The following is a 114,556-nucleotide window of genomic DNA, read 5'->3' on the forward strand; positions in this document are numbered from 1 at the left end:
AGTGCCTGACCGACAAGAAGGCGGTCAATCCCGTTGTCGCATACCTGAACGGCGGTCCCACCGACAACAACGCGACCTTGCTCAAGCAGGGCTATGACTCGGTGCTCAAGCCCAAGTTCGACGCGGGCCAGTATGTGAAGGGCCCGGATCAGGCGGTGCCGGAATGGGATAACACCCAGGCGGGCACCATCTTCGAGCAGATGCTCACCGGCACACCGAACATCGGCGGCGTGGTCGCGGCCAACGACGGACTGGCCAACGCCGCGATCGCGGTACTGAAGAAGCAGAAGCTGAACGGCCAGGTCCCGGTCAGCGGTCAGGACGCCACGGTGCAGGGCCTGCAGAACGTGCTGAAGGGCGACCAGTGCCTGACCGTCTACAAGGCGATCAAGAAGGAAGCCGAGGCGGCGGCTGAGCTGGCCATCGCGCTGACCAAGGGGCAGCAGGGGCATGCCAACGGCGCGGTGAAGGACCCGGAGTCCGGGGCCGAGGTGCCCTCGGTGCTGTTGGAGCCCAAGCCGATCTACGCGGCCGATGTCAAGGATGTCGTCGCCGACGGCTACGTCACCAAGGACGAGCTGTGCACCGGTGAGTTCGCGAAACTCTGCGCGGAAAACGGCATCTGATCCCGCCCCGCCCCGCCCGCCGTCTCGATGGGGGGACGGCGGGCGGGGCACCTTCTAGGAGCACTACACCATGAGTGAAGCATCGCACGGCGATTCGGTGCGGGATGGCAGGGCGCCGGGTGGTCCCGCCACGCCCGTCGTCGAATTACGCGGCCTGCAAAAGAGTTTCGGGCCGGTTCATGTCCTGCACGACGTCGCCTTCGCGGCCTACGCGGGCGAGGTGACCGCGCTCGTCGGCGACAACGGAGCAGGCAAGTCGACGCTGGTCAAATGCATCGGCGGCACGCACCCGATCGATGCGGGTGAATTCCTGTTCGAGGGCAACCCCGTTCAGGTGCACAGCCCGCGGGACGCCGCCGCGCTCGGCATCGAGATCGTGTATCAGGACCTGGCGCTGTGCGACAACCTCGACATCGTGCAGAACATGTTCCTCGGCCGGGAGAAGAAGACCGGCATCGTGCTCGACGAGTACGCGATGGAGGAGCTGGCCGGAAAGACGTTGGCCAGCTTGTCCGTTCGCACGGTCAAGAGCGTCCGGCAGCAGGTGTCGAGCCTGTCCGGCGGGCAGCGGCAGACGGTGGCGATCGCCAAGGCCGTGCTCTGGAACAGCAAGGTGGTGATCCTGGACGAACCGACCGCCGCGCTGGGTGTGGCCCAAACCCAGCAGGTGCTCGAACTGGTGCGCAGGTTGGCGGACCGAGGCCTGGCCGTGGTGCTCATCTCGCACAACATGAACGACGTTTTCGCGGTGTCGGATCGGATCGCGGCGCTCTACCTGGGGCGGATGGCGGCGCAGGTGCGGACCTCCGACGTGACGCACGGCCAAGTCGTGGAACTCATTACGGCAGGGCGCAGCGGCGATCTCGGCCTGGACGCGAACGGAGCCAACCGATGAGCCTGTTGGAAAAGGAGAAGACCACCACCGCACCGGTTTCCGAGCTCGTGAACGAGTACGTCGGCCGGGTGCGCAGCGGTGACATGGGCGCGCTGCCCTCGGTGCTCGCGCTGATCATCCTGTCCTGTGTCTTCTGGGTCGCGCGCCCGGTCTTCATGTCCGAGGCCAACTTCGCCAACCTGTTCACCCAGGGCGCTGCCATCGCGGTGATCGCGATGGGCCTGATCTTCGTGCTGCTCTTGGGCGAGATCGATCTGTCGGCCGGGTTCACCAGCGGTGTCTGCGCCGCGGTACTCGCGGTGCTGCTCACCGATCGTGGCTGGCCCTGGTATCTGGCGGTATTGGCCTCGCTGCTGACCGGTGTGGTGATCGGCCTGACGATCGGCACGATCGTGGTGAAGATCGGCATCCCGTCGTTCGTGGTGACCCTCGCGGCCTTCCTCGCGCTGCAAGGCGTCGCGCTGAAGATCATGGACAACGGCCGCAACATCTCCATCCACGACGACACCATCCTGGCGATCGCGAACAAGAACGTCCCGCCGTCGCTCGGCTGGCTGTTGTACGTACTCCTGGTGGCCGGCTTCGCGCTGATCCAGTATCGAAAACTGCGGGCCCGCAACAAGCTCGGCCTCACCGGCGAAACCATGCCGGTGATCGTGGCCCGGATCGTCGCGGTGGCGGTGGTGCTCGGCATCGCGGTGCTCGTGCTCAACGGGGAGCGCAGCCGCAACCCGGAACTGCACTCGCTCAAGGGCATGCCGATCGTGGTGCCGCTGATCGCGATCCTGTTGCTGCTGTGGACCTTCGTGCTCAACCGCACCTCGTTCGGCAGGCACATCTACGCGGTGGGCGGTAACGCCGAGGCGGCCCGGCGCGCGGGCATCACGGTGGACCGGGTGAAGATCACCGCCTTCGTGCTGTGCTCGACCATGGCCGCCGTCGGCGGTCTGGTCGCGGCATCGCGAGCCAACTCGGTCGACCCCAACACCGGCGGCAGCAGCGTGCTGCTGCTCGCCGTCGGCGCGGCGGTCATCGGTGGTACCAGCCTGTTCGGCGGTCGCGGCCGGATGCTGGACGCGGTGCTCGGCGCCGCGGTGGTAGCGGTGATCGACAACGGCATGGGATTGATGGGCTACAGCGCGGGCACGAAATTCGTTGTGACAGGATTTGTGCTGCTCTTGGCGGCCGGTGTGGACGCGTTGTCGCGCAAACGCACCCGCATCGGCGGTTAACTGCCCGGGTACCGAAGACACGAGACGCGGAGAGGCGGTGACCATGCGACCGGCTTCTTCGCCGGACGAGATCCGCAGGCGCAATCTTGCCGTGCTGCTGCGGCATGTGCACCGGGACGGCCCGGTCTCGCGTGCCACGCTCGCCGAGCGAATGGGGTTGAACCGCAGCACCATTCTGGCCTTGACGGCCGACCTCGCCGCCGCCGGTCTGATCAGGGAGGAGCTGCCCGGCCAGACCGGCAAGGCGGGGCGGCCCTCGCTGGTGGTGCGTCCGGAATCGGACCGGGTGTATGTCGTCGCGCTCGACGTCGGCGCGGATCGGCTGGCCGCGGCGCTGGTCGGGCTGGGTGGATCGGTGCTTCACCAGGTCGAAACCGTCCGTCCGACGGGCACTTTCGATCCGGAGGACGTGATCGACACGCTGGCCTCGATGGCGCGCGGTTTGATCGCCGAGGCCGCGGTCGAGGCCAGATGCGTGGGTGTCGGTGTCGCCTTCTGCGGCATGGTGCGCGAGGAGGACGGTGTCGTCCGCTACGGCCCGAACATCGGGTGGGTCGACGTGCCCTTCGGTGCGCACCTGACTCGGCGACTCGATCTCGGCCTGCGGGTCGTGGTCGGCAACAACGCCAATCTGGGCGCGCTCGCCGAATGCGAGCGCGGTGTCGGCGCGGGCCTGTCCGACCTGATCTATCTGCACGGTGACGTCGGCATCGGCGGCGGCATCATCATGGGCGGCCAGCTGCTCGGCGGTGAGGGCGGCTATGCGGGCGAGGTCGGCCACATGGTGGTCAATCGGGACGGACGGCCCTGCGCCTGCGGCTCACGCGGCTGCCTGGAGGCCGAGGCGGGGGAGCTCGGTCTGATCGCCGCCGCCGGCCGCACCGATCCGCCGGGGCGCCCCGCTGTGGAGGCCATCGTGGAGGCCGCGGCTCGCGGGGACGCCGCGGCCAGGGACGCACTGCACCAGGTGGGGGACTGGCTCGGATACGGCGTCGCCAACCTGGTGAACATCTTCAATCCCTCGATGGTCGTCTTCGGTGGCGTGCTGCGCGAGATCTACCTCGCCTCGGCCGCCCAGGTGCGCAGCCGGGTCGCGGTCGAGAGCCTGCTCGCGGTCCGCGAGCGGGTGCGGCTGCGCACCTCGGCATTGGGCGGGGACGCCACCCTGATCGGCGCGGCCGAGCTGGCCTTCGCCGACGTGCTCACCGACCCCGTGCAGGCGCTGGCCAGGCTCTCCGCCGCGCGCGAGTGAAATCGGGTGTGCGCCAAACCCCGTCGCCGCCGAGCTACCCCGGGGCCGCCGAACCCGACTATCATGCGCAGAGCACCGCTCGGGTGATCAGGCACACGACGCCCGGGTGGGAAGGCCGGTCCGTGCGGCGGGTTCGATCGTGAGCAAAAAGGGGTTTCGATGGATAGGCCGGCGTGGGCACCCGAGGGCGTTGATATGCAGCAGGCGAGCCCGGCGCGAATGTACGACGCGTTGCTCGGGGGCTCGCACAATTTCGAGATCGATCGCAAAGCCGCCGAGATGGGCAAGACATTGGTGCCCGATTTGCCCAGATTGGCGCTGAGCAACCGGGCCTTCCTGCGGCGCGCGGTGCGTTTTCTGGCCGATTCCGGAATTCGCCAATTCCTCGATATCGGGTCGGGAATTCCGACAGCCGGAAATGTGCACGAGGTGGTGCAGTCGATCGACCCCGATATCCGCGTGCTCTACGCGGATATCGACCCGGTGGCGGTGGCGCACTCGCGGGCGATCCTGCGCGGCAACGCCGGGGCCGGCGCGATCGAGGCGGATCTGCGCAAGCCTGCCGAGTTGATCGACAAGGCTGCCGATACCGGGTTGATCGACTTCGACCAACCGGTCGGTCTGCTGTTGGTCGCGGTATTGCACCTGCTCGCCGACGTCGACGAGCCGATCGCGAAGGTGGCGCAGCTGCGCGGTGCGGTCCAGCCGGGGAGCTACGTCGCGATCTCGCATCTGACCTCGGAGCTGCGGCCCGAGGACGCGAGCAAGCTCGGTGACAACGCCACGAACAAGGAACGAATCGGTATCCATTTTCGTGATCGGAACGGAATCGTCGCTATGTTCGAAGGATGGGAGCTGGTGGAGCCCGGCGTGGTGGAACTGCCGGTCTGGCGCCCGGAGTCGGACCGCGATCTGCACGAGACGCCGGGCCGTTCGCTCGGCCTGGCGGGTGTCGGCCGAAAGTCCTGAACCGCGAACACGGGCAGGCAGGGGGTCGCTGAGTGGGGTCGCAGGAGCTGGCGGTGCGGTGGGCCGACGCGCTCGACGGCGCGGTGGCTCCGACCGGCACGCGATCCCAGATCGAAGCCATGCTCGCCGAGCTGGCCGAGGTGCTGACCGCGGTGGTGCTCGGCACCGCTGAGCCTGCCATCGCCAGAGACGCCGCCGCGGTGCTGATCGCGGCGAACTATCGCGACGCGGTGGCGGTCAGCCGCTCGGTGGTGGTGATCTGCCGGGATCTGGTGGACGACCTGTGCCCGGCACACAGCGGAGCGGACTACGAGCGGATCCGGGACCGGGCAGTGCTCGTCGCCGCGGAGTTCGCGGCCGGCTGCACCGCGGCCCTGCGCTCGGCCGCGCTCGCCGAACAGGAGGCGACGCTGGTCGCGACCTTGGCCGCGGCCCAGGAGGCGGAGGCCAAGCGCCAGCTCTCCGAGGCCAGGTTCGCCGCGGTGTTCGCGGGCGCGTCGGTCGGCATCGGCACCATCGACGTCATGGGCAACGTGCTCGACGCGAACGTGGCGATGGCCGACATGCTCGGCCTGCCGGTGGAGGTGATGCCGGGGCGCTCGGTCGCCGACCTGCTCGGCCCCGCGAACATCGGCTACGCCTTCGACGAGCTGCAACGGTTGCTCAGCGGCGCGGCGGACCGGTTCCGGTTGGAGACCGATCACCTGCGTCCGGACGGCACTGTCACCACGATCGACCTGTCCATGTCGGCGGTGCGCGACAGCACCGGGCAGGTGCGGTTCCTGATCGGCGTCGCGGTCGACGTCACCGAACGCAAGCAGTTGGCCGATCGCCTGTGGCACGACGCCAACCACGACAGCCTCACCGGACTGCCGAACCGCACCTTGTTCTTCGACCGGCTCGCGAACGCCGATCCGCCCATCGGCGTGTGCTACCTGGACCTCGACGGCTTCAAGGAGATCAATGACGTCTGGGGACATACGGTGGGCGACAAGGTGTTACGCCTCGTTGGGGAGCGACTACAGGGCGCCGTGGCCGCCTTCGACGGCTTGGTCGCCCGGCTCGGCGGTGACGAGTTCATCGTGCTGATCGAAAAGTGTTCGAGTGCCGAACAATTGGCCGCGGTCTCGGCCGCGCTCGCGCAATCGCTGGTGCAGCCGATGATGGTGCAGAATCATCTGGTGACCGTCGGCGCCAGCATCGGCACCGTCTTTCTCGACGAAGTGCCCGCCGCCCCTGACGAACTCATGCACGCGGCCGATACGGCCATGTACCGCAACAAGGCCGCGCAAGGGGCGCGGCCACTGCGGTTCCGGGACCGCTGAGTACCGGCGCCTCGCCCGGGCACTAGCGCCGCGCCGAGGCACTAGCCGGGCGGGGCCGGACCGGCCAACTCCGCGAGGCTGCGCGGCACCAAGAACGGCGGCGTGCTGCGGCCCGAGATCCGGTAGCGATCCCAGAAGTCGAGATCGCCGAAAACGGCGGGCACGCTGGCGAACTCGGTCTCGACGGTCCCCTGCGCACCCGTGCCCACCATCGCGGCGAGCTCCCGGTTCGGCCGAATCCGCCCGTACCAGCGATAGATTCCGTCGATGCCCTGGAAGTGCCCGCGCAGCATCAGCTCCACCGTGACGGCGCGGCCCGCGACGGTGACCGTCGCCGGGCCCACATAGTCGTAGTCGTCGTCGGCCATGGCGCTTCTATTGGTCGAAGGCGATGTCGACGTGGTCGGTCAGCGGGACCGACTGGCAGGCCAGGGTGAGGCCGAGCGCGAGGTCCGCGTCGACCAGCGTGTCGTTGCGGAGCATGCGCACCTCACCCGAGCGCACCGTGCAGGCGCAGGCGCTGCACGCACCCTCCCGGCAGGAATACGGCGCGTCGTGCCCGCCGGCCAGCAGCAGGTCGAGCAATGGCGTGTGCCGAGGCCAGGCCAGCTCCAGTCGCCTGCCGTCCAGTTCCACGGTCGCGGTGGCCGGCCGCTCGGCATCGTCGTCGGCGACCACGATGTCGGCGAAGGGATCGCCGGTCAGTGATCGGTAGATCTCGGTGTGCACATGCCGTTCGGTCATGCCCGCCGCGAGCATGGCCGCTCGCGCGGTCCGCATGAAAGCGGTCGGCCCGCATAGGAAGGCATCGAATCCGGTGTAGGGCCACAGCCGTTCGGTGAGCGCCTCGGCGGTGGGCAGGCCCATCCCCGACTCCAGCCAGTGGTCGACGATCAGCCGGTCCGGATACTCCGTCATCATCGCGGTCAGCTCGGCCCCGAAGATGACCGAGCACGCGTCGCGATTGGCGTAGAACAGATAGGTCGTCCCGGTGCCCGCGAGCAACGCCGACTTGATGATCGACATGATCGGGGTGATCCCGCTGCCCGCGGCGATCATGAGCAGGTCGGCGTCGAGCGACTTCGGCGTGAAGACACCGGACGGGGGCAGCGTGGTCATGCGCATGCCGGGAACGGCGTTGTCGCACAGCCAGTTCGAGGCGTAGCCGCCCTCGGTCCGCTTGACGGTGACGATCAGATCGTCGTCGAGATGCGGTGAACTCGACAGCGAGTAGCAGCGCGCCACCGCCGCGGTGCGTTCGCTCGGAATCCGCAGTGTGAGAAATTGTCCTGGGCGGTAACGGAATCGAGGGACGAGTGGTTCGGGGACCTCGAAGACAAGCGAGACGGTGTCCGGCGTCTCGCGGATCACCTCGACGATCGTCAGTTCGTGCACCCGGGTCCGCACGGTCGCGGTGCCAGGCCCCGGGTGCGTCAGTGGCGCCGAGACATCGGGTTCGGTCATCGTCACGCCGTCCGCGACAGCTCGGCGAGCACGTCGTCGGGCAGTGCGCGGGCCAGGCGCAGGATGCGGGTGGTGACGGCACCGCGCACCATCCCGACCTCGTAGCCGAAGCGCAGCAACATCTCTCCGGCGAACTTCGCGTTCTCCTGATAGTTCGGGCTGAACAGCGCCACCGCGAGCCCGTGCAGCGGATGGATGCCGACCGAACGATAGACCCGCGGCGTCACGATGGCGGGCTGGATGCCGAGCACCATCACGGCGAAGGCGAGGCGGTGGGCCGCGTTGACGAGTTTGCCGCGAGCGGCGATCTGCCGGACCAGTTCCTCCCTGGCGTAGGTGATGTGCCTGGCCTCCTCTAGCACGTGGATCTTGTTGAGCTGGCGCATATGCGGCTGGATCCGCGGATCGTCCATGTTCTCCCGTTGCAGCCGATCGAGAGTCTCCTCGACCAGCAGCAGTCCCGCCAGGGTGGCCGGTCCCATCGGGACCAGACCCACCAGCCGCACCGCTTTGAGCAGTGGCTTGGGGATGAACGGCTGATACGCGCGCAGGCCCGACTTGTTGATCATCCGGCTGAACATCGTCGAATGCCGGGTCTCCTCACCGACTTCGGCCAGCGCGTAGCGACTGTGGTCGTCGCCCGGATTCTGAGACTCGATCACCTGTCGCAGCAGGAAGGTCGACAGCGCGGTCTCGGCGAGGATGCCGAAGCTCAACGCGCTGACCGCCTCGTGCATGCCGAGCGTCCTGCGCTGCTCCTCGGTCAGCCTGTCCCACAGGTATGTGCCGTAGAGGGTCTGGCGGTGGTCGAGCATCCAGCGCTTGTCCGGCGCGAGCGGCGCGTCCCAATCTATGTCCACCTCACCGTCATAGGCGCGGTCGGCGGCCGAACGGAGCAGCCGCTGGGCCGTCTTCTGCCGGTCGCCGACGTTCTTGGCGCGGGTGGTCGACATGCCCGCCGTGCTGACCGCATGGTTGGTGGGTGTGCTCATCGGTGCCTCCTCGGCGTGGAACCGGGCCATACGCGACCCAGCCGGAGAATGGTGGTGGTGACCGGACCGTCGAACAGGCCTGCCCGCATGCCCTGCCGCACAAAGGATTCGGTCAGCAGCCGGGCCGATTCCGGGTAGTGCCTGCTCAGGTAGGCGGCGGGCAGCGCGTGCCTGCGCGGCACCCCGGCGGCACGATAGGGTCGCGGTGCGATGAGTGCCGGGTAGAGCGCGACCGTCGCTGCCGCAGCCCACAGTCCTGCGACGGTGTTGGAAACCCTGCCGTGCTCGTCGATTTCGGTGCGCAGCTGGTCTTGGGCATAGGCCAGGTTCCGGCGCGCGGCCACCTGATGGATCTTCATCAGCTGCCGCAGGTGCGGCTGGATCCGCGGGTCGTTCGCGATCGTGTCGGCCACGTCGTGCAGGGCCTGCTGGATCAGCAGTGTCACCGCAGCGGCCGCGGTGTTCTTCGGCGTGAGCAGAATGAGCCGCGATACTGTCTGGGCAAGTATGGGTCGTCGGTAGGGGGCGAGCCCGCTCTTGTGCACCATGCGGCCGAACATGGCCATGGTGCGACTGTCGGCGTGGATCGCGGCGAGCGCGGCGCGGGTCTGGTCGTTCGCCGGGCCGCAGGCCTCGATGATGTCGCGGAACAGCAGCATGGATCGGGCCGCCTCGGCGTAGACGGCGAGGGTGAGCAGGTTCGCCAGCTCGTACTTGGCCAGCGTGGCGCGCTGCTCGGTGCCCATCCGGTGCCACACCCAGGTATCGTGGATCGTGCTGAGTCGGTCTGGCATCCAATGCTTTTCGGGATCGAGCGGTGCCGACCAGTCGATGTCGAGGTCGCCGTCGTAGGTTTCCTCCGCCGCGTCGAGCAGCAACCGCCGCGCGCTGAGGTCGCGGTCGGTGACGCTGCGGCGGCGCCGCACCGGGCCGCCCGAGATCGTGTCCGGCCGGTGGAACTCGCTCGGATCGGGAATCGGGGTTGCCATCGGGATCGGCTCCCTTCGGGTCGCGCACGGGTGTCCTCGGCGTCGACCCGCAACGGCGCACGATCGTGACATGTATATCCGGTACCGCTGGTACCGATCTCCCTTGAGTCTGGAACTCGACCTGCGTATTGTCAAGATTGTCTGAGACACGGTTTCGTCAGTTTTCCAGGGAGGTCGCCATGGCCGCAGGTGATACCGCCGCGGGCAGCCCGCACGACGGCGCCGACTACTTCGGTGCGGCGACCCTGGTTGTGCGTGGCGTGGAAGTGCCGGTGCGCGTGGAGCTGCGGGGATATCCCGAGCCCACCGATGGCGTGTACCGGTGGGTCGGCCGGATCGCCGCCAACGACGCGCTCACCGAGGTGCTCGGCGACGAGCAACGCACGCCGTGCGTGGTGCGTACCGCGGCCGCGGCGCGTCCCGCGGTGGTGGGCGACCGGGATCTGTGGAATCGGTACCGGCTCATGGGCAAGAGCACGCCGCCCTATCCGTTGGCGTGAAACTGTCGGCGTCCGGTGGCACAGTTGACCGATGATCGAAAATGTTTGGCCCGTGGTCGAACTCAGGCAGTACGCGCTGCGTCCCGGAACCAGGGACACCATGATCGACCTGTTCGACCGGGAACTCGTCGAAACACAGGAAGCCGTCGGCATGCGCGTCGTCGGGCAGTTCCGCGACGAGGACGATCCGGATCGGTTCGTGTGGATGCGCGCCTTTCCCGACATGGCTGCCAGAAGCGCCGCGCTCACCGCCTTCTATGTCGATGGCCAGGCATGGCGAACCCACGCGCCGGCCGCGCGGGCCACCATGGTCGACACGACCAATGCGCTGTTGTTGCAGCCGGTTTCGGCGCAGGGGGCGCTTCGGATCCAGAGTGCGCGTCCCGGGGTGGACGCGACGGACCCCCCGTCGTCGCGGCTGCTCGCCACGATCTTCTACCTCGATACCCCGCCCGAGGAGTTCGCGCCGTTCTTCAATGAGCGCATCCGCCGCGCACTGCTGCTGACCGGGGGCACGCTCACCGGCCTGTACGTCACCGATCCCACGCCGAATACCTTTACGGCGCTGCCGGTTCGCGAGGAACGGGCGGTCGTGGTGTTCTCACTGTTCGAGAGCGCGGCCTGGCGGGAGGCGCACCTGCGTGCGCTGGCCGAGCCGACCTGGACCGAGCGCGTCCTGCCGGAGCTGGGAAAGTGGGTATCGCGGCCGATCGAACGTTTGCGGCTGGCGCCGACCGCGCGCTCGCTGCTGCGCTGAACCGGCCCTGTCCACCTGCCCAGCACAATTGTGCATTCGTGCAGGAACTGTGCGACACGCCACGGCGCGGGTTTCGGGTCTGTTAGAACCGAAGCACCGAGACAGCGGTGCCCGAGCTGTCTCATCTGGGTTCGTCGCGCCGAGAGTGGTTGGTCGGATGAAGATTTCGTCGTTGTCGTTGCTCGGTGTGGTGATACTCGGCGCGCTGTACGGCGTGCCGATACGTGCCGCGGCCGACACCGGGTCCGCGGGTGCCGTGCCCGGCACGTTCACCGTCACGACCACCGCGGACGGCGCGGCCGCGAACCCCTTCGATGGCATATGCCGCACGGACGCGGGGGAGTGCACGCTGCGCGCCGCGATCCAGGCCGCGAACGTGCGGCCGGGCAGCACCATCCGGGTGCCCGAGGGGCGCTACGAGCTGACGATCCCGCCGAACTTCTGGAACACCAACGGCCCCTTCATCGATCCGGCCACCGGCGACCTCGATGTCACCGCGGACACTACGATCGAGGGCGCGGGCCAGGATCGCACCGTCATCGACGCGGGCCATCGGGACCGGGTCATGCTCACCACCGCGCACGTGTCGCTGTCCGGGCTGACCATCACCGGCGGCAACGCCACCGAGCACGAGATCCCGCTATTCGAGACCGGTGGCGGTGGAATCGCCAACTCCGGGAAGCTGATTCTCGATCATGTGACGGTGGTCGGTAACGCTGCCGACTACGGCGGCGGCATCTTCAACATCCCGGTCGCGGACATGAAGATGACCGACAGCATCGTCACCGCGAACGCGGCGGGCGAGGCCGGTGGTATCCGCTGTGACAACACCTGCACCTTCACCCGCACCGTGATTACCGACAATCGCGTCGTCAACCCGCGCGTCAAGTGGTATCGGTTCGGCGGATTCGCCGGGCGCGGTGGTGGACTCGATATTCGCGGTGTCGGCGCGGTGGTGCTGATCGACTCCGTTGTGACGGGCAACAGCGCCGACGAGGGCGGCGGTGGCATCAACATCGCTCCCGCGTACCTCGACTCGCTGCCGTACCAGTTCACCGATGTGTTCAATCCCGGTATGGGACAACTGATCCTGCACGGCTCGACCATCGCGCAGAACACCGCGGGTCTCGGGGAACAGAACTGCAAGAAGGTGTTCGCCACCATCGTGTCCACCGGCGGCAACCTCAGCAACGACCACTCCTGCGACCTGACGGCCGCGGGCGATGCCGTGCGGCCGGACGCGGGCTCGCGCTGACAACATTCGAAACACTGACAACGAGAGGGAAATCCGCGATGGGTTCGTTCAACGTAGGCGACTGGATGACGGCGCTGGGCCAGGGCTTCGCCTGGGTGATGTCGATGCTCGTCTCCGGTGCCACCGCAGGCTCGTCGTGACCGCCGACGGATGATCAGTCGAAGGTCGGGTCGGCGGTTCTGCCTCGTTTGAGTTCGAAGAAGCCGGGGGTGGCTGCGAGCAGGCAGATCCCGTCCCAGAGTTGGGCTGCCGCTTCGGCTTTCGGTGCGGGGGTGACGACCGGGCCGAAGAAGGCGACGCGGGTGTCGGCGGGACCGGGCACGGCGATGATCGGGGTGCCGATCTCTTCGCCGACGAGATCCATTCCCTCGTGGTGCGAGGCGCGTACGAGGTCGTCGTAGTCGCTGGAATAGGCGGCGTCGGCGAGCTCTTCGGACAGGCCGGCGTCGGCCAGTGCGGCCGCGAAGGTTTCCCGGTTCTGCGTCTGGCCGAGATTGTGAATGCGGGTGCCAAGGGCCGTGTACAGCGGGCCGAGGACCTTGCTGCCGTACTTCTGCTCGGCGGCGACGCAGATCCGCACCGGGTATCGGCCCGTGGTGTCCCATCTGCGGTACTGCTCGGGCAATTCGTCCAGCCGGTTCTCGTTCAGCACGGCCAAACTCATGACGCGCCAGCGGATTTCCACCGGACGGACCCGCTCGACCTCCCGCATCCAGCATGCGGTGATCCACGCCCACGGACACCGCGGATCGAACCAGAAGTCGACCTGCGTCGTGGTGGCATTGTCTTCGGGCACGATGCTCCTCGTTGTTGTGGTCACGATCGGGATGCTTGCAATGCGCGCGACAGCGCGATCAGCACTCGGGCTTCGGCATTGAGGTCGTCGCCGTCCGGGACCGCAAGACGCTTCGCGGAGTACGTCACGTCGGGATCTTCGACCGGTGGCTTGCGGTCGAGGGCAGCCCGAACATGTGCCGCGAGGTCGGCGTCGGAGAGTTTCGTCAGATCCTGCCCGGGTTTTTCTTCGACGTACGGGCTCAATCGGACCAGGCCGTCTCGGCATTCGATCAGTCTGCGGTAGAACCGCGCGTGCATTCGTGGCCAGGGGAACCGATCGAGGGGTGAGCCGGTGCGCTGGCGTCCGAGTGTCAGTTCCGGAAACGCGGTCGACATCAGCACCCACAACGTGGCCAGTCCGCGATGCTGGCGCCAGTGGATGAACCACGACCGCAGCGCCGAGATCGCTTGCACGACCGCCGGATAACACAGCCCCGCGACGATCAGCGCGGTACAGATGTTCGTCGCGGCGAAGTTCAGCGTATTGAATCCGTTGTGGAGGTCGCCGTCGATAGCGCGAACGGTCAGCCATGCGCCGCGGTTGAACGACGTCACGGCCGAGCCGAGAAGACCCACCGAGACCAGCCCGAGGCCGAGAGTTTGATAGCGCGGCGCGGCGGTCGCGTAGCGCCATGCCAGGATCGCGCAGTACACATAGGCGTAGGCGAAGTAGGCGTTTGCGATGAGGTAGAACCCGAGAATCGACGGCTCGGCGATGTGCGGCGTGAACAGCGTGTGCGCGCGGTCGCTCGGCGCTGTGGCAGCCATGCAGACCAGCAGGCCCGCGCACGCCAGTACGAGCAGACCGAACTGTAGTCGCCGAGACGAGCGACCGGGACCGGCGCGGGACGCGAGGGTGAATACCTGGATCAGGACGAAAAGCCCGATCATGATCGTGAGGTTCGTGCACAGCCTGCCGACGCCGGGCTGGGTGAGAGCGTCGATCCGACGGATGCTCGCGGGCAGCGCGGCGATATGACCGATGGCGAGAATCGAGAACATCGCGACCAGGTGCCGCAGCACGCGGTCGTCACGGCCCCGGAGCAGGTCGATGCCTTTCCACAGCGCACCGACGATCAGTACCGCGATCAGACAGGTCTGTAGAAACATCACAGCCAGCCGCGTCTGCCGTTCAGGGCACTGTAGAGGGCTTGCGCGTCGGATCCGGGTGGTGCCGCGGGCGTCGTGTAGTCGATGACCGACGACCATTCCTGGATGATCGTCGCTACCATTTCCGCGTGACGTTCCCGCTGTTCGTCATAGCAGGTCCGCCGCAGGCCGCGTTTCGTCAGATCGGCAGGGAAGTCGGGGCCTAGATCGGGGACATCGTTCAGATCGGTATCGTCGACGTGTTCGCACAAGATATGGCCGATTTCGTGCAGGATGATGTGCACCTGATGCACCCGCGTCGTTTCTGCTTGAAAGAAGATCCAGTCCTCGTGACTGCGCGACATCCACAACCCGAACGGACCAGGAACCGGAAGGGCCCACGGAACCAGGCGGATTCTCTTTCCCCGATGGTCGCCGAGCCGGTGACACAGCTCTTCTATCTGTAGTGGTGGCTGAATATCACAGTCACGCAGCACTTTCCGGCAGTAGCGGCGAATCTCCCTTTCGTTCACTCCGGACCCTCGCCCTGTGGGGGTTTCGGGTCCAAGGTTTCCATCATCTTCAGCAATTGCTGTCGCAACGCGGGACTCATCGATCCGGCGCGCATCGCGATCTTCTGGACGTCTTGTTCGGCAAGCTGCCTGCGCAGCAGTGCCGACTCCGCAATCCCGGATTCGGATTCGGAAGCGGCGAGCCGTGCGCCGCGGTCGCGAACGTTCTGCGCCACCGCGTCGTTGTAGAAATATTCGATGGGCACCCCGAAGAATTCGGCGAGGACGTCGAGTTGTTCGAGGGTGGGATTGCGCTTCTTGCCCGTAGCGAGTTGCCACAGGTATGTGCCGGAGATCGCGCCACCGGTCGCCTCGCAGATCTCGCCGGCCAGCCGGCCGTAGCCGGGCCGCTCGCGCCGATCCGGATACCGCGCGGCGATCAGTTCGGTGAGTCGCTGTTCGATCTTCTGCACGACGGCACGCGTGGATGGGCGAACCGGGGACCTGTCACCCATCCTGTACCCCTTCCGGCCCAGATAGGGAAACAGACCCACCTGAGCTGTCCGAATTCTGATCCGGCCGCAATCGGACGCGGCAATCGCTCATCAGGGTACCGGCCCGCGCCCGATCCTTCCTAGTGGAAGTACTTAGGACCCCGCGGCCCGGTACCCGGTGGTAAGGTTTTTCCCGATGGAAACATCAGATATATCTGACAGGGAGGCGGCGGGCCGACCGCGGCGGGGAGGGCCGGCCCCCGCTCGTCCTGTCGCGCGCTCGCCGCTGTGCGCCGACTAGAGCTGGTTGTTCATCGACGCACGGCTGTACCGGATGCCCGGGCCGGCATCGTGGTGCCGCGGGCCCGGCCGCATGGCATCGCGCATGGGCACTGTCTGCCTGCACGCCAAACGGTGTGTGGCACTTCGTATTCAGAGTAGAGACCGCGCTGGATGCCGGGGCTGGACGTCCGCGCGCCGGGATCGCCCTGTCTCGGGTGTGGGCTAGGTGGCGGTGAGGTGTTGGGATAGGAGGTGGACGCGCAGGCGTTGCTGGGCGGTGGTCTCTTCGGGGTGGTGGATCTCGATGCTCAGGCGGTCGTCGAAGGTGCTGATGATGATCGTGCCGCTAGGTTGTTGCAGCCGATGTCCGGTCTTGTCCGGCTTCGCGACCATGAGGGTTCGGAAGTCGTTGACGTGCAAGCCATCTGGCAGTGTGGGGTGCGCGATGCGGCCCCAATTGGTGGCCAGCACGATGCCGGGGGAGCGGGGTGCGGGACCGGCCGCGATGTCAGGGATGTGCAGCGGTGTCTGCTGGACGAGTCCGCTGGCCAGCCCGGCGCGCAGGCCGTCGCTGATCCCGCGGGCGAGGCCGACCAGGGTGGTCGCGCCGTGCGGGGGAACGAAGTCGGCGAAGCCGAGCACGTTGGAGCCTTCGGTGCTGCCGATGGCGGGAGTGACGCGGCTGCGCAGGTCGACGGAGTAGGTGTAGCTGAGTTCGCGCAGCGGCAGTTCGCGGATCTCGGCCTCGGTGAGCAGGATCGCGGCCGAGGCAAGGCCGTTGATGGTGGTGCCTTCGCGATGCGCCAGGTCGGCGAGCGCGGCGGTCTGGCGTTTCGTCAGACGACACCGGGCCGTCAACGGAATCAGATAGGGCGCGTCGTCCACTGGGGCCGGGGTGGTATCGGCCGTGGCGTGCCGCGCGAAAGGTCGTACCGACGCAGGCGGATTCGAGAATTTCTCGATGGCGCGGCACAGCAGTAGATCCTCGACCGCTTCCGGATATCCGTGCAGCGGCAGCGTGGGTTCTCTGCCATGGCATGCCGCCGTATAGCACCGCCACAGATCGGCGAGCACCGCGAGCGAGTGGCAGGCGTCGGCGATGCTGTGGTGGGTCACCAGTGTCACGCCTGCTCGTTCGCCGTCCAGCACGACGCACAGTGCGGCGAGCGCGGTGCGCTGGTCGAGCCGCGCGCCGGTCAGCAATAACTCCGGGTCGCCGTCGGTGACGGTGAATTGTGTTGTGTTACCTAATGATTCGAGTAATATGTGGCGTCTGCCGTCCAGCTCGAGACGTGCCCCGAACGCGGGGTACGCGCGGAGAACGGTGTCGAAGGCCACCGACAGTGCGGATAGATTCAACCGACCGCGAAGCCGCATCGAATAGCCGACGACGACTTCACTACTCGCGAAGATCTCTTCACTCGGTGCCAACGGCCGGATGACGGTAGCCGTGGTCATGTCGAAATCCCTCCAAGGAGACTGCCCCATCGAGGCTAGCTCTAAGGCCGGGTAGACCACGGTCTTTCGGCATCATCGCCTCTGTGATGTATCGCGCGTACCGAACATGCTGTTTCCGGTCGTGGCCACAACGAGACCTGCCTCGATGATCAGCCACTGCCCGCAGATACACCGCAGGTAGCGGATGGCGTCGTGGGCGGATACCAGTGTGGGGGTCGGCCAGGAACACGCGGGGCAGGTTACGTCCATGGGCCAAGCCTGATGTAATGATTTAGTGCATTTCAACCCTTACGGCGGCGCGGCCGCCGAGCTGGCGGCCCGGCTGGTGAACGCCGACCCGGACCAAGATCTGCGGCAGCTGCTGGCCGAGTCGGATTACAAACCGCTCGGCTCGGTCTCCGCCGCGCAGGCCGCGGAACTGCGCCGCTGGATTCGCGAGCTCGACGCGATGTTCGATCGCCCCACGGTGCGCCGACTCAACGCCCTGCTCGCCAAAACCACAAGTCAGCCCTACATTTCGACGCACGACGGCCGCGCTCCGCACCTGCATTTCGCGCAGGAGACCGCCCCGATCGATGAGCGGGTCAAGGCTTACACCGCCATCGGACTAGCCGCGCTGTTCTGTGACGACCCCACCCGAATCGGCCGCTGCGCCCGCGCGGGCTGCGCGAAGGTCTTCGTCGATACCTCCCGCAACGGCAGGCGGCGCTTTTGCTCCACGCGGTGCTCGAGCCGGGTGCACGTGGCCGAGCATCGCGCGAGGCGAGCTGGCTGAAATCGCTCTGGCCTGGACTTTTATCGATATAAGGCGAGTCGGCCGGACACGTGATGACGTCTCGTCGCCATGATTTGCACTTGCAGATGAGTGTGCTGACGCGAACCGTCAGGTCTGTATCCGAGTGGGCGAGCCGAAGTCTCGCGACGTCGATCCCGGGACCGGAGAACTCCCAGCCGAGCCCGTTCCGGCGTGTCGGTGCGACCATTTGTGGCAACATTCGTCGCGGCGCTTTGTGCTTGCAGATGTCGCTTTCATTTCTCTACCTGCGCGAAGACGAGTGTGCGTGGCGGAAAAGAGATCTCGTAACGGTCGATGAATTGTCAACAGCCCTTTACGTTTGCGAGCGGACGGGTCCGTATTTTCACCCCGGTGTGCCGCCTTCCGGGACCGCGCCGTGTGGTCCGAGGCGGCGGCGCGATCCGGTCCCGGCGAGCCGACTAAAATGGCGGTAGGGCCCGGTTTCGGCGTCTCGGGTAATCATGCCGACGCTGTGTCGCCACCTTCTGTGCTTGCAAACGTCTTATTCATCGGCTTGTAGCCTATGTTCTGTCCAGGGGCGAGCGCGGTTCAGTAGGCGCGCTCAGCGGCCGTGATGCGCCCGGATTCGATTGCGGCAAGCAATGTTTGGTGATCGGCCGCGGTTTGGTCGGCGTAGGCGATGGCGAACTCGATCATGGCGCGGTCGAAGCTGTCGCCGGTGCCCAGGTAGGCGGCGATAGCGATCCGATCACCGGAGCGGGCGTGCGCCCGAGCGAGTGTGTGCCCACAGAGCGCCGAGTAGTCGCGCAGATATCGGCGTGGCATCTCCTCGATCGTCGCCGAGCCCTTCATGTCTCGCAGCTGGCGGCAGTAGTAGTGGCGACCGTCCAATCCGGTTGCCCAGCCGAGGAAGATGTCGCTCGCGGCCTGGGTGAGCCGCTGCCCGTACACCACTCGGTGCCCCTGGTTGCGGAACCTGCTCGGCGCGGTGTGCGGCGCGAGCACCGATTCCTCGGCCTGTTTCACCTGGAGGAACAGCGGACTGCGACTTTCCCGCCCGGCCAGCAGCGCGATGAAGCAGCGGGTGCCGACACTGCCGACGCCGACCACTTTGACTGCCGCGTCCAGTATTTCGTGCCGGTCGAGCAGCACTCGACGCTCCTCCACCAGGGTGCTGCGGAAGTCCGCGAACACCCGCCGCACCGTGTCGGCGTCGACCTGCTCGATCGGGGTCACCAGCGGCGGCCGGTGCCGGATGCGCGGCACGCCGTCGGCGTCGGGCTCGGTGAGCTTCTCCAGTGCCTGGAGATTGGTGCGGGCCCGCGCCTGTGCGAGTGCTTGATCAACGCTCCTGCGCCGCTTCGGCTTTCGCGCGAATGTCGCCAGCTCGTCGGCATCGATCTTCTCGTACCAGACCGCGAGCTCGCCGAGCCCGGCCAGCCGTTTCATCGCCGTCCGATAGGCCGAAGCCGCAGCGCCGACCGAGGTTTCGGCATCGGCATCGGTAAAGCCGTTGGCCCGCGCGGCCACCGCGATACTGGCCGCCAATCTCTTTACGTCCCATTCGAACGGACCGGGCAGCGTTTCGTCGAAATCGTTGAGGTCGAAGACCAGTGCGCGTTCCGGCGAGGCGAACAGCCCGAAATTCGACAGGTGCGCGTCCCCGCACAACTGCACAGTCAGTCCGGTGTTCGGCGAGGCGGCGAGGTCCGCCGCCATGATCGCGGGCGCACCGCGCAGAAACGGGAACTGCCCCGCCGCCATGCGCGCGTACCGAATGGGCACCAGTTCGGGTACCCGGGTAGCGGCCTGCCGCTCCAATATCGTCACCGGATCCGCCCGATCCGCGGGCGGCTCCCATACGCCCAACGCCCGCCGCCCTACCCGCTTGCGTGCCAGCCGCCCCGCCGCACCCGCCAAGGACTCCGCCATTTGCTCAGTCTCTCACCTCGATCGCAACCCTCAGGCAACCACACGCGGGCGGTCCCATTTATCGCACGCGCTTCTTCTTCGCGGAGCCCGGCGCGACGACTGCGTCCGGGGGAGAGACTGCGCGGAAGCGGAACGGCTGCGCCGCATCGGTTTCGGTTGCGCATCCGGCGTGGGTGATCGACAGTGGGATGTCCGAGTCCGACAGGGATGCGCTACCTGCCCTGGTGGTCCGGGCTGTCTCGGCGCTGGTGCCGGGCCCGGCCGCGCACCGGCTGGCCGCACTGTCGAGCGAGCAACGGCGGGGCATGAGTGTCGGCGCTCCCTGGTACGCGCGTTCGGCCATCTGGCCCGTGATCCGATCGGCTGGCACGAGAAGGTGTGGGCCGACGATCCGTTCGTCCGCGGTGGCTACGGCGCCTTTTTCCCGCCCGGTGTGCTGACCACGGTCGAGTCGGGCCTGCGGCATCGGGTCGGCGCGATCCACTGGGCGGGCAGCGAAACGGCCGCGGAATGATCGGGTTATATCGAGGGCGCCGTCCGCTCCGGCGAACGTGCGGCTGCGGAGGTTTCGGCGAACCTGTCCGAATAATCGGGCAATATTCCCGAAACGGTCGATTGTCCTGGTGATCGCGGGTATTTACCGAAATTCCGGGGTGAATAAATCGCCGAATCGGGGACTCGAATCGTAGTCCGATATTGACCTTGGGTACAGGCGCGTTTGCGGAATTTTTACGTGCCGCGCGCAATTGCGACAAATAAGTGTGCCCCGAGCGGGAGAAATGTCAGAACGTGATCTGCGTTATGTTGACTGGGATTCTGCCGAGGGCGAACCATGGACCGCATGACGCAGCTAGCAAATCTTCAGCAAAGGGTAGTTGGCTTGTCCTCGCCCGCGCTCGTCGCCGTGCTGCTGATGCTGTTCACGGTGGCCGCCGGGTGGGTGGGCGGATCGGGAACAGCGGTCGCGGAGCCGGCCGGGTGCAGTACGGATACCTCGGTAGCCAACCAACTGACACTGCGATGCGAGCCCGGCGCGGGGCAGGGCGAACACGCATACATCCGCTGTCGCGACCTGCTCGGTATGCCGCACACCCACATCGGCCTGCCCATCGGCAACGCGGGCGGCTCGTCGACGGCGGTATGCGCCCCGTACGAAAACGGTCCGATCTGACCAAGCGGGCTGGCCCGCAACCTTTTTCGCGTCGTAATGCCCGTATACCGCTCGATCAGGGTCAGGACGCGTCCGACCAGGCACGCCCTCCAGACAGGGCGCGTTCACGAGAGGCTCCAAGCTGATGCGCGTAGTCACGAAGGAACGTTCACGAGAGACCAAGGCATCCGGACGGCACCGTAAGGTCGTCCAGCGCTCCCGGCGCGGAATGTATGCCGCCGCCACCTTCGCCTCCATGGCGACCGTCATGATCGGCACCGGCCAGGCCGCCGCCGACGACTTCGGCATCCCAGGACTGCCCTCAGGCATCGATCCCGGCAACCTCCAGGGCACGCTGCCCGCTGTCGGCGGTGAAATGGCAAGCCAGATGCTCGATCCCGGGCAGCAGGCCGCGCTGGACGACGCGATCGGCGTCGCGGGCACGGTCGGTGGCTACACCCCGGCGGCGGGCGACATCAACGCGGCCATCGATGCCTTCCGGGGCGGCGGCGCACCGCAGCCGCTCAACTTCGGACCCGGCATCGTGCCCGCGGTCGCACCGGCGGGCGCCGAGGGCGCACCGGGCACGGTGGCGGCGCCGGTCGCCGATCTCGCCGCGACCGCCGCCCAGATCGCCGGTGGTGGCATGCCGCTGGAACGACTCGCGGCATGGGCCGATCAGACCTTCCCCAGCGGTCCGATGCGCGGACCGGTCGACGACCTGCTCGCCTTCGTCGAACAGGCCACTCAGATGGCCGGCACCCGACGCAGTTCCGCGACGCCTGCCATCGACGATCTGATCAGCCAGGCCAAGACCCTGTTCGGCTTCCCCAAGGACGGGCCGGACCCGATTCAGGGGCTGCGTGACCTGCTGACCGGAACCACTGCCGGACAACAGAATCCGGCCACACCGCAGCTGCCGCCCGGGCTGCTCGCCGTCGCGGCGCCCATGCTCGGCCTGTTGGCGCCGCAATTGGGCGCCATGACACCGGCGCTCGCGTTCATCGTGCCGCTGCTGGCCATGGCGTCGAATCCGGCGGCAGCGATCGGCGTGGTCTTCACCCAGCTGCGCGACGCGGTGCGCGGCATGGTCTCCGACGCCAGGCATCCGGCCGCGCTCGGGCTGCTCGCGCTGCCCGCGATCGCGCTGCTCGGCATCGTGCCGCTGGCCATCGTCGGCGGCCTCGGCCTGGCCGCCGTGCTCACCCTGGGCGCGGTGGTACTCGGCGCGATTCTGCTCGCGCCCTTGGTGATCGGGGCGCTGATCGTCGGCGGCATCGTGCTCGCGGTACTGGCGATCCCGGTGCTGATCGTGCTCGCGGTGATCGCGATTCCGGTGCTGCTCATCGCGATTCCGGTGGCCATCGCCGCGTTCACCGTGCTCGCGCCGATCATCCTGGTGGGCGGCATCGCCGCGATCGCGGTCGCCACCGTCGTCGGAATCGCGCTGGCCGTACTCGCTTTGGCCGCAGGACTGGTGTTCACCATCGTCGGCTTCGTGGTGCTGACCGCCGCGGCGCTGCTCGCCTCGATCTTCGTGCCGTTCCTCGGCCTGATCGTGGCGCCGGTGCTGTTCACGGTCGCGCTCGCGTTCCTTGTGGTGAGTCTGATCGGTACCGCCGCCGCGTTCTTCGGCGTACTCGGTGTCGCCGGATTGCTCACCGCCGCACTGTTCGTCGGCGTCGGGCTGGCCTCCCTGCTCACCCCGTTCGGGCTCATCGCGCTGCCGATCCTGGCCGTGCTCGCGGTCGTGGCCGTTGTACTGTTCGGCGCGGTCGGACTGGCCGGTGGCGCGATCCTGGCGGTGGTCGCCCTGGCCGGGCTGCTGGTGCTCTCGGTCGCCGGTGGCGCGGCGGTGATCGTGCTGCTCGCCCTCGCCGTGGTGGCTACCGCACTGCAACTCGTGGCCGCCGCGCTGGTGTGGGCCGGGCTCTCCGCGGCGGCAATCGCTTTCGCCGCGCTCGGCGCCGTCGGTGTGGCGCTCGCGGTGGTCGGCGGATTGCTCGCCACGATCGCGCTGGTGATCGCCGTGCCGATCCTCGGCCCGCTGCTGGCGCCGCTGCTGTTCATCGGTCTGGTCGCGATTCCGGCGGCCATCGGGCTGACGATGCTGTTCGGCGGGTTCGGCCTGCTCGCGTTCGCGACGTTCGCCGCCAGTGCGACGGCCCTGCTCGCGATCGCGGGTCTGGCCGGGTTCACCCTGCTCGCGACCCTGGTCTTCATGGTCACCATGCCGTACGCGATCCCGTTCATCCTGCTCGGCGCGCTGGCATTCGCGATCATCACCGGTGCGGGCATCGGCGTGGTCGCCGCGGCCTTCGTGGTGGCCACCTGGCTCGGCGGCGGCGTGATCGTGCTCGGGCTGCTCGCCTTCGCGCTCGCCGTGGTGGCGACGGTCTTCGCGGGCGGACTCGTGGTGTCGGCGCTGTCGTTCGTGATGCTCGCGCTCGGGGCGTTGGCGCTGATCGTGATCAATCCGCCGCTGGCGCTGATCGCCCTGCCGTTGCTGTTCGGCGGTGTCCTGCTCGGCACGCTCGCGACCATCGGCACCGTCGCCGTGGTCAGCACGCTGCTCGGCGGGTTCGTCGCGGCGCTCGGGCTCGGGCTGGTCGCCGCCTGGATGTTCTTCGGCGTGCTCGCGCTCGGCACGTTCCTCGCCGTCTCGGCGCTGTTCCCGCCGCTGTTGCTGGTCTCGGTGCCGCTCGCGGCCGCGGCCTTCGTGGTGATGACGGTGCTCGCGTTCGCGACGCTGCTGGTCGGCGGTGTCGGCCTGGGCGCGATCCTGTTGGCGGGCAACCTGATCGCCGCCGCGCTCGCGGTCGTCGCGGTGGTGGCGACGGGTGCCGTCGCACTGGCCGGGTTCGCCCTCGCCGCGGTGCTCACGCTGCCGTTCCTGGTCTTCGGGCCGTTCGCGGTGGTGGTCTCCACGGCGTTGTCGCCGATCATCGCGCTGGCGCTGCTCGCGGTCTGGTCGCCGATCCTGGTGGCCGGCCTCGCGATCGCTGCCCTCGGCATCGGCGCCGGCCTGTTCGGACTCATCGGATTGCCGGTGCTGGCGTTGGCGATCGGGGCGGGACTGGTGGCCATCACCACCGCGCTCGCGGTCACCCTGGTAGCCATCAGCCTGGTGCTCGACTTCGCCACCCTCGGCGTCGTCGCCGCGGTGCTCGCGCCACTGGTCGCCCTGGCGGGTCTCGGTGCGCTTGCCCTGCTCGCGCTGCCGGTGCTGGCGGTGCTCGCGCTGCCGGTGCTCGGTTTGGCCGCGCTCGGTGCGCTCGCACTCGTCGCGCTGCCGGTGCTGGCCGTTGCCGCCGTCGTCGCGGTGCCGGTGCTCGGCTTGGCCGCGCTCGGCGTGCTTGCCGCCGTCGCGGTTCCGGTGATCGCGGTGCTCGCGCTTCCGGCGCTGGCGCTGCTCGCCCTGGTGGGATTGCCGTTGCTCGCACTTGCCGCTCTGGCGGCGCTCGGTGCGACCTTCGTGGCCGGTGCCGCGGCGGGTGCGATCGCCCTCGCGGTCGCGGTGCTCGGTGTTCTCGCCCTCGGTGCTCCGGTGGCGCTGCTTGCGGTCCTCGCGGTGCTGGCACTCGCGGCCGTCGGCGCTCTCGCGCTGCTCGCGCTGCCGGTGCTGCTGATCGGCGGCGCGGTCGCCGCCGCGATCGGCGTGCCGCTGGCGATCGTCGGCGCCCTGGCCCTGCTGGCACTGCCCGCGGTGCTGATCGGTGGTGCGCTGGCCGGGCTGGCCGCCCTCGTCGGTATCCCGTTGGCGGTGCTCGGCGCGCTCGCCATCCCGGTCCTGGTGGTCGGTGGTGCGCTGCTGGCCCTGGCCGTCGTGGTCGGTATCCCGTTGGCGCTCACCGCCCTTGCGGTGTTCGGCCTTCCTGCGCTGCTGATCGGCGGACTTGTCGCGCTGGTCGGTGTTCCGCTCGCCGCGGTGGGTGCGCTCGCGCTGCTCGCGCTTCCGGTGCTGCTCGCCGGTGGTGCGTTGGCCGCGCTGGTCGGTATCCCGCTGGCCGGGCTCGGTTTGTTCGCGCTGATCGAGATTCCGAAGCTGCTGTTCGGTGCGGCGCTCGCGGCCGCGGTCGCCGCGTTGCTGGCCCCGGCGGCCGCCGTCGGTGTGGCCGCGCTCGTCGTCGCCCCGCTGGTCGCGCTCGCCGCGTTGGTCGGCACCCCGCTGGCAGCGCTCGGCGCGGCCACCGCGGTGGCGCTGGTGCTCGCGCTGGCGGTGCTGCTCACGCCCGGTGCGCGGGTCGGCATCATCTCAGGTATCCGGGCCGCGCTGGACCGCAACGGGCCGCTCGGCGCCTCCGGTGGCGGCGCGGCGGCGGCGGGCAGCCAGTTCCTCGACGACATCCCCGACGACCCGTCGCTGGAACAGCTGGCCGCCGCACTGCAAAAGCTGCTGGCCCCGCTGCCGAGCCAACCGCAGGCCGCCGCGCGACCCGCGGCCGCTCCGATCGCCCATGCCGATCTGCCCTACTCCGGAAAGGGGGCTGCCGAAGCGGTGTCGCGAGAAAGCGCGCCGCGCCTCGTCAGCGTTTCGCTGTGACGAATCCTGCTTTGTCCCAATGCATCTAGCGCAAGGAGATCAGACATGACGCACACAACGGAAACCCTGCACCTGGAATACCTCTACGGCCCGCGCTGGCAGGATGCCGTCCGGATCATCGAGCGCTCCGGCCAGCTGACCGCGGCCGAACGCGAGAAGCTGAACACCGCAGCCAAACAGATGGTGCAGGACAAGGTTTCGTCGCTGTCCAACGGCACCGGGCTCGGCCTCGAAGGCGGCCTCGCCGGTCTGCTGGCCGGCCTCGGCCAGGGCGCCAACGCCACGGCGCCCGGTCTGCCGATCAACATCGCCACCGCCACGGCGAAGGCGTTCGGCCGCTCGCGCAACGTGCAGGTCGCCGGGATGATCGCGGGCCAGGCCGTCGCGCCCAATTCGGCGGCGGGCCCGGGCGACCTGAGCGGGTTGCTCGAATCGTTCGGTTCGATCGGTGTGGTCACCGTGGTCGGCCAGGCGGTGACCGCCGCGGTGCTGAGCGACCTCGTCGGGCAGGGCGATTTCACCCAGGACGTCTACGACGAGCTGATGCGTCCGTGGAGCACCAGCATCGACGTGTGAGCAGCAACGACTAGCGGAAGGCCGGCACCATGTTCGATTCGCGAAACATCGGCTCGGGTGGGCTCGCCACCGATGCGCTCGGCGGTCTGCTCGATGTGCGATCGGCGCCTGTCACGTTCGGCTACTACGAACAGAACGAGGCCACCGCGGACGCTGGTGTCGAATGGAACACCCGGTCCCGGACCGCCCCGATCGGGTGGTGGAATCGGCACCGGCACGTGCAGACCGGCTTCGGCATGGCGTTGGTCACGACGCTCGCCTTCGTGCCTGCCGTGCAGAACGCGATTCTGACGGTGCTGACTCATGTCGGGTAACCGGCGAGAGCGGCCGTCGCGCCGAGGGACGACCTTCGTCGGCGCGACGGCCGTCGCCGTCGCCTTCCTGGCCGGCGCGGTGCTGCTGGGTGGTTGTGCCAGTGGCGGATCGAGCACCGCGGGTCACGAGACCACCGATCCGAGCACCGCGGACTGCGCGGCGGGCGGTCAGGCCGTCGCGGGTTTGCGCGATACCTTCCGCGGGTTGTCCGAGCAGCTCAACGGTCTCGGGCCCGCGGCAGAGCGCGGCGATCTCGCCGACGTGAAAGCCCGTGTCGCCCAGGGCATCAGCCTGTCGGGACAGGTGGCCTCGACGATGCATCCCGCGGTCGATCGCATGGGCTCGCCCTTGATCGGGAGCACCTACCGCGAGGTCGCCACCTCGGGCGACCGGCTGCACGCCGCGCTGTCCGACTTCGCCGCCGCGCTCGCCGCCGATCAACCGGCCCAGTCGGCCGCCGACGCCGTGACCACCGCACTGACCTCGCTCAACACCGCGATGGATCGCATGCGCCGCGCCTGCCCCACCGTCTTTCCCGATCAGCAGCGCCCGACCTACGGTCCGGTCGCCAGTCGTCGCTAGCGGATCACGCGCCCGCGGAACGCCTTTCGAAGAGCCGGTCGCGGGCGACGGCGAGCGCCCGAGAGACGGCGCCGGTGAGCACGCCGTCGTCGCCGAGCGTGCTCGCGACGATCCGGGGGCGCAGCGGGCCGAGTTCGGCCATCCGGCGGGTCATCGCGTCGCCGAGCAATGCGAGATTGTTGCCGATGCCGCCGCTGAGCACTACGAGTTCGGGATCGAGGATCGCGGCCACCGCGGTGATCAGCGCGCCGATGCGGCGACCCTCGGATTCGACGACCGCGATCGCGCGGGCATCCCCGCCCGCCGCGGCGGCGAAGATCTCTTTCGCGGAAGTGCCCGGTAGCCCGGCCTGTTCGGCCGCGCGCGCGACAGCGCCTGCCGCGGCGACGGTTTCGGTCATGCCGCGCTCGCGCGCGTCGAGCGGGGGAGCGTCGACCTCGGTCGCGGGCAGGAACGAGACCTCGCCGGCCGCACCGGTGTTGCCGACGTAGAGCTCGCCGTTGATCACGATGCCCATGCCGACGCCGGTGCCGATCGAGATGAGCACGAAGTTGCGTACCCCGGCCCCGGCGCCGAGGGTGAGCTCGCCGACGGCGGCGAGGTTGATGTCGTTCTCGATGCTGGCTTCGACCTCGAGGGCGGCGCGGAGCTGTCCGACCAGCCCGGCGCGGCCCCACCCGGGCAGGTTCTGCGCGTAGTCGAGGCGACCGGTGCTCGGATTCAGCACGCCCGGGCTGCCGATGACCGCGTAGTGCACTGCGGCCCAGTCGATCCCGGCCTCGGCCGCGACCTCGTCGGCCAGCGCGCGCACCCGGCGCACCAGGTCGGCGGCCGAACGCGCGGAATTGCGCACGTCGCGGCGCGCGATGAAGTCGCCGCGCAGATCGGCGATGGCGAGCCGAAGCCAGTTCCGGCCGATGTCGACCCCGGCCACCACCCCCGCGCGCACGTTCACGTCGTACAGCGCGGTCGCCGGGCCCGGCCTGCCGCTCAGCGAGCCGGCCGACTGCACCAGGCCCGACTGCTCCAGGCCGGAAAGTGCCGCCGAGACAGTGGGTTTGGACAATCCGCTGGCCTTGGCCAGCTCGCCGCGCGAGGCGGGCCCATTGACCCGCAGGTAGTCGAGCAGCAGTCGCTCGTTCATCGTCCGGAGCAGCTGGGGATTGCCGACCTTACTCATGCCGGCGCTCGATTCGGTCATGTCCAGGCATGCCGCAACGTGATTCGCTCGATCATGAATCCTCCTGCTCGCACCACTGGACACCCGATAGTTAGTAAACTACCTTTCTTACCAACGCTCAACCGGGCGCTTTCGCTCTCCACTCGGCACGGTGACCTCATGCGTCGAATTCAGCTCTTCACCGCGGCGGCGGCCGCACTCGTCCTGGCGGCAGGCTGTAGCTCCGGCGACAGCGCCAAAGACGCGAACTCGGGTGGTGACACCCCGACGATCGCACTGCTGCTGCCCGAATCCAAGACCACCCGCTACGAGGCCTTCGATCGCCCCCTGTTCGAGGCGAAGGTCGGCCAGCTCTGCGGCAACTGCAAGGTGCTCTACTTCAATGCCGATCAGGACGCGGCAAAGCAGCAGGGCCAGTTCGAATCCGCGCTCACCCAGGGCGCCGACGTCATCGTGTTCGACGCGGTGAACGCCGATGCCGTTGCGCCACAGGTGAACAAGGCGCAGCAGAAGAAGATCCCGGTGATCGCCTACGACCGGCTGATCTCCGGCATCGCCTACGACTACTACGTGTCCTTCGACAACGTGAAGGTCGGCAAGGTCCAGGGCGACGCGTTGCTCGCCGAATTGAACAAGCGCGGCACCACCGACAAGGGGCAGGTCGTGGTGATCAACGGTTCGCCGACCGACCCCAGTGCGGGCGACTACAAGAAGGGCGCGCACGCGGCACTGGACGGAAAGGTGAAGGTGGGGCGCGAGTTCGACACCCCCGACTGGTCGCCGGACAAAGCGCAGCAGCAGATGGAACAGGCCATCACCGCCCTCGGCAAGGACGCGATCATCGGCGTCTATTCGGCCAACGACGGCATGGCGGGCGGTGCGATCGCGGCGTTGAAGCGTGCCGGATACGCCACCTTGCCGCCGCTGACCGGGCAGGACGCGGAACTGGCAGGCGTGCAACGCATCCTGACCGGTGAGCAGACGATGACCATCTACCTGGACTACCGGGCGCAGGCCGAGCAGGCCGCCGAGTTGGCCGTCGCCTTGACCAAGGGGGAAAAGCCGGCGGCCCCGGCGAAAACGAACAACGGCGCGACCGACATCCCGTCGTTCCTGCTCGACGCGATCGCGGTGGGCAAGGACAACATCAAGGACACCATCGTCAAGGACGGGCTGTACTCCGTCGCCGATATCTGCACGCCCGACGTGGCGGCGGCATGCGAGGCCGCGGGTATCAAATGACAGCTCCCGCAACGGTTCTCTCGGCCCGCGGCCTGACCAAACGCTACGGCGCGGTGCAGGCGCTGGCAGGCGCGGATCTCGAGGTGCGCGCCGGTGAGGTGGTCGCCCTGGTCGGTGACAACGGCGCAGGCAAATCGACGCTGGTGAAAGCGATTTCGGGAGTGACGGTCGCCGACGAGGGCGAAATCGTCTTCGCCGGTGCGCCGGTGCGGATCGCGCGCCCGCAGGACGCGCAGGCGCTGGGCATCACGACGGTGTTCCAGGATCTCGCGCTGTGCGACAACCTCGATGTCGTCGCCAACCTGCATCTCGGCGCGGAGGCACGGATCTGCACGGTGCTCGACGAGATCGAAATGGAGCGCACCGCACGCGATCTGCTCGCGTCGCTGGACGTCCGGATCAAGGACGTGCGCGCGCCGGTCTCCGCGTTGTCCGGCGGCCAGCGCCAATCGGTCGCCATCGCACGGGCACTGCTCGGGCGCCCGCGCATGGTGATTCTCGACGAGCCGACCGCGGCGCTCGGCGTCGAGCAGACCGCGCAGGTGCTCGCGCTGATCGGCAGGCTGCGTGAGCGCGGGCTCGCGGTGCTGTTGATCTCTCACAATCTGGTGGACGTGCGGTCGGTCAGCGACCGCGTGGTGGTGCTCCGGCTGGGCCGCAATGCTGGTGAGTTCGAGACCGCGAAAGCGACTCAAGAAGATATCGTGGCAGCGATTACGGGAGCGGCCGCATGAAAGAACGCAGTGAGCGAACCATGTCACAGCGTGTATCGCACATGATCGAGCCGAGCGAGGCGAGGTAGGTCATGAGTGAAGCTGTTATGAAAAGACCTGTGTTACAGGGAGATCAGGGACGTGGGCTGGCCGGTGCGGCACTGGACCGGCTGCGCCGCGGTGAGGTCGGCTCGGTGCCGGTGGCGATCGGGCTGGTCATCATCGCCACGGTGTTCTATCGGCTCAACGCGCATTTTCTCGCCGCGGAGAATCTCACCAACCTCGCGTTGCAGATGGCGGCGACCGGAACCATCGCGCTCGGCATCGTGCTCGTGCTGCTGCTCGGCGAGATCGACCTGTCCGCGGGCTCGGTCAGCGGCCTGACCGCCGTGGTGATGACGCTGCTGTATGTGCACCACGGCTGGAATCCGATCTTCTCGGTGCTCGCCGCGGTGGCGGTCGGCGCGGCCATCGGCCTGCTGCACGGTCTGATGCGCACGATGTTGAGCATGCCGTCGTTCGTCGTGACGCTGGCCGGGCTGATCGGCTGGCAGGGGCTGATGCTGTACCTGCTCGGCAAGGACGGCACGGTCAACCTGCCGTTCGATCGCGGCATCGCCACCATCAGCGATACCTGGCTCTCGCCCTTGCTCGGCTGGATTCTCGTCGCGCTGCTCGCGGGCGGCCACCTGGTGGCGAGTCTGGTCACCCGGCAGCAGCGCGTGCACGCCGAACTCGACGCGGCGGCGCCGGTGTGGATCGTGCTGCGCTCGGGCGCGCTGGCGGTCCTGCTCGGGGGCACGGTGCTGGTGCTGAATTCCGATCGCGGCGTGCCACTGACCCTGGTGATCTTCGGCGGGCTGGTGCTCGGCGTCGATTTGATCCTGCGCAGAACGGTCTTCGGACGGCGGATGTACGCCGTCGGTGGCAACGCGGAGGCGGCGCGGCGCGCCGGCATCAACGTCACCTGGATCCGGATCTCGGCCTTCATCGGGTGTTCGGTGCTGGCCACCCTCGGCGGCATCCTGGCCGCCTCCCGGCTGGTCGCGGTCAACCAGAGCTCCGGCGGCAGCGACATCCTGCTCAACGCCATCGCGGCCGCGGTGATCGGCGGCACCAGCCTGTTCGGTGGCCGTGGCCGCGCCTATGCCGCGCTGCTCGGCATTCTCGTCATCCAATCCATCACCAACGGCATGCTGCTGCTCAACGTCGACTCCTCGGTGCGCTTCATGGTCACCGGCGCCGTGCTCGCGGTCTCCGTCGCCATCGATTCGGTGGCGCGCCGCGGCGCCGAGGGAGCGCGCTGAACACGGGCGAACTGGGTCGCCCGCCGGAGGGGCGCCTGAACGCGGCGGGGGTCGGCTCGCGTTCAGGCGGTTCCCGCCCTGATATGTGTGTCCGATCGAACAACGCGATCGGGTAACACCGCCCGACACCCGACCGACACGCTGGGGGAGTTGTGCATGAGTTCGAAGCGGCGTGGGTCGGGGTTTTGGGAGTGTGTTCGTGGATCGCAGATCGACCTGGATGGTTCGAGCTCGGGCGGTAGTACTGGCGGCATCGCTGTGTCTCGGTCTCGGTGTCGTGGCAGGCGCACCGGCGCAGGCGCGGGAACCCGGTGACTGGGTGTCCACACCCGCCGCGCCCGACGGGTCGGTGATCGCGCGGGTGGAGGAACCTGACGGACGCAACGTCCGGATCTGGGTGCGGTCCACCGCGATGCAGGGCGCGACCTTCCCGGTCGACATCCAGCGTCCCGCCGACACCGCGCAGCCGCGGCCGACGCTGTACCTGCTCAACGGCGCGGGCGGCGGCGTCGACGATGCCAGCTGGCAGCTGCGCACCAACGTGCTCGATTTCCTGTCCGACAAGGACGTCAACGTGGTCCAGCCGGTGGGCGGGCAGTTCAGTTATTACACCGACTGGATCAACGACGACCCGGTCCTCGGCCCGAACAAATGGCGGACCTACCTCACCGAGGAACTGCCTCCCCTGATCGACGCGGCCCTGGGCACCAACAAGGTGAACGCGATCGCGGGTCTGTCGATGGCGGGCACCTCGGTGCTCGCGCTGGCCGAGGCGAACCCGGACCTCTACCGCAGCGTCGCCTCTTACAGTGGGTGCGCGCAGACCAGCGATCCGATCGGTCAGTCCTTCGTGCAGATGACGGTGGAACGCGGCGGCGGGACCATCGGCAACATGTGGGGCCCGCCCGGCGACCCGCTGTGGGCGGCCAACGATCCGCTGGTGCACGCGGAAAAGCTGCGCGGGATCAATCTTTTCGTCTCCAGCGGTAGCGGGCTGCCCGGCCCGCACGACACGCTCGATGGACCGTTCCAGATCAAGCCCGGTGTCGCGCAGTGGGCCGACCAGCTGGTGGTCGGCGGCGCGATCGAGGCGGGCATCCGGATGTGCTCGCAGAACCTGCAGAACCGGCTCAACGCGCTCGGTATCCCCGCGACCTTCGATTTCACCCTCACCGGCACCCACTCGTGGGGCTACTGGCAGGACGCGTTCGTCGCGTCGTGGCCGGTGCTGGCCCGCGGTCTCTTCAGCTGATGAAGGCCGACCGCAACATGTGACCCAGGTCATCCGAGGTAGCAGGTTGCGGTCGGCATAGGGTCGGCTAAGGTGGGTACGACAGATGCAGATATGCGCATACATCGCGGTGAGGCAGGCGGCTGATGGGACACGAACACGAGCACGGGCACAGCCACGGGAGTGGCCACGCGCATTCGCACGGGGTGTCCGGTGATGCCGATCGTCGCTGGCTGACGGTCGCGCTGGCGCTGATCGGCGGCTTCATGATCATCGAGGTCGTCATCGGCTTGCTGGCGAACTCGCTGGCCCTGCTCTCCGACGCGGCGCACATGCTGACCGACGCGGCCTCGATCGTACTGGCGCTGACCGCGATTCGGCTGGCCGCCAGGCCGGCCCGCGGCAAATACACCTACGGCTTCAAACGGGCGGAGATCCTGTCCGCGCAGGCCAACGGCATCACGCTGCTCGTGCTGGCGGGCTGGCTGACCTACGAGGCGATCCGGCGCCTGCTCGAACCGCCGGAGGTGACCGGCGGCCTGGTCGTGATCACCGCGCTGTTCGGCATCGCGGTCAATGTCGCCGCCACCTGGGCGATCAGCAAGGCCAACCGCTCCAGCCTCAACGTGGAGGGCGCGTTCCAGCACGTGCTCAACGACCTGTACGGCTTCATCGCCACCGCGGTGGCCGGGCTGGTCGTGCTGCTCACCGGCTTCGCCCGCGCCGACGCGATCGCCACCCTGGTCGTGGTCGCCCTCATGGTGAAGGCGGGGCTGAGCCTCGTCCGCGAATCCGGGCGCATCTTCCTGGAGGCCGCCCCCGCCGGGCTCGACCCCGACGCACTCGGGCGCAGGCTGGTCGAGATGCCCGGTATCGACGAGGTGCACGATCTGCACGTCTGGCAGATCACCTCGGGCAATGTGGCGCTGTCCGCGCACGTGCTGGTGCAGGCCGGTGCGGACTGCCACGGCCTGCGCCAGCAGATCGAGCGGCTACTCGACCAGGACTACGACATCACCCACACCACCCTGCAGGTCGATCACTCCCAGATGGTTTCCGCCGCAACGACATCCGATGCCGACCGGCTGCTCCCGGTGCTGGCCGAACACTGCGACGACGCGCATGGTCCGGTGCACCGCGAGACGCATACCCACCACTGAGGTGTCGCGTCAGGTGCCCAGGCGCCGAAACGGCTGCTCGGCCTCGACGAGGTAGGCGAGTTCGAGCAGGGTGCGTTCGGTGCCCATGGTGCCCGCGAATTGCACCCCGACGGGGAGCCCGGCGGCGGTGTAGCCGCCGGGGACGGTGATCGCGGGCGTGCCGGTGATGTTGTTGATCGGGGTGAAGGCGACATACCTGCGCAGCCGCTCGATCAAAAGGTCGAAAGGCACTGTCGGACTGAGGAACCCGAGCTCGGGTGGCTCGTGTCCGAGGGTGGGCAGCAGCGCCGCGTCGTAGGAGTCGAAGGCGCGTCGATAGGTGGCGGCGGCCGCGCGTAGCCGATACAACGTCGCGGGCGTGCGCCACGCGTCCCGGAAGTACAGGCGGCGCAGGCCGATGGTCAGATCGTCGAGTTTCCCGGTGTCGAAGCGTCGGTCGGCGAGCTTGCCCGTCGAGGCGATCGCCGCGGCGAGCATGCCCCAGTAGTGCACGAACGCGTTCTCCAGCGCGGCATCGAACGGCAGCGCGACCGGCTCGACCCGGTGCCCGTGCGATTCCAAGGTGGCGGCGACCTTTTCGACGGCGTCGCGGATCGGGCCGGCAGGCACGGGTCCGCCGATGCCGTCGAGGATGAGCGCGACGCGCAGCGGTTTCGTCCCGGGCCCCTCGACCAGGCCCACCGGCGGCAGCGCCGGATTTCGCCAATATTCTTCCGCCGCAGCGGTATACGCCGCGGTGTCGCGCACCGTCCTGGTCAGCACCCCCTCGCTGACGATCCGGATCGGCAGCATGCGTGACATCGGCGCATCGATGTGGCGGCCCCGGCTCGGCTTCAGCCCGACCAGCCCGGCGCACGCCGCCGGGATACGAATAGATCCGCCGCCGTCGTTGCCGTGCGCGATCGGCACGACCCCAGCGGCGACCAGCGCGGCCGTGCCGCCGGACGATCCGCCCACCGAATGGCCGGTGTGCCAAGGGTTTCGGGTCGGCGGCGCGAACGGCGGCTCGGTGGTCGCGTTGAAGCCGAACTCCGGCAGTGTGCTCTTGCCGAGCACCGTCATTCCGGTGCTGCGGAATTGGCTGGTGTAGCCGCCATCCTTGCGGGCGGTTCTGGCGCGAAATGCCGCGCTGCCGTGGTTGGTCGGCAGGCCCGCGATATCGATGTTGTCCTTGATGAACGTGGGGACGCCGTGCAGGCGGCCGCGCGGTTCGGGCGGTGCCAGCGGCTGCGCGTAGGTCTCGACCGCGACGGCCGCGAGTTCCTCGACTCGTCGCGCGCGTCGCACCGCGGCCGCGGCCAACTCGTCCGGGCTCCGGTCACCGTGGCGGATCAGTTCGGCCAGGGCGACCGCGTCGTGGGTACCGAGCGCGTCGTCGGTGAAGGCATGCAGGCGGATGGGCGGAGCGTCAGCGGTCACATTTCGAAACTAGCCGCCGGACCGGTTGTCCGCCGCGCAACGATCGGCGCATACGGTGGAACGGCAGTTGCGTCCTCGACTAGTTCGGAAGGAAGTAGATGGTCTTACCGGTCTCCGACCCGTTGCCGCCGCAGGTCCGCATCGGCTCACTGCTGTTCGCGGTGCCACCGGCGGGACGGCGCTGGAGCCCGGCGTTGCGCTCGGCGCTGGCGTTCCTGCTCCCCGCCGCGGTCGTGGTCGCGCTGGGGTACCCGAGTTACGCGCTGTTCGTATTGTTCGGCGCGCTGGCCGTCATGTACGGGGAGCGCAGGGCCTACCGCCTGCGCGCCGGCGTGGTGCTCACCGCCGGGCTCGCGCTGCTGGCGTCGTGCGCCGTCGGTGCGCTGCTCGGGGAGGTGCTCTCCGGTGCGCTGGTGGCCGCGCTGCTCACGGTCGCGCTGCTGACGGCGGTCGCGACGGTCGCGGTCTACGTGATCGACGCGCTGCGGCTCGGCCCGCCCGGAGCGCTGCTGTTCGTGATCGTGTGCGGCGGCTCGATGATGGCCACGGAGGCGGGGATTTCGCCCGCGGCGTTGCTGGCTTGCACGGCGTTCGGCGTGGTGGTGTCGGTCCTGGTCTCGATGGCCGGGGTGCTGCGCGATCTGCGCAAGCCCGAGCGGGTCGCGGTCGAGGCCGCCGATCAGGCCGTCGACGCCTACTTGGCGGCGCGCGCCACCGGCCGACCGGCCATCGACCTGCGCCATCAAGCGGGCGGCGCGATCGCGGAGGCTTGGGCCGCGGTCTACGACGCGCGGCTGCCGACCAGAATGCCGGACTCGGCACTGCTGGCCACCTTGGTCGCGGCCCGCAATCGCCTGGCCGGACCGGCCTACGACGACACCGACGACGTGGTCGTCGATCCGCTCATCTCGTTCGTCCGGCCCGGCGTCGGATTCCGGCTGCGGCGCTCGCTGTCGTTCGACTCGCACGCGATGATCAGCGCCTACCGGGTCGGGCTCGCCTGCCTGGTCGCCGGTGGGCTCAGCGCGTTGCTCGGCCAGGATCGCCCGCACTGGGCGGTGTTCACGGCCGTGATGGTGTTGCAGATCGGCCCCGACCGCGTCCGAGGCAAGGTGCGTGGCATCCACCGGTTCGCGGGCACGGTCGTCGGGCTGGTGTTCTTCGCAGGCATCCACCAACTCGCACCGACCGGCTATGCCCTGGCCGCGCTGGTAGCTGTGCTGATCTTCGCGATGGAGTTGTACGTCCCGCGCAACTACGCGATCGCGGCGGTGTTCATCACCCCGATCGCGTTGCTCGCCGTCGGTGCGTCGCCGGACGCGGCGGTCGGGCCGCTGATCCGGGATCGGTTCGTGGAGACCGTGCTCGGCGTGGCGGTCGCGATGCTCGCACCGCACGTCGTCACGCCGCGCGCGCACCGGCGCACCTTCTGGTGGATCGAGACGCGGGTCCGTGCCGCCGCCCATGCCCTGGTCGAGTTGCTGCGCACCGAACCGGCCGGTGCCGACGCGGTGGTTCTGGTCCAGCAGTTGCAGTTCGAGCTGGTCGGCGTGGCACGGACCGGGCTGGACTCGGTCACCGAGGAACCGGAATGGACCGCCGCGCACTGGCCGGTGCACGCCGCCATCGCCCATCTCGGCTATGACCTGCTCGCGGCCTGCTGGGCGCTGCCGCCCGGCGCGCTGCTGGACGAGCCCGACTCCTGGGACGCGGCCTTCGACGCGGTGCTGCCGCACGCGAGCACGTAGGGCTAGCAGAACAATTAGGCCTGCTAGCGTTCTGGCATGCAGGACAGTGTGACGGTGCGGATGGCCGCGCCCGCCGAAGCCATCTGGGAACTGGTCAGCGATATCACCAACACCGGACGGTTCAGTCCGGAGACCTTCGCCGCCGAGTGGCTCGGCGGCGCCACCGGCCCCGCGGTCGGGGTGAAATTCCGCGGCCACGTCAACCGCAACGGCTGGGGTTTGAAGTACTGGACCGTGTGCCGGATCATCGCCAGCGAGCCGGGTCGCGAGTTCGCGTTCACCGTGCTCGGGCCCGGCGGTATCGAGATCAACACCTGGACCTACCGCTTCGAACCGGTCGAGGGCGGAACCGACGTCACCGAGTCGTTCCAGTTGCACCCCAGCCCGCCGGTCCGGCTGTACTGGCTGCTGGCCGGGCGGGCCAGGCGCAAGACGAACATCGAGGGGATGCGGCAGACCCTGGAACGGATCAAGGCCGTCGTCGAGTAGGTCAGTTCACGCAGGGGATCTTGTTGCCGATCGTCGTCGTGACCGGCTTGCCCGCGTCCGGCGCGGGCTCGGCCGGCGTGGTCGTCGTGGTGGTCGGTGTGGTCGAAGTCGTTGTGTCGGCGGTCAGTTCGGCGGGCATGGTGAAGTCGCCGCCGAGTACCACGAGGATGTGCCCGGCCGCGACGCTCGTCGACGCGGTGGGGGTCACGCCGCCGAGCGTTTCGCCGAGTTGGGTCGCGTCCGCCTCGGCACCCGCGCCGTAGGTGATCGACGTCGAGACGGCGCCGCCCCCCGTGCTCCGATTCCCGACGGTGCCCTCCCGATAGCCACGGGTGGTCAGCGCGGCGGACAGGCCGGCGGCCGCGCCGGACATCGCGCCCGCGTTCTGGATGTCGACCGTGCTCGTCGGCGGCTGCGCCGCGGTGGTCGGTGGCTGCACCCCGAACGCGGTCCTGACCTCCTTCTTGATGGCCGCCGGGTCGATGATGTTCACGTCCTGACCGTTGATCGTCTCGTAGCGCAGCACGGGCAACGTTCGGAACTCGATCGCGATCGATCCGGCGGCGCCCAGGTCGCCGGCGAAATCGACCAGGTTCCAGCCGTCGGAGAGCACCACGTCGCGATGGGCCACGTCCATCAGCGCGGAGAGCTTGCTCAGATTGGTCAGCGTTCCGGAGTCCTTGAGCGACTTGGCCACCGAGGTGAGAAACGCCTGCTGCCGGTGGGTTCGGTCGAGGTCGCCGTTTTCCAGTCCGTGCCGTTGCCGCACGAACGCCAGCGCGTCCGAACCGTCGAGATGCTGCGGGCCTGCCGGGAACTTGGCGCCCGAATAGTAGCTGTCGTCCACCGCGTTGTTCAGGCACACGTCGACACCGCCGAGGGCGGTCGCCAAGTCGTAGAACCCGGCGAGCGAAATCTCGGCGAACCGGTCGATCGGGACACCGACCAGGTTGCGTACCGTGGACACGATGGACGCGCGGCCTGCCTCGCGGCCCTTGCGTTCCAGGGTGATCGGGTCCTTCTCGCCCGCCGCGACGAGCTTGTCCTGCGCGGCGGCCTTCTTCAGTCCGTACGCTTCCTTGATCTTGATACGGTCGTAGCCGGGGATGCCGGTGACGGGCACGTAGTCGTCGCGCGGGATGGAGAACGCGACGATCTTCTTCATATCCGCCGGAATGTGCATCAGGATCAGCGAATTCGCGTTGTAGCCGCCCTCCTCACCGTCGCCCGCGTGTAACTGGTCGAGGATCTCTTTGGGTAAGTCCTTGCCGTTCAGGTCTTTTCGCGTGTCCAAGCCGATCAGCAGGATGTTCAGATCGCCGCCGAGCGAGTGCGGCGCGTCCTCGCCGATGGCGTCGGTGCGGGTGAAGCCGTTGTCGAACTCGAGCTTTGCCGACCAGGCGAATCCGGTGCCGGAGACCACGGCGAGGGCGGTGAGCGCCACGACGGCGCGTACCGCGGTCTTGGCCACCCGGGTCGCGCGCCGTGGTGTCCGCGCTCGGGAGTCGGGGACGCGTCGCGGTGCCGCTCGGCGCGGCGTCGCCGCCCGCCGATGCCGTGCCCGGCGACCGGGCTCGTCGCCGATCTTGGCGAACTCGACGGTGTCGTCGTCCATCGCTGCGGCAGGTCCCGTGCCCGGCTTCCTCTTCGGCACTCGCTCCACCGAATCATCCTCGTCGTTGGTTCTACGCACTGTCCCATCGAGAGTACGGATGTTGCGTCGGCAACGCCTTGGCAATCGTGGTCGCTTATCCCACCTCCACCTCTAGGGACGGTGCGGCAGCTGGTCCAGGCCGCATCGTGCCGAGGAGGGAGGGGGTGGGTGTGGCGAAACATCGCCGGAAAAAGCGAGAGGCTCCGGTCGATTACGGCCTCTTCTTGATGGGAGCCGCCGTAATCGCCGGAGCACTCGTCTTGGTCCGCTGGGTGCGGGCTAGGTAACCCCCAGGCGGGGCGTCGACCCACTCGGCGTCCCGCCGCCCAGCATCACCGAAGTGACGACCACAACTTTACACGCCCACGTGGGTAGCGTTGCGGCGAAATCGGTGTATAGCCCGTCGACCGGCGGCTCGTCGGGACCGTCGGATCGGCCGTAGGCTCGGGGCCATGTCTGCTCCTGTTCTTCTTGTGCTCGGCGCCGGTCCTGGTGTCGGATTGGCTGTTGCTCGGCTCTTCGCTCGTGATGGATACGCGGTGGTGTTGGCCTGTCGGCTGGCCGAAGAGGCGCAGCCGTTGGTGGCGGAGCTGCGTGCGGAAGGTGTCGACGCGGACGGGGTCGGGGTCGACCTGTCCGATCCTGCCGACGTGACCCGGGTGGTCGCGGGCGTGGGGGAGCGGCGTGGGCGGATCGACGTGCTGCATTTCAACCCGAGCATGTTCCGGCAGTCCGACCCGCTCCAGTTGACCGTGCCGGAGTTGATCGAGGACTTCACCATCGGTGCCGCCGCGCTGCTACCCGCCGTGCAGGCGGCGCTGCCGTTCTTCGCCGCGGGCGCGCGGGTGCTGGTCACCGGGAGCGCCGCGGCGGACAAGCCGTGGAACCAGGCCGCCTCGCTCGGTGTGCAGAAGGCGGCCGTCCGCAACCTGGTCACCAGCCTGGACACCACCTTGGCCCCCAAGGGTTTTCGCGCCGTCGCCGTGCAGATCAACGGCGTCCTCGGCGAGGGCGCGTTCACCCGCGACCGCGTCGCCGCCGCCCTGCACGCCGCAGCGACGCGCCCGCTGACCGATTGGACACCGCACACGTCGTACGACGGCTGACCCGCGCGACATTCAGCGGCCCCGCGCACGAATTCGTCGACCGATCAGTGCCCGGTAGAACGACCCATGCGCGGCGGAGTGCGGTGTGTGACGGTGGCCACGGTGCGCGGGGGGAATGTTGTTGTGTGGCAGCTGAATCGGTGTGTGGCGGAAGAGTCGGTGCGCGGCAGCTGGATCGATGCGCGGCGGGAGGTTCGGTGTGCGGCAGCTGGACCGGTGCGCGGCGGGAGGTTCGGTGTGTGGCAGCTGAGTCGGTGTGTGGCGGGTGAATCGGGGCATGTCAGAAAAATCGTTGCACGGCAGCGGAATTGGTGCGAGGTCGGGTCGGGCGGCTGCCTTCGCGCGCCCTATTCGGGCAGGATTTCGGTGAACCCGATCGGGAGGTGGGCGGGACCGCGGAGGTTCACGTGGTCCCGGTAGGGCGGTGGGTCCGCGAGTAGGCGGGGTGCGGGCACCCGTCGGGCGAAGCGGGTCAGGGCGACTCGGGCCTCCAAGCGGGCCAGGGGCGCGCCGAGGCAGAAGTGGGCGCCGAGACCGAAGGACAGGTGCCGCGACTCCCTGGTGGGGTCGAAGCGGTCGGGATCGGGGTAGACGGCGGGGTCGCGCTGGGCGGCGGCGATGAGCATGACCAGCAGATCCCCACGGGCGATGTCGATCCCGCCGACGGTGAACGCGTCGGCGGCGATCCGCGGCATCAACTGCACGGGCGGGTCGAACCGCAGTGTCTCCTCGACGATCCCTTGCGCCCGTGCGGGATTCGCCCGCAGCGCGGCCAGCTCGTGCGGCCGGCGCAGCAGTGCGAGCAGCGCGTTCGAGATGAGGTTGACCGTGGTCTCGTGTCCGGCGATGAGTAGCAGCGCGCAGGTGGAGATCAGTTCCTGGTGCGAGAGCATGTCGCCCGCGTCCTCGGCGGCGATGAGCTGGGAGAGCAGGTCGGGCCCCGGTGTGGCGCGCCGGCGCTCGGTGAGCTTTTCGAAGTAGTCGCTGAGTTCGGTGCCCGCGCGCGTCAATTCGGCAGGGTCGGCCCGGAATTCGGCGGCGCGCCGGGAGGTAGGGTCCAGCGTGCGGGCCAGCAGCGCGGACCAATGGCTGAGTTGCGCCTCGTCTTCCAGCGGCACGCCGAGCAGCTCGCAGATGACGGTCACCGGCAGCGGATAGGCGAATTCCGCGACGGCGTCGAATGTGCCTGCCGCCGAACGCTTGTCGAGCAGGTCGTCGACGATTTCGGTGATCCGCGGTTCGAGCTGCCGCACCACCCGCGGGGTGAACGCCTTCGACACCAGGCGCCGCAGCCGGGTGTGGTCCGGTGGATCGAGGAACAGGAACGACGGCTTCACCTGTTCGCCAGGCATTTTCGATGCGGTGTAGAGCGGCATGGCGTCCATCTGGAGCGTGGCCAGCGAGCGATCCACGCTCACCCGCGGATCGCGCAGCACCGCGGTGCAGTCGGCATGGCTGGAGAACACGACGACCGGCGCCGTGCCGATCCGGAACGGCCCGGCCTCGCGAATTCGTGCGAACAGGGGATAGGGGTCCGGCCGGAGTGCGGGGTCGAGCAGTTGCACGTAATCGGTGCTCGGTTCTTGGGCTGTAGTCATGGTGCTCCCACCTGATGTGCGGCGCGCCCGGCGCCTGATCACCCGACGGCGATCGCATGGCAGTATTATTGCGATACTGCTAGTAGGAATGCAATACCACCAAGTGTGCGAGGATGTGCCGCATGACCATCCGACGCCCGCCCGATGATTCGGTGACCCGCGTCGTCGAGTTGCTCGGCGACCGGTGGACGATCCTGCTCATCGCCGAGGCGTTCTTCGGCGTGCGGCGGTTCAGCGATTTCGCCCGCAATATCGGCATCACCAACCGCAATCTGCTCACCAGTCGGCTGCGCATGCTGATCGACGCGGAGATCCTCGCCCGCACCGACGAGGGCGGCGGGCGGGTGGACTATCACCTCACCGCTGCCGGGCGTGAGCTCTATCCGATCATCATGGCCATGATGGCCTGGGGCGATCGGCACCTCACCGACCCGGACGGCCCGCCGCTGGTGCTCGAGCATCGCACCTGCGGGCACACGCTCACCCCGGTCATGGTGTGCGATCACTGCCGGAACGAACTCGATCCCCGTGACGTCGAGGCGCGGCCCGGCCCGGGGTTCCACGCCGCGCCCATCACGGAGGCGACCGGCTGAGCCTCAGTCGAGCGCGCGCGCCGCGGCGGTGATGGCCGCGGCGGCCCGGTCCACGTCGTCGACGGTGGTCCGCCAGTTGCTGAACGCCGCGCGCAGCGCCGATTGACCCTCGTAAACTGTTGGTGTGACGAAGGTTTCGCCGCCCTCGGCAATCGCCTCGGTGAGCGCGGCGATCCGCTGCGGGGTAGCCCGCTCGGCGAGCGTGAAGCAGACGACGTTGAGCCGTACCGGCGCGAGGAGCCGCAGCGAGCCGTCCGCGGTGAGCAGCCCGGCGAGCCGGTTCGCGCAGGATATGTTGCGCCGCACGATGTCTCGATGGCCTTCGCGGCCGTAGGCGGTCAGTGAGAACCAGGCGGGCATGGCGCGCAACCGGCGGGAGTTCTCCGGCACCAGGTGCCCGAAATCCGGTGTGCCGGTCGGCGCGGTCAGATACGCGGCGGAGTTCAGGAAGACCCGCAGCTGTAGCTCCCGATGTCTGGTGAACTGAACCGCGGCGTCGTAGGGCACATTGAGCCACTTGTGCAGATCGACGCACACCGAATCCGCCTCGGCCAGTCCGTCGACCAGCTCGGCGTGTTCCTCCGACAGCGCCGCGAACGCGCCGAACGCGCCGTCGACGTGCAGCCAGAACGGATACCGTTGGCGCAGCGCGGCGATCGCGCGCAGATCGTCGAAATCGACCGTGTTCACCGTGCCCGCGTTGGCCACCACGATGGCGGGATGACCGTCGAGCGCGTCGAGGGCCTCGGCGAGCCTGCGCACGTCGACGGCCTCGCGGCCCGGCAGGGTCGGGACGTATTTCAGGCTGTCCCTGCCGATTCCGAGCATGGACAGCGATTTGACGATGCTGGAGTGCGGCGTGCCGGAGAGCACCGAGATCTGGCCGAGCGCCCCGATACCGGCCTGGGCCACCGAGACCCCGAGTCGGTCGCCGAGCCACTCCCTGGCGATCGCCAGGCCGACGAAGTTCGACATGGTCGCGCCGCTGACGAAAGCGCCGGTGTGCCCGGCCAATCCGAACAGCTGCCCGATCCAGTCGACCGTCTGACGCTCGAGTTCGGTCGCCGAGGAGTCCTCGCCCGACATGGCGTTCTGATCGAGCGTCGCGGTGAGCCAGTCGCCCGCGACCGCCGCGGGCGTGGCGCCACCGGTGACGAAGCCGAAATACCGCGGCCCGGCACTGGCCGAGAACTGTGGCTCCCAGCGTTCCAGGAACGTCTCGAGCGCCGCCCGCAGGCCGTGCCCCTGTTCCGGAAGTCGCTCCAGCCCAACTTCTTTCGCCGCTCGCGCGACCGGCCGGGTGGCGATGCCGGTCAGCAGCTCGCTCGCCGATTCACGCACCGCCTCGAGCAGTTCGGGCAGCTCGGCGAGGTCATCGGCCAGTTTCTGATCCACGAGTCGACGCTACGAGAAGCCGTCCAGCTTGTCCGGAGCCAGTCGAGAGGTGCTGGCCTTGCCCGGCCGGGTCAGTGCAGCGCGCTGCCCTGCTGCCACTGTTCCCACGGCACGCCCCAGTCGCCGTTCTGCCAGACCTCGAGCGGTGCGCCGCCGGTGTTGCGGACCTCGACGACGTCACCGGGGACGGCGAAATCGTAGAACCAGCGCGCGTTCTCGGGGCTGAGGTTCAGGCAGCCGTGCGAGGTGTTGGTATTGCCCTGCGCCCACATTGTCGAGGCGAGTTCGTGCAGGTAGATGCCGTCGGTGCTGATCCGGGTCGCCCAGTTGATGGTCTCCTTGTAGCCGAGCCGGGAGTTGACCGGCAGGCCGAAGGTAGAGGAGTCCATGATCACCGGGTTCGCCTTGCTCATCACGGTGTAGGTGCCCGGCTGGGTCCAGAAGGTGATGGTCTTGCCGCCGACGTTCTCGCTGCCGCCCATGCCCATCGAGGTGGGCATGGTGCGGACCAGCTTGCCGTCTTCGAAGACCTGGACCTGCTTGGTGTCGTCATCGGCGATGGACACGTGCGACGCGCCGACGGTGAACGAGGCCTTGCTGTCCTCCTGGCCGTAGAGCCCGCCACCGAGGTCGACGGCGTAGATGTTGGCGGCGACGCTGACCTTCGTACCCGGCGCGTAGTAGTCCTTGGGCCGCCAGTGCAGATGCCGGTTGTCCAGCCAGTACCACGAGCCATCGACCGGTGGGTTCGTCGTGACCGACAGGCGCTTCTCGGCCAGCGCGCGGTCGGGCACGTCCTCGTCGAAGTGCGCCGCGATGACGGCGCCGACCCCGAAGGTGCCGCCGTCGAGCAGACCGCCACCGGTGGTCTCGAAGTAGACCTTGGTCTGGTTGTTCGGCGTCAACGTGTCGAACGTTGAAGTCAGCGGCCCGCTGCGGCCGGTGATGGTGAGTCCCTCCGCGGTGATCGTATAGGTGTGGCCGTAGCCGAGCGGGTCGGCGGGCTTCCACGCGGTTTTGTCCGGCGTGAAGATGCCCTCGATCTGCTTGCCCGCCTCGTTGGTCATCGTCACCGAGGTCAGCACGCCGTCGCCGGCACTCACCTGCACCTTGCTGGTGGGGTCGACGCCCTTCGTGCCGGGTGCGGGTGTGATGGCGATCGCCGCGGGTGCGGGGTCCTTCGAGACCGGTGGCTTCGAATCCGACCCTGAACAACCCGCCACCACCAGCGCCACGACCAGGACGACGATCCCGGCGGCGCTGGATCGGAAGCGGCGACTCGACATGAATTCTCCTGTGTTCGCCGTGCGCTTCCCGCGGCGCACCCTCGACTTTCGATCCCGCTCCGCGAGTTTACCGGCCCGCGGTGGGTGTCCTCGTCGAGGCGGAACTCAGTTGTCGGGGCCGATCCGGAATTGGGTCGCCAAGCCGCGAGCGACCTCGTCGCCGAGGAACGGTTGTAGGAGGAGGAACATAATCATGGACATCGGCACAGCCCCGATCGTGTAAAGCGGTACTACCAGGCCGCAGGCGCCGAATCTCGAATCCGGACGGCGCAACCCGACCTTGCACACTGTCCATTTCAGGCTAGGGGCGGCGCCGACGCTGGGCAACCCGTCGGCGCGAATCTGGTCGACTGCTGAATTGACCAGCGTGTCACCGCGACACACTGGTCGGATCGCCGAATGCCTTGCGGTAGTTGCGCGGTGCGGTGCCGACGAGCTGGGTGAAGTGATGGCGCAGCGAGGCGACCGAACCGAAGCCGGATTGCTCGGCGACCCGATCTATCGGCAGATCGGTGGTTTCCAGCAAACGCTGAGCACGACGGATGCGCGCGTTCAGAATCCAGTGCAGGACGGTGGTGCCGAGCTGGGATTCGAAGCGGCGCTGCACCGTTCGAACGCTCAGACCCGCGTGTGCGGCGATGTCGGCGAGGGTGAGCTGCTCGGTGATGTGTTCCTCGATCCAGTCCAGCAGCGGCTGCATCGCGGGGGAGCCTTGCGCCGGGTCGGGCCGGGTGATGAATTGTGCCTGGCCGCCGTCCCGTTGCAGCGGTAACACCATCTGGCGCGCGGTGTCGGCGGCGACCGCCGAGCCGTAGTCGCGGCGTACCAGGTGCAGGCACAGATCGAGGCCCGCGCCGGAACCCGCCGAGGTGAGGATCTGCCCGTTGTCGGTGAGCAGCACCGAGGGATCCACCTCGACGTGCGGATAGCGCGCGGCGAACAGGTCGGCCAACCGCCAGTGGGTGGTGGCTCGCAGCCCGTCCAGCAGGCCGGCGTCGGCGAGTAGAAAAGCTCCGGTGCAGATGGAGGCCACGACCGCGCCCCTGGCCGCGGCCGCGCGCAGCGCTTCGCGGTGGCGGGGATCGGACTCGAGCATGCTTTCCGCGCCGGGCACGAGCACCACGTCCGCCTGCTCCAGTGTTTCCAGCGGCCAGCGCGGGCCGATCGAGAACATCTGCTGACCCGAGGCGCAGGCGGTGGTCGACTCGCCGCACATGCGCACGTCGTAGCCGGGCTGATTGTCGGGGAGCCAGGTGGACGCGAAGATCTGCGCGCCTAGGACCAGGTCGAAGGCATTCACACCGGCAGGGACGAGGATGGCGACCATCCGCATGTCGCGATCTTAGCGAAAGCTGACATTGACGCCACTTGTTTGCTATTCGTTAGCTGGAAGCATGGAGCGATCAACCGGCGGAATCAGGAAGGGCTCGTGATGACCGACATGCCAATCGCTCCGCGGCTTCACCGGCACGCGGGTGTGCGAAGCGATCGCTCCGTCGCCGGGCTGCTCGAGGCGGCCGACGAATGCGCCGTCGTCGAACGCTTCTACGAACTCATCTTTCTGCAGGATCACGCGCAGGCGATCGATCTGGTCGCCCCCGACGCCCGGTTCTCCGCGCCATGGCAGCTGCCCGGCCTGCCCGACCTGGTGGTGGGTCGCGATGAACTGCGCGCCGGCCTGGACTGCTGGGCCGCCGAACTCTGGCACGCGGGCAGCCTCTCGCGCATCAGCGTCAGGCCCTTCGCGGTGGCGCACCTGTGGTTCGCGATCATCGAGGGTGAGCTGACCGCGCGGGAGAGCCAGCGCCGGTATCACGCCGTGTTCGTCAGCGAGGTCCGGTTCCGGGACGGCCTGATCGCCGCGGTGCGGCAGTATCACAACGTGCTGCACGAGGTCATCGCGCTGGGCGCGGACGTGCCAGGGGTCAACGTGCCGGGGTATGGCATCGGCTCGTACCGCGCCGATGGGAAGGATCGACACGACGCGGCCTGAGCCGCCCGCTACGGTGTTGCCTTGAGTCCGGACCGAACACGGTCCGCGGTCCGAGGAGGCGCTGTGCCGATGATCACGGTTACCCGCGAGGTCGCCGCTACCCCAGACCGGGTCTGGGCGGTGATCACCGATCTGGAACGTACCGCCGAGGTGATCCGCGGCATCACCCGCCTGGAACGCCTCGACAACGGGGCGGGCTTCACCGTCGGCACCAAATGGCGGGAGACCCGGGTCATGTTCGGCAAGGAAGCCACCGAGACCATGACCGTCACCGCCCTGGTGCCCGGCCAGACCTACACCACCGAGGCCGATTCGCACGGCACGCACTACCGATCCATCTTCACCCTCACGGCCAAGGGGCAGCACACCCTGCTGGCCATGGGCTTCGAGGGTAAGCCGCACGGCAAGGTCACGCGCACAGCCGCTTTCATCGGCAGGCTGTTCGAAGGGCCCACCCGTCGCATGCTGCGGCGCGATCTCGACGACATCGCCAAGGCCGCGGAATCCTCATCCAGCTGACGGGAATACGGCCTCGTGCGACAGCGCTTGGGCGCGCACCGCTGACTCCGGTCAGTTCGCCGACGGGCGCAGGTCGAGCAGCTGCTCGAAGAAGCCGCCGATGTTGTTGGCGCGGTCGACCAGGTGGATCTCCAAGATCCAGTGGCAGCTACGGCCTTTCGGGTCGAGGCGGCGCATCGGGACGGTCGAGCCGGTGGCGACGTAAGAGGTCACCTCGGTGCCCGAGATCTGCTTGTGCGGGAACTCGCCGACCAAGTGCCCCGCGATCTCGGCGGTGATCTCCCAGCCCTGCGCGGTGGCCTGCGCGCGGACGAAATCGTAGAGCTGTTCGCCGGTGATGTCGGGATGCGCTTCGAAGTAGGCGCGTCCCTGTTCCCACAGCGGTTCCAGCGCGTCCCGCAGCGCCAGTTTCGCTGGGTCGCTGCCGAGCACGTAGGTGCGGCCGAAATCGGCCTCCCACTCCTCGAAGATGGGGCCGAAATCGAGGAAGCAGATGTCGTCCGGCTCGATCACCCGGTTCGGCGGCTTGGCGCTGTAGGGCTCGAGCGTGTTCACCCCGGAGCGCACGATGCGCTTGTGCCAGAACCGTCGAATGCCGAACATCTCGTTCGCGAGGTCGCGTACCGCGTCGCTGACCTCCGACTCCGTCGCGCCCGCCGCGATGATTCCCCGCGCCACTACCTCGTCGAACAAAGCCACCGCATTGGCCTCGGCCGCCAACAGGGCCGAAACCCGTGCCGCCTCGTCCACACCCACCGTCTCCATGATTCGACCCTAGCCCGCCGCGCACCGTCCGGTCTGTACGCAGCGGGCATTCGGGTGAAACGTGCTTCAGTCGTCGGCCCCGCGCACAAAATATGCTTCGGCGGCCGTCTCGGCGACGCACCCGACGCGACGGCGTCGCCGGCCCGGAATCGGGTATGCGGGCGGTATGAGCGGACCACAGATGGATCGGGTGACGGCCGAATCGAAGCGGGACGAGGCGGATTTCGCCGACGAGCACACGAAAGCGACGCACGCCGACGAGCATCCGTCCGGCGTCGATCTGGAGACCGACGAGTCGACACCGGACGGGCACGCGGGTATGGACAGCTAGACCCGGCGGAACCTGGCCTGCCAGGCGGCCAGCTCGACGGCGGTGCCCGCGGGCAGGTCGAAGCCGGTGTCCTGGCCGAGCACCGACGGTGTCACCGTGCCGTGGTACTTCGCTGGCTGTAGATCCTCCAATTCCCATCCTTCGCCGAAGGATTCACGAATGAGCGTGTCGCTGATCCGGGGTCCGAAGCCGGGTTCGACATCGGAGAGCGCCAGGATGTGCACGGCCCCGCCCGGCTTGCAGAGCGCGTACAGGCTGCGCACATAGGCGGCGCGGTTGACCGGTTCGGTGCCGAAGATGTGGAACAGCGCGCTGTCCACGATGGTGTCGTAGCTCGGTGCGGTGTCCGAGGCGGTGGGCGCGAGCAGATCGGCGGCCTCGAAGCGCGCATTCGGAACCCCTTGGGCCGCAGCGTTTCGCTTGGCGTACGCGATCGCGCTGGGGGACAGGTCCATGCCGATCACGTCGTATCCGAGCTTGGTCAGCAGGATCGTGTGCTCACCGGCCCCGCAACCGGGGTCGAGCACTCGCCCCCGCACCCACCCGGCACGCTCCAACTCCACGATCGCGGGTTGGGGCCGGCCGATCAGCCACGGCGCTGTGTCATTGTCGTATACCGCATTCCATTGCTCGACAGATTGAGTCATGCCTCCACTATCAAACGTCAACCATGCTCGAGGTCAACGGCCGAAAATCGCTGGCGTGGATGCTCTACGAAGCACGGGCGCGGGTGTCGCAGGCCGAGTTTCGGGTGGGGACCCGCACGAGTTGCCGATGCCCGGCGACGCCGTCGATCTGATCGTGTGTGCCCTTGCACTGAGCCGTGGTCCTTGGCCGCTATGGTGCCCGAGGCGGCGCAGGCGGCCAGGGCGGGCGTGCCCGGCATGCTCATCTGGGACTTCCAGCTGAGCTTAGGCCGGCCGGCGGGCTCGAAGCGCGGGTGCGGCCGAAACCGCGAGCCGCGCAGCTGCTTCGAGCCCGCCGGTGCTGCGTCCGGTCAGGCGACGGCGACCAGCCTGGCCGCGTTCGCGGCCTCGTCGTCGGCGGCCTGGTTGGCGGCCAGCTCGGCCTGCACACGATCCCGGTAGCGGGTGAGTTCGCGCTCGGCGTCGGCGGTGTCCCAGCCGAGATGCGGGCCGATCAGGAGCGCGACCTCGGGCGCGGCGAGCAGGCCGCGGTCGGCGGCCTCGATCGAGATCCGGGTGCGCCGGGTGAGCACGTCGTCGAGATGCAGTGCGCCCTCGTGGGTTACGGCGTACACGACCTCGGCGGCCAGGTACTCCTCGGCGCCGGGCAGCGGCTCGGCCAGCGCCGGGTCCGCGGCGATCAGCGCGAACAGGTCGTGCGCGCCGGAACCGTAGCGGCCGAGCAGATGTGCCACGGAGGCCTTGGGCAGGCCGACGCGCTGCGCCAGGCTGTCCAGGTCGTCGAGCATTTCCTGGTAGCCCACCGCACCGAGGATCGGCAGCTTGTCGGTCACCGACGGCGCGACCGCGCGGCCGAGTCCCTTGACCGCCGCGTCGACCACATCGGCGGCCATCACCCGGTAGGTGGTGTACTTGCCGCCCGCGATCACGAACAGACCCGGAACCGGTTCGGCCACCGCGTGTTCGCGTGACAGGGTGGAGGTGTCGCTGGACGCGCCGGACAGCAGCGGGCGCAGCCCGGCGTAGGTGCCGACGATGTCCTCGCGGGTCAGCGGCTCCCGCAGCACCGCGTTGACGTGGTCGAGGATGTACTGCACGTCGGCGTTGCTCGCGGCCGGATGATCTTTGTCCAGCGACCAATCGGTGTCGGTGGTGCCGATGATCCAGTGGTTGTGCCACGGGATCACGAACAGCACGCTCTTCTCGGTGCGCATGATCAGGCCGGTGTCCAGGTCGAGCCGTGCGCGCGGCACCAGGATGTGCACGCCCTTCGACATGCGCACGTGGAACGGGAAATCCACGCCCGTCATCCGGTTCATCTCGTCGGTCCAGACGCCGGTCGCGCTGATCACCCTGCGGGCCCGCACCGTGTGCTCGCGGCCGGTCTCCAGGTCGGTGACCTGCGCGCCGATCACCCGTTCGCCGTCGCGCAGCAGCCCGGTGACCTTGGTGCGGGTCAGCACCGTCGCACCGTGCTGGGCCGCGGTGCGCGCGATCATCATGGTGTGGCGCGCGTCGTCGACCTGCGCATCGAAGTAGCGGATCGCGCCGGTCATCGAGTCATCGCGCAGCGCGGGCGCCAATTCCAGTGCGCGCGTACGGCTCAGGTGCCGGTGCATGGGCAGTGCGCGCGCACCACCGATGGTGTCGTACAGGGCGACGCCCGCGCCGATGTAGGCGCGCTCCCAAACCCGGTGCTGCAGCGGCAACAGGAACGACACCGGCCGGACCAGGTGCGGGGCCAGCTTGTTCAGCAGCAGGCCCCGTTCCTTCAACGCCTCACGCACCAGCCAGAAGTCGAGCTGTTCGAGGTAGCGCAGGCCGCCGTGGATCAGCTTGCTGGAACGACTCGAGGTGCCCGCCGCGAAATCCCTGGCCTCCACCAGGGTCACGCTCAGGCCGCGGGAGGCGGCGTCGAGGGCGGCACCGGCGCCGACCACGCCGCCGCCGATCACCAGCACATCGATTTCGTTGTCGCCCAGGGCCTGCACCGCGTCGGCGCGGTAGCTCGGATCCAATCTCGCGGACATTGCATTCTCCTTTTTCGGTGATAAGTCGCTCAGCGCGCCGACGAGCTACTCGTCGACGTCGATCCAGTCGAGGGTGCGCGCCACGGCCTTCTGCCAGCGGGCATAGCCGCGGGCGCGCTGCTCCTCGGTCCAGGTGGGGTTCCAGCGCTTGTCCTCGTGCCAGTTCTGCACGAGTTCGTCTGTGCTGCTCCAGAATCCGACCGCGAGCCCGGCCGCGTAGGCGGCGCCGAGCGCGGTGGTCTCCGCGACGACCGGGCGCGAGACCGGCACGCCGAGGAAGTCGGCCTGCAGCTGCATGCACAGCTCGTTCGCGGTGACGCCGCCGTCGACGCGCAGCACATCGAGCCGCACGCCCGAGTCGGCCTGCATGGCCTCGACGACGTCACGGGTCTGGTAGCAAATGGATTCCAGCGTCGCCCGCGCCAGATGGGCGTTGGTGCTGAACCGGGAGAGCCCGACGATCGCGCCGCGCGCGTCGGAGCGCCAGTAGGGTGCGAACAGCCCGGAGAACGCGGGCACGAAGTACACCCCGCCGTTGTCCTCGACCTGCCTGGCCAGCGATTCGCTTTGGGACGCACCGGAAATGATGCCCAGCTGGTCGCGCAGCCACTGCACCGCCGAACCGGTGACCGCGATCGAACCCTCCAGGGCGTACACCGGCTTCTCGTTGCCGAGTCGGTAGGCGACCGTGGTGAGCAGGCCGTGCTCGGAGCGCACGATATCGGTTCCGGTGTTGAGCAGCAGGAAGTTTCCGGTGCCGTAGGTGTTCTTCGCCTCGCCGGGCCGGAAACACACTTGGCCGACCGTGGCCGCCTGCTGGTCACCCAGCACGCCGGCCAGCGGCACCTCGCCACCGAACGGGCCGTCGGCCCTGGTCTTTCCGAACAGTTCGGGGTTCGACGACGGGGCGATGGTCGGCAGCATCGAGCGCGGAATACCGAAGATGGACAACAGTTCGTCGTCCCAGTCCAGGGTCTCCAGGTTCATCAGCATGGTGCGGCTGGCATTGGTCGGATCGGTGACGTGCACGCCGCCGTCGACCCCGCCGGTCAGGTTCCACAGCAGCCAGCTGTCGGTGGTGCCGAAGATCGCCTCCCCGCGCTCGGCCGCCTCGGCGACGCCGGCGACGTTGTCCAGGATCCAGCGCAGCTTGCCGCCGGAAAAGTAAGTGGCAGGGGGCAATCCGGCCTTGTGGCGGATGGTGTCGCCGTGGCCCGCGCGCTCCAGTTCGGCCGCGATGCGGTCGGTCCTGGTGTCCTGCCAGACGATGGCGTTGCAGTAAGGGCGCCCGGTGGTGCGGTTCCACACCACGGTGGTCTCGCGCTGGTTGGTGACGCCGACCGCGGCCAGATCGCTCGCCTGCAGATCGGCTTTGGTGAGCGTGCTCTGGATGACCGCGCGGGTGCGCTCCCAGATCTCGGTCGGGTCGTGCTCCACCCAGCCGGCCTGCGGCAGGATCTGCTGATGTTCGAGCTGGTGGCGGGCGATCTCGTTGCCGCTGTGATCGAACACCATGAAGCGGGTGCTCGTGGTGCCCTGGTCGATGGCGCCGACGTACTGGGTCATCGTGGTCCTTTCGAGGAAAAACTGTGACAAGAGAAGGTGATTCAGAAAAGGACCTGTGCGGCCAGACCGGCGAGCACGCCGCCGAGCAGCGGGCCGAGCACCGGCACCCAGGCATAACCCCAGTCGGAGTTCTTGCGGCCCGGCAGGTCGGTGGGGCCCGGGTCGGCGCGTCGCTCGGCCGCGCCCGCCCCGACGGTGACGTGCTCGCGCGCGGGCTGGACCGCCGCACCCTTGTGCACCGGCAGCAGCGCGTGCGCCAGTCGGGGGCCGAGGTCGCGGGCCGGGTTGATGGCGTAGCCGGTGGGCCCGCCGAGCGAGGCGCCGATGCCGACCACAAGCAGTGCCGCGGCGAGCGGGCCGAGGCCGGTGGCGGTGTGGCCCATGGCCAGCAGCACCAGCACGAGCGCGAAGGTGGCGATCACCTCGGTGGCGAAGTTCCAGGACAGCCCGCGGATCGCGGGGCCGGTGGCGAACACGCCCAGCTTCTTCTCGTCGTCGGTCTCCTCGTCGAAGTGCCGCTTGTAGGCGACATAGGCGAGGTTCGCGCCGACGAAGGCGCCCGCCAATTGGCCGAGCACGTAGGCGATCGTGGTGGCGGTGGTGATCTCGATGCCGGGCGCGTATTCGTCCGCGCCGCTGGCCAGCACGCCGATCGTGTACGCGGGGTTCAGGTGACCGCCCGTCTTGTACGCGACGTATACGCCAGCGAGTACGCCGAGACCCCACCCGAAGTTGATCAACAGCCAGCCGCCGTCGAATCCCTTGGATTTGGTCAGCAATACATTCGCGACTACGCCGACACCGAGTAAGACCAGCATCCCTGTGCCGAGTGCTTCACTCAGGAAGATCGAGCCGAAGTTCATCGTTGAGTCTCCGTTCGCCCGCGGTCGCGGACGCGACCCTGCGAAATCAGACGTTACGACGGGGTTGCGAACCCGGACATAGGGCACGTTCGACAATGCTGAACGGTCGGCCTGGCTGCCCCCGGCCACTGCCGCTACTGTCGGGCCGCCGAGGAAGCGGGCATGACGCACGTCACACTGAGCGCCGGGAGTGTTGCTGTTTGTTCACCACATGTTCGACATTGTCGAATCCGGCGGCTAGTTTCGGGGGATGCCCGGTCCGATCCAGTCGATCGAGCGAGCGGCGGCCATCCTGCGCCTGCTCGCCCGCGGTGCGGGCCGGCTCGGCGTCGGCGAAATCGCGGGTGCGCTCGGTCTCGCCAAACCGACCGCGCACGGCATCCTGCGCACGCTGCAAGGCGTCGGGTTCGTCGAGCAGGACCCGGCGACCGGCAAGTATCAGCTCGGCGCGGCCCTCGTTCACCTCGGCACCAGCTATCTGGATGCCAACGAGTTACGTTCGCGCGCTATCAATTGGGCGGACGCGCTCGCGGCCCGCACCGGCGAATCGGTCCGGATCGGGGCGCCGGTCGATGGCACTGTGGTGGTGGTCCACCATGTCTTCCGCCCGGACAACTCCGAGCAGGCGCTCGAACTGGGCGAACTGCTCCCACCGCACGCGACCGCGCTCGGCAAGGTGCTGCTCGCCTACGACGCCGCGCTCATGGCGGACATGCGCGGCGCGGAACTGCCCTCGCTCACCAGACGCACCATCGTCGACCGGACCGTGCTCACCAGGACCCTCGCCGCGGTCCGCCGGGTGGGCTGGGCAGGCGACACCGAGGAATACCGGCCGGGTGAGGCGGGCATCGCGGCGCCGATCCGCGCGCACGGCGGGCTGGTGGTCGGTGCCATCGGTATCAGCGGACCGGTCGACCGGCTCTGCGACGCGCAATTGCGACACCGAAGCGCCCTGGTCGGGCACGTACGCGACGCCGCACACGCGGTCTCGCGGGATCTGGGCGGCGGACACTGACCCACTGACTTGTCGCAGGAAAGGACGCGGATGACCCAACGTTTCGTGCTGGCGATCGATCAGGGCACCACCTCCACCAGGTGCATCCTGTTCGATCAGCGCGCGCGCCTGGTCGGCGTCGCGCAACGCGAGCACAAGCAGCACTATCCGCGGCCCGGCTGGATCGAGCAGGACGCGATGGAGATCTGGCGCAATGTCGACCGGATCGTGCCGCAGGCGCTGCGCGATTCCGGCGTCGCCGCCGAGCAGGTGGCCGCCCTCGGCATCGCGAATCAGCGCGAGACCACGGTGGTCTGGGACCGCCGCACCGGCGCGCCGATCCGGCGGGCCATCGTCTGGCAGGACGTGCGGACCGAGGATCTGGTCAGGGAATACGAGGAAAAGCTTGGCGCGCACCGCATTCGGGAACTCTGCGGACTGCCGCTTGCCACCTACTTCGCGGCGCCGCGGCTGCGCTGGCTGCTCGATTCCATTCCCGGACTACAGGAACGGGCCGAGCGCGGGGAGGTGCTGTTCGGCACCATGGAGACCTGGCTGATCTGGAATCTCACCGGCGGCGTCGACGGCGGCCTGCACCTGACTGACGTCACCAACGCCAGCCGCACCCTGCTGATGAACCTGACCACGCTCAGCTGGGATCCGGAGCTGCTGAGCTTCTTCGGCATTCCGGCGGCCATGCTGCCGCGGATCCAGCCGTCGACCGCGTCCTACGGCACCACCCGCCGGGTGGTGCCCGGCATCCCGATCGCCGCCGCGCTCGGTGACCAGCATGCCGCGCTGTTCGGCCAAACCTGTTTCGCGCGTGGGGAAACCAAGTGCACCTACGGCACGGGCGGGTTCCTCATGATGAACACCGGACGCGAGCTGGTGCAGTCCTCGCACGGCCTGCTCACCACCATCGGCTACCAGATCGGCGACGAGAAACCGGTGTACGCGCTGGAGGGGCCGATCGCGGTGACCGGCTCACTGGTGCAGTGGGTGCGCGACAACATCGGCCTGGTCACCAGCGCCCCGGAGATCGAAACCCTCGCGCGCACAGTGCAGGACAACGGCGGCTGCTACATCGTGCCCGCCTTCTCCGGGTTGTACGCGCCGCACTGGCGCAGTGACGCGCGCGGGCTGATCGCGGGCCTCACCTCGTATATCACCAAGGGGCACATCGCCCGTGCGGTCCTGGAGGCGACGGCGTGGCAGACGCGCGAGGTCGTCGACGCGATGAACGCCGATTCCGGTTTGCAGGCCCGCGCCCTGCGCGTGGACGGCGGCATGACGTCGGACAATCTGCTCATGCAGATCGTGGCCGATGTGCTCGATCTGCCCGTCATGCGCCCGTTCGTCGCCGAAACCGTCTCGCTCGGCGCGGCGTACGCGGCCGGCCTGGCCGTCGGCTACTGGCCGGACCTGGAGGGCCTGCGCAACAATTGGCGCCTCGCCGCGCAGTGGGTTCCGCAGATGGACCCGGTCCTGCGCGCCGAAGAGTACGAGAACTGGCAACGCGCAGTGCAATTGACCTTCGGCTGGCTGCGCTCCAAGCGTCGCGGGGACGAGGCCGCCACGCGCTGATCACGCGGCGTCGCGGTGCGGCCTGCGCAGCGAGCCCGCGATATTCGCCCGCAGCCGGGTCAGGGCGCGGCGTGCCCGGTTGCCGTCGAGGCCGTGTTCGAGTTCGAGGCGGACCCGCGCGTTGTGCAGTGCGGTGCGCAATCCCGTTGTCACCTCGGAGATTTCGGCGACCGCGGCCGCCGCACCGGTCTGGAACTTCTTCTCCGACGCGGTCTCCGGGGCGTCATCGGAGGTGGCGATCAACCAGCGATCCGGCACGGCCAGCTTGTGAATGGTGCGCATGGTGAGCAGGTACTGCCGCAGCAGTGAGCCACTGGTGTAGGGCAGGTCGTACTTGTCGCAGAGCGCGCGCACCTTGGTGGCGATCTCGGCATAGCGGTTGCTCGGCAGGTCCGGGAACAGATGATGTTCGATCTGGTAGCAGAGGTTTCCGCTGGCGAAGGCGAGCGCCGGTCCCGCGTCGAAGTTCGCAGTACCGAGCATTTGGCGCAGGTACCACTCGGATTTGGTCTCCTCGTGCAGTGCGGCGGGTGTGAACTTCTCCGCACCATCCGGAAAGTGCCCGCAGAAGATCACCACGTAGGCCCAGGCGTTGCGCAGGATGTTGGCGGTGAGGTTCGCGGTGAGCGCCCGCCGCCAGTGCTTCGCGCTCAGCGCGGGGAACAGTACGTAGTCCTTGACCGCCTGACGGCCCACCTTGCGCAGGAAAGCCTTTGTCAGCGCGGTCTTCTCGGCCTTGGTCTCGACCCGATCGCGGTCCGCGTACAGGCCGTGCAGGCCGATGCCCCACTCGAAAGTGGCGGCCAGCAGCAGGTTTTGCAGTGGTTGCAGCAGATGCTCGGGTTTCCACTGCTGGTCCCTGGTCACCCGCATCACGCCGAAGCCGATGTCGTCGTCCATGTCGATGACATTGGTGTAGACGTGGTGGCGGAAGTTGTGCGAGTACTTCCACTGGGTGGACAGCCCGACCATGTCCCATTCCCAGCTGGTCGAATGGACTTCGGGATCGTTCATCCAATCCCATTGGCCGTGCGAGACATTGTGGCCGATCTCCATGTTCTCGATGCTCTTGGCTGCGGCCAGCGCGACCGTGCCGAGCAGCCAGGTCGTCCGGTTCCGATTGAGCGCGATCAGCAGCCGCGCGGCGGTGTCCAGCACGCGCTGCGCGCGGATGGTGCGCCGGATGTAGGCCGCGTCGCGGGCGCCGAGCGATTCGCTGACGTCACGGTGGATCGTGTCGAGCTCGGTACCGAGCGACTCGATGTCTTCCTTGCTCAGGTGGGAGTACACGGCAATATCGGTGATGGCCATAGGTCCTTCTCGGCTGGATCGCTGCCCAGCGCAGGGACGCCGGATAGATCGCCGACACGGGTCTGGATCGGCGCTGCTCGGAACTCGAGCTGGGACGGCCGGCCGATTGAGAGCCGACGTCGATGATTCCTACGCTCGACGCTACCACCGCTGCGGCGACCGCAGGCACAACAGCAGGCGGACGTGCGGCCAACGGCGCGTGGCGGTGGTGAATCACACGTTCCGGCAGGACATTTTCGACAGCACGGCGGGGATCATGCGCGGTTCTGCGCGTCGAGAGGGTTGAATAGAGGGGATCGGCTATTGGCGGCCGATCGGAGGAGGCTCGACGAATGAGTCAGGAAAGCGGGCAAGGGTCGGGGCTGTTCAGCCACGACACCGTTCCCATTCCGGTGTACACGCCCGCCGACAGCGGTGAGGCACATCATCAGCCGGTGTTCAGTAGGGCCGAGGACGGCTCCGGATCTGTTGTCGGGGAGGCTGCCGCGCCGCACGCCTGACGCCGGACATGACACGAGCCCCCGCATCTCCCGAGGAGATGCGGGGGCTCGAGCCGTTTCCCGGGTGTGTCGGGTTCGATCAAGTGAACCACCGATAGCCTAGTTTGAATCGCTGACCGGGTATTTCCTCGAATCTCTCGATGCTCATTCGCGTTCTGCTGTTCAATAAGTGAACGGTCGTTAGTCAACGTGGATGGGACGGACATGAGCAGTCGTCGGGACGTGGGAACCGGCATCCGGGTGGTCACCGATCCCTCCGGCGGACTGCTGTCCAAGGGGCATCCACTCGGTGCGACCGGGCTCGCGCGGTGCGCGGCACTGGCCTAGCGAAAGGATTTGCAGCACATGGGAACTCTGGATGGCAAGGTCGCCATTGTATCCGGCTCGGGCCGCGGGATCGGCAGGGAGATCGCGCTGAAGCTCGCGCGCGAGGGCGCGAAGGTGGTCGTGAACGACCTCGATCCGGAACCGGCCAAGGAAACCCTCGCCGCCATCGAAGCCGCGGGCGGACAAGCTGTTTCGTGTGTCGGCAGCGTCACCGATGAGGGCTTCGCCGAACGCTTCGTGCAGACCGCGGTGGACGAGTTCGGCGGGTTGGACATCATCGTCAACAACGCGGGATACACCTGGGATTCGGTGATCCAGAAGATGACCGACGAGCAGTGGGACGCCATCCTCGACGTACACCTCAAGGCGCCGTTCCGAATTCTGCGCGCCGCGCAGCCGGTGATCGCCGCGGCCGCGAAGCGGGCCAAGGAGGCGGGTGAACCGGTGCCGTGCCGCAAGGTCGTCAACATCTCCTCGCTGGCGGGTACGGGTGGCAATGCGGGCCAGGCGAACTACTCCTCGGGCAAGGCCGGGATCATCGGCCTCACCAAGGCGCTGTCCAAGGAGTGGGGTCGCTACAACGTGACCGTGAACGCGGTCGCGTTCGGCTTGATCAAGACCCGGCTCACCGAGGCGCCCGCGGGCACCGGAGGCACGATCGACGTGGCGGGCAAGGAGATCAAGGTCGGCGTCAACGCGAACCTGCTCGCCGCGATGGAGCAGATGGTGCCGCTCGGGCGCGGTGGCACGCCCGCCGAGGCGGCGGGCGCGGTCTACCTGCTCTGCATTCCGGAGTCGGACTACGTCAGCGGGCAGACCCTGGTCTGCGGCGGCGGCTTCAACATCTAGTACGACGATGTATCTGACCCAGTCGCTGCGCCGCGCGCTGCGGCAGAACCCGGATCGCATGCTCAACGTCTTCGGCGACCGCGTGCGTACCGTGGCCGAATCCGCGAATCAAGTGTTCTGAGGGAGCGAAATCGTATGGTGAGCGGGCCGGACCTGGTCCGTCCGGCCCGGGGCACCCGGCCGGCGAACCGGCGTGCACTGATCATCGCTGCTGCCGCGGATCTGTTCTGCCGCAACGGGTATGCCGATGTCGGGATGGGTGATGTCGCCGCCGCCGTCGCGATCGGGCCGTCCGCGCTGTATCGGCATTTCCGCGGCAAGCAGAGCCTGCTGGCCACCGTGGTGGCGGAGGCACTGACCGCCTTCGCCGACGCGGTCGACGCCGCGGCGGCACAGCCCGACGAGATCGGCCCGACCCTGGCCGCGACCATGCTCGCCCGCCGCGATGTCGGGGTGCTGTGGCGGCGCGAGGCACGCCACCTGTCCGCCGCGGATCGCGCCGAATTCCGGGCCACCGCGCGCCGGATCGGCACCCGACTGGCCGAAGTGATCGCCGCCCGCCGCCCCGAGTTGACCTCGGGTGGCGCCGAGGTGCTCGCATGGTCCGCGCTCTCGGTGGCCAACAGCGTCTCGTTCCACAGCCTTTCCCTGCCCGAACCCGAATTCGGCACTCTGCTCGGCGGACTCGTCGACGCGGTGGTCCGCGCCCCGGCGCCGGTGCTCGTCCCGTGTCCCGAGTCGGCCGGTGGGTCCGTGGCACTGGCCGCGTTGGACCGGCGTGAGGCGCTGCTGACCGAGGCGGCGAAGCTGTTCGCGGCACGCGGTTTCGTGAGTGTGCGAATGGACGAGATCGGTGCCGCGGTCGGCATCACGGGTCCGAGTGTCTACAACCACTTTCCGGGTAAGGCCGACATCCTGCTCGCGGCCATCGTGCGCGGCGACGAATGGCTGCGCCGCGATCTGCACCAGGCGCTGGCGCAGGCGGCCGATCCGTGCGACGGACTCCACCGGCTGCTTGCGAGCTACAGCGCTTTCGTTTTCGAGAACCCGCATCTGATGCAGACGCTCGTCTCCGAGGCGCGGCATCTACCCGACGCGGACCGCGGGCGCGCGAAGGCGGCGCAGCGGGCCTACATCGCCGAGTGGGTACATCTGCTGCGTCGACTGCGGCCGGACTGGGGGCCGATACCCGCGCGGATCAGAGTGCAGGCCGCCCAATCGATGATGAACGAACTGGCCTCGACACGGCAGGTATCGGCCTACCGGGACATCGACGCGGTGGCGGCGGCGATCGCCGCCAAGGTGCTCGGATTGTCCGACGCCGACCGCTGAACTCAGCGGCCGCGTGCCGCCGCCCGTGCTCCAGCTCCGGGCTGCATGACCTGCGCCCACCAGGAGGCCAGTGGGCTCGGATCCGGCCATACGACAGTGGATTCGGTGTCGTCGGCGATATCGACGGATACTTGGTTGGCGCGTGTTGAGTTGTCTTGACGGAACACGGTCGACGATCTCCTTGGAGTCGGTACGTGCACGGGCACCCCGCGAACGCGGGGTGCCCGTAACGGCGTTGTCGAAACGCCGGGGGACCCAAGGTTGACGTTCCGTCCGAGCAGCTACCGGATCGCCGATTGCCCGGGCATCCGCGATCCACTACTCACGACACGAAACCCTCTGCCACGCTGCATAATTCGAGGGGTCGGCGAGTTAATTGCCACTATAGCAATATTTTGCCGGTGCGGTGGCGTAAGTGCTCGTCAGGATGCCCAAGGGCCGATCCCGCCGACCTTCTCGATGCGGATCCGGGTCAGCAGTCCTGGCGGCGCGTCGGCGGGCGGAAAGTCGACGCCGGGCGCGGCCAGTGTCGCCGCGAGCTCCTTCAGCAGTTCGGGCGCGCCGCCCTCGACGATCCGGGCGGTACCGGTGATCGACAGATAGGGCCGCATGATCTCGCCGCGTTCGGCGGACTGAATGGTCACCGCGACCCGGCCGTCGCGGCGGACATTGCGGACCTTCTTGTATTCACCGAGGTGCGCGGTGACCAGTTCGTCGCCGTCCGGGGTGGATTGCAACGCCACCCACACCAGGCTGACCTGCGGGCTACCGTCGGGATTGAGCGTGACCAGGGTGGCATCGGCGCCGGCGCCGATCAGTGCGCGAGCGGAATCATCGAGTCTCATGTCAGGTGCCAACCCGCCGCCGTCGCATTCATTCCCCGCGCTGTACTACCGTCGCTGGCATGCGGCTTCACGTGGGATGTGCGATGTGGACGCACGCGGGGTGGCAGGACTGGCAGCCCGCCTCGGGGGATCGGCTCGCGGCCTACGCGCAGCGCTGCGACGCGGTGGAGGGCAACACCACTTTCTATGCCGTGCCTGCCAGGCGCACGGTCGAGTCCTGGGCCAGGCAGACGACGCCGGACTTTCGCTTCGTGGTGAAGCTGCACAAGTCGATCACGCACGAGCGCAGACTCACCGAGACCGACGCCGAACTGCGGACATTCCTGTCCGCGATCGAACCGCTCGGCGCTCGGGTGCACGCGCTGTGGATCCAGTTGCCCGCCTCGTTCGGCCCCACCGATCTCGGCGCGCTGGCCGGTTTCCTGCGGGAGTTGCCCGGCGGGTACCGCCCCGCCGTCGAGGTTCGCCACCGCGCCTTCTTCGAGAACGAGCATGCCGCAACGCACCTCGAGCGGGTCCTCGGCCGGTTCGGCGCCGAATGGGTGAGCTTCGACACCACCACGCTGTTCGACGGGCAGCCGATCGGCCCCACCGAACAAGAGGCATGGTCGAAGAAACCGCGGTTGCCCCGGCGCACCCGCGCGCTCACCGAACATCCGATCGTGCGCTACCACGGCCGCGCCGCCACCGAACGCACGGTCGAGGGCTGGCAGCCCTGGCTCGCCACGGTGGCGGACTGGCTGCGCGAAGGCCGTTCGCCCACCGTGTTCATCCACACTCCGGACAACGCCGACGCCGTGGTGCTGGCCCGGCGCTTCCACGCCGAGGTGGCCGCCAGGGTGCCGGAATTGGCGCCGCTGCCGCAGCCAGCGCCGGTGGAGCCGATGACCCTGTTCTGATCGGATCGGCTCAGCGACTGCCGATGGGCTGCTGCAACAGTCCAGCCAGCAAGGTGCCCGCGCCCTGCAGCCACAGCGGCCAGCTCGCCGGGTCGAGAGCCATCGAGCCCTCGTCGTGGATCGAACAGCCCGGCTCTGCGGGCACCCCGTCGAACCGTTCCTTCAGCCACAGCAGTACGCGCGCCATGCTGTCGATCTCCAGCGTGATGTGCTCGCTGAAATGGTCACGGGTGTAATGCACGCGAGCGTTGGGGTCGCGGCAGTAGGTGTCGACGAGGGTGTTGACCGGCCCGACCGGCGCGATCCAGTCGGGATTGGAATTGAAGATGAACATCGGCATGTCCGGCACCGAATGACCCATCCGCAACGCTTCGAAGACCGCGGCGGGCACCGGATCGTCCAGTGGGTCGGGTGAATCGTAGAGGCCGCCTTCGAGATTCATGAACGGCAGCAGGGCGGCGGAATAGAGGCACAGCGAATTCTTCACCGGCGCCATCGCTTTGCCGATCGGCAGCATGTGCTGCTGGTTGTACGCGGCCAGCTCCGGGTATTCGTTGGCGACGCCGAGCAGTCCCGAAAGAATGAGCCCGGCACCGAGATTGCCGCTCGCCATGCGATACATCGCCTTGATGTCGGCGGGCACACCGCCTTCGGAGGCGCCGACGACGTTCAGCTCGGGTGCGTAGGACGCTTTGAGCTCGGCGGTGTGGCCGGTGGTGATCGCGCCGCCGGAGTAGCCCGCCAGGCCGATCTTGGTGTCGGGCCCGAGGCCCATCGGGGCGAAGTTCTCCGCGGCCCGTATCCCGTCGAGGGTGACGCGCGCACCGAGCGGGCCTGCCGCGAAGGCGGAGTTGGGCCCCTGGTGGTCCGGCATCGCGACCGCCCAGCCCGCGCCGAGCGCGGTGAGCGGCAGCACGAACTCGAACGGGATGTCGAATTGTCCGGTGATGTTGCCCGGCACCGAAGCCTGTTGCAGCACATAGGAAGGCGCACAATACTGAGCGTTGGAGTCCTGCGGGAACTGATACGACAGCAGCGGCCGCGGTATGCCGCCGTTGTCGCCGCGCGGCTTCATCAGCGTGGTGACGGCGGCGATCGGCTCGTCGCGGGTATCGGTGGAGCGATACGAGAGCTGCCAAGCGTCGAAATTGAACGGGATCACCGAGTAGTACGCCAGGTGCACCTCGCGCGCGGCGATGATCTCACCCGGTTTCTTCGCGGCGACCACGTCCGCCGGTGGCGAATAGAAGCCGGGATCGAGTTCCGGTGGGGCCGGCGGGATCGGGAACGGCAGTGGCGGCTGCACCGGTACCTGCTGGTGCATCGCAGTGGTATCGGCGAACGCCGGCGCGTGGCCGGCTAACGGTGCGGCGAACGCGACCAGCACCGCGATGCTCGCCAGGCGCAGCGACCGGAAACTTGCGGAAGCGACGGTGTTCATTGGCTTCTTTCGCAGGTGAGTGAGCCTTCCGAGGCTCGGGGCCATGGTCTGTCGGGGCGGAAGGCTATTCCGTCCACGACCGCGCGTCCGTGCGAGACGCGCCGCGCGAAGCCGTCAGTTAACTATGAGGCTAAGTAACAGCAAATGCCAGAACTGGGCACATGACCAGAGGCGAAAGTCCAAGTCCTGCGCGTGCGAGCTGTACACCATGCACAAGTGATCCGGGCGAATCCGGCGAGTTCCAGCCTCCGGGGCGTGTCGAAGCTGCCCTACCTCGGGTCTTCTCGTCCGTCATGGGTTCGCCGGCGCACCTCTCGGCGCTCGATCCGGCGAGTGCGGCGCGCATCGATATCGCGGACCAGATCCGTCCACTCGTTCGCCAGCGCCGCGAGTCGCGACCAGGCCACGTGCACGCGCTGCTCGGCGACGTTCTCGGCGGTCATCAGCAGGTGGTCGGCGAGAATCTGAGCGGCGGCCATCCGGTCGACGGCGCCGCCCAGCGAAGCGGGCGCGCGATCCCCCGGCCGAGGGGGCGCCAGCTGCCCGGTCACCCAGGCATCGATCACAACGACGATTTCGGCTCGGCGGCAATCGATTTCGGCACACCGCGCGGGCGTGGCCCGGCGGGCGTGGTGCAACTGCGCCAGCGCCCTGGCGAGCTGGGTGACGAGGTGGTCACCCGGCCGGTCGCCGATCTGCAGCCGCAGCGCGGCCGATAGTTCGTGCCAGTCCGGCAGGAGCGGGCGGACTCCGCCACCCTCGATCGGCAGCGGGCGCGATCGGGGTCCGTCGGCGATCCGCACGGTCAACGGAGGGGGTCGCGGTGGCGCCGAGCGTGCCCGTGGCAAACGGCACCGGCACGACTATCGCCGCGTAGTGGTCGCCGCGGCGTACGAGCGCGGCGGCTGGTGTCGAGCAGCTCTCGGATGTCCGATGGCGTGGGCAAGGTGGGCCTTCCCTGGCGACGGTCGAGGTGCATCCGACGCCGGCGACCAGCCAGGTCCTCGGGACTCGGCCGATCGTTCTGCGCGTACCCGAGATAGGGGAGCAGAGCGCCCGGCGTCGGATGCGAATACCAGTCTCGTCCGCGCGCCGGCCCGCCGGAAGTCTGATTCGGGTCATATCGGCAGCGGTTTGGCCGCTTCGGTTATGCCCCCGCAATCGTCCGGAGCGGCCCACCGTGAAACGTGGTGGTACATCGGGTCGTTCAGCCGGGCCGCCCCGCGTACTCGGGAAGCACGGTGAAATGCCGGACGGTGCCGGACAGTTCGGGCAGTTCCCTGGGTTCGGTCCAGGTGGCGAACTCGTCGTGGCAATCGCTGTAGAAGTACTTGCCGTCGCTGTAGGCGTCGAAGAAGATCCGCCACCCGCCGTCGGGGAGCGGGATCACGCACTGGCCTTCGCGCGGTGTGCCCCAGTGGGCCCAATCGCCGGTCTCGCACAGGGTGTACGGCCCGCCAGGGGCGTCGCCGACGGCCAGTTCGATGTATTTGCTGGTCTCGTTCTTCGTGAACGCGTAATAGCGGCCATCGCGCCGCACCACGGTGGTGTCGATGTAGCCGTAGGTCGAACACGGTTTGCCGTCCACCGCGGGCAGGTCGGCGGGGTCCGGTGCGTCCGGCGCCGCCTCGATGGCCACGGGGGCGAGGTCGGTCCAGGAGCGCAGCGATCGGTCGGTGGCGGTCATCAGATGCGGGGTGAACGAGCAGCCGTCCGACAGCGACACGATGACATTGACCTGCCCCTGTGCGTCGATCAGCCATTCCGGCGCCCAGGTGGAGGTCACACCCGGAATCTCAACGGTGAAGTCGTACAGGTGATTCCACGTGCGCCGGTCGGTGCTGCGCGCGAAACCGATGGTCTGTCCCTCCCACCCGGTGGTGTAGGTGAGGTAGTAGGCGCGATCCACGTGCCGGAACAAGCTCGGATCACGCAGCAGGCCCGTCGGCGGACGATAGGCGCGTTTGCCGACCGGTCGGAAGTGCAGCGCGTCGGTGGATTCGTAGACATGCAAATCGGTTTCGCTCGCGTTGGTGAACGCGGTCATGGTGTACCGCACCGCCGGTCCGGCTGCCGCGGCCCGGTGCGACGCGAACCAGCCCAGCGGCACCGCCGCCGCCAGGGCCAGTGCGGATCTGCGACTCATCGCCACCTCTCCCATCACACGAATTATCCAGCGCCGATTGCCCGGTGCCGCTCGACACGCCGCCGGTGGCGCACGCCACAGTCCGCCCTCGATCGGCCCGAACTCGCCGAGTACCTGCGGAAAGGTCAATTACACAAGTGTCCAGTAATGGTGTGGGTAAATATTCAGTGGGCCGGGCATACCACAATGTGTGGCGCATTCCGAATGCAATAGTGCGTTTACCGGCATATGCGTGGTCAGGGGATCATTCCATCCGGAATCGCCCCATGACGGCGAAAAGTTGGGTAATCTGGTCGAGCCTCATGAAGTTCGGGGCAGCTTTGCAGAGTGAGTCGTGGTCGCCCCTGCGGCTCACTATCGCTGTACAACAGTCCGATGAGGCCCGGGTAATCCCCGGGCCTCATTGAATTGGCGGTGTACATCTGCCTCGCGATTCTCGCGGGCGCGGGCAATTCATCGTCGCCGGGGTATTCGCGGCGAAATTATTCCTATTCGGAACTATTGGACATCGAGCGTGCTCGTGTCCGGCCGGTCGCGGCCGCTGCCACCCGCCGGTCGCGTGCGTTCCGGTCCGCGGACCCGGCGGCGGGGCACACTGGTACGCAGTGTGTTCGTAGCCCAACTGCGTTCGGATGGAAAGAATTTCGGCTGCGGCGACACTGCTGCCGCGGGAGCCGCCGCCCCTCGTCGGCCGGTTCGAGTGGCCGCAACGGCGCGTCGGCGCTGGCGTTTGTCCCGAGCGGGATCGGTGCGCTAACATTTCTCGCGGTCCTTCATGTTGTTCGCGTTCGGCAAATGACATCGATATGTTTCCGTCACATTCAAGACGGAATATCCCTATTTCACGTTGTTTCCCATGCGGTCGGTCCGGGGTGGCGGTGGTGGCCATCCCGGACCGGCGTCCGACTGTCGACCGAGGAGGTTCGTTGATGACGGAGTGGCCCGTGACATCGGAGCTGGGCGGCTTTCGTTGGTAGGCAAGATCATTCCGCTGCTGTCCGGTGGTGGCGGCGCGACCGCGCTGCTCGAGCCCGACATCACCCGAGACCTGCTCGCTCAGGCGAAGGCCAGGGCGCACAGCGCGGCGAACCGGGCAAGCGCCGCCAGTGGCCGAGCGGTGAACCGGGAGAAGGTGACCGAGCACGTCGGATCCGCGCACGGCTCGGCACGGGCGGTGACCACCGCGAACACCGCCAGGGACGCCGCATGGCACGCCTATGTCACGGCGAATCACGCGCTGAAGGTCAGCTGCTACGCGGTGGCCGCCGCGGAGGCGGTGACCAGGGTCCAGTTCGCCGCCGCGCGGGCGCTCGAGGCGGCGAAAGCGGCCGCCTTCGCGCCCGACGATGTCGCGGTCGCCGATCTGGCCGCCGCTGCCGAGGAGGCCGCGGCGGCGGCCAGCAACAGTGCTTACGGCGCACCCCACGTCGTGTCGATTCCGCGCATCGGCTGCGACTAGCCTGCCCGATCGTGCGCTGACGCGGGCTGTGAACGCGCCGAGTGGAGCGCGGGTGCCACGAGATCAGCTATCTTCCGGTTATATTCACGGTTTATGCGTACTTGGACTCGGCGGGCAGCGAGCGCGGTGGCGGCCTCGCTGGTCGCGCTGCTGGTGCCCGGCGTGGCGGTGTCTGTTCCGCCGGGGCCTGCCGCGGGCGTGCCCGCGCTCGGCCCCGATTTCCTGTGGGGCGTCGCCGCGTCCGGCTTTCAATCGGAAGGTCATGTACCGGAAAGCAATTGGACCAACTACATCGACGACCCGGAACAGGGCATGGACCCGTACGGCAACTCGATCGACTTCTTCGATCGCTACGCCGGTGACATCGACCTCGCGAAATCGCTCGGCGTCAAGGTGTTCCGGATCGGCATCGAGTGGGCGCGACTGCAACCGACCGGTCCCGGCCAGTGGGACGCCGACGGCTTCGCGTTCTACGACAAGGTGGTCACCAAGATCATCGCGGCGGGCATGCGGCCGATGATCACCCTGGATCACTGGGTGTACCCGGGCTGGGCCTTCGACCAGGGCGGCTGGGACTCCGACGAAATGGTCGAGCACTGGCTGACCAATATGAAGAAGGTGGTCGACCGTTACGACCGGCGAGATCCCTTGTGGGTCACCATCAATGAGCCGGTCGCCTACATCATGCATGAGGTGCACAAGAACGGGACCGATCAGCACGTGATGGAGGACCGGGTCGTCGAGGCGCACAATGCGATCTACGACTACATCCACCAGAAGCGGCGCACCGCGCAGGTGACCAGCAATATCGGTTATGTCGCAGGCGAAGACGAGCAGGCCAACGGTCAGATCGTCGAAAAGATCAGGGACCGCCTCGATTACGTGGGTGTCGACTACTACTTCGCGCGCGGCGTCGCGCCGTCGAGTGTGTCCGCACCGGTCAAGGAGATCGCGGACACGCAGGCGATCGGCATGTGGCAGCTTCCGCTGCGGACCGAGGGCATTTACTATGCGCTGAAGCGATATTCGCTGCTGTTCCCGGGTAAACCGCTGTACGTGGTGGAGAACGGCATGCCAACCGAGGATGACATGCCTCGCCTGGACGGCTACACCCGCAGCGATCATCTGCGCGACACCGTCTACTGGTTGCAGCGGGCCAAGGCCGACGGCATGAACCTCATGGGCTACAACTACTGGAGCATTACCGACAATTACGAGTGGGGTAGCTACACACCTCGATTCGGCCTCTACCGGGTCGATGCCGCGACCGACCCCGGCCTGGTCCGCAAGCCCACCGACGCCGTCGCCACCTACACCGGGATCATCAGCGACGGCGGCGTGCCCGCGGACTATCAACCCACCCGCGAACCCGCCCCGTGCCACGTCGTCGACTGGTACAACGGCTGCACCGACCCGGCCCCCACCCCGTGATCTCGCCTACCCCTTGCTGCCCGCGATGAGTACGGCGATCAGCGCGATCGCCCCCGGCAGCGCCTGTACCAGCAGGATTCGGCGGCTGGCGGTCGCCGCCCCGTACACACCCGCGACGACCACGCACGCGGTGAAGAAGATCATCGCCGCGTGTGCGACCGGGTCGGCGGCGAGCAGTCCCCAGATCAAGCCGGCCGCGAGAAAACCGTTGTACAGGCCCTGATTCGCCGCGAGCACCTTTGTCTGTTCGGCGAATTCGACCGAGCTGCCGAAGGCCGCCCGCACCCGCGGCGTGGTCCACAGGAACATTTCCATGACCAGGATGTAGACGTGCAGGGCCGCCACAAGTCCGACCAGGATCTCCGCTGCTACGCGCACGATCGACTCGCTTTCTCGAGGGGCAGGCGGCCCGTTTGGAAAGAAAAAACGGGATGTCCTAGCCGGACATCCCGTTCGGTCTCACGAATGGTGCTCGGTGGTTATTCCACGACCTCGACGATGTCGCCGGGCTCGAGGTGATTGTAGGTCTGCTCGGCGGCATCCGGGTTCATCCGGATACAGCCGTGCGACATCGAGTCGAGCGGGCCGATGTGGGTGGCGATGTCGCCGTCGAAGAAGACCGCGAACTCCATCGGAGCATTGTGCATCGTGCTCCAGAAGTGCCGCCGCTTGAAGTCGACGTCGAAGACTCCGACGTGCGACTCGTAACCCGGCCTGCCGATCTCGATCGGCTGCGGACCGTAGACGGTCTTGCCGTCCTCCATCAGCCACACTTCCTTGGTCGACAGGCGCATGCACGCGCGCGTCTTCGCCGCGGTGCACGGTGCGTAGACCGGCGCGGGCGGCGGTGGCGCGATGAGCGGCGGGGTGCCGAGATCCGGGCCTGCCGGAACCTCCGGGCCGCCTGGCCATGCCGGGCCTCCGGGCCATAGCGGGTCAGCCTGCGCGGTTGCCGTCAATGCGAGCCCGGCCGCCGCCAGCACCGCCGCGGCCAGCGCCACGGGTCTGACCGCCCAATTCCGAAAGCGTGTACTGCTCATCAAATTTTCCGACCTCTCTTCGCCTTGCCGCCACACTGTGTGCCGAATGCCAGGGTGATAGGAGTACCTCGTCGCAAAAGCTCCAGAAATCCGAGGTGCTGAGATCATCGCGGAAGGTGCGCACGTGGTCAATCGTGGCGCGCGAATTGTTAGCCGAGCTATCCCTACATTAGGGCCGGTCTAACCGAACAATCCGCCCAACGCGCCGCCGCTCTGCCCGGCCTGCTGGCCGCCGCCGGTCCCGCCGAGCAAACCGCCCGGCGGCAATTCCGAGGGCTGCACGATGACGAAACCACGGCCGGAGAACGACAGCGTCAAACCCTCGCCGGTGCTCCGGCCGATCAGCCTGCCGAGGCCGAAGGAGTCGTTGCGCTTGATCCCGGTCTGCAGGCTCGACGACCAGGCCACCGCGGCCTGCGGATCGGCGTAGGTCGGCTGATCGACGTTCAGCACCACCGGCGAGCCGTGCGTGGTGATGGCGATCCGGCCACGACCGGTGAAAACGCAGTTGAACAACCCAGCGTTGCTCGCAACGCCCGCCGCGCCCTGCACCCGCTGGATGTTGTAGGACAGCGAGGTGTCGAACGCGAGCACGTTGGAGCCGTTGATGGTGAGGCCGTCGGTGCCGTCGAGATCGATCAGGTGCACGTCGGCGGCGCTGTCGGCAAGGAACAGATCGCCGCGCCCGGACACGTTCATCAGCGGCACGCCCTCGCCGGTGAGCCGCTGCTGGATCGCCCGGCCGATGCCGCCGGAGCCGAGCGCCTTGAACTGCATATCGCCCTGGTAGGCGACCATCGAGCCGGCCCGCGCCATGACCTCGCCGTTGACGGCGACCTTGATCATCTTGCTGCCCTGCTTCTGAATGCCGATGCCGTTGACCTCGGCGTGGCTGGGGTTGAACAGATCGCTCTGCATCGGCAGTGCTCCTTGCTGAGGTGCGGGCGCGGCGGGCGGCGGGTAAGCCGAAGCCGCGGGGTAGTGGGGCGCGGCCGGCGGCGGCGCGGAGTGCTGTGGCGCGGCGGGGTGCTGCGGCGGCGGGGCGTATTGCGGTGGCGCCGAGGGGTATTGCGGGGGCGCGGTCGGAGATTGCGGCGGCGTCGGGGGCTGCCCGTGGCCGGTGGCGGGCGGCGCGGGCTCGTCGTCGATGTTCACGCCGAACGCGGTCGCGATACCGGCCAGGCCGTTGTCGTACCCCTGGCCGACCGCGCGCACCTTCCACGCGTCGGCGCGCCGATAGATCTCCACACAGACCACGGCGGTCTCGGTGGTGAGCCCGTCCATCGGGAAAGTCAGTGTGCCGGAATCGGATCCGATGGTGGACAGCAGCGTGCCCGCGCCCGCGAAGGTGGCCGGTCCGCTGCCGTCCAGGCTGGCGGTGACCACGACGGTGTCCACATCGGCGGGCAGGGCGCTGGTCCGCACGTCCACCACGTCGGCGCGGCCGTTGCCGTGCCGATAGGTGACGCCGGGGCCGACCGGCTGATTGAAGAAGACGAAGTCGGCGTCGGAGCGGACCCGGCCGTCCTTGCCGAGCAGCAGCGCCGATACGTCCACCCCGGCGGCGCAGGCGACGGTGACCGTCATCCGGTCGGCGGGCGCGGGGCGGTTCTCACCGCGAGCCAGGGCCGTCATCGCGACCCGCCGGGGTCGAATGCCATGCGATTCACGGCATCAAGTGTGTCCCGAGATCGCCCCCGGCGCTACCACCCTCGCCGGGGCATCCCGCCCGGATCCGGCCGCGTATGGTCCGGGTATTGACAGTTAGTGACCGATCGGTTGCAATGTTGGGGTGAGCTACGACACCATCATCAAGGGCGGCCGCTGGTTCGACGGGGCAGGCTCCGCCTCCGCTGTGCGCCATCTGGGACTCCGTGGCGACCGGGTGGTCGTCGTCTCGGCCGACCCGCTCGACGAGGCGGGCTGCGCGCGGGTCGTCGATGCCGCGGGCAAGTGGGTGGTGCCCGGGATGATCGATATCCACACGCACTACGACGTCGAGGTGCTGAAGACGCCCGCGCTGTCGGAGTCGGTGCGCCACGGCGTCACCACGGTGCTGCTCGGGTCGTGCTCGCTGTCCACCGTGCACGTCGGCGCCACCGACGCGGGCGACCTGTTCGGGCGGGTCGAGGCGATTCCGCGCAAGCACGTCATCGAGGCGGTCGAGCAGACCAAGACCTGGCGTTCGGCGCACGAGTACATCGCCGCACTGGAACAACTGCCGCTCGGCCCGAATATCGCCGCGATGCTTGGGCATTCCGATATCCGGACCGCGCTGCTCGGCCTGGACCGGGCCACCCGAAAAGATGTGCGGCCCAGCGCCGCCGAACTCGCGGCGATGGAATCGGCGCTGACCGAGGCGCTCGACGCCGGGTTCGTCGGAATGTCGGCACAGCAGTTGCTCTTCGACAAGATCGACGGTGACACCTGCCGGTCCAGGACGCTGCCATCGACCTATGCCAAGGCGCGAGAGCGTCGTCGCCTCAACGCGATCCTGCGTAAGCGCGGGCGAATCCTGCAGGCGGGCCCCGACATCGCCTCGGTGCGCAGCGTCGCCGCGATGACGCTGAGCACCCTGGGCATCTTCCGTAAGCGGCTCAAGACCACCCTGCTCTCGGCCGCGGACATCAAGGCCAATCCGGCGCTGGTGCACATCATGGGGCCGCTCGCCCGCGCGTTGAACGCGCTCGGCGGTGATTTTCGCTGGCAGCACCTGCCGGTGCCGTTCGAGGTCTACGCCGACGGCATCGACCTGGTGATCTTCGAGGAATTCGGTTCCGGTGCAGCGGCATTGCACCTTGCCGACCAGGTCGAGCGCAACGCGCTGCTCCAGGACGAGGACTATCGACGCAAGTTCCGCAAGGACTACGACGCCAGATTCGGTATGCGGGTGTGGCATCGCGACTTCTTCGACGCCGAGATCGTCGCCTGCCCGGATGATTCCGTGCTCGGCAAGACCTTCGGACAGGTGGGTGTCGAGCGAGGCGGCCTGCATCCGGTCGACGCGTTTCTCGATCTGGTGGTCGAGCACGGCACCAAAGTGCGCTGGCGGACCACGATTTCCAATCACCGGCCGGAGTTTCTGGCCAAGCTGGGCGCCGATCCCGGTGTGCAGCTGGGCTTCTCGGATGCCGGCGCGCACCTGCGCAACATGGCGTTCTACAACTTCGGGCTGCGCTTCCTGCGCCGGGTGCACGAGGCCGAACAGGCCGGGCGCCCGTTCCTTTCGCTCGAGCGCGCGGTGCACCGGATGACCGGGGAACTCGCCGACTGGTACGGCATCGACGCGGGCCACCTGCGCGCGGGGGATCGCGCCGATCTGGTCGTGATCGACCCGGCCCACCTCGACGCCACGCTGGACGACTACGCGGAAAGCCCGGTCGCGCAATATGACAACCTGTCCCGCATGGTGAATCGCAACGACGGCGCGGTATCGGCCGTCTTCATCGGCGGCGAGTACGTCTTCGGTGCCGGCACGGCCGCGCCCGCGCTCGGGACCAAGCGCACCGGTCGTTTCCTCAGGTCGCTGGGGTGAGCCAACAGTCGCGACGACCACCGGCGCCGCGCCGGACCCAGGCCGAACGGCGCGCGTCGACCATCGCCAAGCTCGTCGAGGCGACGATCGAGACCATCGCCGAAATCGGTTACCACAACGCCTCGCTCGGGGAGATCAGTCGCCGGGCCGGTGTCTCCAAGGGCGGCATCTTCCGCCACTTCGACTCACGAATCGACCTGGTCGTTGCGGCCGCCGAGGAGGTCGGTCGCAGGCATATGCGCGCGTTCGACAACATCCGGACCCGCGAACAGGCCGATCGGCCACTGGATGTGACGCATGTGCTGCATCGGGCGCGCAACCAGATCCGGCACGAAACCAATACGGTCTGGTTCGAACTGCTGGTGGCCGCGCGCACCGAGCCGGAGCTGCGTGCCCGGCTCGCACCGGTGACGAAGGCGCTGATCGATGACGTCGAGAGCGTCGCGGTCGCGGCGCTGGCACCCGATGTGCCCGCCGAGATCGCCCGCCTGCTTGCGACCTCGATCGTGCACATGTTCGACGGCGAGGCGATCCTGCGCGCCGCCTATCCGCGGCCGGAGCTGGAGGATGCGCGGATCGAATACTTCTCCGCCGTGTTCCGGCACCTGATCGCCGAGCACGCCCGTGTCGAACCGGGTTCCTGAGCACGATCCGCTCGTTAGGGACTATGGACTACACCATAATCGTGCGGTTGACTGGTGCCATGGCCGACACGATCACCGTCGAACGCGACGGACACGTCCTGCTCATCGGGCTCAACCGCCCGGACAAGCGCAACGCCTTCACGCTGGAGATGCTCGGCGAGCTGTCCCGGGCCTATGCACTGCTCGAACGCGACGACGAGCTGCGCGCCGGTGTGCTGTTCGCGCACGGCGACCACTTCACCGCCGGTCTCGACCTGGTCGATGTCGCACCGGCGCTCACCTCGGGCAAGATCACCTATCCCGAGGACGGCCTCGACCCGTGGCGGTTGGACTACCGCTGGACCAAGCCGGTGATCGCGGTGGCCCAGGGGCGTTGCCTGACGCTGGGCATCGAGTTGCTGCTGGCCGCCGATATCCGGATCGCCGCGGCGGACGCGAGATTCAGCCAGTTGGAGGTGCGGCGCGGCATCTACCCGTTCGGCGGTGCGACGCTGCGGTTCTGGCGCGAGGCGGGGTGGGGCAACGCCATGCGCTGGGTGCTGACCGGCGCCGAATTCGACGCAGCCGAGGCGCTGCGCATCGGACTGGTCCAGCAGGTCGCGCCCGACGCCGCGGCCGCGCTGGCGGCCGCACGGGCGCTGGCCACCGAGATCGCCGAGGACTCGGCGCCGCTGGGCGTGCGGGCCATCCTCGCCTCGGCCCATCGCGCGCGCGAAGAAGGGGACGCCGCGGCCGCCGAGCATCTCGTCGGCGATGTCACCGCGCTGTTCGCCACCGCGGACGGCGCGGAAGGGATTCAGTCGTTCATCGAGCGCAGGAAGGCGAACTTCACCGGTCGCTGACCGTGCCGCACACCGACAGCTCCACCTGCACCGCGGTGCCCCGCACCCCGGTGTGCAGGCGGACCAGGTCGGCGAGCTGGTTCACCAGCAGCAGTCCGCGCCCGCCGAACTGGAACGTCTGCGGCGGCAGCCGGCCCGCGAGCGGGTCGGTGATGTGGCCCGCGTCGCGCACCTGGCAACACAGGCGCGTGCCGTCGACCCAGATCGCGAGCGTGCCGGTACCGCCACCGTGCACCACCGAGTTGGCGATGATCTCACCGACCAGCAGTTCCAGATCGATGAGGCGATCGCCGGTCATGCCGGCCCGGCGGGCGAACTCGACCGCCCGGTGCCGGGTGCCGGTGAGCGAGGCGGCATGGAAGGCCAGCACGGGCACGCCGGCGGGCGGGGCGGGCAGCGGCTCGTTGTACCGGGTGACGACGGAGTCGGGATCGTATGCGGCACTGGGTCGTTCGCCGGTGTCGTCGATCAGCGTCGGATGCGTCGCGGTGGCGTCGGCGAGCACCGCCGCGTCGAGGCTCGCCGTGTCGTACGGACACAGGATGCTGACCTCGCGCCCGGCGAACGCGGCATTGATCAGCGCCTCGTGCTGTGCGCAGGCGGGGTACTCCCAGTCCGAGCGGCCCGCCCAGATGGGTTCGCCGATGATCCGTACCCGCCCGTTCGGATGGCGATCGGCGAAGGCGCGCAGCACCCCGGGGATGATGCGCCCGGGATTGCGTCCCTCGATGGTCATGTCCATCAACTGGACTGCGGTGGCGTCGGGACCGAGTGCGTCCCGGATCAGGGTGAGATTGGGTTCTGGTACGGACACGGCGACGGGTTCGTCGTTGGTCAGCCCTGCGCGAATGAATCCGACGGTGCCGGCTAGGTACTCCTCGGTATCGCGATAGAACAGGGCCGGATGGACGAACTGCCCTTGGCTCGGCGGTCCGGCTACTGTGCTGGTCATCGGTGGTCTACCTCAATTGTGGGCAGGGCGGCTCACGCGGCCCACGTGGCTCTGCCGTCTTCAGTGTCCCGTGTGTGCGGCCGAATGTCAGCCCCGGCGCCCGGTTCAGTGCTCCGGCAGCCGCGAGGGATCGGTGCACACCGCCCGCAGGCGCCACCGGAGCGCGGCGCGTGCCTGGGCGAACGCGGTGTCGACGGCCAACATCCGCGAACGTGGGACCGCGCCGCAGCCGAGTGCGTCCAGTTCGAAGGCGAGCGGGCCTGGGTCGGTCTCCGGTCGCAGTTCGCCTGCTTCGATCGCGCCGCGAATGATCGAACGGACGAAGGCGTCCCATTCGCGTGCCTGTTCGGTCAGGCGATCGTGCACCGCGCCGGGGCGGTCGTCGAATTCGATCTGGATGGCGCCGAAGAAGCAGCCGCCGGGCAGGATCTCGTCGGTGTAGAACTTCGGCCGGGCTTCGTGCAGCGCCCACAATTGCCGTACCCCGGCGGGCGGCGCAAAGCGGGTGCCACGATCAGCGCCGACCACTGTCGCTCGGCGCGCTCGATGGCCGCCGATTGCAGTTCCTCTTTGTCACACCAGAGCGAGAACAAACCGGATTTGCTCGCCGATCGGCCGGCGCGGCTCAGCTCGGCAGTGGAATTATGGTGGCGCACACCGTATCTCGCAGTTGCCGCGGGCCCGCGTTCGGCGGGATGTCGTACCAGAGATCCATCTCCAAGCGGTTCCCCGCGCCGAGGGTGAGCTCCGGCGATTGGCGTTTGATCGCCATCGCGTCGACGCTCGGCGGATGGGCGGCCGCCGCGGTGTCCTCCAGGTGGTAATCGGCCGGTCGCGTGGTGTGAAAGGTGTTGTCGTTGTTGACGATAGCGACCCTGATCCGGATGAACTGTCCTTTGGGCTGCCATTCGGCGTGTGTGCCGAGGATATATCCGATGCCCGTTTCGACGGTGGCGGCCGTGACGGTCAGTTTCGCGCAATCCTGTGGGGTGCGGACGTATTCGGTGGGGGCGGGCGGCGGCGGTGCGGCGGTCGGTTCACCAGTGCCGCAGGCAGTCGAGAGCAGGAGCAGGAACAGAAACAGCCGGCGCACGCGGTCAAGCGTAGAAGCAAAAGCCGCGCGGCCATTGCGATTCGGGACGACCGGTCGCCGATGAGCGCCCGCGCATCCCGCCGACGGTCAGTACCAGTGGTTGGCCTGCCAGAAGTCCCAGGCGGCGATCGGGCTGCCGTAGCGCTTGTTCATGTAGTCGTAGGTCCAGCGGATCTGGGTGACCGGGTTGAACTGCCAGTCCGGGCCGTGGGTGCCCATCTTTTCCGGCGGCAATGCCTGCCCGAGACCGTACGCGCCGCTTTCCGGATTCCGTGCGAAGACATTCCAGGCGCTTTCGCGGGTGATGATGTTGTCGAACGCCCAGAAATGGTGCGGGGGCACCATGGTCATCGCCAGGGTCCGCACGGCGGCGCGCGGCAACGAGAGGACCGAACCGGCCTGATGTAATTGCCCGCCTTTCGACGGCGTGGCGCAGATCGCCGGTGCGTCGGGGGCATCGCAATCGGTGGCAACGGCGTGTGCCGGGGTCAGGCCAAGGAAAAGCGCGCAGGCGATCGCCGCGAAAGTGGAAATGACGTACCGCATCGTCGGTCCTTTCGTCTTCAATGGTTGAAGCTCAAAGTCCGTGCTGCGAATTCAGCAAATCACTGGTGACTGGAATGGCGGCGCAGCCACTCCGGAGTGTTCGTGGATGAATTGGGAAATTTCGGGCGCGTCGCCCGCCGTCGACACGCGCGCGACACGCCCGTCCGCTTGATCGCCGACCGGCCAGGTCAGCTCCGTTCGTGTTTCCGCGAAACTGGCTGCGACCTGCGAAAATACTGCCGCGCGGCACCGCGCGACAGTAATACTTATGAGCTATTGTCCCTGTTCATGATCAGTAGCCCGGGTCGGACGCGAATTCGGAGCCGTCTCACCGCCTCGGTGGTGGGGGCGATCGTCGCGGCGTTGCTCTCGCCGCCGGTGGCCACGGCGGACGCACCACCCGCGCCCGGTAGCCCGAGCTCGGCGCCTGCCACACCGAACGAAACGCCGGACGGGTCGGCGCCCCGCATCCGCGGCACGAACTGGGCCGGATACGTGGTGACCGGCAGCTTCAAGAGCGTCTCCGCCGAATGGGTCGAGCCCGAGGTGACGTGCACCGACACCGGGGTCATCCAGCGCGTCGTGCCGTGGGTCGGTCTGAACGGGACCGTGGTCGACGGCAAACAGGCACTGCCGCTCATGCAGACCGGTGCGGAAGCCATCTGCGTCAGCGTGGCGGGTGCGCTCGCCTCGCTGCCGGGGTTGGCCGTGGTGAATCTGGCCAGCGCCACCATCGCGAACAATCCCACCTGGTTCCGCAGCGCGGTCCGGGCCGCGGAGAGCGTGAACACCCACCTCGGCCAGGCGGCGGTGGGCGCGTGCCAGACCGCGGGCAGCGGCTCGGCCACCGGCGCGTCGGTCTGCGCGCAGCAGACGTATCGAATGGCGCTGTGGGAGGCCTACCCGGCGAATCCGGTGATCTATCCGGACGTGACCATGGCGCCTGGCGACAAAATGCAGGCGTCGGTGACCTTCGACGGTTCGGCCTACACGATGACCGTCGCGAACCTGACCCAGAATTGGTCGCGGACCACCGTCGCGCATTCCACCGCGCCCGCGCAAACCGCGGAGATCATCGTCGAGGGGCAGCTCAACAGCGCGCTCCCGGAGTTCTCACCGATCCGCTTCACCAACGTGAAGATCGACGGCAAGCCGCTCTCGGCGTTCAAGCCGGTGAGTTATTCGATCGGTGCGACGAATGGTGAGCTCAGCCCCGGGCCGATCGCGAAGAGCGGCACCGAGTTCACCATCGCTCGGTAGGTCGGAGCGGCAGTCGTTTCTCGACTGTCTCGTGCGCGGTCACGGCGCCGGCTCGAACCAGGCCGGGCCATCGGCGCGCGCGTGGTCCAGGCGCAGCCGTTCGTGCTCGGACAACGGCGGGAGCGCCGTGAGTTCGAACCAGGCGACCTCGAGTGATTCGTCGTCGTTGACCCGAGCAGTGCCGCCGACGGCCCGGCAGCGCATCGTGATGTCCATGAACTGGCAGATGTCGCCGTTCGGGTAGGTGTGCGGCGGCATCGCGCGCACCGCGGCGATGCGTTCGGCGACGCAATGCACGGCGGTCTCCTCGTAGACCTCGCGCACCGCGCACGCGGCCGGGTCCTCTCCGGGTTCTGGCATGCCCGCGATGATCGCCCAGCGTCCGCTGTCGGCGCGCCGCCCGAGCAGCACCCGGCCCCGGCCGTCGAAGACCACCGCGCTCACACCGGGCAACCAGAGCAACTGGGTGCCCGCGTCGGCGCGGATGGTCCGGATGAAGTCAGGAGTCGCCATGGCACGACAGTAGGCCAGCGCGATGGCGCGATCGTCCGGTGATTGAAGGCGGAGCGCGGGGGTATCTCGCCGTTGGCGGGCCGCTTCGGCGGACGGACAGGTCCCTTTCTGACCTCGTCAACGGCGACGAGCCGCTCAACGGCGAGCGGGTGGTTCGGGACGGTGCCGAGCCGGACGACGACGGGTTCGCCGGGTAGTCATCGAGAAGGTTCGGCGTTGCGGTAGTCGGTTGCCGTGGTCGCCCCTGCGAAAGGGGACACCCGGTGTCCATTGCTCTGGTCGACGCCGCGGGGATGCCGTTGGCGCACGTCGGTGTCTCGCTGGGGTGGGACCCCGCCGAGGTATGGGTCGATGTCGACGGTTCGGTGACCGCGGACAGCAGAATCGACGTGAACTCGGCCGCGTTGGTATTCAGCGGAGAAGCGTTGGTGGACACCGTCTATCACGAGCAGCTGCGTTCGCGCGACGGTGCGATCGAGCACAGTGGGGACGATCCGACGGGTGCGGGCGCGGGCGACAACGAGGTGATCACCGTCGATCTGATGCTGGTCGCGCCGCAGGTGAGCGCGGTGCTCTTCGTCGCGACCTCGTATTCGGGCCAGAGCTTCGCGCGCATGGAGAACGCCTACTGCCGGGTGCTGGACACCACCTCGGGGACCGAGCTCACCCGCTACCTGTTGAGCGGTGGGCAGCACACCGGCCTGGTGATCGGCAAACTCGTTCGAACCCAGCAGTATTGGTGCTACATCGGTATCGGCGCCGGTATCTACGCGACCCACGTGGTCGACGCCGTTCCCCAGGCCGTGCCATACCTGCGCTAGCGCGGGCATCGCGAATTATCATCGGGGATATGCGGATTGCTGCGGCGCAGGCCCGTCCGGCCTGGCTGGACCCGACGGCGGGCACGAAGATCGTGATCGACTGGCTGACCAAGGCCGCCGCGGCCGGGGCGGAGCTGGTGGCGTTTCCGGAGACGTTCCTGTCCGGCTATCCGATCTGGCTGGCCCGCACCGGTGGCGCGCGCTTCGACAATCCCGTGCAAAAGGCCGCGTACGCCTACTATTTGGATGCGGCGGTCACTCTGGACGGACCGCAGTTGAAGACGGTGCGGGAGGCCGTCGCCGATCTCGGTGTCTTCTGCTACCTCGGCATCACCGAGCGGGTCCGCGGCACCGTGTACTGCACCCTCGTCGCGATCGACCCGGCCCGCGGCATCGTGAGCGCGCACCGCAAGCTGATGCCCACCCACGAGGAGCGCATGGTGTGGGGGATCGGTGACGGAAACGGTTTGCGCGCGCACGATTTCGGTGAATTCCGGGTCAGCGGCCTGTCCTGCTGGGAGAACTGGATGCCGCAGGCACGCCACGCGCTCTACGCCGACGGCACCACCCTGCACGTCTCCACCTGGCCCGGTTCGATCCGCAATACCAACGACATCACCCGCTTCATCGCGCTCGAGGGGCGGGTCTACTCGCTGGCCGTCGGCGCCGTCCTCGACTATGCCGATGTACCCACCGATTTCCCCCTCTACGAAGAACTTTCGGCACTGGACAAACCCGCGGGCTACGACGGCGGTTCGGCCGTCGCCGCCCCGGACGGTACCTGGCTGGTCGAGCCCGTCGTCGGCGCAGAACGGCTCATCCTCGCCGACCTCGACGCCGGCGAGGTAGCGAGGGAACGTCAAAACTTCGACCCCACCGGCCACTACGCCCGCCCGGACATCTTCACCGTCACCGTGGACCGCCACCGCCGCACCCCCGCCACCTTCCTCGACTAAGACCCAGCGGCCCCCTGAACAGGCTGCTCGTCAGCCGTTCTGCGGCAGCGGCGACGGCGGGCCCGCCATGGTGGCATCATCAAGGCCCACGATGCCTGTCAGCTCCAATCGGCCACAGGGGGAACATGAGCGCGGAACTGATCGCGGTCCGGCTCGGCACGGCGCTTATGGGGCGCGCGGCGCAGCTCGTGCTCGCCAAACAGCAGAACGACCAAGCGATTCGATACGACATGACGGACCTGGTCCGTCGTCACATCCCCGGCGTCCGGGCCAAACGTAGCGTCACGCGGCAGTTCGAGCAGATCGCGGACACCGTCGCCGCACGGCTCGAACCGATGCTCGCCCAGGAGTTCCGTGGCATCGACTCCGGCGAGCACGCCGCCGTCGTCGACGCGGTGGTCGATACCTTCGAGCACACCGACCTGTCCGATGCCGCGATCTTCGCCTCGAATGCCGACCCGGCGCAGCTGGCCAGGCAGATCAGAGCGGCTTCGAGCCCGCCCGCCGGTCTGAGCGCCGCGGGGGACGCGCTGTATCACCAACTCGTCGCGGAGTGCTGCGACTGTTACGTCCAGATCGTGCGCCACCTGCCGGTTTTCACCGAGCGTGCGGTGTCCGAGCTGCTCCGGCGCGGCGACGAACTCAGCAAAGACATCGGCCTGGTACTGGAGCGGCTGCCGAAACGGTCGCTGTACGCACCGGACGGCGAGGGCGACGACGCCGCCTTCCGCCGCGAATATCTCGAGCTGGTCAGCCGAGTACTCGATGAGGTCGAGTTGTTCAGCTTCGCTGTCGAAGAACCGGTGCGAACGAAGTTGTCGGTCGCGTACGTCAGCCTGCGCGTGACCCGCGACAGTATCGGCCGCCGCCGTGCCAGGCGTAGCACCGATGCGGTCCGGTCGGGCACGGACAGTGCGACCTGGCGGAGCGAAGAACGCGAAACCGGTGGTGAGCGCGTCGAAAAGGCCTTGAGCCTGCGGCCGCGCATCCTGCTTCGCGGTGAAGCGGGCTCCGGCAAGACGACCCTGTTGCGCTGGCTGGCCGTCACCGCCGCGCGCAGCGCCTTCACCGATGATCTGACCTCGTGGAACGGGCTGGTCCCCGTGCTGCTCCGGTTGCGCAGTTACGCTTCTCGTACGTTGCCCGGGCTGGACGAACTGCTCGACGACACGGCGGGCCCGCTGACCAGCCATATGCCGAACGCCTGGCTCGACCGGTTGTTCGCGGACGGCCAGGTGCTCCTGCTGATCGACGGGGTGGACGAGCTGCTTCCCGCCGATCGGGACCGAGTGCGCGAGTGGATCACTCGGCTACTGCATGCCTACCCGCGGACCAGGATCGTGGTGACGTCCCGCCCGGCGGCCGCGCACCAGGAGTGGCTCGCCGGGCGGGACTTCGCCCACGTCGAGCTCGAACGGATGACACCCGCTGACCTGAATGCCTTTGTCCGGCAGTGGCATCAGGCCGTGGGGGAGAGCGGACAGCGATTGCCTTGCGCAGCAGCCGAATTGCCTGCCTACGAGCGTGCACTGACCGCGAGTATCAAGGATCGCGCCCACCTTTCGGCGTTGGCGTCGAGCCCCCTGCTCGCGGCGATGCTGTGTTCCCTGCACCTGGGCCGCAACCGGCAGCTGCCGCGTAATCGCATGGAGCTGTATCGGATTGCGGTCGAGCTGTTGGTGCAGCGCCGGGACGCGGAGCGCCATATTCCCAGCGCGCAGTCGGTGCGGCTGAGCCTGACCGACAAGCTCAGCCTGCTCAGGGACCTGGCGTGGCGCCTGTCCGACAACAATCGCAGCGAGCTCGATGCCGAGACCGCCCATGGCTACGTGCGCGCCCGGCTCGCCTCCATGCGCCACCTCGACGTCGAGGCGCAACCGGTGCTGGACTATCTGGTCAATCGGTCCGGCATCCTGCGATCGCCCTCGGTCGGCCGAATCGACTTCGTGCACCGAACTTTTCAGGAATACCTGGCGAGCGCCGAGGCGGCCGCCGAGGACCGCATCGGCAATCTGATCGGACGCGCGCACCTCGATGTGTGGCGCGACACCATCATCATGACCGCCGGTCACGCTAATCGCAGCCAGCGCCACGAGTTGCTGAGCGGCATTCTCGACCTCGCCGCGGCCGAGCCGGCGCAACGTCACCACCTCGGGCTCCTGGCCACATCCTGCCTCGAGACGATCGAATCGATCTCCGACGATCTGGCGGACCGGCTCGACCGCACCATCGCCGAGTTGATACCGCCGCATACGCCCGCGGAAGCGGTCGCGCTCGCCGCGGTCGGCGAGCCGGCCCTGCGGCATCTGCCGCGCGGCATCCAGGCTCTGCCCCCCGAGCACGCCGCCGCGACGGTGCGCACGGCCGCGTTCATCGGCGGGCCCGCCGCCTTGCGATTGCTGAACGGCTATGCCGGAGACGAACGCTGGATGGTGCTTCAGGAACTCCGAAATGCCTGGCAGTACAGCGATCCCACGAAGTACGCCGAGCAGGTGCTCGCGCACGGTACGTCGACCCTCCGGCGCATGCTGCGGCTGACCCACCCCGCCCAGTGGCAGGCGGCGGTGCGGCTGGACGACCTGCGCGATCTGGTCCTCGACTATCCGGTGAACCTTGGCGGCATCGCGTTCGAAGAACTCCCCGCTGTCGCTACGCTCACGGTCAGACAGCTTACGGGGACCAACGACCTCTCCGTGTTGACCGCCGCGCAATTCCCGAGCGCTGGACTGCGACTCCGGCTTCGGCCCTCGAACGGGCAAGCCGCACTTGACCACCTGGAAGCCCTGTCCGCCCTGTCCGGCCTCGCCTCGCTCTCCTTGACCGGCTGGGCGCGGCTGCCCGCGCTGTCGCCCGGCGCATTGCCGCTCGGTCTCCGATCACTACGGCTCGGCGACGTCGCGGCGGACTATGACCTGACGCCCGTGGCCGATCATGACCTGGCCGTTCTGGAATTGCGCGGCCGCAATGCCGCCGCCGCACTCGCGCGGGTCGGGCGTGCGTCGCGGGTGCACCGATTGAGCCTGGTCGGTTGCGACCTCACCAGGAGCTTCCACCGGCTGCCCCCGGTGCTGCCACTGCTGGAAACTCTCGAATTGCGCAGCAGCACACTGCCATACGATTTGGTCAGCCTCACGGACTTTCCCGAGCTGACCGAGGTTCGCCTGGTCGACTGCGTCGGTCCGGAGCGTTCGGTGGTAAACATCGCCTCGATCCCGCAACCCCGCGCGCCACGACAACTCGATATCGGTATCGACGAAGCGACCAGAACCACCGCACCTACCGCATCGCGCGATCGGATCGTGTACCGCGAACTTCCCAGTCCCGTCACCGATCACGAATCGTCGGACCCGAATGCGACGTAGCGCCTCGAATTACACGGGCCGGTAGCCGGCGCCGATGTCGTCGCGCGCGTCGAGATCGGTGGTGATAGCGGTGAGGGTGGTGCCTACCTCGGGACCGAAGCAGCCTACGGCCAGGTAGGCGTTGACCATGCCGACGAGGGTGCTGCCGTGGACCACGGGGGCGCCGGAATCGCCGCGCATGACACACATTTGGGTCCACATCTCGGTGCTGGTGGCGCGCAGGTCGCCCCAGGTGACGCCGCAGCTGGTGCCGGTGGTGCCGCCGACGCGGTTCACCGGGTTGACCCGGCGCGGATCGAATTCGATCACCGCGTAGTCCAGCGCCGGGTCGGAGTGGGCGAAGCGGCCGATCACGCCGAAGCCGGGCGCGGCGTCGGCGACCACGGTGGCACCCGGCTTCCCGCAATGCCCGGCGGTGAGCCCGACGAGGCGGTCGGCGTTGTCGTAGCCGATCGTGGTCAATGTGCACGCCGCGCGGCCGTCGACGACGATGCCGGAGCCGCCGCCGATCGTCGGACCGGCACTGTCGGCCGAGTCGTCCTGGGCAACAGCGGAATCGGCGGGTGCTGCCTGCGCGGTGACGGCGGGGAGGCCGCCGAGTACGGCCGCGGCGGCGAGCGCGAGGGCGGTTCGGGTCACGAGCTGGACTACTCTTGGTCGGTCTTGCGGTGCCGGATCACCGGGTGTTCGCGGCATTCCCGGGTCGACCGATTCCAAACAGAGTATGCCCAATAGAATTCGCCTGCGGAGTTCAGGGGCGGATGATCGGGTGCTCGCGGCTGATGTCGATGCCGAGCAGCCGCCGTGCGCCCGCGGCATAGGCTTCGGGATCTTCGAGCTGCGGATAGTGGCCGAGGCCGGGCAATTCGATCACCGGCGCGGCGGGCCGCAACGCGCGCAGGCCGGCCAGTACCTCGACCGTGGCCACCGGATCCGCGGTGCCCCATAGCAGGCCGATCGCTTTGTTCCAGTCGCGGACCGCGCCGTGCCAGCGTTCGGCGTGGGTCACCCGTTCGTCGAGGTAGGCGGTGAGCAGGTGGGTGATCCGGTGACCGTCGGCGTGCGAGAGCAGTTCCCACTGCGCCGCGGCCTCGCGTTCGGTCAGGGGGTGCGCCTTGGTGAACACCGCGCCGAGTTCGCGGGTGAACATCGCCCGATTCGCCAGGCGTGCCGCGATCGGTCCCAGCCTGCCGCGCAGGATCTTCTGAATCGGCCGCAGCGTCGCCTTTTCCAGGATCACGCTGCCGTTGCCGAGCACCGCCCGCTGCAACGTGAAGGGGAGCTTTCCTTCGATGTCCCTGGCGATCAATTCGGTGGCGACCGAGGTACCCATGTCGTGCGCGAGCAGCACGACCGGGCCCGGGTCGAGGGTGGCGAGCACGTCCGTCACGATGTCGGCTTGCTCGAACAGGCTGTAGCGATGTGGCCGAGGCTTGTCCGAGAGGCCGAAGCCTAGGAAGTCCATGGCGAGCCAGCCGCGGCCGCCGAGTCGGTCCACCACCCCGCGGAAGTCGAACGAGCTGGACGGATAGCCATGGAGCAGAAGGACGGTCGGCCCGTCACCGGGTGCGGATCGAACGAACACCGAGCCTGCTCGGGTACGTACCTGTTGCCCGCCTTCGCGCCATATGTGGACCAGATTCGGCATCACAAATGCGACATTACGGCCTATCCGCCCATCGCGGGGCCACTCCGGCACCGAGATGTGCCGCGATCGCTCAGAGGAACGCGCCGCTGATGAGATAGGGGCTCGGCTCGGTCATGCCCCGTAGCGCCAGGTAGCCCTCCTGGTGGAGATCCAGGCGCGCCGTGAGTCCCGCGTCGATCGCCCACTGGTTGGCCGCGGTGATGGAATTGACCACGATCGCGCCCGGCGCCGTGGCGAGCGCCTCCCACAACAGCTTTCGCGCGACGTCCTGGTTCGTCGCGGCCAGCAGTTTCGTATTGCCCTGCTGGTCGAGGTAGACGTAACCGGGTTCGGCGCGCGAGACGACGAGCCGGTTGTCCTCGCCCAGCAGATAGCCGTGGTCGGTGCCGTGACCCACGCCGCGCACCTGCCGGTCGAGCCGGTCCATCCAGTCGAAGTCGGCGGCGGTGCCCTCGGCCAGACCGGTCACCGCGGGCAGCGCCGATCGCTCGACCGTGCCGACCATGCGCATCTGGGGGTGCATCGAGAATCCGGCCAGCCGGTAGCGGCGGGTCGCGCCTGGGTGCATGGACGACGAGATCATTGCGGGGCGCGCGCCCGCGTGCGCGAGGACCGCGTCCATGAGGCGTTTGCCGATGCCCGTGCCCTGCGCACTCGGCAGTACCACGTAGGACGCCAGGAACCAGAGCTGTTCCCGATTCTGCGCGACGGCCAGCCCGACGACCTCGTCGTCGCGTGTCGCGACCCAGCAACCCGCCGGGTCCGTCGCCAGAAAGTAGTGCAGGCGATCGGACCATTTCTTCGCCGCGGCCTCGGTTCGTGGCTCGGGTTCGGGCTCGTTGATCCGGCGATAGTTCCGGTCCACCTCGAGAAATCCGATGCCGGACGCTAGTTCGGCCCCCGGCACGTCCCCGGTGCGCATGAGCCTGACCTCGACGGCGTCCATGCCGGTTACGCTACCGATCGGAAGGACGCGGGGACAGCGATTTTCGGGGCGCTCAGCCGGTGAGCCCCCGCCTGCGCAGCAGCGGCTCGATCTCGGGTGCGCGACCACGGAACGCCTCGAAGGCCGCCATGGGATCGACCGCGCCGCCGCGCGCGAGCAATTCGCGCCGGAACGTCTCGCCCTTGTCCCGGACGGTCGCCGCGCCATCGGTGAACCAGTCGACGGTGTCGGCGTCCAGCACCTCGCTCCAGATGTAGGAGTAGTAGCCCGCGGCGTAGCCGCCGGAGAAGATGTGGGCGAAATACGCTGTGCGGTACCGCGGTGGGATCGTCGCCATGGCCAGGCCCGCCTTCCGCAAGGCCTCCGCCTCGAAGGTCTCGGCGTCGGTGCCGGTCAGCGCGTCGGCGTTCGGCACCCGGTGCCATGCCCAATCCAGCAGTGCCGCACCGAGATACTCGACGGTGCGAAAGCCGGTGCCGAATCGCTCGGCCGCCGCCATCCGCTCCACCAGCGCGGCGGGCATCGGCGCACCGGTCTCGACGTGGCGCGCGTAGTTCGCCAGGATTTCCGGCCTGGCCATCCACATCTCGTTGACCTGGGACGGGAACTCCACGAAATCCCGTGGCACCTCGGTGCCCGCGAACGATGGGAACCGCACATCGGAGAACAGCCCGTGCAAGGCGTGCCCGAACTCGTGGAAAAGCGTCCTGACGTTGTCCCAGCTCAGCAGGGCTGGTTCGCCGCTTGGCGGTTTCGCGATATTGAGGTTGTTGACCACCACCGGACGTTGTCCGAGCAGCCGGGATTGGCTCACCAGCTCGTTCATCCAGGCACCGCCGCGCTTGGACGGCCGGGCGAAGAAGTCGCCGAGGAAAAGCCCGAGCGGAGTTCCGTCGGCGTCGAACACCTCGAAGACGCGCACCTCCGGGTGATAGCCGACGAGCTCGTCGCGCTCGACGAGGGTTATGCCGTAGGCCTTTTCGGCGGCGAAGAAGACGCCGTCGCGCAGCACCCGGTCCAGTTCGAGGTAGGGGCGCAGCGCCTCGCTGTCGACGGAGAACTGTTCGGCCTTGACCCTCTCCGACCAGAACTGCCAATCCCAGGGCTGGAGTTCGGCATCCGGTGCGGTGTCGTCGGCCGCACGCATCGCCGCCGTCAGCTCTGCGGCCTCCCGCTCGGCGTTGGCGACCGCGGGCGGCACCAGTTTGCCGAGCATCTCTTCCACCGCGGCAACGGTTTTCGCGGTCTGATCGGCCACCGCGTAGGCGGCGTGGTCCGGGTAGCCGAGCAATGCGGCGCGCTCGGCGCGCAAGGCGGCGATGCGCACGGCGAGGGTGTGATTGGGCTCGTCCGTGCCGAATCCTCGACCCAGCGACGCCGCGAGCACGCGGCGCCGCACGTCACGGTCCGCCAGTTCGGCGAGCACGGGTTGGTTGGAGACGTTCTGCAAGCGCAGTGCCCACGCGCCGTCGTGGCCGAGCGTGCGGGCGTGCTCGGCCGCGGCGGTCACGGCGGCGGGGCCGAGCCCGGCCAACTCCTCGTGGCGCGCGAGTATCAGCGCGGCGGCATTGGTCGACGCGAGAATGTTCTGCCCGAATTCGGTTGCGGCGGTGGCCAGCTCGGCATTCAGCTCGCGCAGTCGAGCCTGCTCGGTGGGGCCGAGCCGAGCACCGGCCCGGACGAACCTGGTGTGGTACTCGGTCAGCAACCGCGATTCCTCGTCGGTCAGGTCGAGCTCGCCCGCGCGCGCGACCAGCGATTCGATCCGGGCGAAGAGCGCGGCGTCGAGATAGATGGCGTCGCGGTGCGCGGCGAGGCGGGGCGAGATCTTGGCCTCGATCGCGTCGGTGCCCGGGGTGGAATCGGCGGAGGCGATGTTGAAGAAGACGTTGGCTACCCGGGTCAGCAGACTTCCGGAACGCTCCAGTGCCACAACGGTATCGGCGAATGTCGGCACTGTGTCGAGGGCGGTGACGGCCGCGATCTCCGAGAGTTGCTCGGCCATGCCGCGTTCGAACGCGGGGAGGTAGTGCTCCTCGCGGATCAGGGCGAACGGAGGCAACTGGTAGGGCAGCGTGCTGCGCTCGAAGAACGGGTTGCTCGTCATGGGGAAACTCTATGCCGTCGCACGGCATCCGGCCGGACTCAGGCGTCGGGCCTGGGTGCGACACCGCCGAGAAAGGTGCGGATGGCGTTGTCGGCGATCACATGCTTGGGCACATCCGCCTGTTGGGCGGTGGTGGCGGCGACGTAGAGATGGGCGTTGAAGATGCCGTCGATCCACTCGGTGGGCAGGTCGGGATCGAGCGAACCGTCGGCCTGGGCCGCGGCGATGAGGGCACGCAGAGACGCGTCGTTCGTGTCGGCCCAGTGTGGGTTGTTCGCGAAACGGCCGGGATCGGTGAACAGGAACACCACGCTGTCGGCCACCTCGACGAACGAGCGCAGCAGGTAGATGAGGTGATCCAGGGGCGAGCGGGTGCCGTCGTTCGCGGCGCGGGCGATCGTGTCGATGGTCTGCAACGAGTCGAGCAGGACCGCGTCGACGAGATCCTGCCGTTCCGGGAAGTAGCGGTGCAGCGTGCTGCGGCTGACCTCGGCGCGCTCGGCGATATCGCCGAGCGCGGCGCTGAAATCGCGCGCCCAGACCCGCAGCGCCGCGTGCATGATCGCGGTTCGTGTCCTGGTCCGCGGGCCGCTCGTCGGCGTCGATCTCGCACCTGCCGTCCCGCTCCTGACCATGGCGGAACAGTAGCATCCTGACCGGCAGGTTGAGACATAAGGTCTTGTTAATGGGACATTGATGTCCTATTTTGATAGCCATGCGACGTAAAAGGTTTCTGATGTTCGCCGGTGCGACGGTCTCGCTCGGCTTGCTTGCCTGGCTCGCCCTGCGCGATACCTCGCCGGTCGGCCACTTCACCTCCGCCGACGGGCGGGACCGGTTCTTCGCCGCGTACGAGCGGGCGATGCGGGACCTGCCGACCCCGGACGCGACCTTGGACGTGCGCACCGATTACGGCGTGGTCCGGATGTATCGTTTCGACGGCGCGAACCCGGCCGAGCCGCCGCTCGTGCTGCTGCCGGGACGCTCCTCGTCCTCGCCGATCTGGGGCACCAACCTGCCCTCGCTGCGGAAGCTGCGCACGGTCTACACCGTCGACCTGCTCGGGGAGCCCGGCGCGAGCATCCAGGATCGACCGATCGACAGCGATCGTGATCAGGCGCGCTGGCTGCATCAGGCGCTCGCGCGCCTCCCCGAGCCGAAGGTGTACCTGTTCGGTGTCTCGATCGGCGGGTGGACCGCGACGAACCTCGCGATCCACCAGCCGGAGAAGATCGCCGGAGTGATCGCGCTCGATCCCGCCATGACCTTCGCGCCCATGCCGATCAAGACGATCCTGCGGTCGATCCCCGCGTCCGTGCGCTGGTTCCCGAAGAGCTGGCGCGACGACTTCGCCAGCTGGACCGCGGGCGGCGCGCCGGTCGACGATCTCGCGGTGGCCGACCTGATCGAGTCGGGCATGCAGCACTACGCCCTGAAACTGCCCGCGCCCAAGCAGTTCGACGACGACCGATTGCGCAGTCTGCCTATGCCGTTCCTGGTCATCCTGGCGGGCCGGTCGGTCATCCACGATGCCGCCGCGGCGGCCAGGCAGGCCGAGGCCACGCTGCGCGACGCGACGGTGCGCGTCTACGACCAGGCCAGCCACGCGATCAATGGCGAGTATCCGAACGAGATCGCCGCCGACACCGCCGCGTTCCTCGACGCGCACCGGTGACCCCACCGGTGCGCGGTATCCCTAATCGGTGACGAGGTCGGGTTGCGGTTTCGGTTGCCGGAGCACGAACCGTCGCACGACCGGCTCGACGATGCGCGCGCCGATCGGCCCGACGATCGCCATCAACAGCACGTAGGTCGTGGCCAGGGCCGCGAACTCGGCGGGTAGCGCGCCCGCGGCCACCGCGAGGCCTGCGATGACGATGGAGAATTCGCCGCGGGCGACCAGCGCGGTACCCGCGCGGGCGCGGCCGAGCGTGGTGGCGCCCGCCCGTTTGGCGGCCCACCAACCCGTCGCGATCTTCGTCGCCGTCGTCACCACCGCGAGCAGCACGGCCCAGCCCAGCACCGGCGGAATGCTCGCCGGGTCGGTGGACAGCCCGAAGAGCACGAAGAACATCGCCGCGAACAGGTCACGCAGCGGTTCGAGAATCTTGGTCGCGCTGTGCGCGGTGGAATCGGAGATCGCGATGCCGAGCAGGAAGGCGCCGACCGCCGCGGACACCTGCACCGCCGAGGCGATGCCTGCCACCAGCAGTGCGGCGCCGAGTAACTTGAGCAGGAACACCTCACGGTCGTCACTGGCGACGACGGCGGAGACGTATTTTCCGTAGCGCAGTGCGATGACGAGCACGACGGTGACCGCGATCAGCGCGATACCGAGGGTCTTCAGCCCTGCCAGCAGGCCGACGCCGGCCAGCACCGCGGTGAGCACCGGCAGATACGCGGCCATCGCCAGATCCTCGAACACCAGGATCGACAGGATCACCGGCGTCTCGCGGTTGCCGAGGCGGCCGAGGTCGTTCAAGACCTTCGCGACGATGCCCGAGGACGAGATATAGGTGACACCGGCCATCGCGATCGCGCCGGTGACGCCGAGCCCGAGGCTGAGCGCGACGATGACGCCCGGGGTGGCGTTCAGCGCGATATCGAGCAATCCGGCAGGCCAGGATCTTCGCATCCCGGTCACCAACTCGGCGGCGGTGTACTCCAGCCCTAGCAGAAGCAACAGCAGCACGACGCCGATCTCGCTGGCGAGGTGGATGAACTCGTCCACCTGGTGGAGTTCGATCAGGCCGCCGGTGCCGAACACCAGGCCGCCGATCAGGTACAGCGGAATCGGCGAGAGACCGATCCTGGCCGCGATGCGGCCGAGCACGCCGAGCCCGAAGAACACGGCACCCAACTGGATCAACGCCAGTGCGGTTCCTTCGATCACCATCGGCTCACCCGTCGGTCAAGATGTCGGCGGCGGCATCCAGACCCTCGTCCGTGCCGACGACGATCAGCAGATCGCCCGCGGCGAACGTGAAGTCCGGCCCCGGCGAGGGCTGCATCTGCCCGGCGCGCATCACCGCGACGATGGAAGCTCTTGTCCGGGTGCGTATCTCGGTCTCACCGAGGGTCCGCCCGGCATACGGCGAGCCGCCGACGATCGGCAGCGTCCTGGTCTGCACCCCGGTCATGCCGCGGTGTTCTTCGCGCAGCTGCGACACCAGTTGCGGGGCGCCGAGCAGGTTGGCGAGTACGCCGGCCTCCCTGGCCGTCACCGGTATCTGGATGGTGGTATCGGGGTCGCCGATCTTGGTATAGATCAACTCGACGGTGCCGTCCCGATGTTCGACGATGCCGATCCGGCGGCCCGATTTCGTCAGCGGAAAGTCTTTTCGCACACCGATTCCCGGCAGCGATGTCACTTCTATGTTCACTGCAAACCCCATCCCGTTCTGACTGGTACCTTACCTTTTCTTTACCTTTGGTACCAAACGCGATGGTGGGGGCCGGGCCGCCCGCGCGGCTTCACTCGGTCTTCGCCACCGCCGTCTCGTGCACCGAGCGCCAGAGGTAGCCGTGGTCGGCGACGAGCAAGATCGCGGTGACCAACCGTCGGGTGCGCACCTCGGCCAGGCAGTTCTCCGCGACGAAGCGGACGGTGACGAGCTTTCCGCTGTGCGCAAGCTCCTCGAGGTCGCTGACCTCGATCCGTAGGCCCGGCTGACTGTTCTTCGCCGACCACACTCCGGCGAGCAGGGTGTCCCGGTCGATCACCTGGCCGACCGTGGTCACCGCGGAGAACTTGTCGTCCAGCGCGTTGGCGAACCGGTCGAACACCTTGGGCGGCGCGTTCGAGCTCATCCACTCGGCGAGATCGAAGTGCAGCGCGGCGACCACGTCGGCCAGGTGGGCAAGTGCGGGCATCGGCGGCAGATCTCGATCTCGGTAGCGCGGTCGGGTTCGCTGCGCAGATCATATCCAGCCCGTGGGCGGACCCCGGAGTAGTCGCCCGCCGCGATCGAGGCCGCACGCGCTCTGCCCGTGGTCGCGGCGAGCGCGCGGTCGTTTATCGGGTGGGCGGCGGCGTGGTGGTCGGCGCCGGTTTGGCTGGGGGACGGGTGGATTCGGCCGCGGGTGGTTTCGGTGCGGCGGTGGTCGGCGCGGGTGCCTGCGATTGCCTACCGGCGGGTGGTGCCGCCGAGGGTTGCGCGGGTTGCGGCTGGCGGGAGGGCTGTGACTGGGCGGCCGGCGGTTGCTGCGGTGCGGGTGTGGATTGCTGCGGCGCGGACCGCTGTGGTGCGGATTGCTGTGGTGCGGGTGCGAGCGCGGATTGCTGGGGCGTGGTTTGTTGTGGTGCGGGTGTGGATTGCTGTGCCGAGGGCGCCGCGGCCGGTGGTGGCGCCACCGCGGGGGCGGGCGGCGGTGGGGTTGAAGTCGAGGTCGGCGAAGGCCGCGTGGGGCTGGAACCCGGTGCCGTGGACGGTGTTCGCTGCGACCTCGGCTCGACGGTCGGCGCGGTCGAGGTCGGTGTCGTGGTCGGCGTCGTCGAGGGTGTGGTGGTGGTGGTGGTCGTCGTCGGCGGCGCCGCACTGCTGGTCGTGGCGGGCGCGGAGGTCTTCGGCGGTTCCGGCGCCGTGGTGGTCGGCGGCTTATGGTCCGGCAACGCCGGGATGGTGAACGGCATCGAGGGCGGCGGTCCGGGCAGGCGCAGCGGGCCGGGTTTCGGCGCGGGCGTGCCGGGCGCGGGCGGGGTGCAGAAGATGCCGCACGGGATCTGGCCGCGCCCGGGGACATTGATCAGCACATGGATTTGGAGCGTCAGCGTGCCGTTGGGGGTCGCGGTGCCGGTGGGTTCGGGCACCACCGTGGTGGTCGGTGTGGTCGAGGGCGTCTCGGTGGTCGCCGGCGCCGCCGGATCCGCGGGGAGATCGACCGGCGGATCGGCGGGCGGGGCGAGCGCTGCCGGATCGTCGACCACCATGCTCGATCCGGTGCCCTCGGGCATGCTGCCGTCGGGCATGCTGTCCGGCACGGCGGCCGAGATCTCCACCGGCGTCGCGCCGCCGGTCTTGTAGGCGTTGGCCCAACTCAGCACCAGCGCCGCATAGTCGCGGGAGTTGTTGTAGCGCAGCACCGCTCGCATCTCCTGCGCCGGATCGCGCAGATCGAGCCCGCCGGAGCAGAGATACTTGCCCGCGGCCAGCGTGGCGTCGAAGACGTTGTTCGGGTCGGTGTTGCCGTCGCCGTCGCCGTCGGCGGCGTAGATCGCCCAGGTGCCGGGCAGGAACTGCATCGGCCCGACGGCGCGCACGAAACTGCCGTCGCTCGCCTTGATGATCTCGTTGCCGGGCAGGGTGCCGTCCAGCGCGGGACCGAAGATGGTGCCCTTCGTGGTGCCCTTCTCGTCGATCCGGCCGTTGGCCGCGTGGTTGGACTCCACCTTGCCGATGCCTGCCAGCAGATACCACGGCAGGCCGCATTTGGGCATCGACGATTCCGCGGACAGTTCGGCATTGCGGTAGGCGGCAAGCAGCGGCTCCGGAATGCCGCGGGTGCCGTCCTGTGGCACCTCGATGTCCTGTAGCGGCAGGGGATCGTTGATCATCGAATCCCCCTCGGACGGAAGCGTTTCCGTCGAGGAGCCGTCGAGCCGTTCGGTGCCGGTGGGTTCCACGCTCACCGACTGATCGGTGATCGGATAGGTCGGGTCGGGGTAGGTCGTGGCCGCGAGCGTGTTCTCGGGTGCGTGGGCGGGCGGCGCGGTGTGCGCGGCCGATCCCGTCATCAGCAACCCGGTTATTGCCAGCGCGGACACGGTGAATGGACCGGACATTCGCATCGGCACACCAATCTCTCGTACGTCAACTATGCGGGCGGCGACTTGCGCGGCACCACCGCGATTTCCGAAAGTTCGTCATCGACGCAAAGTAGGCACGCGAATATCACCGGGACATCCGCATTTCGCTGACCACCACAATTCACCCCGAAGGTGTCGACGGGTGTAATCGAGAAGTGTTGTACGAGTGGATGTCTCGGTGGGTGCGGTACTCCTGTCGTGCGGTTGGCGAACAAGCGGCGCAATCATGACACGAAATGCGCGGCATCGGATTCCCCAGTCCCACTGGGGAGGACGCCGCGTTGCTACCGCCGCCGCGAATTACGGTCCGACCGGCAGGTATCCCCAGTTCCTCGGTCCCCAGTCGGAACCAGGGCGCTGACCCATACTGCTGAGTGCACCCTGCTGTTCATTCGGAGGTCCGCAATGCGGAAGTTCTTTTATCCTTACGTTTTCGGCGCGATAGTCGCGCTCATCGCACTTGTTCTACCCGGACTCACCGCCAACGCCGCGGCGGACAAGCCGCCGGCCACCGAGCGCGGCGTGACCGACATCGTGCCGGTGCCCGTTCAGGCCAAGCCGGACACCAAGGCGAATTTCGAGCTCACCGCCGACAGCGTTGTTCGCGCCGAACACCAGGCCAAGCCGGTCGCGGAGTATCTGGCCGCGCTGCTGCGGCCCGCCACCGGTTTTCGGCTGCCGGTGGTCGAGCGGCACGATCTGGCCAAACCCGGCATCACCCTGCAGCTCGGCGACGCCGGTCCGCGCGTCGGCGACCAGGGCTACCAGCTCTCGGTGACCAAGCGCGGTGTCACGCTGCGCGCGAACACCACCGCCGGGTTGTTCGGCGGCGTGCAGTCGCTGCGCCAGCTCTTCCCGACCGCGATCAACAAAACCACTGTGCAGAAACAGGATTGGATCGTTTCCGGTGGTGAGGTGCTCGACTACCCCCGGTTCGCGCACCGCGCGGCCATGCTCGACGTGGCCCGTCACTTCTTCACCCCCGATCAGGTCAAGCGCTACATCGATCAGATCGCCCAGTACAAGATCAACACGCTGCACCTGCACCTGACCGACGATCAGGGGTGGCGGATCGAGATCAAGAGCTGGCCCAAGCTCGCCGAGATCGGCGGCAAGACCGCCGTCGGCGGTGACCCGGGCGGTTACTACACCCAGGAGCAGTACCGCGACATCGTGCGCTACGCCGCGTCGCGCCACATCATGGTGATCCCCGAGGTCGACATGCCAGGCCACACCAACGCGGCACAGGCCTCCTACGGCGAATTGAACTGTGACGGAAAGCCGGTGCCGCCGCGCACCGACATCGAGGTCGGCTACAGCTCGCTGTGCATCGGCAAGCCGATCACCTACAAGTTCGTCGAGGACGTCATCCGCGAGCTCGCCGCCATGACCCCCGGCCCGTACCTGCACATCGGCGGCGACGAGGCGCACTCCACGTCACCGGCGGACTACCAGGCCTTCTACGACAAGGTCTCGCCGATGCTCGCCACCTACGACAAGAAGGCCGTCGGCTGGCACAACATCGTCGTCACCACCCCGCCGACCTCGACCATCGCGCAGTACTGGGATCCGGCCAACACCAACGCCGATGTCGCCGCGGCCGCGGCCAGGGGCAACAAGGTGCTGATGTCGCCGGCGAACAAGTCGTACCTGGACATGAAGTACAACCCGAACACCCCGCTCGGCCTGCACTGGGCCGGTTATGTCGAGGTGAAGGACGCCTACAACTGGGATCCGGCGACCTTCCTGCAGGGCGTCTCGGAAAAGCAGGTCATCGGCATCGAGGCCCCGCTGTGGTCGGAGACCCTGCGCACCAGTGCCGACATCGAGTTCATGGCGTTCCCGCGCCTGGCGGGTGCGGCCGAGATCGGCTGGTCCCCGGCCGCGACGCACAACTGGGACAACTACCGCGTGCGACTGGCGAAGCAGGGCCCGATCTGGGCCGCGCAGGGCATCAACTTCTACCGCTCGCCGCAGGTGGACTGGAAATAGCCGGATACCAGAAAGGAGTTCGAAGTGTCGCCTTACCGAACAGCTCTCGTCGCTTGTTTCGCGCTACTGTCCGCCTTGGGCACGGCCGCCGCCCCGACCGCGATCGCCGAGCCGCAGCCGCAGGCACCCGCGGTGGATACCGACGGTGACGGGCTGAGCGACGAGTGGGAGACCAAAGGGTACGACGCCAACGGTGACGGGAAGATAGATGTGGATCTTCCTGCCATGGGCGCGGATCCGAAGCACAAGGATCTCTTCGTCGAGATGGATTACATGAGCGGTCGCCTGCCGACCACCGCTGCGCTCGATCGGGTGGTCGCGGTGTTCGCCACCTCGCCGGTGAGCAACCCCGACGGCCGCAACGGCATCAAGATCCACTTGGACGCCGGTAACGCCAGAGGGTCCGCCTACAACCTCGGCGGCGGCAACCAGGTGCCCTACGACAACAACCTCTCGCCGGTGGACAGTCAGGTCGCCGCCATCAAGCGAACCAATTTCTCGTCCAACCGCTCGCGCATCTTTCACTACATGATCTGGGCTGATTCCTACGACAACGGTTGCAGCAGTGGCATTTCGCTGGGCATCCCGGCCGACACCTTCGTCGTTGCCCTCGGCCCCAAATGCAACTGGACCCCGGGCGACGACGAGAACGTCGGCACGTTCATCCACGAACTGGGCCACAACCTGGGGCTCAAGCACGGCGGTGTGGACCACACCAACTACAAGCCGAACTACCTCAGCGTGATGAACTACAGCTTCCAGTTCGGCGGGGTGCCGAAGACCGACGGCACTTCGTATTTCGGCTACTCCAGCGTGAATCCGCCCGCGCTGAACGAAACCGCGCTGAACGAGCGCCAGGGGATGGGGCCGGTGTCCGCGGGCTGGCGCACGGTCTACTTCTGCCCCAACGGTTCTCGTAAGCGGACCGGCGCGGCCGACCAGCCGATCGACTGGAACTGCAACGGTTCCATCGCGTCCGGCACGGTCCGCAGCAGCATCAACAACGACGGGAGCTACACCACTCTGCGAGCCCAGAACAATTGGGCGTCAGTGGTATTCGACGGCGGCAACATCGGCACCATCGGCCCGGAGTCGCGCAGGCTGCCCGAGCGTTCCCCCGACGAGATGACCAAGGAGCAGTACGACCAGATGAAGAAGGTACAAGACTGACCCCATAGCGTCCCGTATGGATTCCCGGTGGCCGGGCCCGCGCTGGCCCGCCACCGGGAATCGCCCTGTGCGCGACCGCTGCCGGTCGGGGGTTGACCGGTACCGGATCAGGCGTGATGCTCTTCGATGGCATGCGGTAATGCCGGGTAGGAGATTCACGTGTCATACCGGTTGGATGACATCGACTGTGTAAGTGCGCGGGGACACGCCGCGCTGGGTGGAACACTGGCGATACAGGCGGTCTGGTCCTACGACCGTCCGGTGGACATGGCGGCGTTGCGCGAGTTCCATGTCGCGCTCCGCCGCGGCAGGTTGGGGCGGGTGGTGCTGCCCGCGCTGATTCCGGCGGCCGGTGACCGTTGGAGCACCCGCGGCGAGTTCGGCCCGCTCGAGGTCGCCGACGCGCCGGTTCCCCAGGCCGCGCGCGGTGCGTGGATCGCCGAGCAGGCGCGCGCGGAGCTGCGCACCTATGGCGGACCAGCGTATCGGCTGGCGAGCGCCACCATGGACAACGGGGAGAGCGTGGTGTCGCTGCTGGTGTCGCACACCATCGCCGATGCCCGTGCGCTCTGCGCCGCGATCGCGGAAGCGGTCGTGGGCAAGGAACTCGATCCGACCTACCCGAGCGACGAATTCGGGCGGGCCAGGCTGTTTTTCGACGAACTCGGCGCGGCCGCGCGCCGCATCCGCCCGATGCTCGGCGCGGCGGTGCTCGGTACGCGACTGGCCATCACCGGTCGTCGCGCCGCCTCCGCTGGGGCACAGGGCCAGGACGCGGGCCTGCCCACGATCACGGTCACGGTGCCCGCGCACGAGTGGCACGCGGCCGCGCGGGCACGCGGGGGCAGTTCGACCGCGCTGGCGGTGGCGCTGCTGGCCGAGGTCGCCACGGCGGTCGGTCGCACCGACGAGGCGGGCAAGGTCGTGCTGATGATGCCGGTGAGCACCCGCACCGAGACCGACGAGCGCGCCAACGCGCTGGCGGCCATCGACTTCGAGGTGGACCTGCGCGATGGCGCCCCCGCCGATCTCGCCGGGCTGCGCGCGGTGCTCAAAACGAAGCTGCGCGCGGCCGCCGAGGCGGGGCATCGCGTGCCGCCCCTCATCCCGCAGGCGGTGGCACTGCCGCGCCGGCTGTACGGCGTGCTGGCCCGGCAGACGGCCGCCGCGCCGACCGTCACCGTGTGTTCCAACCTCGGCGAGGTGGACCCCGCGGTGCTGTGCGTGGACGGGCAACCGGCGTCCTCGTTCGAGATCGGCCTGGTCAATCAGAGTTTGCATACGCGTGGTGTGCTGGACGAGCGGGGCGGCAACCTGTATGCGCTGATGTCGGAATCCGGTGGCGCGATCACGCTGCGGGTCAACGGCTACCACCCGCCGCGGCTGCGCACCGTCGAGGAGTTGACCGAACTGTGCACGCGGGCGCTGGCGCGCTACGAGCTCTCGCCGACCTGTGCGTAGTGGCCGAAACCCGCCATGGCAAGGATTTGCCACGGCGGTACCCGCGGCGCTCGGTCCTGGGTCGACGGTCGGCGGGATGTGCGATGATCTCGCAGGTGAGCAGTACATCCGAGGCGGACCGCCTACGTGATCTCGCCCGGTTACGGCGAGTCCGCGACCGCATCGACCGGGAGTACGCGCAGCCGCTGGACGTCGAGGCACTCGCCCGCGACGCGCACATGTCGGCGGGGCATCTCAGCAGGCAGTTCCGGATCGCCTACGGCGAGTCGCCCTACTCCTACCTTATGACCCGCCGGATCGAGCGCGCGATGGCGCTGCTGCGCCGGGGCGACCTCAGCGTCACCGAGATCTGTTTCGCGGTCGGCTGCTCCTCGCTGGGCACCTTCAGCACGCGATTCACCGAGCTGGTCGGCATGTCGCCGAGCGCGTACCGCAAACACCTCGCGGATCAGACCTCGGAGATGCCGACCTTCATCACCAAGCAGGTGACCAGACCGATCAGGAATCGAGAAGCGCCGAGCCGTCAGCCGGATCTAGCGTGATTGCCATGGACATCAGCATTCTTTCCAGTTTTCTCCCGCAGGACGACCCGGAGGCCGCGATCGCGTTCTACCGCGACACGCTCGGCTTCGAGGTGCGCAAGGACGTCGGGTTCAACGGTATGCGGTGGATCACCGTCGGCCCGCCCGACCAGCCCGGCACCTCGATCGTGCTGCACCCGCCCGCCGCCGACCCCGGCATCACCGACGAGGAGCGTCGCGTCATCGCCGAGATGATGGCCAAGGGCACCTATGGCGCGTTGCTGCTGGCGACCAAGAACGTCGACGACACCTTCGAGAAGGTGCAGGCCGGCGACGCCGAGGTGGTACAGGAGCCGACCGACCAGCCCTACGGCGTGCGCGACTGCGCCTTCCGCGATCCCGCGGGCAACTTGATCCGTATTCAGGAAGTGCGCTGAGGGATTCGGCGATCGGGGCCGCGACGGGCACATCAGCACCCGTGGCGAGCGGCCCCGCTTGAACGAGATGGAGACAGGATGACCAGCACCGCGAGGGCGAACTCGAAGCGGGCCGCACGCCACGCCGCCGACAGCCACGATACGATCCGGGTGGTCGGCGCCCGCGTGAACAACCTGAAGGACGTCAGCATCGAGCTGCCGAAGCGCAGGCTCACGGTGTTCACCGGCGTCTCCGGCTCGGGCAAGAGCTCTCTGGTGTTCAGCACGATCGCCGCGGAATCACAGCGGCTGATCAACGAGACCTACAGCAGCTTCGTGCAGGGTTTCATGCCGACGCTGGCCCGGCCCGAGGTGGACGTGCTCGACGGGCTGACCACCGTGATCACCGTCGATCAGCAGCGGATGGGCTCGGACCCGCGCTCCACGGTCGGCACCGCCACCGACGCGAACGCGATGCTGCGCATCCTGTTCAGCAGGCTCGGCAGGCCGCATATCGGGTCGCCGCAGGCGTACTCCTTCAACGTCGCCTCGATCAGCGGCGCGGGCGCGGTCGACATCGAGCGGGGCGGGCGCACCGTGCGGGAGCGGCGCAGCTTCAGCATCACCGGCGGCATGTGCCCGCGCTGTGAGGGCCGCGGCTCGGTCTCCGACATCGATCTCACCCAGCTCTACGACGATTCCAAGTCCCTCGCCGATGGCGCGTTCACCATTCCCGGCTGGAAGTCCGACAGCTTCTGGACGGTGCGTGTCTACGCCGAGTCGGGGTTCGTCGATCCGAACAAGCCGATCCGCAAGTACACCAAGCGCGAGCTCAACGACTTCCTCTACAAGGAACCGGTCAAGGTGAAGGTCGACGGCGTCAACCTCACCTACGAGGGATTGATTCCCAAGATCCAGAAGTCGTTCCTGTCCAAGGACAAGGAGTCGATGCAGCCGCACATCCGCGCGTTCGTCGAGCGCGCGGTCACCTTCACCACCTGTCCGGACTGCGCGGGCACCAGGCTCAGCGAGGCGGCCAGGTCGTCGAAGATCAAGCGCAAGAACATCGCCGATCTCTGCGCAATGGAGATCCGTGATCTCGCCGAATGGGTGCGCGCGCTGAAAGAACCGTCGGTCCAGCCGTTGCTCGACTCGTTGGTGGCGACCCTGGACTCGTTCGTGGACATCGGGCTCGGCTATCTGTCGCTGGAGCGGCCCTCCGGCACGCTGTCGGGCGGTGAAGCCCAGCGCGTCAAGATGATTCGGCATCTCGGCTCGGCGCTCACCGACGTCACCTACGTCTTCGACGAGCCGACCATCGGGCTGCACCCGCACGATATCCAGCGGATGAACGACCTGTTGCGACAGCTGCGCGACAAGGGCAACACCGTGCTCGTGGTGGAGCACAAGCCGGAGACGATCGCCATCGCCGACCATGTCGTCGATCTCGGCCCCGGCGCGGGTTCCGGGGGCGGCACCATCTGTTACGAGGGCTCGGTCGACGGCCTGCGTACCAGCGGCACCAGCACCGGACGGCACTTCGACGACCGGGCCGCGCTGAAGGACTCGGTGCGCAAACCCACTGGGGCACTGCGGATTCGCAACGCGACCCGGCACAACTTGCGCGGCGTCGACGTCGATATCCCGCTCGGGGTGCTCTGCGTCGTCACCGGTGTCGCGGGTTCGGGCAAGAGCTCGCTCGTGCACGGTTCCATTCCGGCGTCCGAAGGCGTAGTGGCCGTGGACCAGACGCCGATTCGCGGTTCGCGGCGCAGCAACCCGGCGACCTACACCGGCCTGCTCGAACCGATCCGCAAGGCGTTCGCCAAGGCCAACGGCGTGAAACCCGCACTGTTCAGCGCCAATTCGGAGGGCGCATGCCCGAACTGCAACGGCGCGGGCGTGATCTACACCGACCTGGGGATGATGGCGGGCACCGCGACCACCTGTGATGTGTGTGAGGGCAAGCGATTCGACGCCTCGGTGCTCGACTATCACCTCGGCGGCCGCGACATCAGCGAGGTGCTCGCGATGTCGGTGACCGAGGCCGAGGAATTCTTCGGCGCGGGCGAGGCGCGCATCCCCGCCGCGCACGCCATCCTCGCGCGGCTCGTCGACGTCGGGCTCGGCTATCTCACCATCGGTCAGCCGCTCACCACGCTGTCCGGCGGCGAGCGGCAGCGACTCAAGCTGGCTACGCACATGGCCGACAAGGGCGGGGTCTACGTGCTCGACGAGCCGACCACCGGTCTGCACCTCGCGGATGTGGAGAACCTGCTCACCCTGCTCGACCGGCTGGTCGAGTCCGGCAAGTCCGTCATCGTGATCGAACACCATCAGGCCGTGATGGCGCACGCCGACTGGATCATCGATCTGGGCCCCGGCGCGGGCCATGACGGCGGCAAGATCGTCTTCGAGGGCACCCCCGCCGAACTCGTCGCCGCGCGGTCCACGCTTACCGGCGAACATCTCGCCGAGTACGTCGGCGCCTGATCCGAGCCTGACCCCGACGGCGACAGCCGCCGTGCGCGCTCCGTTTCGCGGAGCCGCACGGCGGCTGTCGTGCTGTCCGGCCTGGTGATCATCGCTCGCGACCGGGGGTTGTCGAATGCTGTGCGCGATATCGGCTACACCAACTGAAGCTGTTACTCATTAATTGTGTTAAAGAGTTAGTACTTTAGGTGAAGCTGTCATCGTACTTGAGGTACGAAAATCTCATGAATTCCTAACAAAGTCTAAAACTCCGCTGTGGTGTGAGTCACCGTTTAGTTCGAGATCGCTTGTGTCGCAAATGGTAAGCAATGTGCGGTGACGCCGCCCGTTAAGAATATCGATCCCTCTCGTTAACCACCTGGCTGCTGCGGAGGCACTGCATTGCCCGGGGTGCAACCGTTGGATACCGACCAGGCGGTAGCCTGAAAGGCGAGCTATCAGTTGGCAACTTTCATCTGAAACCCTGGATCCGGCGTGGGACGGAGTGGTTCATGATAAAAATCCGGCGTGTGCTCGGCGGTGCTGCCGCAGCCCCGCAGAATCCGCCGCACCGCGAACTGGTCATGTGACCAGCCGTTGTGGTGGACGCTGACTCGTTGCTGGTGAAAGAAATGTGCTGGGAGAACTAAGTGAGGGATTGCGCGTCCGTGGCGGCGGACCAGACGCGGGAGCCGAGGCGTGCGCGTGCGCGGCGCTCCGGCGGCGCCACCGTGCCGCGGTTGCTGGCGCTCGCGGTGGAGGCCGACCCCGATGGGATCGCCGTCGCGTTCCACGGGACCGAGCTGCGGTACCGCGAACTGGACGACTTGTCGTCCCGGCTGGCGCGGCTGCTGATCGGACGCGGGGCGGGTCCGGGTGACCTGGTCGCCATCGCGATCGAGGCTCCGGTGGAGGCGGTGCTCGTCACGTGGGCGGTCGCGAAGACCGGCGCGGGCTTCGTGGTGCTCGACCCGCACGAGCCCGAGGCGCGCACGCTTCGGCTGTTGGCCGCGGCGAAGCCGATCATCGGTTGTACGGCGGCGACCGGATTCGCTGCCGTGCGGGCGTTCGACGGGCTCGAACAGGTGCTGATCGACGACCCCGGCGTGCGGCGCGAGCTCGCCCAGTTGTCCAGTGAGCCGGTGACTTACGCCGACCGGCTGCGTCCCGTCACCGGCGCGGACATCGCCTACGTCTCGTGCGGCGCGGACGATGACGAGGTGGGGTTCGTGACACAGGCCGAGGTGGCCGCGGCCGGGACCTGTCCGCGGCAACGCCAGTCGCCGGGGCCGCTCGGTGTCTTCTTCGGCACGCTCTTCCCGCGCACGGTGTACCCCGGACCGGACAAGACGCTGGCAGGTATGTTCGACGAGGTGGTCCGGGCGTTCCCGGATGCGACGGCGGTCAGCGCCGGCGCCGCGGCACTGACCTATCGCGAGCTCGATGTCCGGGCGAACAGGTTGGCGCGCAGGCTGATCGCGCGCGGTATCGGCCCGGAGCACTTGGTGGCGGTGGTCCTGCCGCGTTCGGTTGATCTGGTCGTCGCATTGCTCGCTGTGGTCAAGTCGGGCGCTGCCTACTTGCCGATCGATCCGGCCTATCCCGCCGACCGGATCGCCTATCTGCTCGCCGACGCCGCACCGGCGGCGGTCCTGACCCGCGCGGGCATCGCGGTGCCCGGCGCGACACCCGTGTTCGAGGTGAACCGGGTGTTCGATCTCAACGGCGCACCGATCGGCGACGACGAGCGGGTGCGTGCGCTGCGGCCGCGGCATCTCGCGTACGTGATCTACACCTCGGGGTCCACGGGACGGCCCAAAGGCGTGCAGATCCCGCATCGCAACGTGATCGCGCTGCTCGCGAACACCCGCGCGCGGTTCGGCTTCGATCATCGGGACGTGTGGACGATGTTCCACTCCTACGCTTTCGATTTCGCGGTGTGGGAGCTGTGGGGCGCGTTGCTGCACGGTGGCCGGGTGGTCCTGGTGGATCACGAAACCTCGCGTGCCCCTGACCAATTCCTCGAATTGCTGCGGGCCGAACGAGTGACCGTGCTGAATCAGACCCCGTCGGCGTTCTATCAACTCGCCGAGGCCGACCGCGTGGCATCGGAATCCGCACCGGCTGCGCCATTGTCGTTGCGGTACATCATATTCGGCGGCGAGGCACTCGATTTCGGTCGCGTACACGACTGGCAGGCCCGCCACGGTAGCGCCACCCGGCTGGTGAATATGTACGGCATCACCGAGACCACCGTGCACACCACCTTCCATCCCATCGCCGTCGGCGAGCGCAGCGTGATCGGCTCCGCACTCAGCGGATCGCGGGTGCTCGTGCTGGATGATCGACTACGTCCGGTCCCGGCGGGCGTGCCGGGGGAGATCTATGTCGCGGGTGCGCAGCTGGCGCGCGGCTACCTCGGCCAGGCGGGCTTGACCGCGGCCCGATTCGTGGCGAATCCGTTCGCCCCGAACGGCTCCCGTCTCTATCGCTCCGGTGATCTGGCCGCTTGGCAGGCCGACGGCAATCTCGTCTATCTCGGCCGCGCCGACGATCAGGTCAAGGTGCGCGGCTACCGCGTCGAACTCGGCGAGATCGAGTCCGCGCTGCTCGCGATACCGGCGGTGCGGCAGGCCGCCGTTGTCGTCCGGACGGACCCGCCTGGCGACCGGCGGATCGTCGCGTATGTGATCGGAGACGTGCGGTCCGCGCAGGTGCGTACCGCGGCGGCGCAGGCCCTGCCCGATCACATGGTGCCCGCGGCGGTCGTCGTCATCGATGCGCTGCCGCTGACCGCGCACGGCAAGTTGGATCGCGCGGCCTTGCCCGTGCCGGTCGTCGACACCGCGGTGTTCCGGGCGCCCGCGCGCCCGATCGAGCGGACCGTCGCCGAGGCGTTCGCCGGAGTTCTCGGCGACATCCGCATCGGCCTGGACGACAACTTCTTCGCACTCGGCGGCAATTCGCTGCTGGCCGCGCAGGCCGCGGCCCGGCTCGGCGCGGCACTGGACGCGCGCGTGCCCGCACGGCTGCTCTTCCACGCGCCCACCGTCGCCGAGCTGGCCGAGGCGGTTAGCGGTCGGGCGGCCACGGGCGCGCGCAAGCCACTGGTCGCCGGACCGCGTCCGGACCGGGTCCCGCTCTCGATGGCGCAGCAGCGCATGTGGTTGCTCAATCAGTTCGATCCCGCGTCGGCGGTCTACAACATCCCGGTAGCCGTGCGCCTGATCGGTGAACTCGATGTCGCCGCGCTGCGCGCGGCCGTCGGTGACGTGATCGCCAGGCACGAGACTCTGCGCACGGTCTACCCGCAATGCGATGGTGTCGCCTACCAGTCGATTCTCGATCCGGCGCAGGCGGCGATCGAACTCGTCGCGGAAACGATCGACGCGGCCGCGGTGCTGCCCCGCATCGCCTCGGTTGCGGCCACCGGATTCGATGTGGCGGTGCGGGTTCCGTTGCGAGTCGCGCTGTTTCGCCTCGATACCGCGGTGACCGAACACGTGCTTGTGCTCGTCGCGCATCACATCTGCGGTGACGGATCGTCGATGCGGCCGCTGACCCGAGATGTGATGACGGCGTACGCGGCTCGGTCGAGCGGTGTCGCGCCGGAGTGGACGCCACTGCCGGTGCAGTACGCCGACTTCGGTATCTGGCAGCGCGCCGTACTCGGCGCCGATACCGATCCGGACAGCCTGCTCGCACGTCAGGCCGAGTACTGGCGCGCCGCGCTGGCCGGTGCGCCCGACGAACTCGTCCTGCCCTTCGATCGGCCGCGGCCCGCGACGCGCTCGTTCGCCGGTGGGCGCGTGGACTTCTCGATCGACGGGGAGGTGTACCACGGACTGACGGAGCTGGCCCGTGCGCAGAACGCGACGTTGTTCATGGTGGTGCACGCGGCGTTCGCGGTCCTGCTGTCCCGGTGGTCGGGCAGCGACGATATCGCCGTCGGCACGGCGGTGGCCGGGCGCGGCGAACCCGAACTCGACGATCTCATCGGCATGTTCGTCAACACCCTGGTGCTGCGCGCGCGGGTGCGCGGGCAGGAGAGCTTCGAAGAGCTGCTGGCGCGGATCCGCGAGGCCGACCTACAGGCCTTCGCGCACGCCGATATTCCGTTCGAGCGGTTGGTCGAGTTGTTGCGCCCTGACCGATCGACCGCGCGAAACCCGCTGTTCCAAGTCGGTTTGGTGTTCCAGAACGTGGCGACGGCGGCATTCGAACTACCCGGGCTCTCGGTCAGCGCGGTCGATATAGAGTGCGACGTCGAGAAATACGATCTGTCACTGGTGCTCGGGGTGACCGACGCGGGACTCGCGGCCCGGTTCTCCTTCGCGCGAGATCTGTTCGACGAGACCACGATTCGTGCCGCCGCAACGCGGTTCGCGCGGCTGCTCGCGGCGATCGTGGCCGCACCGCGGCGCCCGGTGGGTGATCTGTCGCTGCTCACACCCGATGAGTACGCCGCGCTCACCCGCATGGACTCGACGCGGTCGGCGGCCGGGGCGTCGATGCCGGAGTTGCTGCTGCGCGGTATCCGGCACGGGCGTGACCGCGTCGCGGTGCGTGCGAGCGGCCGGTCGATCAGCTACGGCGAACTCGACGATTACTCGTCGCGGTTGGCGCGCGTGCTGATCGAGCGCGGTGTCGGCCCGGAGTGCTTTGTCGCGGTGGCGTTGCCACGCGGCTACGAGATGCTCGCGGTAGCACTGGCGGTGGGCAAAGCCGGCGGTGCCTATGTTCCGGTCGATCCGGCGTACCCTGCGGACCGGATAGGCCACATGGTGACCGACTCGGCCCCGGTGCTCGGCATCACCGGCACCGCGTACCGCGACCGCGTGCCCGGCGAGGTGGCATGGCTCGAGCTCGACCATCCCGATGTCGCCGCGCTCTGTGCGCGTCGATCGCCGGCTCCGGTCACCGATTCCGATCGGAAAAGCCCACTGCGCCTGGGTAATCCGGCATATCTGAGCTACACGTCTGGATCGACGGGCGTCCCGAAGGGTGTCACCGTGACGCACGCCGGGCTCGCCGGACTTGTCGAGCACGCGGTCGGCGTGCTCGGTCTCGGGCCGGATCATGCGCTGCTGCACGCGACTTCGCCGAGCTTCGACCCGGCGGCCCTGGAGTGGTTGTGCGCGCTGTCGGTCGGTGCGAGCTTGGTCGTGTTGCCGCACGGCGTGATCGGCGGCCCCGAGTTCGCCGCGGTGCTGCGCGACGAGCGGGTGACGCATTGCAGTGTCACCCCCGCGGTGCTCGCCACCATCGACCCGGCGGCCGTGCCGACCGCGACGGTGCTGGTCGGCGGGGATGTCAGCACACCGGACCTGGTGGCAAAATGGCAGCCGGGTCGTCGCTATGTCAACGCCTACGGCCCGACCGAGGCCACCGTCGCCGCCACGTTCGGTGCTCAGGTCGCGGGACGCGGCGTCACCATCGGTCGACCGGTGCGCGGGGTGTCCGCGGTAGTGCTCGACGCTCGGCTGCACCCGGTTCCGCCGGGCGTGACCGGCGAATTGTATTTGGCGGGTGACGCCTTGGCGCGCGGCTACCATGACCGCGCGGCGCTCACGGCGCATCGGTTCGTCGCCAACCCCTGGGGCGAACCGGGGGAGCGGATGTTGCGGACCGGTGATCTGGTGCGCAGGCGCGGTCCTGCCGACAGGGACGCATGGGACCTGGAATACGTGGGGCGCGCCGACCGCCAAGTGAAGATCCGCGGGGTTCGGATCGAACTCGGCGAGGTCGACGCGGTGCTCGGCGCCCATGACGACGTCGGTTGCGCGGTCACCGTCGCACACGAAACACCCACCGGTGAAACGGTTCTGGTCGGCTACGTGCGCGCGGCGGTGGGACGCGAACCCGACCGTGATGCGCTTCTCGCGCATGTCGAGCGCACCCTGCCGCGGCACCTGGTGCCCGCCGCGATCGTGCCGCTCGACGACATCCCGCTGACCACGACGGGCAAGGTGGATCGAAAAGCATTGCCCGCGCCGAGCTTTCGGGCCGCGGCGTGGCGCGCACCGGCTACGCCGACCGAGGAGCTCGTGGCCGAGGTCTTCGCGCAGGTGCTCGCGGTCGAGCAGGTCGGCGCCGACGACGACTTCTTCGCCCGCGGCGGTTCCTCGTTGCGCACGCTCGCCCTGCAACACGCGCTGGCGGAGCACGGCATCGAGGTGCCGGTGTCGGCGCTGTTCGGCGCGTCCACCGTACGGGCGCTCGCCGCCTACCTCACCGGAGAGCACCTTGCGCCGCACAGCCCGGCCGTGGTCGCCGCCGATGCGGTGCTCGGCCCGGACATCTCGGCCACCGGTATCGCGCCGATGCATCGCGTCGGCCCGCGTGACGTGCTGCTGACCGGAGCGACCGGGTTCCTCGGCGCGTACCTGCTGCGCGAACTCCTGGACCGCACCGATGCCGTGGTGTGGTGTCTGGTGCGTGCCGACAGTGCCCGCGCGGGACGCGAGCGAATCCGGCAGGCACTGCGGCGCTTCCAGCTCTGGGACGACGCGCTGGAGACCAGGATCGTCCCGATACCGGGCGATCTAGCGCTGCCCGCGTTCGGACTGTCCGACGCCGAGCACGGCTGGCTCGCCAACCGGATCGACGCCATTTATCACAACGGCGCACAGGTCAATCACCTCGAACGCTATGCGCGCCTGCGTGCCGCCAATGTCGAGGGCACTCGGGAAGTGTTGCGGCTGGCGACCACTCGTCGGCTCAAAGCAGTGCACTTCGTCTCCACGGTGAACACCGTGATCTCCACCGCTGCCGCAGCGTCCGTCACCGAGGACACCCGGATCGGTGCGGATGAGCTACCGGCGCAGGGGTACATCTCGACCAAATGGGCTGCGGAGCAACTGGTTCTGCGGGCGGCCGAGCGTGGCGTGCCCGCGCGCGTCTACCGTCCGGGTCTGGTCTCCGGCGATCTTCGAGTCGGGATCAACAGCCCCGACGACTCGTTCTGGAACATGGTGCGTGCGGCGGTCGTTCTCGGCATCGTCCCCGAGGTCGGCGCGGCGAGCGTCGCGCTGGTCCCGGTCACCTATGTGGCGCGCGCACTCGTCGAGATCTCCCTCGGCGCCGCCACCGCCACCGCGTACCACCTGGTGCCCGACGAGCCGGTGGCGATCCGCACCCTGTTCGACTGTCTGCGCCGCAACGGATACCCCATCGAGACAGCGACATTCGAGGAAGTGCGGCACCGCCTCACCGAGCAGGCCCACACCCGGGCGCAGACGGGTGACGACTCCCTGGTCCGCGCCGCCCTGCTCGGCGCCGACTTCGCCGCGGCACCCGCGCCCCTCATCGACGCCACCAACACCGCACGCGCCCTCGTGCACAGCGCCGTCACCTGTGCCCCCATCGACGAAGCCGCTCTCGACACCTACATAGCGGCGTTCCGCCGCACCGGCTTCTTCCCGTCCGGCTCCTGAGCCAACAGACCGGCGACGCGTTTGAGGACGTCGAGCTGGGCCGGGTTGTCGAGGTCTTCGATGGCGGCACCGAGGGTGCGGGCGGCGAAGTGGGGGCCGCGGGGCGCGTCGTCGGTGCTGGACTCAAGGGCCGGGTGCGCGGCGGTCAGCGCGTGGATCAGTGGGACCATGCGCTCGGCGAGGTCCTGTTTGGTGTGGTCGTCGGCATTGGCGGGGAGCTGGTCGAGTTCGAGTGCCTCGGGGCGGACCTGGTAGTTCCGGAACATCTCGATGTACGTTTCGATGCCGGCCGGGCCGAGCACCCGCGACAGCACGACGATGAAGGCGCGGTCGGCCTCGGAGAGGTCCACCCGGGCGGCGGCGACGGCCAGCGCGGGCGGGAGCTCGGCCGGCGTGCCCTGCCGCAGAGTGATCGCGAGCTCGGCCCGGATACGTTGCAGGCGTTCGATATTCGCGGCGAGTTCGGCGTCAAGGGCGCGCAGCGCCGCCGCGGACGGCATCTCGGCGGTGCCCATGGCGGCGATCTGAGCCAGCGAGAACCCGAGTTCGCGAGTGGGCGGTGGCGCAGGGGTACGCCGATCCGGCGCGGGTGGCGATCTTCGGCGGCTCCTACGGTGGCTACGCGGCCCTGGTCGGTGTCACCTTCACCCTGGATGTCTTCGCCGCCGCCATCGACTACTGCGGTATCTCGAGCCTGGCGAACTTCCTGCGGACCATGCCGCCGTTCACCCGGCCGATGATGGCCAACAACTGGTATCTGTTCGTCGGGGATCCCGACGATCCGGCGCAGGAGGCCGACATGCTGGCGCGCTCGCCGATCAGCAGGGTGGATCGCATCCGCACGCCGTTGCTGGTGGTCCAGGGCGCCAACGATGTCCGGGTGGTACGGGCCGAGTCCGACAACATGGTCGCGGCGCTGCGCGAGCGCGGCGTCGAGGTCGACTATCTGGTCAAGGACAACGAAGGCCACGGATTCGTGAACCAGGAGAACGAGATCGAGATGTACCACCGCGTCGACCGCTTCCTCGCGCGGCATCTGCGCGGTAGGCAGCAGGACGTGGCGCCGACATCCCCACCGCCACCGGCGCATTGAGCCGACGGCGGCCGCCCGCGAGCAGGTCGCGGGCGGCCGGCCGTTACGCGGCGCAGGGCTATCCGGTCGGTACCGCCAGGCGCGGACCCGCGGGCGCGCGACGATCCGACACCGAGCGCAACCGCACCGGCACGCGGTCGAAGCCGCGCAAGACGGCGAGACCGCGCAGCTCGGGTTCGCCGTCGAGCGCGAGGTCGGGGAAGCGCTCGAACAACTTGCGCAGTCCGATGGTGCCCTCCAATCGAGCCAGCCGTGCCCCGAGGCAGGTGTGGATGCCCTGGCCGAAAGCTATGTGCTCGCGCACCCTTTCGCGGCCGATATCGAACCGCGCCGGTTCGGTGAATCGCTCTGGATCGCGGTTGGCGCCGCCGAGCAGCAGCATCACCACTTCGCCCGCGCGGATGCGGTGACCGGCGATCTCGACGTCCTCGTGCGCGGTGCGCATCGTCATCTGCGCGGGGCTCTCGACGCGCAGGATCTCCTCGACCGCGCTCGCCCACAGTTCGGGGTCGGCATGCAGCCTGGCGAGCTGGTCGGGATTGCGCAGCAGCAGCACGATTCCGCTGCCGAGCATGTTCATCGCCGTCTCGAAGCCCGCGCCCATGATGATCGAGGCGGTGGCCATCAATTCGGGCTTGGCCAGCCCGCTCGTCGCGACGACCTGCCCGAAGATGCTGGGCCCCGGCTGGATTCGCAGGCGGTCGACGTGGTCGCCGAAGTAGCGCTGCGCGTCGGTGAGGCCCTCGATGCCGGTCCGGTAGCCCGCGTGGCGCACCCCGATATCGAACAGCGGCGCCCCGCTGTTGCCCCACTCGAGCAGCTTCGGCTGATCGTGCTCGGGAATGCCGAGCAGGTGCGCGATGATCGCGACCGGCAGCCTGGCCGCGAAGTCCCGGATCAGATCGGCGTGCGAGCGCGGTTCGAGCTCGTCGAGCAGCTGGTCGGCGACCACGCCGATGCGATCGGTCATGTCCCGCATGGCGGCGGCGGTGAAGGCGGCGACGACCGGGCGGCGCAGCCGACTGTGATCCGGTGGGTCCAGCGCGATCAGCGCGGGCGGGTCGGTGGGGTTGGGCAGATCCTGCCCCGTGTGCTCCAACATCCAGCGCACCGGCTTCGGCATGCTCATGTGGCTGGGCTTGGTGGCCCCGAATCGACTGTCCCGCATGATCGTCCGGCAGACTTCGATGTCGACGGTGAGATTGAGCAGCGGGGTCGGCACGATGCGGCCCGAGGCACGGATGCGTTCCATGTCCGGGTAGGGGTCGATGCCGCGACCCGGACCGACCAGCAGAGTGGCGAACGGGTCGCCGCGGCGCGCCATCGTTCGCAGCATGACGCCCGCGGCGCCGTGCAACACCAGCCAGCGAACCCAGATCTTCGCGCGCCGTGCGGTTTTCGAGATGTTCATCATGTCCTTTCGACGCGAGATCAGCTCGCCAGGAACAGGTTGCCGACGGCCATCAGTACGGCGCCGGTCCAGGCCAGCCTGCGGCCGAGCAGCCTGCCGACGAGCGGGTTGCGCTTGATCGCGCCGAGCCGGAACTGGACCAACCGCAGCGCGAACACCGGGCACAGCAGCAGGCCGAGGGCGAGCGGCAGTTCGCCCGCGGCGATCAGCGCGAACACCACGATCGCGTCGGCGACGGCGAGCACGCCGAGCAGATTGATGTAGGTGCGTTCGCCGGTCATGGTGGCCACGTTGATCCGGCCGACGCCGCGATCGGTTTCGATATCGCGCAGGTTGGAGTACCAGGACACCATCATCAGCCAGAACGCGAACAACCCGCCCTCGATCATGCTGCGCGTGGTGACCCCGCCGGTCAGCGCCCAGAACGGCACGAAGACCAGCTGCATCGTGAACAGGAACAGCACCAGTTCCTGAAAACCGATGTGGCTCAGCTTCAATCCGTAGGAGTACTGCACCGAGATACACGCGCCGACGACGGCGAGCACGATCAGCCACAGCGGGTGATAGGGGGCGATGAGCAGCCCGAGCACCAGCAGCGCCAACCCGGACAGCAGGCAGATCCAGGAGAACCGCAACGCCTGCGGCAGCCGAAGTTCGCCGGTCACCAAGGGTTTCCAGTGTGCGCGCCGCAGCGCGCTCGGATTGTCGCGGTAGTTCTTGGCATCGCTGCCGTCCCGGAATCCGGTGATGTCGTCGAACGCGATCAGCGCGCAGTGCACCAGGAAGTAGCCCGCGATGAGCACCGCGAACGCGGCCCAGGTACGCCCCTCGCGCACGACCGCGGCGGGCAGCAGCGTCGCCACCATCGGATAGGCGAGGTTGTAGTCGAGGAAATAGAGATTGGCGAGGCGCCCGTACGCTCGCACAGACTTAACGGGTGTCATGACATCGACCACGACTGGTAGTCCAATCTTGTTGTATGGCAAGGTTCGACGCGCGGTGCTCGGCAGCGGACAGCGGAACTTCGGCGCCCGCGTCGCGAGCGCCGTCGTCGTCTGGCGTCGTAGGTCTCTTCGGTATCGGCGCGTCGGCGCCCCGACCTAGATGATCTGGATCCGCTGCATGTGCCGGGCGGTCGAGCCGAGGAAACGGTTGCGTCCGTGCAGCAGCGCGTGGTTCTCGGCGACGACGATGTCGCCGGTCTGCCAGGCGTGGTCGTAGCAGTAGCGCGGGTCGTGCAGCCGGTCGCGCAGGTCGTCCATCACGCGGACCGCGTCGTCGGCGCCGAGCCCTTCGACGGTGAGGAACAACGGGTTCCGGTAGCGGGCCGGGTCGAGCGGCTCGGCGTAGCGGATGGTCGTCTCACCGGTGGTCGGGTGGGTGTCGAGCAGCGGTTGGGTCATGGTGCCGCCGTAGTGCGCCAGCTTGTCGGTGCGGTAGGTCACCGAGGTGCGGGCCCACAGCTCGCGCAGTTCCTCGGGCGCCTCGCGATAGACCTGGGTCGAATCGCAGAAGACGGTCTCGCCGCCCGCACCGGGCACGCAGCCCTGCACGCACTGGAACAGGAAGAAGCGCGGGGCACGTTCGGACCAGGCGCCGTCCCAGTGGAACGGGACGTCTCCCGAGTCGAACAGGTAGTTCTGCGGGTCCTCCTGGACGACCAGGTCGAGGATGGTGCCGAATTCCCACTGCACCAGCTCGCCCGCGGCCATGCAGTAGGCCTCCAGGTCGGTCTTGTCGAGCAGGTCGAAGCCGCGCAGCACCAGGACCTTGGCCG

100 protein-coding genes and 1 pseudogene (2 of these 101 cut by a window edge) are annotated in these 114,556 nt (G+C 68.1%); 54 read left to right on the forward strand and 47 right to left on the reverse strand.

Features of this window, described 5'->3' with window-relative positions; genetic code table 11:
• The 6 genes from F5X71_RS06740 to F5X71_RS06765 form a co-directional block, all read left to right on the forward strand.
• On the forward strand, positions 1–626 hold the 3' portion of the coding sequence (locus tag F5X71_RS06740; protein WP_167461153.1) for a sugar ABC transporter substrate-binding protein. The gene continues 451 nt to the left of window position 1, outside the view; 626 of the gene's 1,077 nt are visible here — the last part of the coding sequence; the start codon falls outside the window, past its left edge; the stop codon is at positions 624–626.
• 70 nt (positions 627–696) lie between these two features.
• Positions 697–1,521 (forward strand): ATP-binding cassette domain-containing protein, encoded by an 825-nt coding sequence (locus F5X71_RS06745; protein WP_167461154.1) that lies wholly within the window; start codon positions 697–699, stop codon positions 1,519–1,521.
• Positions 1,518–2,753 (forward strand): sugar ABC transporter permease, encoded by a 1,236-nt coding sequence (locus F5X71_RS06750; protein ID WP_167461155.1) that lies wholly within the window; start codon positions 1,518–1,520, stop codon positions 2,751–2,753. Before F5X71_RS06745 ends, F5X71_RS06750 begins: the two co-directional genes overlap by 4 nt.
• A 43-nt stretch (positions 2,754–2,796) precedes the next feature.
• A complete protein-coding gene (locus F5X71_RS06755; RefSeq protein ID WP_167466273.1) occupies positions 2,797–4,005 on the forward strand; it encodes an ROK family protein in 1,209 nt (402 codons plus the stop codon).
• Positions 4,006–4,164: 159 nt separating this feature from the next.
• Positions 4,165–4,974, forward strand: coding sequence for an SAM-dependent methyltransferase (locus F5X71_RS06760; RefSeq protein WP_167461156.1), 810 nt, complete (start codon positions 4,165–4,167; stop codon positions 4,972–4,974).
• Positions 4,975–5,006: 32 nt separating this feature from the next.
• Positions 5,007–6,299 carry a sensor domain-containing diguanylate cyclase gene (locus tag F5X71_RS06765; RefSeq protein WP_167461157.1) on the forward strand — a complete coding sequence of 431 codons (1,293 nt, stop codon included), beginning with the start codon at positions 5,007–5,009 and terminating at the stop codon, positions 6,297–6,299.
• A gap of 41 nt (positions 6,300–6,340) precedes the next feature.
• Here F5X71_RS06765 and F5X71_RS06770 read toward each other — a convergent pair whose 3' ends face one another.
• From F5X71_RS06770 to F5X71_RS06785, 4 genes are read right to left on the reverse strand one after another with little or no spacing between them, the layout of a single operon-like run.
• Complete coding sequence (locus F5X71_RS06770) at positions 6,341–6,667, reverse strand: DUF4873 domain-containing protein (RefSeq protein ID WP_167461158.1); 327 nt, start codon at positions 6,665–6,667, stop codon at positions 6,341–6,343.
• 7 nt (positions 6,668–6,674) lie between these two features.
• A complete protein-coding gene (locus F5X71_RS06775; RefSeq protein WP_167461159.1) occupies positions 6,675–7,763 on the reverse strand; it encodes a ferredoxin--NADP reductase in 1,089 nt (362 codons plus the stop codon).
• 2 nt (positions 7,764–7,765) lie between these two features.
• Complete coding sequence (locus F5X71_RS06780; protein WP_167461160.1) at positions 7,766–8,755, reverse strand: AurF N-oxygenase family protein; 990 nt, start codon at positions 8,753–8,755, stop codon at positions 7,766–7,768.
• Entirely contained in the window at positions 8,752–9,744 is a 993-nt protein-coding gene (locus F5X71_RS06785; protein WP_167461161.1) for a diiron oxygenase, read from the reverse strand. Before F5X71_RS06785 ends, F5X71_RS06780 begins: the two co-directional genes overlap by 4 nt.
• 179 nt (positions 9,745–9,923) lie before the next feature.
• On the opposite strand from F5X71_RS06785, the gene F5X71_RS06790 reads away from it, so the two are divergent.
• From F5X71_RS06790 to F5X71_RS06800, 3 genes are all read left to right on the forward strand, one after another.
• A complete protein-coding gene (locus F5X71_RS06790) occupies positions 9,924–10,244 on the forward strand; it encodes a DUF4873 domain-containing protein (protein ID WP_167461162.1) in 321 nt (106 codons plus the stop codon).
• Between the two features lie 31 nt (positions 10,245–10,275).
• A complete protein-coding gene (locus F5X71_RS06795; RefSeq protein ID WP_167461163.1) occupies positions 10,276–11,001 on the forward strand; it encodes an NIPSNAP family protein in 726 nt (241 codons plus the stop codon).
• A 157-nt stretch (positions 11,002–11,158) separates the two neighbouring features.
• Positions 11,159–12,256 (forward strand): CSLREA domain-containing protein, encoded by a 1,098-nt coding sequence (locus tag F5X71_RS06800; protein ID WP_167461164.1) that lies wholly within the window; start codon positions 11,159–11,161, stop codon positions 12,254–12,256.
• A gap of 154 nt (positions 12,257–12,410) precedes the next feature.
• Here F5X71_RS06800 and F5X71_RS06805 read toward each other — a convergent pair whose 3' ends face one another.
• The 5 genes from F5X71_RS06805 to F5X71_RS06820 form a co-directional block, all read right to left on the reverse strand.
• The gene (locus tag F5X71_RS06805) at positions 12,411–13,052 is read right to left on the reverse strand and encodes a DsbA family protein (RefSeq protein ID WP_238815977.1); all 642 of its coding nucleotides are present in this window, start codon (positions 13,050–13,052) and stop codon (positions 12,411–12,413) included.
• 20 nt (positions 13,053–13,072) lie between these two features.
• Positions 13,073–14,203, reverse strand: a complete 1,131-nt coding sequence (locus tag F5X71_RS36840) for an MAB_1171c family putative transporter (protein WP_238815754.1) — start codon at positions 14,201–14,203, stop codon at positions 13,073–13,075.
• Positions 14,203–14,715, reverse strand: coding sequence for a hypothetical protein (locus tag F5X71_RS06810; protein WP_167461166.1), 513 nt, complete (start codon positions 14,713–14,715; stop codon positions 14,203–14,205). The genes F5X71_RS36840 and F5X71_RS06810 overlap by 1 nt, the downstream gene beginning before the upstream one ends.
• Positions 14,712–15,209: a helix-turn-helix domain-containing protein gene (locus F5X71_RS06815; RefSeq protein ID WP_167461167.1), complete on the reverse strand. Its 498-nt coding sequence runs from the start codon at positions 15,207–15,209 to the stop codon at positions 14,712–14,714. Before F5X71_RS06815 ends, F5X71_RS06810 begins: the two co-directional genes overlap by 4 nt.
• 483 nt (positions 15,210–15,692) lie before the next feature.
• Positions 15,693–16,928, reverse strand: coding sequence for a phthiocerol/phthiodiolone dimycocerosyl transferase family protein (locus F5X71_RS06820; protein ID WP_167461168.1), 1,236 nt, complete (start codon positions 16,926–16,928; stop codon positions 15,693–15,695).
• Between the two features lie 274 nt (positions 16,929–17,202).
• On the opposite strand from F5X71_RS06820, the gene F5X71_RS06825 reads away from it, so the two are divergent.
• A complete protein-coding gene (locus F5X71_RS06825) occupies positions 17,203–17,703 on the forward strand; it encodes a CGNR zinc finger domain-containing protein (protein WP_167461169.1) in 501 nt (166 codons plus the stop codon).
• A gap of 570 nt (positions 17,704–18,273) precedes the next feature.
• Here the strand turns inward: F5X71_RS06825 and F5X71_RS06830 are convergent.
• Complete coding sequence (locus tag F5X71_RS06830; protein WP_167461170.1) at positions 18,274–19,617, reverse strand: DUF2252 domain-containing protein; 1,344 nt, start codon at positions 19,615–19,617, stop codon at positions 18,274–18,276.
• Between the two features lie 376 nt (positions 19,618–19,993).
• Between F5X71_RS06830 and F5X71_RS36565 the strand changes: the two genes are divergently transcribed.
• The 6 genes from F5X71_RS36565 to F5X71_RS06860 all read left to right on the forward strand — a co-directional run bounded on the left by F5X71_RS36565 (position 19,994) and on the right by F5X71_RS06860 (position 26,783).
• On the forward strand, positions 19,994–20,131 hold the full coding sequence (locus F5X71_RS36565) for a hypothetical protein (RefSeq protein WP_167460066.1): 138 nt from the start codon (positions 19,994–19,996) through the stop codon (positions 20,129–20,131).
• Between the two features lie 318 nt (positions 20,132–20,449).
• Positions 20,450–20,788: a hypothetical protein gene (locus tag F5X71_RS06840; RefSeq protein ID WP_238815755.1), complete on the forward strand. Its 339-nt coding sequence runs from the start codon at positions 20,450–20,452 to the stop codon at positions 20,786–20,788.
• Between the two features lie 235 nt (positions 20,789–21,023).
• Positions 21,024–25,310, forward strand: a complete 4,287-nt coding sequence (locus F5X71_RS06845) for an MFS transporter (RefSeq protein WP_167461171.1) — start codon at positions 21,024–21,026, stop codon at positions 25,308–25,310.
• Positions 25,311–25,355: 45 nt separating this feature from the next.
• The gene (locus tag F5X71_RS06850; protein WP_167461172.1) at positions 25,356–25,886 is read left to right on the forward strand and encodes a hypothetical protein; all 531 of its coding nucleotides are present in this window, start codon (positions 25,356–25,358) and stop codon (positions 25,884–25,886) included.
• A gap of 29 nt (positions 25,887–25,915) precedes the next feature.
• Entirely contained in the window at positions 25,916–26,200 is a 285-nt protein-coding gene (locus tag F5X71_RS06855; protein WP_167461173.1) for a hypothetical protein, read from the forward strand.
• A complete protein-coding gene (locus F5X71_RS06860) occupies positions 26,190–26,783 on the forward strand; it encodes a hypothetical protein (protein WP_167461174.1) in 594 nt (197 codons plus the stop codon). The genes F5X71_RS06855 and F5X71_RS06860 overlap by 11 nt, the downstream gene beginning before the upstream one ends.
• 4 nt (positions 26,784–26,787) lie before the next feature.
• Here F5X71_RS06860 and F5X71_RS06865 read toward each other — a convergent pair whose 3' ends face one another.
• The gene (locus tag F5X71_RS06865; protein ID WP_167461175.1) at positions 26,788–27,963 is read right to left on the reverse strand and encodes an ROK family transcriptional regulator; all 1,176 of its coding nucleotides are present in this window, start codon (positions 27,961–27,963) and stop codon (positions 26,788–26,790) included.
• Positions 27,964–28,122: 159 nt separating this feature from the next.
• Here F5X71_RS06865 and F5X71_RS06870 point away from each other — a divergent pair, with 159 nt between their 5' ends.
• The 5 genes from F5X71_RS06870 (at position 28,123) to F5X71_RS06890 (ending at position 33,616) form a co-directional block, all read left to right on the forward strand.
• Positions 28,123–29,205 (forward strand): ABC transporter substrate-binding protein, encoded by a 1,083-nt coding sequence (locus F5X71_RS06870; protein WP_167461176.1) that lies wholly within the window; start codon positions 28,123–28,125, stop codon positions 29,203–29,205.
• Positions 29,202–29,939, forward strand: a complete 738-nt coding sequence (locus F5X71_RS06875) for an ATP-binding cassette domain-containing protein (RefSeq protein ID WP_167461177.1) — start codon at positions 29,202–29,204, stop codon at positions 29,937–29,939. The genes F5X71_RS06870 and F5X71_RS06875 overlap by 4 nt, the downstream gene beginning before the upstream one ends.
• 86 nt (positions 29,940–30,025) lie before the next feature.
• A complete protein-coding gene (locus F5X71_RS06880; RefSeq protein ID WP_238815756.1) occupies positions 30,026–31,225 on the forward strand; it encodes a sugar ABC transporter permease in 1,200 nt (399 codons plus the stop codon).
• Positions 31,226–31,445: 220 nt separating this feature from the next.
• Positions 31,446–32,477, forward strand: coding sequence for an alpha/beta hydrolase (locus F5X71_RS06885; RefSeq protein WP_167461179.1), 1,032 nt, complete (start codon positions 31,446–31,448; stop codon positions 32,475–32,477).
• A 125-nt stretch (positions 32,478–32,602) separates the two neighbouring features.
• A complete protein-coding gene (locus tag F5X71_RS06890; protein ID WP_167461180.1) occupies positions 32,603–33,616 on the forward strand; it encodes a cation diffusion facilitator family transporter in 1,014 nt (337 codons plus the stop codon).
• A gap of 9 nt (positions 33,617–33,625) precedes the next feature.
• Here F5X71_RS06890 and F5X71_RS06895 read toward each other — a convergent pair whose 3' ends face one another.
• A complete protein-coding gene (locus F5X71_RS06895; RefSeq protein ID WP_167461181.1) occupies positions 33,626–35,035 on the reverse strand; it encodes an amidase in 1,410 nt (469 codons plus the stop codon).
• Positions 35,036–35,133: 98 nt separating this feature from the next.
• Here F5X71_RS06895 and F5X71_RS06900 point away from each other — a divergent pair, with 98 nt between their 5' ends.
• On the forward strand, positions 35,134–36,783 hold the full coding sequence (locus tag F5X71_RS06900; RefSeq protein WP_167461182.1) for an FUSC family protein: 1,650 nt from the start codon (positions 35,134–35,136) through the stop codon (positions 36,781–36,783).
• 36 nt (positions 36,784–36,819) lie between these two features.
• Positions 36,820–37,272, forward strand: a complete 453-nt coding sequence (locus tag F5X71_RS06905; RefSeq protein WP_167461183.1) for an SRPBCC family protein — start codon at positions 36,820–36,822, stop codon at positions 37,270–37,272.
• A 1-nt stretch (position 37,273) separates the two neighbouring features.
• On the opposite strand, the gene F5X71_RS06910 is transcribed toward F5X71_RS06905, so the two are convergent.
• Positions 37,274–38,887: an LCP family protein gene (locus F5X71_RS06910; protein WP_167466277.1), complete on the reverse strand. Its 1,614-nt coding sequence runs from the start codon at positions 38,885–38,887 to the stop codon at positions 37,274–37,276.
• Positions 38,888–39,378: 491 nt separating this feature from the next.
• On the opposite strand from F5X71_RS06910, the gene F5X71_RS06915 reads away from it, so the two are divergent.
• Entirely contained in the window at positions 39,379–40,032 is a 654-nt protein-coding gene (locus tag F5X71_RS06915; RefSeq protein WP_167461184.1) for an SDR family NAD(P)-dependent oxidoreductase, read from the forward strand.
• A gap of 347 nt (positions 40,033–40,379) precedes the next feature.
• Here F5X71_RS06915 and F5X71_RS06920 read toward each other — a convergent pair whose 3' ends face one another.
• Complete coding sequence (locus F5X71_RS06920) at positions 40,380–41,630, reverse strand: cytochrome P450 (RefSeq protein ID WP_167461185.1); 1,251 nt, start codon at positions 41,628–41,630, stop codon at positions 40,380–40,382.
• A 122-nt stretch (positions 41,631–41,752) separates the two neighbouring features.
• Here F5X71_RS06920 and F5X71_RS06925 point away from each other — a divergent pair, with 122 nt between their 5' ends.
• The gene (locus tag F5X71_RS06925) at positions 41,753–42,223 is read left to right on the forward strand and encodes a winged helix-turn-helix transcriptional regulator (protein ID WP_167461186.1); all 471 of its coding nucleotides are present in this window, start codon (positions 41,753–41,755) and stop codon (positions 42,221–42,223) included.
• A 3-nt stretch (positions 42,224–42,226) separates the two neighbouring features.
• Here the strand turns inward: F5X71_RS06925 and F5X71_RS06930 are convergent, their stop codons facing one another.
• The 3 genes from F5X71_RS06930 to F5X71_RS06940 all read right to left on the reverse strand — a co-directional run bounded on the left by F5X71_RS06930 (position 42,227) and on the right by F5X71_RS06940 (position 46,237).
• Entirely contained in the window at positions 42,227–43,618 is a 1,392-nt protein-coding gene (locus F5X71_RS06930) for a pyridoxal phosphate-dependent decarboxylase family protein (RefSeq protein ID WP_167461187.1), read from the reverse strand.
• 71 nt (positions 43,619–43,689) lie between these two features.
• A complete protein-coding gene (locus F5X71_RS06935; RefSeq protein ID WP_167461188.1) occupies positions 43,690–44,904 on the reverse strand; it encodes a L,D-transpeptidase in 1,215 nt (404 codons plus the stop codon).
• Positions 44,905–45,274: 370 nt separating this feature from the next.
• A complete protein-coding gene (locus F5X71_RS06940; protein WP_167461189.1) occupies positions 45,275–46,237 on the reverse strand; it encodes a GlxA family transcriptional regulator in 963 nt (320 codons plus the stop codon).
• 99 nt (positions 46,238–46,336) lie between these two features.
• Here F5X71_RS06940 and F5X71_RS06945 point away from each other — a divergent pair, with 99 nt between their 5' ends.
• On the forward strand, positions 46,337–46,897 hold the full coding sequence (locus tag F5X71_RS06945; protein ID WP_167461190.1) for a nuclear transport factor 2 family protein: 561 nt from the start codon (positions 46,337–46,339) through the stop codon (positions 46,895–46,897).
• 69 nt (positions 46,898–46,966) lie between these two features.
• Positions 46,967–47,416 carry an SRPBCC family protein gene (locus F5X71_RS06950; protein ID WP_167466279.1) on the forward strand — a complete coding sequence of 150 codons (450 nt, stop codon included), beginning with the start codon at positions 46,967–46,969 and terminating at the stop codon, positions 47,414–47,416.
• A gap of 51 nt (positions 47,417–47,467) precedes the next feature.
• Here F5X71_RS06950 and F5X71_RS06955 read toward each other — a convergent pair whose 3' ends face one another.
• Positions 47,468–48,181: a M24 family metallopeptidase gene (locus F5X71_RS06955; protein WP_167461191.1), complete on the reverse strand. Its 714-nt coding sequence runs from the start codon at positions 48,179–48,181 to the stop codon at positions 47,468–47,470.
• Between the two features lie 166 nt (positions 48,182–48,347).
• Here F5X71_RS06955 and F5X71_RS06960 point away from each other — a divergent pair, with 166 nt between their 5' ends.
• On the forward strand, positions 48,348–48,512 hold the full coding sequence (locus tag F5X71_RS06960) for a hypothetical protein (RefSeq protein ID WP_167460067.1): 165 nt from the start codon (positions 48,348–48,350) through the stop codon (positions 48,510–48,512).
• Here the strand turns inward: F5X71_RS06960 and F5X71_RS06965 are convergent.
• The 4 genes from F5X71_RS06965 to F5X71_RS06980 all read right to left on the reverse strand — a co-directional run bounded on the left by F5X71_RS06965 (position 48,509) and on the right by F5X71_RS06980 (position 53,618).
• A complete protein-coding gene (locus F5X71_RS06965) occupies positions 48,509–49,159 on the reverse strand; it encodes a class I SAM-dependent methyltransferase (RefSeq protein WP_167461192.1) in 651 nt (216 codons plus the stop codon). The two genes, F5X71_RS06960 and F5X71_RS06965, sit on opposite strands and share 4 nt — an antisense overlap.
• A 350-nt stretch (positions 49,160–49,509) precedes the next feature.
• Positions 49,510–51,189 (reverse strand): glycerol-3-phosphate dehydrogenase, encoded by a 1,680-nt coding sequence (gene glpD / locus F5X71_RS06970; protein WP_167461193.1) that lies wholly within the window; start codon positions 51,187–51,189, stop codon positions 49,510–49,512.
• A 45-nt stretch (positions 51,190–51,234) separates the two neighbouring features.
• Positions 51,235–52,755 (reverse strand): glycerol kinase GlpK, encoded by a 1,521-nt coding sequence (glpK, locus tag F5X71_RS06975; RefSeq protein WP_167461194.1) that lies wholly within the window; start codon positions 52,753–52,755, stop codon positions 51,235–51,237.
• Positions 52,756–52,796: 41 nt separating this feature from the next.
• Positions 52,797–53,618: an MIP/aquaporin family protein gene (locus F5X71_RS06980; RefSeq protein ID WP_167461195.1), complete on the reverse strand. Its 822-nt coding sequence runs from the start codon at positions 53,616–53,618 to the stop codon at positions 52,797–52,799.
• Between the two features lie 250 nt (positions 53,619–53,868).
• Here F5X71_RS06980 and F5X71_RS06985 point away from each other — a divergent pair, with 250 nt between their 5' ends.
• Together F5X71_RS06985 and glpK (F5X71_RS06990) are read left to right on the forward strand one after the other, a co-directional pair.
• On the forward strand, positions 53,869–54,633 hold the full coding sequence (locus F5X71_RS06985) for an IclR family transcriptional regulator (protein ID WP_167461196.1): 765 nt from the start codon (positions 53,869–53,871) through the stop codon (positions 54,631–54,633).
• 30 nt (positions 54,634–54,663) lie between these two features.
• A complete protein-coding gene (gene glpK, locus F5X71_RS06990; protein ID WP_167461197.1) occupies positions 54,664–56,196 on the forward strand; it encodes a glycerol kinase GlpK in 1,533 nt (510 codons plus the stop codon).
• Here glpK (F5X71_RS06990) and F5X71_RS06995 read toward each other — a convergent pair whose 3' ends face one another.
• Positions 56,197–57,507 carry a fatty acid desaturase family protein gene (locus F5X71_RS06995; RefSeq protein WP_167461198.1) on the reverse strand — a complete coding sequence of 437 codons (1,311 nt, stop codon included), beginning with the start codon at positions 57,505–57,507 and terminating at the stop codon, positions 56,197–56,199.
• A gap of 332 nt (positions 57,508–57,839) precedes the next feature.
• Between F5X71_RS06995 and F5X71_RS07000 the strand changes: the two genes are divergently transcribed.
• From F5X71_RS07000 to F5X71_RS07010, 4 genes are all read left to right on the forward strand, one after another.
• The gene (locus F5X71_RS07000; protein WP_167461199.1) at positions 57,840–58,007 is read left to right on the forward strand and encodes a hypothetical protein; all 168 of its coding nucleotides are present in this window, start codon (positions 57,840–57,842) and stop codon (positions 58,005–58,007) included.
• A gap of 204 nt (positions 58,008–58,211) precedes the next feature.
• Positions 58,212–58,334: a hypothetical protein gene (locus F5X71_RS37405; protein WP_275106818.1), complete on the forward strand. Its 123-nt coding sequence runs from the start codon at positions 58,212–58,214 to the stop codon at positions 58,332–58,334.
• Positions 58,335–58,352: 18 nt separating this feature from the next.
• Positions 58,353–59,183 (forward strand): SDR family NAD(P)-dependent oxidoreductase, encoded by an 831-nt coding sequence (locus F5X71_RS07005; RefSeq protein ID WP_167461200.1) that lies wholly within the window; start codon positions 58,353–58,355, stop codon positions 59,181–59,183.
• Between the two features lie 135 nt (positions 59,184–59,318).
• Positions 59,319–60,515, forward strand: a complete 1,197-nt coding sequence (locus F5X71_RS07010) for a TetR/AcrR family transcriptional regulator (protein WP_167461201.1) — start codon at positions 59,319–59,321, stop codon at positions 60,513–60,515.
• A 422-nt stretch (positions 60,516–60,937) separates the two neighbouring features.
• On the opposite strand, the gene F5X71_RS07015 is transcribed toward F5X71_RS07010, so the two are convergent.
• Complete coding sequence (locus F5X71_RS07015; RefSeq protein ID WP_167461202.1) at positions 60,938–61,360, reverse strand: PPOX class F420-dependent oxidoreductase; 423 nt, start codon at positions 61,358–61,360, stop codon at positions 60,938–60,940.
• 59 nt (positions 61,361–61,419) lie between these two features.
• On the opposite strand from F5X71_RS07015, the gene F5X71_RS07020 reads away from it, so the two are divergent.
• A complete protein-coding gene (locus tag F5X71_RS07020; protein ID WP_167461203.1) occupies positions 61,420–62,259 on the forward strand; it encodes a DUF72 domain-containing protein in 840 nt (279 codons plus the stop codon).
• Positions 62,260–62,269: 10 nt separating this feature from the next.
• Here F5X71_RS07020 and F5X71_RS07025 read toward each other — a convergent pair whose 3' ends face one another.
• Positions 62,270–63,700: a lipase family protein gene (locus F5X71_RS07025; RefSeq protein WP_238815758.1), complete on the reverse strand. Its 1,431-nt coding sequence runs from the start codon at positions 63,698–63,700 to the stop codon at positions 62,270–62,272.
• A gap of 293 nt (positions 63,701–63,993) precedes the next feature.
• On the opposite strand from F5X71_RS07025, the gene F5X71_RS07030 reads away from it, so the two are divergent.
• A complete protein-coding gene (locus F5X71_RS07030; protein WP_167461204.1) occupies positions 63,994–64,419 on the forward strand; it encodes a hypothetical protein in 426 nt (141 codons plus the stop codon).
• Positions 64,420–64,907: 488 nt separating this feature from the next.
• Here the strand turns inward: F5X71_RS07030 and F5X71_RS07035 are convergent, their stop codons facing one another.
• Positions 64,908–65,846 (reverse strand): glycoside hydrolase, encoded by a 939-nt coding sequence (locus F5X71_RS07035; protein WP_238815759.1) that lies wholly within the window; start codon positions 65,844–65,846, stop codon positions 64,908–64,910.
• Between the two features lie 970 nt (positions 65,847–66,816).
• Between F5X71_RS07035 and F5X71_RS07040 the strand changes: the two genes are divergently transcribed.
• Together F5X71_RS07040 and F5X71_RS07045 are read left to right on the forward strand one after the other, a co-directional pair.
• Entirely contained in the window at positions 66,817–67,305 is a 489-nt protein-coding gene (locus F5X71_RS07040) for a hypothetical protein (RefSeq protein ID WP_167461205.1), read from the forward strand.
• A 93-nt stretch (positions 67,306–67,398) separates the two neighbouring features.
• Positions 67,399–68,736 carry a family 1 glycosylhydrolase gene (locus tag F5X71_RS07045; protein ID WP_167461206.1) on the forward strand — a complete coding sequence of 446 codons (1,338 nt, stop codon included), beginning with the start codon at positions 67,399–67,401 and terminating at the stop codon, positions 68,734–68,736.
• Positions 68,737–68,742: 6 nt separating this feature from the next.
• Here F5X71_RS07045 and F5X71_RS07050 read toward each other — a convergent pair whose 3' ends face one another.
• From F5X71_RS07050 to F5X71_RS07060, 3 genes are all read right to left on the reverse strand, one after another.
• Complete coding sequence (locus tag F5X71_RS07050) at positions 68,743–69,114, reverse strand: DUF1304 domain-containing protein (protein WP_167461207.1); 372 nt, start codon at positions 69,112–69,114, stop codon at positions 68,743–68,745.
• A gap of 101 nt (positions 69,115–69,215) precedes the next feature.
• Positions 69,216–69,776 carry a L,D-transpeptidase gene (locus F5X71_RS07055; protein ID WP_238815760.1) on the reverse strand — a complete coding sequence of 187 codons (561 nt, stop codon included), beginning with the start codon at positions 69,774–69,776 and terminating at the stop codon, positions 69,216–69,218.
• A 180-nt stretch (positions 69,777–69,956) separates the two neighbouring features.
• Positions 69,957–71,411, reverse strand: coding sequence for an AIM24 family protein (locus F5X71_RS07060; protein ID WP_167461208.1), 1,455 nt, complete (start codon positions 71,409–71,411; stop codon positions 69,957–69,959).
• Between the two features lie 157 nt (positions 71,412–71,568).
• Between F5X71_RS07060 and F5X71_RS07065 the strand changes: the two genes are divergently transcribed.
• Genes F5X71_RS07065 through F5X71_RS07075 form a run of 3 tightly spaced genes read left to right on the forward strand, consistent with a single transcriptional unit; the run spans position 71,569 to position 74,797 of the window.
• The gene (locus F5X71_RS07065; RefSeq protein ID WP_167461209.1) at positions 71,569–73,311 is read left to right on the forward strand and encodes an N-acyl-D-amino-acid deacylase family protein; all 1,743 of its coding nucleotides are present in this window, start codon (positions 71,569–71,571) and stop codon (positions 73,309–73,311) included.
• On the forward strand, positions 73,308–73,955 hold the full coding sequence (locus F5X71_RS07070) for a TetR/AcrR family transcriptional regulator (RefSeq protein WP_167461210.1): 648 nt from the start codon (positions 73,308–73,310) through the stop codon (positions 73,953–73,955). The genes F5X71_RS07065 and F5X71_RS07070 overlap by 4 nt, the downstream gene beginning before the upstream one ends.
• A 59-nt stretch (positions 73,956–74,014) precedes the next feature.
• Positions 74,015–74,797 carry a crotonase/enoyl-CoA hydratase family protein gene (locus F5X71_RS07075; protein WP_167466285.1) on the forward strand — a complete coding sequence of 261 codons (783 nt, stop codon included), beginning with the start codon at positions 74,015–74,017 and terminating at the stop codon, positions 74,795–74,797.
• Here the strand turns inward: F5X71_RS07075 and F5X71_RS07080 are convergent.
• The 4 genes from F5X71_RS07080 to F5X71_RS07095 all read right to left on the reverse strand — a co-directional run bounded on the left by F5X71_RS07080 (position 74,784) and on the right by F5X71_RS07095 (position 77,388).
• Complete coding sequence (locus tag F5X71_RS07080; protein ID WP_167461211.1) at positions 74,784–75,749, reverse strand: sensor histidine kinase; 966 nt, start codon at positions 75,747–75,749, stop codon at positions 74,784–74,786. The genes F5X71_RS07075 and F5X71_RS07080 overlap by 14 nt on opposite strands.
• Positions 75,750–75,854: 105 nt before the next feature.
• A complete protein-coding gene (locus tag F5X71_RS07085) occupies positions 75,855–76,277 on the reverse strand; it encodes a TetR family transcriptional regulator C-terminal domain-containing protein (RefSeq protein WP_167461212.1) in 423 nt (140 codons plus the stop codon).
• A 97-nt stretch (positions 76,278–76,374) separates the two neighbouring features.
• Positions 76,375–76,842 (reverse strand): DUF4352 domain-containing protein, encoded by a 468-nt coding sequence (locus tag F5X71_RS07090; RefSeq protein ID WP_167461213.1) that lies wholly within the window; start codon positions 76,840–76,842, stop codon positions 76,375–76,377.
• 87 nt (positions 76,843–76,929) lie between these two features.
• Positions 76,930–77,388 carry a lytic transglycosylase domain-containing protein gene (locus F5X71_RS07095; RefSeq protein WP_238815761.1) on the reverse strand — a complete coding sequence of 153 codons (459 nt, stop codon included), beginning with the start codon at positions 77,386–77,388 and terminating at the stop codon, positions 76,930–76,932.
• 288 nt (positions 77,389–77,676) lie between these two features.
• Here F5X71_RS07095 and F5X71_RS07100 point away from each other — a divergent pair, with 288 nt between their 5' ends.
• Positions 77,677–78,648: a G1 family glutamic endopeptidase gene (locus tag F5X71_RS07100; protein ID WP_167461214.1), complete on the forward strand. Its 972-nt coding sequence runs from the start codon at positions 77,677–77,679 to the stop codon at positions 78,646–78,648.
• Positions 78,649–78,687: 39 nt separating this feature from the next.
• Here F5X71_RS07100 and F5X71_RS07105 read toward each other — a convergent pair whose 3' ends face one another.
• Positions 78,688–79,161 carry an NUDIX hydrolase gene (locus tag F5X71_RS07105; RefSeq protein ID WP_167461215.1) on the reverse strand — a complete coding sequence of 158 codons (474 nt, stop codon included), beginning with the start codon at positions 79,159–79,161 and terminating at the stop codon, positions 78,688–78,690.
• A 263-nt stretch (positions 79,162–79,424) separates the two neighbouring features.
• Between F5X71_RS07105 and F5X71_RS07110 the strand changes: the two genes are divergently transcribed.
• The 3 genes from F5X71_RS07110 (at position 79,425) to F5X71_RS07120 (ending at position 84,300) form a co-directional block, all read left to right on the forward strand.
• Positions 79,425–79,982 (forward strand): TerD family protein, encoded by a 558-nt coding sequence (locus F5X71_RS07110; RefSeq protein ID WP_167461216.1) that lies wholly within the window; start codon positions 79,425–79,427, stop codon positions 79,980–79,982.
• A gap of 29 nt (positions 79,983–80,011) precedes the next feature.
• Positions 80,012–80,938, forward strand: coding sequence for a carbon-nitrogen hydrolase family protein (locus tag F5X71_RS07115; protein WP_167461217.1), 927 nt, complete (start codon positions 80,012–80,014; stop codon positions 80,936–80,938).
• A 125-nt stretch (positions 80,939–81,063) separates the two neighbouring features.
• Positions 81,064–84,300, forward strand: a complete 3,237-nt coding sequence (locus F5X71_RS07120; RefSeq protein WP_167461218.1) for an NACHT domain-containing protein — start codon at positions 81,064–81,066, stop codon at positions 84,298–84,300.
• A 9-nt stretch (positions 84,301–84,309) separates the two neighbouring features.
• On the opposite strand, the gene F5X71_RS07125 is transcribed toward F5X71_RS07120, so the two are convergent.
• The 5 genes from F5X71_RS07125 to F5X71_RS07145 all read right to left on the reverse strand — a co-directional run bounded on the left by F5X71_RS07125 (position 84,310) and on the right by F5X71_RS07145 (position 89,636).
• Positions 84,310–84,939 (reverse strand): serine protease, encoded by a 630-nt coding sequence (locus F5X71_RS07125; RefSeq protein ID WP_167461219.1) that lies wholly within the window; start codon positions 84,937–84,939, stop codon positions 84,310–84,312.
• Positions 84,940–85,051: 112 nt separating this feature from the next.
• A complete protein-coding gene (locus F5X71_RS07130) occupies positions 85,052–85,948 on the reverse strand; it encodes an alpha/beta fold hydrolase (protein ID WP_167461220.1) in 897 nt (298 codons plus the stop codon).
• A gap of 70 nt (positions 85,949–86,018) precedes the next feature.
• A complete protein-coding gene (locus F5X71_RS07135) occupies positions 86,019–86,894 on the reverse strand; it encodes a GNAT family N-acetyltransferase (RefSeq protein WP_167461221.1) in 876 nt (291 codons plus the stop codon).
• Positions 86,895–86,946: 52 nt separating this feature from the next.
• On the reverse strand, positions 86,947–89,001 hold the full coding sequence (locus F5X71_RS07140; protein WP_167461222.1) for a M3 family metallopeptidase: 2,055 nt from the start codon (positions 88,999–89,001) through the stop codon (positions 86,947–86,949).
• Positions 89,002–89,039: 38 nt separating this feature from the next.
• Positions 89,040–89,636: a TetR/AcrR family transcriptional regulator gene (locus F5X71_RS07145; protein WP_203218269.1), complete on the reverse strand. Its 597-nt coding sequence runs from the start codon at positions 89,634–89,636 to the stop codon at positions 89,040–89,042.
• Between the two features lie 80 nt (positions 89,637–89,716).
• Here F5X71_RS07145 and F5X71_RS07150 point away from each other — a divergent pair, with 80 nt between their 5' ends.
• Positions 89,717–90,676, forward strand: coding sequence for an alpha/beta fold hydrolase (locus tag F5X71_RS07150; protein ID WP_238815762.1), 960 nt, complete (start codon positions 89,717–89,719; stop codon positions 90,674–90,676).
• A 21-nt stretch (positions 90,677–90,697) separates the two neighbouring features.
• Here the strand turns inward: F5X71_RS07150 and F5X71_RS07155 are convergent, their stop codons facing one another.
• From F5X71_RS07155 to F5X71_RS07170, 4 genes are all read right to left on the reverse strand, one after another.
• A complete protein-coding gene (locus F5X71_RS07155; RefSeq protein ID WP_194250770.1) occupies positions 90,698–91,891 on the reverse strand; it encodes a cation:proton antiporter in 1,194 nt (397 codons plus the stop codon).
• Positions 91,892–91,901: 10 nt separating this feature from the next.
• Positions 91,902–92,384: a cation:proton antiporter regulatory subunit gene (locus F5X71_RS07160; RefSeq protein WP_167461224.1), complete on the reverse strand. Its 483-nt coding sequence runs from the start codon at positions 92,382–92,384 to the stop codon at positions 91,902–91,904.
• A 91-nt stretch (positions 92,385–92,475) separates the two neighbouring features.
• Positions 92,476–92,874: a hypothetical protein gene (locus F5X71_RS07165; protein ID WP_167461225.1), complete on the reverse strand. Its 399-nt coding sequence runs from the start codon at positions 92,872–92,874 to the stop codon at positions 92,476–92,478.
• 142 nt (positions 92,875–93,016) lie between these two features.
• Entirely contained in the window at positions 93,017–94,783 is a 1,767-nt protein-coding gene (locus tag F5X71_RS07170) for a lytic transglycosylase domain-containing protein (protein WP_238815763.1), read from the reverse strand.
• 429 nt (positions 94,784–95,212) lie between these two features.
• Here F5X71_RS07170 and F5X71_RS07175 point away from each other — a divergent pair, with 429 nt between their 5' ends.
• The 7 genes from F5X71_RS07175 to F5X71_RS07205 all read left to right on the forward strand — a co-directional run bounded on the left by F5X71_RS07175 (position 95,213) and on the right by F5X71_RS07205 (position 110,275).
• Positions 95,213–96,799 (forward strand): beta-N-acetylhexosaminidase, encoded by a 1,587-nt coding sequence (locus F5X71_RS07175; RefSeq protein ID WP_167461227.1) that lies wholly within the window; start codon positions 95,213–95,215, stop codon positions 96,797–96,799.
• A gap of 24 nt (positions 96,800–96,823) precedes the next feature.
• On the forward strand, positions 96,824–97,969 hold the full coding sequence (locus tag F5X71_RS07180) for a hypothetical protein (RefSeq protein WP_238815764.1): 1,146 nt from the start codon (positions 96,824–96,826) through the stop codon (positions 97,967–97,969).
• A 159-nt stretch (positions 97,970–98,128) separates the two neighbouring features.
• Entirely contained in the window at positions 98,129–99,430 is a 1,302-nt protein-coding gene (locus F5X71_RS07185; protein ID WP_167461228.1) for a hypothetical protein, read from the forward strand.
• An 83-nt stretch (positions 99,431–99,513) separates the two neighbouring features.
• A complete protein-coding gene (locus F5X71_RS07190; RefSeq protein ID WP_167461229.1) occupies positions 99,514–99,972 on the forward strand; it encodes a helix-turn-helix transcriptional regulator in 459 nt (152 codons plus the stop codon).
• Positions 99,973–99,977: 5 nt separating this feature from the next.
• Entirely contained in the window at positions 99,978–100,388 is a 411-nt protein-coding gene (locus F5X71_RS07195) for a VOC family protein (RefSeq protein ID WP_167461230.1), read from the forward strand.
• Between the two features lie 78 nt (positions 100,389–100,466).
• Complete coding sequence (locus tag F5X71_RS07200) at positions 100,467–102,860, forward strand: ATP-binding cassette domain-containing protein (RefSeq protein ID WP_167461231.1); 2,394 nt, start codon at positions 100,467–100,469, stop codon at positions 102,858–102,860.
• 647 nt (positions 102,861–103,507) lie between these two features.
• Positions 103,508–110,275 (forward strand): non-ribosomal peptide synthetase, encoded by a 6,768-nt coding sequence (locus F5X71_RS07205; protein WP_167461232.1) that lies wholly within the window; start codon positions 103,508–103,510, stop codon positions 110,273–110,275.
• Here the strand turns inward: F5X71_RS07205 and F5X71_RS07210 are convergent.
• Positions 110,227–110,790 (reverse strand): MerR family transcriptional regulator, encoded by a 564-nt coding sequence (locus F5X71_RS07210; protein ID WP_174817019.1) that lies wholly within the window; start codon positions 110,788–110,790, stop codon positions 110,227–110,229. The two genes, F5X71_RS07205 and F5X71_RS07210, sit on opposite strands and share 49 nt — an antisense overlap.
• Here F5X71_RS07210 and F5X71_RS07215 point away from each other — a divergent pair.
• Positions 110,757–111,368 (forward strand): annotated as a pseudogene (locus tag F5X71_RS07215) (alpha/beta hydrolase family protein); the annotation flags it as partial. The gene F5X71_RS07210 and the pseudogene F5X71_RS07215 sit on opposite strands and share 34 nt — an antisense overlap.
• A 58-nt stretch (positions 111,369–111,426) precedes the next feature.
• On the opposite strand, the gene F5X71_RS07220 reads toward F5X71_RS07215, so the two are convergent.
• The 3 genes from F5X71_RS07220 to F5X71_RS07230 all read right to left on the reverse strand — a co-directional run.
• Positions 111,427–112,779 carry a cytochrome P450 gene (locus F5X71_RS07220; protein WP_174817020.1) on the reverse strand — a complete coding sequence of 451 codons (1,353 nt, stop codon included), beginning with the start codon at positions 112,777–112,779 and terminating at the stop codon, positions 111,427–111,429.
• 20 nt (positions 112,780–112,799) lie between these two features.
• Positions 112,800–113,705 carry a UbiA family prenyltransferase gene (locus tag F5X71_RS07225; protein ID WP_167461233.1) on the reverse strand — a complete coding sequence of 302 codons (906 nt, stop codon included), beginning with the start codon at positions 113,703–113,705 and terminating at the stop codon, positions 112,800–112,802.
• Positions 113,706–113,879: 174 nt separating this feature from the next.
• A protein-coding gene (locus F5X71_RS07230; protein WP_167461234.1) for a TauD/TfdA dioxygenase family protein crosses the window boundary here: on the reverse strand, positions 113,880–114,556 show its 3' portion. The gene runs 133 nt beyond the window's last position; 677 of the gene's 810 nt are visible here — the last part of the coding sequence; the start codon falls outside the window, past its right edge — the gene reads right to left on this strand; the stop codon is at positions 113,880–113,882.

The organism is Nocardia brasiliensis (genome assembly GCF_011801125.1).
Lineage (GTDB): Bacteria > Actinomycetota > Actinomycetes > Mycobacteriales > Mycobacteriaceae > Nocardia > Nocardia brasiliensis_C.

Excerpts from the sequence above, each read along its gene's own strand:
- F5X71_RS07135 (WP_167461221.1), bottom strand. The coding sequence starts at position 86,894 with ATGGACGCCGTCGAGGTCAGGCTCATGCGCACCGGGGACGTGCCGGGG.
- F5X71_RS36840 (WP_238815754.1), bottom strand. The coding sequence starts at position 14,203 with ATGTTTCTACAGACCTGTCTGATCGCGGTACTGATCGTCGGTGCGCTG.
- F5X71_RS07175 (WP_167461227.1), top strand. The coding sequence starts at position 95,213 with ATGCGGAAGTTCTTTTATCCTTACGTTTTCGGCGCGATAGTCGCGCTC.
- F5X71_RS07145 (WP_203218269.1), bottom strand. The coding sequence starts at position 89,636 with ATGGTCAGGAGCGGGACGGCAGGTGCGAGATCGACGCCGACGAGCGGC.
- F5X71_RS06780 (WP_167461160.1), bottom strand. The coding sequence starts at position 8,755 with ATGAGCACACCCACCAACCATGCGGTCAGCACGGCGGGCATGTCGACC.
- F5X71_RS07100 (WP_167461214.1), top strand. The coding sequence starts at position 77,677 with ATGATCAGTAGCCCGGGTCGGACGCGAATTCGGAGCCGTCTCACCGCC.
- F5X71_RS06855 (WP_167461173.1), top strand. The coding sequence starts at position 25,916 with ATGTTCGATTCGCGAAACATCGGCTCGGGTGGGCTCGCCACCGATGCG.
- F5X71_RS07015 (WP_167461202.1), bottom strand. The coding sequence starts at position 61,360 with ATGAGACTCGATGATTCCGCTCGCGCACTGATCGGCGCCGGCGCCGAT.
- F5X71_RS06850 (WP_167461172.1), top strand. The coding sequence starts at position 25,356 with ATGACGCACACAACGGAAACCCTGCACCTGGAATACCTCTACGGCCCG.
- glpD (WP_167461193.1), bottom strand. The coding sequence starts at position 51,189 with ATGTCCGCGAGATTGGATCCGAGCTACCGCGCCGACGCGGTGCAGGCC.
- F5X71_RS07035 (WP_238815759.1), bottom strand. The coding sequence starts at position 65,846 with ATGAGTCGCAGATCCGCACTGGCCCTGGCGGCGGCGGTGCCGCTGGGC.
- F5X71_RS06880 (WP_238815756.1), top strand. The coding sequence starts at position 30,026 with ATGAAAAGACCTGTGTTACAGGGAGATCAGGGACGTGGGCTGGCCGGT.
- F5X71_RS06860 (WP_167461174.1), top strand. The coding sequence starts at position 26,190 with ATGTCGGGTAACCGGCGAGAGCGGCCGTCGCGCCGAGGGACGACCTTC.
- F5X71_RS07170 (WP_238815763.1), bottom strand. The coding sequence starts at position 94,783 with ATGTCCGGTCCATTCACCGTGTCCGCGCTGGCAATAACCGGGTTGCTG.
- F5X71_RS06790 (WP_167461162.1), top strand. The coding sequence starts at position 9,924 with ATGGCCGCAGGTGATACCGCCGCGGGCAGCCCGCACGACGGCGCCGAC.
- F5X71_RS07005 (WP_167461200.1), top strand. The coding sequence starts at position 58,353 with ATGGGAACTCTGGATGGCAAGGTCGCCATTGTATCCGGCTCGGGCCGC.
- F5X71_RS07010 (WP_167461201.1), top strand. The coding sequence starts at position 59,319 with ATGGTGAGCGGGCCGGACCTGGTCCGTCCGGCCCGGGGCACCCGGCCG.
- F5X71_RS06920 (WP_167461185.1), bottom strand. The coding sequence starts at position 41,630 with ATGACTACAGCCCAAGAACCGAGCACCGATTACGTGCAACTGCTCGAC.
- F5X71_RS07105 (WP_167461215.1), bottom strand. The coding sequence starts at position 79,161 with ATGGCGACTCCTGACTTCATCCGGACCATCCGCGCCGACGCGGGCACC.
- F5X71_RS06935 (WP_167461188.1), bottom strand. The coding sequence starts at position 44,904 with ATGTCGAGTCGCCGCTTCCGATCCAGCGCCGCCGGGATCGTCGTCCTG.
- glpK (WP_167461194.1), bottom strand. The coding sequence starts at position 52,755 with ATGACCCAGTACGTCGGCGCCATCGACCAGGGCACCACGAGCACCCGC.
- F5X71_RS06845 (WP_167461171.1), top strand. The coding sequence starts at position 21,024 with ATGGCGACCGTCATGATCGGCACCGGCCAGGCCGCCGCCGACGACTTC.
- F5X71_RS06770 (WP_167461158.1), bottom strand. The coding sequence starts at position 6,667 with ATGGCCGACGACGACTACGACTATGTGGGCCCGGCGACGGTCACCGTC.
- F5X71_RS06995 (WP_167461198.1), bottom strand. The coding sequence starts at position 57,507 with ATGGCCATCACCGATATTGCCGTGTACTCCCACCTGAGCAAGGAAGAC.
- F5X71_RS06890 (WP_167461180.1), top strand. The coding sequence starts at position 32,603 with ATGGGACACGAACACGAGCACGGGCACAGCCACGGGAGTGGCCACGCG.
- F5X71_RS06745 (WP_167461154.1), top strand. The coding sequence starts at position 697 with ATGAGTGAAGCATCGCACGGCGATTCGGTGCGGGATGGCAGGGCGCCG.
- F5X71_RS07060 (WP_167461208.1), bottom strand. The coding sequence starts at position 71,411 with ATGACGGCCCTGGCTCGCGGTGAGAACCGCCCCGCGCCCGCCGACCGG.
- F5X71_RS07080 (WP_167461211.1), bottom strand. The coding sequence starts at position 75,749 with ATGACCAGCACAGTAGCCGGACCGCCGAGCCAAGGGCAGTTCGTCCAT.
- F5X71_RS07150 (WP_238815762.1), top strand. The coding sequence starts at position 89,717 with ATGCGACGTAAAAGGTTTCTGATGTTCGCCGGTGCGACGGTCTCGCTC.
- F5X71_RS06840 (WP_238815755.1), top strand. The coding sequence starts at position 20,450 with ATGGACCGCATGACGCAGCTAGCAAATCTTCAGCAAAGGGTAGTTGGC.
- F5X71_RS06985 (WP_167461196.1), top strand. The coding sequence starts at position 53,869 with ATGCCCGGTCCGATCCAGTCGATCGAGCGAGCGGCGGCCATCCTGCGC.
- F5X71_RS07140 (WP_167461222.1), bottom strand. The coding sequence starts at position 89,001 with ATGACGAGCAACCCGTTCTTCGAGCGCAGCACGCTGCCCTACCAGTTG.
- F5X71_RS07045 (WP_167461206.1), top strand. The coding sequence starts at position 67,399 with ATGCGTACTTGGACTCGGCGGGCAGCGAGCGCGGTGGCGGCCTCGCTG.
- F5X71_RS07210 (WP_174817019.1), bottom strand. The coding sequence starts at position 110,790 with ATGGGCACCGCCGAGATGCCGTCCGCGGCGGCGCTGCGCGCCCTTGAC.
- F5X71_RS06925 (WP_167461186.1), top strand. The coding sequence starts at position 41,753 with ATGACCATCCGACGCCCGCCCGATGATTCGGTGACCCGCGTCGTCGAG.
- F5X71_RS06980 (WP_167461195.1), bottom strand. The coding sequence starts at position 53,618 with ATGAACTTCGGCTCGATCTTCCTGAGTGAAGCACTCGGCACAGGGATG.
- F5X71_RS06955 (WP_167461191.1), bottom strand. The coding sequence starts at position 48,181 with ATGGAGACGGTGGGTGTGGACGAGGCGGCACGGGTTTCGGCCCTGTTG.
- F5X71_RS06760 (WP_167461156.1), top strand. The coding sequence starts at position 4,165 with ATGGATAGGCCGGCGTGGGCACCCGAGGGCGTTGATATGCAGCAGGCG.
- F5X71_RS06900 (WP_167461182.1), top strand. The coding sequence starts at position 35,134 with ATGGTCTTACCGGTCTCCGACCCGTTGCCGCCGCAGGTCCGCATCGGC.
- F5X71_RS07030 (WP_167461204.1), top strand. The coding sequence starts at position 63,994 with ATGGGTTCGCCGGCGCACCTCTCGGCGCTCGATCCGGCGAGTGCGGCG.
- F5X71_RS06965 (WP_167461192.1), bottom strand. The coding sequence starts at position 49,159 with ATGACTCAATCTGTCGAGCAATGGAATGCGGTATACGACAATGACACA.
- F5X71_RS07200 (WP_167461231.1), top strand. The coding sequence starts at position 100,467 with ATGACCAGCACCGCGAGGGCGAACTCGAAGCGGGCCGCACGCCACGCC.
- F5X71_RS07095 (WP_238815761.1), bottom strand. The coding sequence starts at position 77,388 with ATGCGGTACGTCATTTCCACTTTCGCGGCGATCGCCTGCGCGCTTTTC.
- F5X71_RS07130 (WP_167461220.1), bottom strand. The coding sequence starts at position 85,948 with ATGCCGAATCTGGTCCACATATGGCGCGAAGGCGGGCAACAGGTACGT.
- F5X71_RS06915 (WP_167461184.1), top strand. The coding sequence starts at position 39,379 with ATGTCTGCTCCTGTTCTTCTTGTGCTCGGCGCCGGTCCTGGTGTCGGA.
- F5X71_RS06830 (WP_167461170.1), bottom strand. The coding sequence starts at position 19,617 with ATGGCGGAGTCCTTGGCGGGTGCGGCGGGGCGGCTGGCACGCAAGCGG.
- F5X71_RS06875 (WP_167461177.1), top strand. The coding sequence starts at position 29,202 with ATGACAGCTCCCGCAACGGTTCTCTCGGCCCGCGGCCTGACCAAACGC.
- F5X71_RS06815 (WP_167461167.1), bottom strand. The coding sequence starts at position 15,209 with ATGGGTGACAGGTCCCCGGTTCGCCCATCCACGCGTGCCGTCGTGCAG.
- F5X71_RS06950 (WP_167466279.1), top strand. The coding sequence starts at position 46,967 with ATGATCACGGTTACCCGCGAGGTCGCCGCTACCCCAGACCGGGTCTGG.
- F5X71_RS07165 (WP_167461225.1), bottom strand. The coding sequence starts at position 92,874 with ATGCCCGCACTTGCCCACCTGGCCGACGTGGTCGCCGCGCTGCACTTC.
- glpK (WP_167461197.1), top strand. The coding sequence starts at position 54,664 with ATGACCCAACGTTTCGTGCTGGCGATCGATCAGGGCACCACCTCCACC.
- F5X71_RS07120 (WP_167461218.1), top strand. The coding sequence starts at position 81,064 with ATGAGCGCGGAACTGATCGCGGTCCGGCTCGGCACGGCGCTTATGGGG.
- F5X71_RS07025 (WP_238815758.1), bottom strand. The coding sequence starts at position 63,700 with ATGAACACCGTCGCTTCCGCAAGTTTCCGGTCGCTGCGCCTGGCGAGC.
- F5X71_RS06795 (WP_167461163.1), top strand. The coding sequence starts at position 10,276 with ATGATCGAAAATGTTTGGCCCGTGGTCGAACTCAGGCAGTACGCGCTG.
- F5X71_RS06870 (WP_167461176.1), top strand. The coding sequence starts at position 28,123 with ATGCGTCGAATTCAGCTCTTCACCGCGGCGGCGGCCGCACTCGTCCTG.
- F5X71_RS06910 (WP_167466277.1), bottom strand. The coding sequence starts at position 38,887 with ATGGACGACGACACCGTCGAGTTCGCCAAGATCGGCGACGAGCCCGGT.
- F5X71_RS07055 (WP_238815760.1), bottom strand. The coding sequence starts at position 69,776 with ATGAGCAGTACACGCTTTCGGAATTGGGCGGTCAGACCCGTGGCGCTG.
- F5X71_RS06865 (WP_167461175.1), bottom strand. The coding sequence starts at position 27,963 with ATGAGTAAGGTCGGCAATCCCCAGCTGCTCCGGACGATGAACGAGCGA.
- F5X71_RS07020 (WP_167461203.1), top strand. The coding sequence starts at position 61,420 with ATGCGGCTTCACGTGGGATGTGCGATGTGGACGCACGCGGGGTGGCAG.
- F5X71_RS06750 (WP_167461155.1), top strand. The coding sequence starts at position 1,518 with ATGAGCCTGTTGGAAAAGGAGAAGACCACCACCGCACCGGTTTCCGAG.
- F5X71_RS06785 (WP_167461161.1), bottom strand. The coding sequence starts at position 9,744 with ATGGCAACCCCGATTCCCGATCCGAGCGAGTTCCACCGGCCGGACACG.
- F5X71_RS06940 (WP_167461189.1), bottom strand. The coding sequence starts at position 46,237 with ATGCGGATGGTCGCCATCCTCGTCCCTGCCGGTGTGAATGCCTTCGAC.
- F5X71_RS07115 (WP_167461217.1), top strand. The coding sequence starts at position 80,012 with ATGCGGATTGCTGCGGCGCAGGCCCGTCCGGCCTGGCTGGACCCGACG.
- F5X71_RS07195 (WP_167461230.1), top strand. The coding sequence starts at position 99,978 with ATGGACATCAGCATTCTTTCCAGTTTTCTCCCGCAGGACGACCCGGAG.
- F5X71_RS07220 (WP_174817020.1), bottom strand. The coding sequence starts at position 112,779 with ATGAACATCTCGAAAACCGCACGGCGCGCGAAGATCTGGGTTCGCTGG.
- F5X71_RS07190 (WP_167461229.1), top strand. The coding sequence starts at position 99,514 with ATGATCTCGCAGGTGAGCAGTACATCCGAGGCGGACCGCCTACGTGAT.
- F5X71_RS07000 (WP_167461199.1), top strand. The coding sequence starts at position 57,840 with ATGAGTCAGGAAAGCGGGCAAGGGTCGGGGCTGTTCAGCCACGACACC.
- F5X71_RS06820 (WP_167461168.1), bottom strand. The coding sequence starts at position 16,928 with ATGACCACGGCTACCGTCATCCGGCCGTTGGCACCGAGTGAAGAGATC.
- F5X71_RS06755 (WP_167466273.1), top strand. The coding sequence starts at position 2,797 with ATGCGACCGGCTTCTTCGCCGGACGAGATCCGCAGGCGCAATCTTGCC.
- F5X71_RS07075 (WP_167466285.1), top strand. The coding sequence starts at position 74,015 with ATGGCCGACACGATCACCGTCGAACGCGACGGACACGTCCTGCTCATC.
- F5X71_RS06945 (WP_167461190.1), top strand. The coding sequence starts at position 46,337 with ATGACCGACATGCCAATCGCTCCGCGGCTTCACCGGCACGCGGGTGTG.
- F5X71_RS06960 (WP_167460067.1), top strand. The coding sequence starts at position 48,348 with ATGAGCGGACCACAGATGGATCGGGTGACGGCCGAATCGAAGCGGGAC.
- F5X71_RS06775 (WP_167461159.1), bottom strand. The coding sequence starts at position 7,763 with ATGACCGAACCCGATGTCTCGGCGCCACTGACGCACCCGGGGCCTGGC.
- F5X71_RS06905 (WP_167461183.1), top strand. The coding sequence starts at position 36,820 with ATGCAGGACAGTGTGACGGTGCGGATGGCCGCGCCCGCCGAAGCCATC.
- F5X71_RS37405 (WP_275106818.1), top strand. The coding sequence starts at position 58,212 with ATGAGCAGTCGTCGGGACGTGGGAACCGGCATCCGGGTGGTCACCGAT.
- F5X71_RS06885 (WP_167461179.1), top strand. The coding sequence starts at position 31,446 with ATGGTTCGAGCTCGGGCGGTAGTACTGGCGGCATCGCTGTGTCTCGGT.
- F5X71_RS06800 (WP_167461164.1), top strand. The coding sequence starts at position 11,159 with ATGAAGATTTCGTCGTTGTCGTTGCTCGGTGTGGTGATACTCGGCGCG.